The organism is Methyloversatilis universalis FAM5, assembly GCF_000214035.2.
GTDB lineage: Bacteria > Pseudomonadota > Gammaproteobacteria > Burkholderiales > Rhodocyclaceae > Methyloversatilis > Methyloversatilis universalis.
On the sequence record NZ_AFHG01000057.1, the window covers coordinates 55,516 to 164,153 of the forward strand.

General features: G+C 68.3%; 113 protein-coding genes and 1 riboswitch (2 of these 114 only partly in view). Of the genes, 56 read left to right on the forward strand and 57 right to left on the reverse strand.

Features of this window, described 5'->3' with window-relative positions:
- From METUNV1_RS15845 to dnaA, 6 genes are all read right to left on the reverse strand, one after another.
- Positions 1-1,077, reverse strand: partial view of an acetamidase/formamidase family protein gene (locus METUNV1_RS15845; RefSeq protein ID WP_008063518.1) — the 5' portion only. The gene continues 408 nt to the left of window position 1, outside the view; only the first 1,077 of its 1,485 coding nucleotides appear in the window; the start codon lies at positions 1,075-1,077; its stop codon lies off the left edge, out of view.
- Between the two features lie 277 nt (positions 1,078-1,354).
- Complete coding sequence (locus tag METUNV1_RS15850) at positions 1,355-1,693, reverse strand: zinc ribbon domain-containing protein YjdM (protein ID WP_043360140.1); 339 nt, start codon at positions 1,691-1,693, stop codon at positions 1,355-1,357.
- Positions 1,690-1,839, reverse strand: coding sequence for a hypothetical protein (locus METUNV1_RS19900; RefSeq protein WP_158005295.1), 150 nt, complete (start codon positions 1,837-1,839; stop codon positions 1,690-1,692). The genes METUNV1_RS15850 and METUNV1_RS19900 overlap by 4 nt, the downstream gene beginning before the upstream one ends.
- 43 nt (positions 1,840-1,882) lie before the next feature.
- A complete protein-coding gene (gene gyrB, locus METUNV1_RS15855; RefSeq protein WP_008063523.1) occupies positions 1,883-4,381 on the reverse strand; it encodes a DNA topoisomerase (ATP-hydrolyzing) subunit B in 2,499 nt (832 codons plus the stop codon).
- A gap of 95 nt (positions 4,382-4,476) precedes the next feature.
- Entirely contained in the window at positions 4,477-5,577 is a 1,101-nt protein-coding gene (gene dnaN / locus METUNV1_RS15860; protein ID WP_081471380.1) for a DNA polymerase III subunit beta, read from the reverse strand.
- Positions 5,578-5,824: 247 nt separating this feature from the next.
- Entirely contained in the window at positions 5,825-7,270 is a 1,446-nt protein-coding gene (gene dnaA, locus METUNV1_RS15865) for a chromosomal replication initiator protein DnaA (protein WP_043360142.1), read from the reverse strand.
- Between the two features lie 378 nt (positions 7,271-7,648).
- On the opposite strand from dnaA, the gene rpmH reads away from it, so the two are divergent.
- The 6 genes from rpmH (at position 7,649) to METUNV1_RS15895 (ending at position 12,437) form a co-directional block, all read left to right on the forward strand.
- A complete protein-coding gene (gene rpmH / locus METUNV1_RS15870) occupies positions 7,649-7,783 on the forward strand; it encodes a 50S ribosomal protein L34 (RefSeq protein ID WP_008063530.1) in 135 nt (44 codons plus the stop codon).
- Between the two features lie 86 nt (positions 7,784-7,869).
- A complete protein-coding gene (rnpA, locus tag METUNV1_RS15875; RefSeq protein WP_081471381.1) occupies positions 7,870-8,250 on the forward strand; it encodes a ribonuclease P protein component in 381 nt (126 codons plus the stop codon).
- Positions 8,247-8,456 (forward strand): membrane protein insertion efficiency factor YidD, encoded by a 210-nt coding sequence (gene yidD, locus METUNV1_RS15880; RefSeq protein WP_008063533.1) that lies wholly within the window; start codon positions 8,247-8,249, stop codon positions 8,454-8,456. The genes rnpA and yidD overlap by 4 nt, the downstream gene beginning before the upstream one ends.
- A 32-nt stretch (positions 8,457-8,488) precedes the next feature.
- A complete protein-coding gene (gene yidC, locus METUNV1_RS15885) occupies positions 8,489-10,135 on the forward strand; it encodes a membrane protein insertase YidC (protein ID WP_043360148.1) in 1,647 nt (548 codons plus the stop codon).
- A gap of 144 nt (positions 10,136-10,279) precedes the next feature.
- Entirely contained in the window at positions 10,280-11,641 is a 1,362-nt protein-coding gene (gene mnmE / locus METUNV1_RS15890) for a tRNA uridine-5-carboxymethylaminomethyl(34) synthesis GTPase MnmE (protein WP_043360150.1), read from the forward strand.
- Positions 11,642-11,675: 34 nt separating this feature from the next.
- On the forward strand, positions 11,676-12,437 hold the full coding sequence (locus METUNV1_RS15895; protein ID WP_008063546.1) for a sulfite exporter TauE/SafE family protein: 762 nt from the start codon (positions 11,676-11,678) through the stop codon (positions 12,435-12,437).
- Positions 12,438-12,476: 39 nt separating this feature from the next.
- Here the strand turns inward: METUNV1_RS15895 and METUNV1_RS15900 are convergent, their stop codons facing one another.
- Positions 12,477-12,782 (reverse strand): hypothetical protein, encoded by a 306-nt coding sequence (locus tag METUNV1_RS15900; protein WP_008063547.1) that lies wholly within the window; start codon positions 12,780-12,782, stop codon positions 12,477-12,479.
- A gap of 165 nt (positions 12,783-12,947) precedes the next feature.
- On the opposite strand from METUNV1_RS15900, the gene mnmG reads away from it, so the two are divergent.
- The 4 genes from mnmG (at position 12,948) to METUNV1_RS15920 (ending at position 17,226) form a co-directional block, all read left to right on the forward strand.
- Complete coding sequence (mnmG, locus tag METUNV1_RS15905) at positions 12,948-14,837, forward strand: tRNA uridine-5-carboxymethylaminomethyl(34) synthesis enzyme MnmG (RefSeq protein ID WP_008063548.1); 1,890 nt, start codon at positions 12,948-12,950, stop codon at positions 14,835-14,837.
- Between the two features lie 76 nt (positions 14,838-14,913).
- Positions 14,914-15,555: a 16S rRNA (guanine(527)-N(7))-methyltransferase RsmG gene (rsmG, locus tag METUNV1_RS15910; protein WP_008063549.1), complete on the forward strand. Its 642-nt coding sequence runs from the start codon at positions 14,914-14,916 to the stop codon at positions 15,553-15,555.
- A gap of 7 nt (positions 15,556-15,562) precedes the next feature.
- Positions 15,563-16,333 carry a ParA family protein gene (locus METUNV1_RS15915; RefSeq protein ID WP_008063550.1) on the forward strand — a complete coding sequence of 257 codons (771 nt, stop codon included), beginning with the start codon at positions 15,563-15,565 and terminating at the stop codon, positions 16,331-16,333.
- A gap of 35 nt (positions 16,334-16,368) precedes the next feature.
- On the forward strand, positions 16,369-17,226 hold the full coding sequence (locus tag METUNV1_RS15920) for a ParB/RepB/Spo0J family partition protein (protein ID WP_008063551.1): 858 nt from the start codon (positions 16,369-16,371) through the stop codon (positions 17,224-17,226).
- A 201-nt stretch (positions 17,227-17,427) separates the two neighbouring features.
- On the opposite strand, the gene METUNV1_RS15925 is transcribed toward METUNV1_RS15920, so the two are convergent.
- Together METUNV1_RS15925 and cobT are read right to left on the reverse strand one after the other, a co-directional pair.
- A complete protein-coding gene (locus METUNV1_RS15925; protein WP_008063553.1) occupies positions 17,428-18,192 on the reverse strand; it encodes an adenosylcobinamide-GDP ribazoletransferase in 765 nt (254 codons plus the stop codon).
- Positions 18,193-18,205: 13 nt separating this feature from the next.
- Entirely contained in the window at positions 18,206-19,255 is a 1,050-nt protein-coding gene (cobT, locus tag METUNV1_RS15930) for a nicotinate-nucleotide--dimethylbenzimidazole phosphoribosyltransferase (protein WP_008063555.1), read from the reverse strand.
- A 100-nt stretch (positions 19,256-19,355) separates the two neighbouring features.
- Between cobT and METUNV1_RS15935 the strand changes: the two genes are divergently transcribed.
- From METUNV1_RS15935 to METUNV1_RS15985, 11 genes are all read left to right on the forward strand, one after another.
- Positions 19,356-20,231: a DMT family transporter gene (locus METUNV1_RS15935; protein ID WP_008063556.1), complete on the forward strand. Its 876-nt coding sequence runs from the start codon at positions 19,356-19,358 to the stop codon at positions 20,229-20,231.
- A 223-nt stretch (positions 20,232-20,454) separates the two neighbouring features.
- Positions 20,455-20,784, forward strand: coding sequence for a c-type cytochrome (locus tag METUNV1_RS15940; RefSeq protein WP_008063557.1), 330 nt, complete (start codon positions 20,455-20,457; stop codon positions 20,782-20,784).
- A gap of 146 nt (positions 20,785-20,930) precedes the next feature.
- Positions 20,931-21,860: an acyl-CoA desaturase gene (locus tag METUNV1_RS15945; protein WP_043360189.1), complete on the forward strand. Its 930-nt coding sequence runs from the start codon at positions 20,931-20,933 to the stop codon at positions 21,858-21,860.
- Between the two features lie 330 nt (positions 21,861-22,190).
- Entirely contained in the window at positions 22,191-23,384 is a 1,194-nt protein-coding gene (locus METUNV1_RS15950; protein ID WP_008063563.1) for a nidogen-like domain-containing protein, read from the forward strand.
- 145 nt (positions 23,385-23,529) lie between these two features.
- A complete protein-coding gene (locus METUNV1_RS15955; protein WP_008063565.1) occupies positions 23,530-24,726 on the forward strand; it encodes a branched-chain amino acid ABC transporter substrate-binding protein in 1,197 nt (398 codons plus the stop codon).
- Between the two features lie 112 nt (positions 24,727-24,838).
- Positions 24,839-25,762: a branched-chain amino acid ABC transporter permease gene (locus tag METUNV1_RS15960; protein ID WP_008063567.1), complete on the forward strand. Its 924-nt coding sequence runs from the start codon at positions 24,839-24,841 to the stop codon at positions 25,760-25,762.
- The gene (locus tag METUNV1_RS15965; RefSeq protein ID WP_008063568.1) at positions 25,759-26,859 is read left to right on the forward strand and encodes an ABC transporter permease subunit; all 1,101 of its coding nucleotides are present in this window, start codon (positions 25,759-25,761) and stop codon (positions 26,857-26,859) included. The genes METUNV1_RS15960 and METUNV1_RS15965 overlap by 4 nt, the downstream gene beginning before the upstream one ends.
- Positions 26,856-27,632: an ABC transporter ATP-binding protein gene (locus tag METUNV1_RS15970; protein WP_008063569.1), complete on the forward strand. Its 777-nt coding sequence runs from the start codon at positions 26,856-26,858 to the stop codon at positions 27,630-27,632. The genes METUNV1_RS15965 and METUNV1_RS15970 overlap by 4 nt, the downstream gene beginning before the upstream one ends.
- Positions 27,625-28,326: an ABC transporter ATP-binding protein gene (locus METUNV1_RS15975; RefSeq protein WP_008063570.1), complete on the forward strand. Its 702-nt coding sequence runs from the start codon at positions 27,625-27,627 to the stop codon at positions 28,324-28,326. The genes METUNV1_RS15970 and METUNV1_RS15975 overlap by 8 nt, the downstream gene beginning before the upstream one ends.
- Before the next feature lie 4 nt (positions 28,327-28,330).
- On the forward strand, positions 28,331-28,549 hold the full coding sequence (locus METUNV1_RS15980; protein WP_008063572.1) for a hypothetical protein: 219 nt from the start codon (positions 28,331-28,333) through the stop codon (positions 28,547-28,549).
- A 220-nt stretch (positions 28,550-28,769) separates the two neighbouring features.
- Positions 28,770-29,597: a DNA ligase gene (locus METUNV1_RS15985; protein WP_008063574.1), complete on the forward strand. Its 828-nt coding sequence runs from the start codon at positions 28,770-28,772 to the stop codon at positions 29,595-29,597.
- Between the two features lie 52 nt (positions 29,598-29,649).
- Here the strand turns inward: METUNV1_RS15985 and METUNV1_RS15990 are convergent, their stop codons facing one another.
- The 3 genes from METUNV1_RS15990 to METUNV1_RS16000 form a co-directional block, all read right to left on the reverse strand.
- Positions 29,650-30,156: a macro domain-containing protein gene (locus tag METUNV1_RS15990; protein ID WP_008063576.1), complete on the reverse strand. Its 507-nt coding sequence runs from the start codon at positions 30,154-30,156 to the stop codon at positions 29,650-29,652.
- Between the two features lie 125 nt (positions 30,157-30,281).
- Positions 30,282-31,127, reverse strand: coding sequence for a lysophospholipid acyltransferase family protein (locus tag METUNV1_RS15995; protein WP_051165330.1), 846 nt, complete (start codon positions 31,125-31,127; stop codon positions 30,282-30,284).
- Positions 31,128-31,154: 27 nt separating this feature from the next.
- Entirely contained in the window at positions 31,155-31,913 is a 759-nt protein-coding gene (locus tag METUNV1_RS16000) for a GNAT family N-acetyltransferase (protein ID WP_008063579.1), read from the reverse strand.
- 162 nt (positions 31,914-32,075) lie between these two features.
- Here METUNV1_RS16000 and METUNV1_RS16005 point away from each other — a divergent pair, with 162 nt between their 5' ends.
- Positions 32,076-32,873, forward strand: a complete 798-nt coding sequence (locus METUNV1_RS16005; RefSeq protein WP_008063580.1) for a peptidylprolyl isomerase — start codon at positions 32,076-32,078, stop codon at positions 32,871-32,873.
- Positions 32,874-32,914: 41 nt separating this feature from the next.
- Here the strand turns inward: METUNV1_RS16005 and METUNV1_RS16010 are convergent, their stop codons facing one another.
- From METUNV1_RS16010 to rapZ, 6 genes are all read right to left on the reverse strand, one after another.
- Complete coding sequence (locus tag METUNV1_RS16010) at positions 32,915-34,684, reverse strand: SpoIIE family protein phosphatase (protein ID WP_043360192.1); 1,770 nt, start codon at positions 34,682-34,684, stop codon at positions 32,915-32,917.
- A gap of 30 nt (positions 34,685-34,714) precedes the next feature.
- Positions 34,715-35,056: an STAS domain-containing protein gene (locus tag METUNV1_RS16015; RefSeq protein ID WP_008063582.1), complete on the reverse strand. Its 342-nt coding sequence runs from the start codon at positions 35,054-35,056 to the stop codon at positions 34,715-34,717.
- Between the two features lie 94 nt (positions 35,057-35,150).
- Positions 35,151-35,786 carry a flavin prenyltransferase UbiX gene (locus METUNV1_RS16020; RefSeq protein WP_008063583.1) on the reverse strand — a complete coding sequence of 212 codons (636 nt, stop codon included), beginning with the start codon at positions 35,784-35,786 and terminating at the stop codon, positions 35,151-35,153.
- Entirely contained in the window at positions 35,783-36,295 is a 513-nt protein-coding gene (locus METUNV1_RS16025; protein ID WP_008063585.1) for a Gx transporter family protein, read from the reverse strand. The genes METUNV1_RS16020 and METUNV1_RS16025 overlap by 4 nt, the downstream gene beginning before the upstream one ends.
- Positions 36,295-36,681, reverse strand: coding sequence for a NusG domain II-containing protein (locus tag METUNV1_RS16030; RefSeq protein WP_008063587.1), 387 nt, complete (start codon positions 36,679-36,681; stop codon positions 36,295-36,297). The genes METUNV1_RS16025 and METUNV1_RS16030 overlap by 1 nt, the downstream gene beginning before the upstream one ends.
- Positions 36,678-37,526 carry an RNase adapter RapZ gene (rapZ, locus tag METUNV1_RS16035; RefSeq protein ID WP_008063590.1) on the reverse strand — a complete coding sequence of 283 codons (849 nt, stop codon included), beginning with the start codon at positions 37,524-37,526 and terminating at the stop codon, positions 36,678-36,680. The genes METUNV1_RS16030 and rapZ overlap by 4 nt, the downstream gene beginning before the upstream one ends.
- 204 nt (positions 37,527-37,730) lie before the next feature.
- Between rapZ and METUNV1_RS16040 the strand changes: the two genes are divergently transcribed.
- Entirely contained in the window at positions 37,731-37,904 is a 174-nt protein-coding gene (locus tag METUNV1_RS16040) for a hypothetical protein (RefSeq protein ID WP_157257870.1), read from the forward strand.
- Positions 37,905-37,937: 33 nt separating this feature from the next.
- Here METUNV1_RS16040 and METUNV1_RS16045 read toward each other — a convergent pair whose 3' ends face one another.
- From METUNV1_RS16045 to METUNV1_RS16070, 6 genes are all read right to left on the reverse strand, one after another.
- A complete protein-coding gene (locus METUNV1_RS16045; protein ID WP_008063593.1) occupies positions 37,938-38,129 on the reverse strand; it encodes a DUF1289 domain-containing protein in 192 nt (63 codons plus the stop codon).
- Positions 38,130-38,142: 13 nt separating this feature from the next.
- On the reverse strand, positions 38,143-39,060 hold the full coding sequence (locus METUNV1_RS16050; protein WP_008063595.1) for a hydroxymethylglutaryl-CoA lyase: 918 nt from the start codon (positions 39,058-39,060) through the stop codon (positions 38,143-38,145).
- On the reverse strand, positions 39,057-39,848 hold the full coding sequence (locus tag METUNV1_RS16055; RefSeq protein WP_043360154.1) for an enoyl-CoA hydratase-related protein: 792 nt from the start codon (positions 39,846-39,848) through the stop codon (positions 39,057-39,059). Before METUNV1_RS16055 ends, METUNV1_RS16050 begins: the two co-directional genes overlap by 4 nt.
- A complete protein-coding gene (locus METUNV1_RS16060; protein ID WP_008063599.1) occupies positions 39,848-40,231 on the reverse strand; it encodes a hypothetical protein in 384 nt (127 codons plus the stop codon). Before METUNV1_RS16060 ends, METUNV1_RS16055 begins: the two co-directional genes overlap by 1 nt.
- Positions 40,228-40,788: an LOG family protein gene (locus tag METUNV1_RS16065; RefSeq protein WP_008063604.1), complete on the reverse strand. Its 561-nt coding sequence runs from the start codon at positions 40,786-40,788 to the stop codon at positions 40,228-40,230. The genes METUNV1_RS16060 and METUNV1_RS16065 overlap by 4 nt, the downstream gene beginning before the upstream one ends.
- Positions 40,789-40,898: 110 nt before the next feature.
- The gene (locus METUNV1_RS16070; protein ID WP_008063606.1) at positions 40,899-41,237 is read right to left on the reverse strand and encodes a hypothetical protein; all 339 of its coding nucleotides are present in this window, start codon (positions 41,235-41,237) and stop codon (positions 40,899-40,901) included.
- A gap of 180 nt (positions 41,238-41,417) precedes the next feature.
- On the opposite strand from METUNV1_RS16070, the gene METUNV1_RS16075 reads away from it, so the two are divergent.
- Together METUNV1_RS16075 and METUNV1_RS16080 are read left to right on the forward strand one after the other, a co-directional pair.
- Positions 41,418-42,464 carry an MBL fold metallo-hydrolase gene (locus METUNV1_RS16075; RefSeq protein ID WP_008063607.1) on the forward strand — a complete coding sequence of 349 codons (1,047 nt, stop codon included), beginning with the start codon at positions 41,418-41,420 and terminating at the stop codon, positions 42,462-42,464.
- A gap of 52 nt (positions 42,465-42,516) precedes the next feature.
- Positions 42,517-44,349 carry a PHA/PHB synthase family protein gene (locus METUNV1_RS16080; protein ID WP_008063608.1) on the forward strand — a complete coding sequence of 611 codons (1,833 nt, stop codon included), beginning with the start codon at positions 42,517-42,519 and terminating at the stop codon, positions 44,347-44,349.
- A gap of 207 nt (positions 44,350-44,556) precedes the next feature.
- On the opposite strand, the gene METUNV1_RS16085 is transcribed toward METUNV1_RS16080, so the two are convergent.
- From METUNV1_RS16085 to METUNV1_RS16110, 6 genes are all read right to left on the reverse strand, one after another.
- Positions 44,557-50,727: a hybrid sensor histidine kinase/response regulator gene (locus tag METUNV1_RS16085; protein ID WP_008063609.1), complete on the reverse strand. Its 6,171-nt coding sequence runs from the start codon at positions 50,725-50,727 to the stop codon at positions 44,557-44,559.
- Positions 50,724-52,799, reverse strand: a complete 2,076-nt coding sequence (locus METUNV1_RS16090) for a methyl-accepting chemotaxis protein (RefSeq protein ID WP_008063611.1) — start codon at positions 52,797-52,799, stop codon at positions 50,724-50,726. The genes METUNV1_RS16085 and METUNV1_RS16090 overlap by 4 nt, the downstream gene beginning before the upstream one ends.
- A 62-nt stretch (positions 52,800-52,861) precedes the next feature.
- Complete coding sequence (locus tag METUNV1_RS16095; protein ID WP_008063612.1) at positions 52,862-53,374, reverse strand: chemotaxis protein CheW; 513 nt, start codon at positions 53,372-53,374, stop codon at positions 52,862-52,864.
- Positions 53,367-53,750 carry a response regulator gene (locus METUNV1_RS16100; protein WP_008063613.1) on the reverse strand — a complete coding sequence of 128 codons (384 nt, stop codon included), beginning with the start codon at positions 53,748-53,750 and terminating at the stop codon, positions 53,367-53,369. The genes METUNV1_RS16095 and METUNV1_RS16100 overlap by 8 nt, the downstream gene beginning before the upstream one ends.
- 37 nt (positions 53,751-53,787) lie before the next feature.
- Positions 53,788-54,186, reverse strand: a complete 399-nt coding sequence (locus METUNV1_RS16105) for a response regulator (RefSeq protein WP_008063614.1) — start codon at positions 54,184-54,186, stop codon at positions 53,788-53,790.
- Between the two features lie 140 nt (positions 54,187-54,326).
- On the reverse strand, positions 54,327-54,515 hold the full coding sequence (locus METUNV1_RS16110) for a rubredoxin (RefSeq protein WP_008063615.1): 189 nt from the start codon (positions 54,513-54,515) through the stop codon (positions 54,327-54,329).
- Between the two features lie 76 nt (positions 54,516-54,591).
- On the opposite strand from METUNV1_RS16110, the gene thiD (METUNV1_RS16115) reads away from it, so the two are divergent.
- Genes thiD (METUNV1_RS16115) through hemL form a run of 3 tightly spaced genes read left to right on the forward strand, consistent with a single transcriptional unit; the run spans position 54,592 to position 57,469 of the window.
- Complete coding sequence (gene thiD / locus METUNV1_RS16115; protein WP_408630411.1) at positions 54,592-55,542, forward strand: bifunctional hydroxymethylpyrimidine kinase/phosphomethylpyrimidine kinase; 951 nt, start codon at positions 54,592-54,594, stop codon at positions 55,540-55,542.
- Positions 55,532-56,149, forward strand: a complete 618-nt coding sequence (gene thiE / locus METUNV1_RS16120; protein WP_008063618.1) for a thiamine phosphate synthase — start codon at positions 55,532-55,534, stop codon at positions 56,147-56,149. Before thiD (METUNV1_RS16115) ends, thiE begins: the two co-directional genes overlap by 11 nt.
- A gap of 33 nt (positions 56,150-56,182) precedes the next feature.
- A complete protein-coding gene (hemL, locus tag METUNV1_RS16125) occupies positions 56,183-57,469 on the forward strand; it encodes a glutamate-1-semialdehyde 2,1-aminomutase (protein ID WP_008063619.1) in 1,287 nt (428 codons plus the stop codon).
- A 32-nt stretch (positions 57,470-57,501) separates the two neighbouring features.
- On the opposite strand, the gene METUNV1_RS16130 is transcribed toward hemL, so the two are convergent.
- Together METUNV1_RS16130 and METUNV1_RS16135 are read right to left on the reverse strand one after the other, a co-directional pair.
- Positions 57,502-58,098: a hypothetical protein gene (locus METUNV1_RS16130; protein WP_008063620.1), complete on the reverse strand. Its 597-nt coding sequence runs from the start codon at positions 58,096-58,098 to the stop codon at positions 57,502-57,504.
- Positions 58,099-58,136: 38 nt separating this feature from the next.
- Positions 58,137-58,703 carry a hypothetical protein gene (locus METUNV1_RS16135; RefSeq protein ID WP_008063627.1) on the reverse strand — a complete coding sequence of 189 codons (567 nt, stop codon included), beginning with the start codon at positions 58,701-58,703 and terminating at the stop codon, positions 58,137-58,139.
- Positions 58,704-59,290: 587 nt separating this feature from the next.
- On the opposite strand from METUNV1_RS16135, the gene thiD (METUNV1_RS16140) reads away from it, so the two are divergent.
- Positions 59,291-60,103, forward strand: a complete 813-nt coding sequence (gene thiD, locus METUNV1_RS16140) for a bifunctional hydroxymethylpyrimidine kinase/phosphomethylpyrimidine kinase (protein WP_008063629.1) — start codon at positions 59,291-59,293, stop codon at positions 60,101-60,103.
- Between the two features lie 152 nt (positions 60,104-60,255).
- Here thiD (METUNV1_RS16140) and METUNV1_RS16145 read toward each other — a convergent pair whose 3' ends face one another.
- Genes METUNV1_RS16145 through argS form a run of 4 tightly spaced genes read right to left on the reverse strand, consistent with a single transcriptional unit; the run spans position 60,256 to position 64,081 of the window.
- Positions 60,256-61,059 carry an SDR family oxidoreductase gene (locus METUNV1_RS16145; RefSeq protein WP_232416309.1) on the reverse strand — a complete coding sequence of 268 codons (804 nt, stop codon included), beginning with the start codon at positions 61,057-61,059 and terminating at the stop codon, positions 60,256-60,258.
- Positions 61,056-61,694 carry a thiol:disulfide interchange protein DsbA/DsbL gene (locus METUNV1_RS16150; protein WP_008063631.1) on the reverse strand — a complete coding sequence of 213 codons (639 nt, stop codon included), beginning with the start codon at positions 61,692-61,694 and terminating at the stop codon, positions 61,056-61,058. The genes METUNV1_RS16145 and METUNV1_RS16150 overlap by 4 nt, the downstream gene beginning before the upstream one ends.
- 32 nt (positions 61,695-61,726) lie before the next feature.
- The gene (locus METUNV1_RS16155; RefSeq protein WP_008063633.1) at positions 61,727-62,338 is read right to left on the reverse strand and encodes an SPOR domain-containing protein; all 612 of its coding nucleotides are present in this window, start codon (positions 62,336-62,338) and stop codon (positions 61,727-61,729) included.
- Positions 62,339-64,081 carry an arginine--tRNA ligase gene (argS, locus tag METUNV1_RS16160; protein ID WP_008063634.1) on the reverse strand — a complete coding sequence of 581 codons (1,743 nt, stop codon included), beginning with the start codon at positions 64,079-64,081 and terminating at the stop codon, positions 62,339-62,341.
- Between the two features lie 204 nt (positions 64,082-64,285).
- Here argS and ubiB point away from each other — a divergent pair, with 204 nt between their 5' ends.
- From ubiB to METUNV1_RS16175, 3 genes are all read left to right on the forward strand, one after another.
- Entirely contained in the window at positions 64,286-65,812 is a 1,527-nt protein-coding gene (gene ubiB, locus METUNV1_RS16165; protein ID WP_008063636.1) for a ubiquinone biosynthesis regulatory protein kinase UbiB, read from the forward strand.
- Positions 65,813-65,955: 143 nt separating this feature from the next.
- Positions 65,956-66,561 carry a hypothetical protein gene (locus METUNV1_RS16170; RefSeq protein ID WP_008063642.1) on the forward strand — a complete coding sequence of 202 codons (606 nt, stop codon included), beginning with the start codon at positions 65,956-65,958 and terminating at the stop codon, positions 66,559-66,561.
- Between the two features lie 105 nt (positions 66,562-66,666).
- Positions 66,667-68,169, forward strand: a complete 1,503-nt coding sequence (locus METUNV1_RS16175) for a high affinity choline transporter 1 (RefSeq protein ID WP_008063647.1) — start codon at positions 66,667-66,669, stop codon at positions 68,167-68,169.
- 37 nt (positions 68,170-68,206) lie between these two features.
- On the opposite strand, the gene METUNV1_RS16180 is transcribed toward METUNV1_RS16175, so the two are convergent.
- The 5 genes from METUNV1_RS16180 to METUNV1_RS16200 all read right to left on the reverse strand — a co-directional run bounded on the left by METUNV1_RS16180 (position 68,207) and on the right by METUNV1_RS16200 (position 72,352).
- Complete coding sequence (locus METUNV1_RS16180; protein WP_008063649.1) at positions 68,207-68,902, reverse strand: hypothetical protein; 696 nt, start codon at positions 68,900-68,902, stop codon at positions 68,207-68,209.
- A 347-nt stretch (positions 68,903-69,249) separates the two neighbouring features.
- Entirely contained in the window at positions 69,250-69,432 is a 183-nt protein-coding gene (locus METUNV1_RS16185; protein ID WP_008063651.1) for a hypothetical protein, read from the reverse strand.
- 227 nt (positions 69,433-69,659) lie between these two features.
- Positions 69,660-71,168 (reverse strand): ammonium transporter, encoded by a 1,509-nt coding sequence (locus METUNV1_RS16190; protein ID WP_043360157.1) that lies wholly within the window; start codon positions 71,166-71,168, stop codon positions 69,660-69,662.
- A 13-nt stretch (positions 71,169-71,181) separates the two neighbouring features.
- Positions 71,182-71,520 carry a P-II family nitrogen regulator gene (gene glnK, locus METUNV1_RS16195; RefSeq protein ID WP_008063653.1) on the reverse strand — a complete coding sequence of 113 codons (339 nt, stop codon included), beginning with the start codon at positions 71,518-71,520 and terminating at the stop codon, positions 71,182-71,184.
- Between the two features lie 37 nt (positions 71,521-71,557).
- Positions 71,558-72,352, reverse strand: coding sequence for a TorF family putative porin (locus METUNV1_RS16200; RefSeq protein ID WP_008063655.1), 795 nt, complete (start codon positions 72,350-72,352; stop codon positions 71,558-71,560).
- A 386-nt stretch (positions 72,353-72,738) separates the two neighbouring features.
- Between METUNV1_RS16200 and METUNV1_RS16205 the strand changes: the two genes are divergently transcribed.
- The 8 genes from METUNV1_RS16205 to METUNV1_RS16240 all read left to right on the forward strand — a co-directional run bounded on the left by METUNV1_RS16205 (position 72,739) and on the right by METUNV1_RS16240 (position 77,413).
- Complete coding sequence (locus METUNV1_RS16205) at positions 72,739-72,987, forward strand: accessory factor UbiK family protein (protein WP_008063663.1); 249 nt, start codon at positions 72,739-72,741, stop codon at positions 72,985-72,987.
- An 80-nt stretch (positions 72,988-73,067) separates the two neighbouring features.
- A complete protein-coding gene (locus tag METUNV1_RS16210) occupies positions 73,068-73,655 on the forward strand; it encodes a YceI family protein (RefSeq protein WP_008063664.1) in 588 nt (195 codons plus the stop codon).
- A gap of 101 nt (positions 73,656-73,756) precedes the next feature.
- On the forward strand, positions 73,757-74,332 hold the full coding sequence (locus METUNV1_RS16215; protein WP_008063665.1) for a YceI family protein: 576 nt from the start codon (positions 73,757-73,759) through the stop codon (positions 74,330-74,332).
- A gap of 152 nt (positions 74,333-74,484) precedes the next feature.
- A complete protein-coding gene (locus tag METUNV1_RS16220) occupies positions 74,485-75,063 on the forward strand; it encodes a DJ-1/PfpI family protein (protein ID WP_008063667.1) in 579 nt (192 codons plus the stop codon).
- A 65-nt stretch (positions 75,064-75,128) separates the two neighbouring features.
- The gene (locus tag METUNV1_RS16225; RefSeq protein ID WP_008063668.1) at positions 75,129-75,512 is read left to right on the forward strand and encodes a ribbon-helix-helix domain-containing protein; all 384 of its coding nucleotides are present in this window, start codon (positions 75,129-75,131) and stop codon (positions 75,510-75,512) included.
- The gene (locus METUNV1_RS16230; protein ID WP_008063670.1) at positions 75,512-76,015 is read left to right on the forward strand and encodes a YgjP-like metallopeptidase domain-containing protein; all 504 of its coding nucleotides are present in this window, start codon (positions 75,512-75,514) and stop codon (positions 76,013-76,015) included. The genes METUNV1_RS16225 and METUNV1_RS16230 overlap by 1 nt, the downstream gene beginning before the upstream one ends.
- A 31-nt stretch (positions 76,016-76,046) precedes the next feature.
- Positions 76,047-76,970, forward strand: coding sequence for a patatin-like phospholipase family protein (locus METUNV1_RS16235; RefSeq protein ID WP_043360194.1), 924 nt, complete (start codon positions 76,047-76,049; stop codon positions 76,968-76,970).
- Positions 76,971-76,984: 14 nt separating this feature from the next.
- Positions 76,985-77,413 carry a cupin domain-containing protein gene (locus tag METUNV1_RS16240; protein ID WP_139026393.1) on the forward strand — a complete coding sequence of 143 codons (429 nt, stop codon included), beginning with the start codon at positions 76,985-76,987 and terminating at the stop codon, positions 77,411-77,413.
- Between the two features lie 119 nt (positions 77,414-77,532).
- Here the strand turns inward: METUNV1_RS16240 and METUNV1_RS16245 are convergent, their stop codons facing one another.
- Together METUNV1_RS16245 and METUNV1_RS16250 are read right to left on the reverse strand one after the other, a co-directional pair.
- Positions 77,533-77,676: an entericidin A/B family lipoprotein gene (locus METUNV1_RS16245; protein ID WP_008063673.1), complete on the reverse strand. Its 144-nt coding sequence runs from the start codon at positions 77,674-77,676 to the stop codon at positions 77,533-77,535.
- Between the two features lie 32 nt (positions 77,677-77,708).
- Positions 77,709-78,098 (reverse strand): hypothetical protein, encoded by a 390-nt coding sequence (locus tag METUNV1_RS16250; protein ID WP_008063674.1) that lies wholly within the window; start codon positions 78,096-78,098, stop codon positions 77,709-77,711.
- Between the two features lie 156 nt (positions 78,099-78,254).
- Here METUNV1_RS16250 and METUNV1_RS16255 point away from each other — a divergent pair, with 156 nt between their 5' ends.
- The 14 genes from METUNV1_RS16255 to METUNV1_RS16320 all read left to right on the forward strand — a co-directional run bounded on the left by METUNV1_RS16255 (position 78,255) and on the right by METUNV1_RS16320 (position 93,446).
- Positions 78,255-78,830, forward strand: coding sequence for an NnrU family protein (locus METUNV1_RS16255; protein WP_008063675.1), 576 nt, complete (start codon positions 78,255-78,257; stop codon positions 78,828-78,830).
- A 15-nt stretch (positions 78,831-78,845) separates the two neighbouring features.
- Positions 78,846-79,274: a PPC domain-containing DNA-binding protein gene (locus METUNV1_RS16260; RefSeq protein ID WP_008063676.1), complete on the forward strand. Its 429-nt coding sequence runs from the start codon at positions 78,846-78,848 to the stop codon at positions 79,272-79,274.
- A gap of 366 nt (positions 79,275-79,640) precedes the next feature.
- Complete coding sequence (locus METUNV1_RS16265) at positions 79,641-81,308, forward strand: ATP-binding domain-containing protein (protein ID WP_008063680.1); 1,668 nt, start codon at positions 79,641-79,643, stop codon at positions 81,306-81,308.
- Positions 81,305-82,765 (forward strand): cobyric acid synthase, encoded by a 1,461-nt coding sequence (locus tag METUNV1_RS16270; RefSeq protein WP_008063682.1) that lies wholly within the window; start codon positions 81,305-81,307, stop codon positions 82,763-82,765. Before METUNV1_RS16265 ends, METUNV1_RS16270 begins: the two co-directional genes overlap by 4 nt.
- Before the next feature lie 208 nt (positions 82,766-82,973).
- Positions 82,974-83,194: riboswitch (cobalamin riboswitch) on the forward strand.
- Positions 83,195-83,317: 123 nt separating this feature from the next.
- On the forward strand, positions 83,318-85,162 hold the full coding sequence (locus METUNV1_RS16275) for a TonB-dependent receptor domain-containing protein (RefSeq protein ID WP_008063687.1): 1,845 nt from the start codon (positions 83,318-83,320) through the stop codon (positions 85,160-85,162).
- A 31-nt stretch (positions 85,163-85,193) separates the two neighbouring features.
- Positions 85,194-86,216: a FecCD family ABC transporter permease gene (locus METUNV1_RS16280; protein ID WP_008063689.1), complete on the forward strand. Its 1,023-nt coding sequence runs from the start codon at positions 85,194-85,196 to the stop codon at positions 86,214-86,216.
- Positions 86,213-86,998 carry an ABC transporter ATP-binding protein gene (locus METUNV1_RS16285; protein ID WP_008063690.1) on the forward strand — a complete coding sequence of 262 codons (786 nt, stop codon included), beginning with the start codon at positions 86,213-86,215 and terminating at the stop codon, positions 86,996-86,998. The genes METUNV1_RS16280 and METUNV1_RS16285 overlap by 4 nt, the downstream gene beginning before the upstream one ends.
- 23 nt (positions 86,999-87,021) lie before the next feature.
- Entirely contained in the window at positions 87,022-87,621 is a 600-nt protein-coding gene (gene cobO / locus METUNV1_RS16290) for a cob(I)yrinic acid a,c-diamide adenosyltransferase (RefSeq protein ID WP_008063692.1), read from the forward strand.
- Between the two features lie 35 nt (positions 87,622-87,656).
- The gene (locus METUNV1_RS16295) at positions 87,657-88,919 is read left to right on the forward strand and encodes a cobyrinic acid a,c-diamide synthase CobB (RefSeq protein ID WP_008063694.1); all 1,263 of its coding nucleotides are present in this window, start codon (positions 87,657-87,659) and stop codon (positions 88,917-88,919) included.
- Between the two features lie 3 nt (positions 88,920-88,922).
- Positions 88,923-89,600 carry a 5,6-dimethylbenzimidazole synthase gene (gene bluB / locus METUNV1_RS16300; RefSeq protein ID WP_008063695.1) on the forward strand — a complete coding sequence of 226 codons (678 nt, stop codon included), beginning with the start codon at positions 88,923-88,925 and terminating at the stop codon, positions 89,598-89,600.
- The gene (gene cbiB / locus METUNV1_RS16305) at positions 89,597-90,541 is read left to right on the forward strand and encodes an adenosylcobinamide-phosphate synthase CbiB (protein ID WP_008063696.1); all 945 of its coding nucleotides are present in this window, start codon (positions 89,597-89,599) and stop codon (positions 90,539-90,541) included. Before bluB ends, cbiB begins: the two co-directional genes overlap by 4 nt.
- Positions 90,538-91,590 (forward strand): threonine-phosphate decarboxylase CobD, encoded by a 1,053-nt coding sequence (gene cobD / locus METUNV1_RS16310; RefSeq protein WP_008063697.1) that lies wholly within the window; start codon positions 90,538-90,540, stop codon positions 91,588-91,590. The genes cbiB and cobD overlap by 4 nt, the downstream gene beginning before the upstream one ends.
- A gap of 120 nt (positions 91,591-91,710) precedes the next feature.
- Positions 91,711-92,592 carry a cobalamin-binding protein gene (locus tag METUNV1_RS16315; protein ID WP_008063698.1) on the forward strand — a complete coding sequence of 294 codons (882 nt, stop codon included), beginning with the start codon at positions 91,711-91,713 and terminating at the stop codon, positions 92,590-92,592.
- Positions 92,589-93,446: an ABC transporter substrate-binding protein gene (locus METUNV1_RS16320; RefSeq protein ID WP_008063699.1), complete on the forward strand. Its 858-nt coding sequence runs from the start codon at positions 92,589-92,591 to the stop codon at positions 93,444-93,446. The genes METUNV1_RS16315 and METUNV1_RS16320 overlap by 4 nt, the downstream gene beginning before the upstream one ends.
- On the opposite strand, the gene METUNV1_RS16325 is transcribed toward METUNV1_RS16320, so the two are convergent.
- The 4 genes from METUNV1_RS16325 to METUNV1_RS16340 all read right to left on the reverse strand — a co-directional run bounded on the left by METUNV1_RS16325 (position 93,420) and on the right by METUNV1_RS16340 (position 95,295).
- Entirely contained in the window at positions 93,420-94,028 is a 609-nt protein-coding gene (locus tag METUNV1_RS16325) for an OmpW/AlkL family protein (RefSeq protein WP_232416308.1), read from the reverse strand. The genes METUNV1_RS16320 and METUNV1_RS16325 overlap by 27 nt on opposite strands.
- A gap of 343 nt (positions 94,029-94,371) precedes the next feature.
- Positions 94,372-94,836, reverse strand: a complete 465-nt coding sequence (locus METUNV1_RS16330) for a YaiI/YqxD family protein (protein WP_008063701.1) — start codon at positions 94,834-94,836, stop codon at positions 94,372-94,374.
- The gene (locus tag METUNV1_RS16335; protein WP_008063702.1) at positions 94,833-95,024 is read right to left on the reverse strand and encodes a hypothetical protein; all 192 of its coding nucleotides are present in this window, start codon (positions 95,022-95,024) and stop codon (positions 94,833-94,835) included. Before METUNV1_RS16335 ends, METUNV1_RS16330 begins: the two co-directional genes overlap by 4 nt.
- A 7-nt stretch (positions 95,025-95,031) precedes the next feature.
- On the reverse strand, positions 95,032-95,295 hold the full coding sequence (locus METUNV1_RS16340; protein WP_008063703.1) for a hypothetical protein: 264 nt from the start codon (positions 95,293-95,295) through the stop codon (positions 95,032-95,034).
- Between the two features lie 44 nt (positions 95,296-95,339).
- On the opposite strand from METUNV1_RS16340, the gene METUNV1_RS16345 reads away from it, so the two are divergent.
- The gene (locus METUNV1_RS16345) at positions 95,340-95,882 is read left to right on the forward strand and encodes a YaeQ family protein (protein WP_008063704.1); all 543 of its coding nucleotides are present in this window, start codon (positions 95,340-95,342) and stop codon (positions 95,880-95,882) included.
- Between the two features lie 9 nt (positions 95,883-95,891).
- On the opposite strand, the gene METUNV1_RS16350 is transcribed toward METUNV1_RS16345, so the two are convergent.
- The 3 genes from METUNV1_RS16350 to METUNV1_RS16360 form a co-directional block, all read right to left on the reverse strand.
- Positions 95,892-96,185, reverse strand: a complete 294-nt coding sequence (locus METUNV1_RS16350) for a type II toxin-antitoxin system RelE/ParE family toxin (RefSeq protein ID WP_008063705.1) — start codon at positions 96,183-96,185, stop codon at positions 95,892-95,894.
- Positions 96,182-96,424: an addiction module protein gene (locus METUNV1_RS16355; RefSeq protein ID WP_232416307.1), complete on the reverse strand. Its 243-nt coding sequence runs from the start codon at positions 96,422-96,424 to the stop codon at positions 96,182-96,184. Before METUNV1_RS16355 ends, METUNV1_RS16350 begins: the two co-directional genes overlap by 4 nt.
- A 200-nt stretch (positions 96,425-96,624) precedes the next feature.
- Positions 96,625-97,248 carry a Clp protease ClpP gene (locus tag METUNV1_RS16360; RefSeq protein ID WP_008063706.1) on the reverse strand — a complete coding sequence of 208 codons (624 nt, stop codon included), beginning with the start codon at positions 97,246-97,248 and terminating at the stop codon, positions 96,625-96,627.
- A gap of 135 nt (positions 97,249-97,383) precedes the next feature.
- Between METUNV1_RS16360 and METUNV1_RS16365 the strand changes: the two genes are divergently transcribed.
- Positions 97,384-97,803 carry an RDD family protein gene (locus METUNV1_RS16365; RefSeq protein ID WP_008063707.1) on the forward strand — a complete coding sequence of 140 codons (420 nt, stop codon included), beginning with the start codon at positions 97,384-97,386 and terminating at the stop codon, positions 97,801-97,803.
- 22 nt (positions 97,804-97,825) lie between these two features.
- On the opposite strand, the gene METUNV1_RS16370 is transcribed toward METUNV1_RS16365, so the two are convergent.
- The 7 genes from METUNV1_RS16370 to METUNV1_RS16400 form a co-directional block, all read right to left on the reverse strand.
- Positions 97,826-98,773 (reverse strand): hypothetical protein, encoded by a 948-nt coding sequence (locus tag METUNV1_RS16370; RefSeq protein WP_008063708.1) that lies wholly within the window; start codon positions 98,771-98,773, stop codon positions 97,826-97,828.
- Between the two features lie 128 nt (positions 98,774-98,901).
- Entirely contained in the window at positions 98,902-99,423 is a 522-nt protein-coding gene (locus METUNV1_RS16375) for a DUF3617 domain-containing protein (protein WP_008063716.1), read from the reverse strand.
- On the reverse strand, positions 99,420-102,143 hold the full coding sequence (locus METUNV1_RS16380) for a DUF2339 domain-containing protein (protein WP_008063719.1): 2,724 nt from the start codon (positions 102,141-102,143) through the stop codon (positions 99,420-99,422). Before METUNV1_RS16380 ends, METUNV1_RS16375 begins: the two co-directional genes overlap by 4 nt.
- A gap of 76 nt (positions 102,144-102,219) precedes the next feature.
- Positions 102,220-104,088, reverse strand: a complete 1,869-nt coding sequence (locus tag METUNV1_RS16385; protein ID WP_008063721.1) for an MFS transporter — start codon at positions 104,086-104,088, stop codon at positions 102,220-102,222.
- Between the two features lie 7 nt (positions 104,089-104,095).
- Positions 104,096-105,703, reverse strand: coding sequence for a hypothetical protein (locus METUNV1_RS16390; RefSeq protein WP_008063723.1), 1,608 nt, complete (start codon positions 105,701-105,703; stop codon positions 104,096-104,098).
- A 1-nt stretch (position 105,704) separates the two neighbouring features.
- A complete protein-coding gene (gene aas / locus METUNV1_RS16395) occupies positions 105,705-107,843 on the reverse strand; it encodes a bifunctional acyl-ACP--phospholipid O-acyltransferase/long-chain-fatty-acid--ACP ligase (protein ID WP_008063726.1) in 2,139 nt (712 codons plus the stop codon).
- A 14-nt stretch (positions 107,844-107,857) separates the two neighbouring features.
- A protein-coding gene (locus tag METUNV1_RS16400) for an alanine racemase (protein WP_008063727.1) crosses the window boundary here: on the reverse strand, positions 107,858-108,638 show its 3' portion. The gene runs 398 nt beyond the window's last position; only the last 781 of its 1,179 coding nucleotides appear in the window; its start codon lies beyond the right edge, outside the window; its stop codon occupies positions 107,858-107,860.

Sequence of the window (108,638 nt, forward strand, 5' to 3'; positions counted from 1 at the left end):
ATCGCCCTGGCCCGCGTGCGGGTCACCGACCGAGAACAGCGCGCCCTTGACCGCGACCGGGTAGTACATGGTGGCGCCCTTGCCGATGCGCCAGTTGTCGATATTGCCGCCGGTATAGCTGGGCGGGATGGAATCGACCATGTCCGCTTCCTTCGGTGCGACACCGGCCACGCCGAAGTGCGGCCGCACCGGTACGCGCACGTTCTTCAGCACGCCGTGGTTCTCTTTCACCGTCGCGTGATCGACGATGACGCCCGGGTAGTCGATGGTCTTGTGCACGACGCCGAAAGGGTCGGTCTGCGGCGTCCACTGGAAGTTGTACACCGCCTGCGCCCAGTTGCGGTCCAGCCCGGCGTCGATTTCGTAGATGGTGATCACTTCGCGGTTCTTCGGCTCGGTGATCAGGTCCTTGTAGTGGAAGCCCCACCAGGCGGCCGCATTGACGCCGAAGCTCTTGCCCTTGTACGCCGGGTTGGCGCTCGGCCGCGGCGCCACATCGACGATGCGCACCTCGAGCACGTCGCCTTCTTCCGCACCCTTCACGTACACCGGACCGGTACAGATGTGCACGCCCAGGCCTTCGCCGGCGCCCCTGCCGAACAGGCTGGCGTCCATCGGCCCGGCGCCGCGCCGGTTCACGCCCTTTTTCTTCTTGTCCCAGTGGAACACGCTCTCGGCGCCCGGGTCGCCCTTGATCATGCGGTCGTAATCGTCACCGGCGTGGTGGGTGAGCGTTTCGATGGTGACGAAATCGCCCGAACTGATTTCCACCTGCGGCTTCAGCGACTTCGAGAAATAGCCCCAGTGCACCGTGTCGGCGCTGGCCGGAATGAAGTAGTGGCTGCGCGTCTGCATCGTGCCGTCCGCCGCCCGCGCGACCGAACTGCCGACCAGACCCGCGCCCAGCGTGCCCAGCCCGGCAGCGATCGACCCTTTCAGAAGCCCCCGCCGCGACGGATCCTTGGGCGCCGGATCGTCGATATGCGGGTCACCGTTGCCATCGACCTCGACGGTCAGATGACCTTTCGAATCGCAGAAACTGCAGTGCTGATGTGCGGGATGTGTGCAGCCGGACATGTGATGCGCTCCTTATCTGGATTGGGATGGAGGCGGAAAGGGTCCTCACCTCGCGCAGCATTCGTGCCAGCCGGAAAGTGCTTTCAGATCAATGGGTAGTAGAGTGGAGGCATGCCCCCGGACGGTGCGGGCGCACTGAGGCGGCGCAGGGCGGGGATAGCCAGCTGCAGGAAAAACGACCGCCCTCGCGTGAGGGCGGAATTACCGATGTCGCAGGTATCGCTGCGGCGCGGCCGATCAATTTCGTGACACCACGAAAATGATCGGCGAGCGCAGGTCACACCTTCTTCACGAACTCCGACTTCAGCTGCATCGAACCGAAGCCGTCGATGCGGCAATCGATGTCGTGGTCGCCCTCGACCAGGCGGATGTTCTTCACCTTGGTACCCACCTTCAGCACCGAAGAACTGCCCTTCACCTTCAGATCCTTGATCAGCGTGACGGTATCGCCGTCCTGCAGCACATTGCCGTGCGCGTCCTTCCACACCCGCTGCTCATCGCCCGCAGCAGCCGCATCCCGGCTCCATTCGTGACCGCATTCCGGACAGATGAGCGAAGCGCCGTCTTCGTAGCTGAATTCGGAATGGCATTGGGGGCAGGGAGGGAGGGTGCTCACGTAGGATTCTGGAAAAAGTGGATCGGTGAGTGGGAAAACGCTTGGATGGCAGCCTGTTCACCAGCTTCATCGGCACAGGTGAAATCACCACGGGGCTTCGCGGTCGTGCCGCCAGTCTGCAGGTCGGGATCGATCTGCCCGCCCATGCGCACCTGAAGCAACGAATCAGGTGCGCATGGATAGCATCAATCACACATCAATATTCCGCGCATTCAGCGCATTGCGCTCGATGAACTCCCTGCGCGGTTCGACGTTGTCGCCCATCAGCGTGGTGAAGATTTCGTCAGCGGCGATGGCGTCTTCGATCTGCACCTTGAGCAGGCGGCGCACGGTGGGGTCCATGGTGGTTTCCCACAGCTGCTCGGGGTTCATTTCGCCCAGGCCCTTGTAGCGCTGCTTGCCGAGGTTGCGTTCGACTTCGTTGAGCAGCCAGTGGGCGGCTTCGCCAAAGGACTTCACGTCCTGCGACTTCTCACCACGCTTGACCACGGCACCTTCGCCGATCAGGCCGGCAACGGTTTCGGCGGCGTTGCGGATGCGCTGGTAGTCGCCTGACAGCAGGAATTCGCCATCGACGTGGCCGACCTTGCGGTTGCCGTGGTGCATGCGCTCGATGCGCAGCTGCCAGCCTTCGGTCTTGTCGTTGTAGTCGGCGTCGAGCTTGACGCTGGCCGGCATGACCTCGGCCAGACGCGTGACGCTGGCGCGGGCGGCGGCTTCGTCGGCGAGGTCGAGCGCGATGTTGTGTTCGAGCAAGGCGCGCAGCAGTTCGCCGTCGGCGTATTCGGCCAGACGGTCGACGATGGCTTCGGCGGTCAGGTACTCGCGCGCCATTTCTTCGAAGGCGGTGCCGGACAGCGGCTCGGCGCCTTCGCGCGGCAGCAGGCTGGCGTCGTCGAAGGCGAGCTTGAGCAGGTACTGGTTCAGCTCGTGGTCGTCCTTCACGTACAGCTCGGTGCGGCCGTGCTTGATCTTGTACAGCGGCGGCTGGGCGATGTAGATGTGGCCGCCTTCGACCAGCTCGGGCATCTGGCGGTAGAAGAAGGTGAGCAGCAGGGTGCGGATGTGGGCGCCGTCGACGTCGGCGTCGGTCATGATGATGATGCGGTGGTAGCGCAGCTTTTCAGGTTTGTACTCGTCCTTGCCGATGCCGGTGCCCAGGGTCTGGATCAGCGTGACGATTTCCTGGCTGGAAATGAGCTTGTCGAAGCGCGCTTTCTCGACGTTCAGGATCTTGCCCTTGAGCGGCAGGATGGCCTGGAACTTCCGGTCGCGGCCCTGCTTGGCGGAGCCGCCTGCGGAATCACCCTCGACCAGGTAGAGCTCGGCGTTGGCCGGGTCCTTCTCCTGGCAGTCGGCGAGCTTGCCGGACAGGCCGAAGGAATCGAGCACGCCCTTGCGGCGGGTCATGTCGCGCGCCTTGCGGGCGGCGTCGCGCGCACGCGCGGCTTCGACGATCTTGCCGCAGATGGTCTTGGCGTCGTTCGGGCGCTCGAGCAGGAAGTCGGCGAGCTTCTGTGCCACGACTTCTTCCACCGCCGGGCGCGCTTCCGACGACACCAGCTTCATCTTGGTCTGCGACGCGAACTTCGGGTCGGGCATCTTCACCGACAGCACGCAGGCCAGGCCTTCGCGCATGTCGTCGCCGGTGATGTCGACCTTGGCCTTCTTCGCGATCTCGTTTTCTTCGATGTACTTGTTGATGATGCGGGTCATCGCCGCACGCAGACCGGTCAGGTGGGTACCGCCGTCGGACTGCGGGATGTTGTTGGTGAAACACAGCACCTGTTCGGCATAGCTGTCGTTCCACTGCATCGCGACCTCGACGTCGATCTGCACGCCGTTCAGCACCGATGCGCCGGCGCTGTAGAACACGTTCGGGTGCAGCACCGTCTTGTTGCGGTTGATGTAGTCGACGAAGCCCTTCACGCCGCCGGAGAAGGCGAAGTCCTCCTCCTTGCCGCTGCGCTGGTCGACCAGCTTGATCTTCACACCGTTGTTCAGGAACGAAAGCTCGCGCAGGCGCTTGGCCAGAATGTCGTAGTGGAACTCGACATTGCCGAAAATCTCTTCGTCGGCCAGGAAGTGCACTTCGGTGCCACGCTTTTCGGTGCTGCCGATGATTTTCAGCGGCGACACCTCGACGCCCTGCTGCACCTCGATCTGGCGCTCGAGCGGCACGCCGCGCTCGAATTCGATGAAGTGCTTCTGGCCGTCGCGCCGCACCGTGAGGCGCAGCCACTTCGACAGCGCGTTCACGCAGCTCACGCCGACGCCGTGCAGACCGCCGGACACCTTGTACGAGTTCTGGTTGAACTTGCCGCCGGCGTGCAGCTCGGTCAGCGCGATTTCGGCGGCCGAACGCTTGGGCTCGTGCTTGTCGTCGAACTTGATGCCGGTCGGGATGCCGCGACCGTTGTCGGTGACCGAAATCGAGTTGTCGGTGTGGATGGTGATGACGATGTCGTCGCAGTGGCCGGCCAGCGCCTCGTCGATCGAGTTGTCGACCACTTCGAACACCAGGTGGTGCAGACCGGTGCCGTCCGACGTGTCGCCGATGTACATGCCCGGCCGCTTGCGGACGGCTTCCAGACCTTCGAGGATCTGGATGCTGCCTTCGCCGTAGCCATCGGCACTCGGAGCGGGCGCAGGATTGGGCGTGTTCGGGTTCTGTGCTTCGTCAGACATGGCGTATTCCGGTACTGCGCACGGGGTGCGCGGGGTCCATCAAAAAACGGAACGCCCGGCACGGGGCCGGGCGGGTACGGCGGGCGGCGCGGGGCTTACACGCGCATCGGCATCACGACGTACTTGAACGCGTCGGTACCGGGCAGCGTGATGAGCGCGCTGCTGTTGCCGTCGTTCAGGCGCAGGCTCAGCGTGTCGCCGCTGACGTTGTTCAGCACGTCCAGCAGGTAGCTCACGTTGAAGCCGATGTCGAGGCCTTCGCCGCTGTAATCGACTTCCAGCTCTTCCACCGCTTCTTCCTGCTCGGCATTGCTCGAAATGAGCTTCAGCGTGCCTGCGGACAGCACGACACGCACGCCCTTGAACTTCTCGTTGGTCAGGATGGCGGCGCGCTGCAGGGCCGGCAGGAAGGTGGCGCGCTGCAGCAGCAGTTCCTTCGGGTGGTCCTTCGGGATCACGCGCTCGTAGTCCGGGAACTTGCCGTCGATCAGCTTGGTGATCAGTTCGACCGAGCCGAAGCGCAGGCGGGCCTGGTTGGCGCCGAGTTCGATGTCGACCGGATCGTCGATGTCGGCCAGCTGGCGGGCCAGCTCGAGCACGGTCTTGCGCGGCAGGATCACGTCCAGCTTGCCGGTGACACCGGGCAGCGGTTCGGACACGAAGGCCAGGCGGTGACCGTCGGTGGCCACCAGACGCATTTCCTCGTCGCCGACCGACAGCAGCAGACCGTTCAGGTAGTAGCGGATGTCCTGCTGTGCCATCGAGTACTGCACCAGCGACAGCAGGCGCTTCAGCGTTTTCTGGCTCAGGCTGATCTTGGTGGTTTCGCCGTCGGCCAGCTGCATGCGCGGATAGTCCTGCGCCGGCAGGGTCTGCAGCGTGAAGCGGCTCTTGCCGGCACGCACCGTGAGCTTGCGTTCGTCGGCGTCCAGGCTCACTTCCTGACCTTCGGGCAGCGCGCGCAGGATGTCCTGCAGCTTGCGTGCGGCCACGGTGAGCGAAGCCGGCTGGGCGGCGCTGATGCTGCCGGTGGAGCGGGTACGGATCTGGATCTCGATGTCGGTGGCGAGCAGGGTGAGCGCGTCGCCTTCGATGTCGATCAGGACGTTGGACAGGATGGGCAGCGTGTGACGCTTCTCAACGATGCCGCTGACCGATTGCAGGGGCCGAAGAAGCTGTTCGCGTTCTATCTTCATTAAGAGCATTTTGTAAACCTCTGTAAACCGTTAACGTCGACCGATTTCTGTGGATAAGGCAAAAAAACGCTTCGAATTCAAAATATTGTGAGCTGTATGGTCTTCTGTATAAGCGGCCATTCCGTGGACGAACAAATGTGGATGAAAGTCGGCCCGTCGCAAAAAGGCGGACTTGTCCACACGCTTGTCCCCTGCGTTCAGACCTGTTTATCCATACACATTCACAGCTTCGTTCACAGCCTGACCTTCACTTGCGCAGCGTCTGTATGAGCACGTGCAGGTCGTGGTTCAGCACTTCATCCTTCAGTCTCAGGTCGGCGATGGTGCGACAGGCGTGCAGCACCGTCGTGTGGTCACGCCCGCCGAAGGATTCGCCGATCGCCGGATAGCTTTCCGGCGTCAGCTCCTTGGCCAGGAACATCGCCACCTGACGCGGCCGCGCGATCGCGCGCGTCCGCTTCTTCGAATACATCTCCGACACCTTGATCTTGTAGTAGTCGGAGACGGTCTTCTGGATGAATTCCAGCGTGATCTGCCGGTTGTGTGCACCGAGCAGGTCCTTCAGCGCCTCGCGCGCCACCTCGACCGAAATCGGCACGGTGTGGAAGTGCGCGAAGGCGATCACCTTCTTCAGCGCGCCCTCGAGCTCGCGCACGTTGCTGCGGATGTTCTTGGCGATCAGGAAGGCAACGTCCTCGCCCACCTTCACCCGCTCCATCTCGGCCTTCTTCTTCAGGATGGCCACCCGCATTTCCAGCTCGGGCGGCTCGATCTGCACCGTGAGGCCCCAGCCGAAACGGGTGGTCAGGCGTTCCTCGACCCCCTGGATGTTCTTCGGGTAGGTGTCACAGGTGATGACGATCTGCTTCTTCGCGTCAGTCAGCGCATTGAAGGCGTAGAAGAACTCCTCCTGCGTGCGCGTCTTGTTGTTGAAGAACTGGATGTCGTCGATCAGCAGCACGTCGAGCGAACGGTAGTAGCGCTTGAAGGCGTCGAAGCTCTTCTGCTGGTAGGCACGCACCACGTCGGCGTAATAGTCGTCGGCATGCACGTAGCGGATGACCGCGTCCGGGTTGTGCCGCATCACCTCGTTGCCCAGCGCATGCACCAGGTGGGTCTTGCCCAGACCCACACCGCCATAGATGAAGATGGGGTTGTAGGACATGCCCGGGTTCTGGGCGACCTGGACCGCGGCGGCGCGGGCGAGCTCGTTGGCGCGGCCGGTGACCAGATTGTCGAAGGTGAAGCCCGGATTCAGGCGCGAGCGGTCCCGCTCGCCACCGCCGTCGATGACGCTGCGGGTCAGGATGGCGGGTGCGGCCACCCGGGTGCTGTCGGTGCTGTCCGCGCGCAGTGCGGCGACGCGGTTCCTTTCCGGTTGTTCGGGCGCAGCGGTGCTGGCCGCCGGAGTGCGCTCGTCGGCGGCTGCCGGTGCCGGAGTGCGCGTGCCGGCTTCGGGCAGGCTGAGCCGGACCGACAGCGGCTGCGAGAAGTACTCGAGCCCCAGTGCTTCGATGCGCGAAAGATAGCGCTCACGGACCCACTGCAGCACGAACCGGTTCGGTGCGACGATGGCCAGCGAGTCGTCTTCGCTCGGGCCGATGCGCAATCCCTTGATCCAGGTCTGGTACTGCTGTGCGGGGAGTTCCTGTTCGAAGCGGCTGAGGCAGACTTCCCAAAACTGTTGCATCATGGTCTGCGTGGTCGCCGGGTCGATGTTCTGAGTTTGCGGGACAGCGTTGCGGAGGCGTCCTGACCCGTTACTGCGCGCCTGTGCCGATCGCTGCGATCGGAGGCGCCGGGTCGGCGCTGCTTTGTATGCTGTTATGAGGGAAGGATTCTAGCGATTTCGGGCCTTCTTATCCACAGGCCCGCACCTCACGAAAGCGGTTGACAGACGCCGCAGGGAGGCCGCTTTGGCGCCGCTTTCGCGCTGAGAGCCCGCAAGGGCGCCGGGCAAAAATATTTTCGGCGCCCGCTGAGCGTCCGCGTGCAAGGTCCGGAAAGGATTGACAAAGCGGGGCTTTTCCGCTGTAATCGCGCGTTTTCGCCAATACCCAGAGAGCACGCCATGAAGCGTACCTATCAGCCGTCGAAAGTCCGTCGTGCCCGCACCCACGGTTTCCTGGAGCGCATGCGCACCCGTGGTGGCCGCGCCGTCATCCGCGCCCGCCGTTCCAAGGGCCGCGCCCGCCTGGCAGTCTGACGCCAGACCCTGCAGTTTCCGGCCGGTTGGCAGGTGAGCCCGACAAGGTGAACCCCCACGCACGGTCCGGAGAGCAGGCTGCCGACATGCACAGCGGCAGTTTCGCGTTCCGTCCCGAATACCGGCTCAGAAAAACGGATGAGTTCTCATCCGTTTTTTCTTTGAGGCGTACCCAGCGCAGTCGACATTTCGTGATCCATCACGGACCGTCCGGCTGCGATGGCGCTCGTCTGGGCGTCGTGGTGGCCAAGCGCTTCCTGAAGCGCGCGAACGCCCGCAACCTGGTCAAGCGCCTGGCGCGGGAAGCATTCCGTCACCAGCGTCCGGCGCTCAAGCCGGTCGACATCATCCTGCGGCTCAACGCCCGTCCGGACGGACTGGACCGCAAGCGCCTGCGCGAAGAAATCGACGCGCTGCTGGCCCGCATGCGTCGTCCCGCCGCCGAGCCGTCGGGAGACCCGGCATGAAATCCGTCCTGCTCGGCCTGATTGCGGTCTATCGTTACGCCATCAGTCCGCTGCTGGGCCGTAACTGCCGTTTCATGCCCAGCTGTTCAGAATACGCAGGCGAAGCCATCCGCCGTCACGGCAGCGTCCGTGGCAGCTGGCTGGCACTGAAGCGCGTGTCGCGCTGTCATCCGTGGCATCCGGGCGGTTACGACCCGGTACCCTGACGCCACCTTCCGACCTTCACACGATTCCGACGATGGATACCCAACGCTCCGCTCTGTTGATCGTTTTTCTCTTTTCCATATTCATGCTGTGGGACGGCTGGCAGCGTTCCAACCAGCCGCCGGCACCGCCGGCTGCTGCGGCCGCGACCGCACAGTCGGCCGGCGCCCAGGCTCCGGTGCCGACCGTGAGTGCGCCGGCGGCACCGTCCGACGTGCCGCAGCAGGCGGCCGTGGTCGCCCAGAAGGCGGCGGTCCGGGTCGAAACCGACCTGTTCATCGCCGACGTGTCGGCCGAAGGCGGTTCGCTGATCCGTCTGGAACTGCTGAAGCACAAGGCGGGGCCGGAATCGGAAGGCAATTTCGTGCTGCTGGACAACGGCGGCAACGGCGGCCATCTCTATCATGCGCAGAGCGGCCTGATCGGCGCCGGCATGCCGACCCACAAGACGGTGTACCAGCTGCCTGAAGGCGAACTGAAACTGGCCGAAGGTCAGGACAAGGTCGAACTGAAGATGACCGCGCCCGGCCCGGACGGCATCACGGTGACCAAGGTGCTCACCTTCCATCGCGGCAGCTACCGGATCGACACCCGTTTCGACATCGCCAACGCGTCTGCTGCACCGGTGGCGGCACATGCCTACTTCCAGCTGCTGCGCGACGGCACCAAGATTTCGAGCGGCACCAGCATGCTGAGCACCTTCACTGGTCCGGCTTTCTACAGCGAGACCGGCAAGTACCAGAAGGTCGAATTCAGCGACATCGACAAGAACAAGGCGAAGTTCCAGAACAAGGCACCGGATGGCTGGGTGGCGCTGGTGCAGCACTACTTCGTGAGCACCTTCGTGCCGGCTGCTGGCGTGGAGCGCGAGTTCTTCGCGAAGAAGGTCGGTGACAACCTGTACAGCGCCGGCGTCATCGTGCCAGTGGCTGCGGCCGCGCCGGGTGCCACCGCCTCGATCGATGTGCCGCTGTACGCCGGTCCGCAGATCCAGTCCAACCTCGACGCGATGGCGCCGGGCCTGGATTACGTGGTCGATTATGGCTGGCTCAAGATCATCGCCTCGCCGATGCACTGGGTGCTGGAAAAGCTGCACGGTCTGGTCGGCAACTGGGGCTGGGCCATCATCCTGCTCACCATCCTGATCAAGGCGCTGTTCTTCCCACTGTCCGCGGCGAGCTACAAGTCGATGGCCAAGCTGCGCCTGGTCACGCCGCGCATGCAGCAGATCAAGGAACGCCATGCCAATGACCGCGTGCGCATGCAGCAGGAAATGATGGAGCTGTACAAAACCGAGAAGATCAATCCGCTTGGCGGCTGCCTGCCCATCCTGGTGCAGATTCCGGTGTTCATCGCGCTGTACTGGGTGCTGCTGGGCAGCGTTGAGATGCGCAACGCACCGTGGATAGGCTGGATCACCGATCTGTCGATCAAGGATCCGTTCTTCGTGCTGCCCATCATCATGGGTGTGACCATGTTCGTGCAGACCAAGCTGAACCCGACGCCGCCGGACCCGATCCAGGCCAAGGTGATGCTGTTCCTGCCGGTCGTGTTCACCGGCATGTTCCTGTTCTTCCCGGCCGGTCTGGTGCTGTACTGGACGGTGAATAACATCCTGTCGATCGCCCAGCAGTGGCAGATCACCCGCATGATCGAAGGTGGCAAGGCCGCGAAGGCCTGACCCACGACCACGCGGCGCAGGGGCGCCGCTCTCCCGGGGTGAGATACTCCGGCGGGGGCGGCGCCCTTTTCACGTCTGCGCCCGCCCTGAAATACCGAGCAGCCGGAGCCGTCTTCATGGGTCGGCTTCGATAAGGACAGATCAATGACCCGACCTATACCGACCGATACCATCGCGGCGATAGCCACCGCACCCGGACGGGGCGGAGTAGGGGTGATCCGTGTGTCCGGCCGTGGTGCCGAAGCAGTGGCGCGCGGCGTGCTAGGGCGGTTGCCCGCTGCGCGCCGGGCGGTGTTCGGCCGGTTCAGGGATGAAGAGGGCGGGGTGATCGATCACGGCATTGCGCTGTGGTTCGAGGCGCCGGCTTCCTATACCGGCGAGCACGTACTTGAACTGCACGGCCACGGCGGTACCGCAGTGCTGCAGGCGCTGCTCGCCCGCTGCCTGGAACTGGGCGCCCGACCGGCGCGCCCCGGGGAGTTCACCGAGCGCGCCTTCCTGAACGACCGCCTCGATCTGGCGCAGGCCGAGGCGGTCGCCGATCTGATCGACGCCACGACGACGTCGGCCGCGCGCTCGGCCATGCGTTCGCTCGATGGTGAGTTTTCCCGTCATGTGCATGGACTGGAAGAGGCGCTGGTCAATCTGCGCATGTTCGTCGAAGCGACGCTGGACTTTCCGGAAGAGGATGTCGAGTTCCTCGAACAGGCCGGTGCGCGCAACAAGCTGGCGGAAGTCATGCAGGCACTCGACCGGCTCCGCCAGCGCGCGCGCTGCGGTGCGGTACTGAGGGAAGGTCTCACCGTGGTGCTGGCCGGTGCGCCGAATGTTGGCAAGTCCAGCCTGCTCAACGCACTGGCCGGCGAAGAGCGCGCCATCGTGACCGACATCGCCGGTACCACCCGCGATACGTTGCGCGAACTCATTTCCATCGATGGCGTGCCGCTGCACGTGATCGATACCGCAGGTCTGCGCGAAACCGATGACCCGGTCGAGCAGGCCGGCATCGCCCGTACGCGCCGCGAACTGGAGCGCGCCCATGCGGTGCTGCATCTGGTCGATGCGTCCACCGGTTTCGATGCGGCGGCGCAGGCGATCGATGCGCAGTTGCCGAGAGGCCTGCCGCGCATCCGGGTGTTCAACAAGATCGATCTGCTCGACATTGCTGCGCGCAGCGAGGTGCGGGACGGTGTCGTGAATGTATGGCTGTCAGTGCGCAGCGGCGCGGGGCTCGACCTTCTGCAGAAGGCTCTGCTCGACTGTGTGGCCTGGCAGGGCGGGGCGGAAGACGCGCTGGCCGCGCGCACCCGTCACCTGCATGCGCTCGATCGGGCGGTCGATCATCTGGAAGCGGCTGGCCGCTGCATTTCGGGTGCCGTGCTGCGGCTGGAACTGTTCGCGGAAGAACTGCGTCTGGCGCATCGCGCCCTGGGCGACATCACCGGCGAATTCACCCCGGACGATCTGCTCGGCGAAATTTTCTCCCGCTTCTGCATCGGGAAATAAGGGTGTTTCACGTGGAACATCCGGTGCTGAACGCGTGCTGACGGATCTCGCGCTGCTCTGTGCCGGCGCCTTCTTCGCCGGACTGGTCGATGCCATGGTCGGGGGCGGCGGGCTGGTTCAAGTGCCGCTGCTGTTCAACGTCTTTCCTGGTGCGTCGCCGGCCACCCTGTTCGGTACCAACAAGGCGGTGAGCATCGTGGGTACCGGCTTTGCAGCCCGGCGCTATCTCGCTTCGGTCGAAATGGATTGGGCGGTGCTGGGTCGCGCGGCACTGGCGGCCTTCATCGCTTCGTACGCGGGGGCGGCGGCAGTTGGTCTGTTTCATCCGCAGGCCTTGCGCCCGGTGGTCATCGTGCTGCTGCTGGCGGTGCTGCTCTACACGCTGAAGAAGAAGGATTTCGGCGTGATGCGCGGCGCGGTCGATCATCCGCCTCGCCATGGCTTAGCGCTGATGCTCGGTGCAGGGATTGGTTTCTACGACGGCTTTTTCGGGCCAGGAACCGGCAGCTTCCTGATCTTCCTGTTCGCACGCTGCTATGCCTGGGATTTCCTGCGGGCGTCGGCCGCGGCGAAGGTGGTGAACGTCAGCACCAATCTGGCGGCACTGTCATGGTTCGTGCCGGCAGGCGCCATCATGCTCAAGGTGGCGGCAGCGATGGCGGTCGCCAATCTTGCCGGCGCTTGGGTGGGCTCTCACCTTGCAATGAAGAACGGCGCAGCTTTCGTGCGCCGTGTGTTCATCGCGGTGGTCAGCGTGCTGATCGCGCGCCTGTGCTGGGACACCTTCGCCGGTTGAGGTGGCGAGGGTGTTCCACGTGAAACATCAGAAGCCGAATCAGAAGCCGATACGGACCGGAGGCAGGATGATGGTGACGCCATCCGGGCGCGGCGCACGATAGTAGCTGTAGGGCGGCGGGCCGTAGTAGGGGTAGGGCGCATACACCGGCGCCGGATAGTAGCCATAGCGGACTGCCGGCGCGTGGTGGTGGTGATGGTGGCGATGATGGTCCCGGTGCTTCCAGTGACCATGCCTGTCGTGACCGCCATGATGGCCGTGGCGACGGTGATCATCCCAGTCGGCCAGCGCACTTCCGCTGAAGGTGAGCGCCAGCGCAGTCAGTGCAGTTCCAAGCGTTTTCATCGCAGTTCTCTGTTGGGGAACACGCCCTTACGATAGGGCTGCCGGTCGCTTAGTGCCGTAAGCAACTGTAAGGCAGTGAAACCGTGTCAACCCGGCGCCTTTATGTTCGGCGCACGACGCCGTATCATTCGCCCCCTTCCCCCTCTTTTTTGCATTGCAGCGAACATGGATTTTCCGACCCGTTACGACGTGATCGTCATCGGTGGCGGCCACGCCGGCACCGAAGCCGCGCTCGCCGCCGCGCGGGTCGGCGCCCGCACGCTGCTGCTCACCCACAACATCGAAACGCTGGGCCAGATGTCCTGCAATCCGTCGATCGGCGGCATTGGCAAAGGCCATCTGGTGAAGGAAGTCGACGCGCTGGGTGGCGCGATGGCCCTGGCCACCGACGAGGGTGGCATACAGTTCCGCACGCTGAACGCCAGCAAGGGGCCGGCGGTGCGTGCCACCCGGGCTCAGGCCGACCGTATCCTGTACAAGGCGGCGATCCGTCGCAGGCTCGAAAACCAGCCGAATCTGGATCTGTTCCAGCAGGCAGCCGCCGACCTCATCATGGACGGCGATCGCGCGGCCGGCGTGGTGACCGAAGTGGGCATCCGCTTCCACGCGAAGGCGGTGGTGCTGACTGCCGGCACTTTCCTGAACGGCAAGGTACATGTCGGGCTGCAGAATCACTCGGCCGGACGGGCAGGCGATCCGCCGGCCATCCGTCTGGCCGAAAAGCTGAAGGAACTGGCGCTGCCGCAGGGCCGGCTCAAGACCGGCACGCCGCCGCGCATCGACGGCCGCACCATCGACTATTCGGTCATGCAGCCGCAGCCGGGCGACGATCCGGTGCCGGTGTTCAGCTTCATCGGCTCGCGCGACATGCATCCGCGCCAGCTGCCGTGCTGGATGACCCACACCACGCTGCGCACGCACGACATCATCCGCGGTGGCCTCGACCGTTCGCCGATGTACACCGGCGTGATCGAAGGTGTGGGTCCGCGCTACTGCCCGAGCATCGAGGACAAGATCCACCGCTTCGCCGACCGCGACAGCCACAACATCTTCCTCGAACCGGAAGGGCTGACCACGCACGAGGTGTACCCGAACGGGATTTCCACTTCGCTGCCCTTCGACGTGCAGGTCGATCTGGTGCGCAGCATTCCCGGTCTCGAAAACGCGCACATCCTGCGTCCGGGCTATGCGATCGAGTACGACTACTACGATCCGCGCGGCCTGAAGGCGTCGCTGGAAACCAAGGCCATTCACGGGCTGTTCTTCGCCGGCCAGATCAATGGCACCACCGGTTACGAAGAGGCCGCCGCCCAGGGTCTGCTGGCCGGCCTCAATGCCGCGCGCCAGACGCAGGACCTCGACGCCTGGTGCCCGCGCCGCGACCAGGCCTATCTGGGCGTGCTGGTCGACGACCTGATCACCCGCGGTGTGTCCGAGCCCTACCGAATGTTCACGTCGCGCGCCGAATACCGACTCAGCCTGCGCGAGGACAATGCCGACCTGCGCCTGACGGATGTCGCCCGCGAAATGGGCCTGATCGACGACCTGCGCTGGGATGCCTACAACCGCAAGCGCGACGCCATCGCCGCCGAGGAGCAGCGGCTGCGTTCCACGTGGATCCGTCCGGACACGCTGCCGGCCGAAGACGCGGTGCGCGTGCTGGGCAAGGCCATCGAGCGCGAATATTCGCTGTTCGATCTGCTGCGCCGGCCGGACGTGAGCTACGACGCGCTGATGACGCTGCCCGGCGCGCCCGAGCCGATCGGCCACGCGCAGGCGATCGAGCAGCTGGACATCCTGGCCAAGTACCAGGGCTATATCGACCGCCAGCAGGACGAGGTCGACAGGCTGCGCGCGACCGAAGACACCCGGCTGCCGGACGACCTCGATTACGGCGCGGTCGGCGGCCTGTCGCGCGAAGTGCAGCAGAAGCTCAGTACGCACCGGCCGGAAACCCTGGGCCAGGCCTCCCGCATCCAGGGCATCACGCCGGCCGCGATTTCGCTGCTGCTGGTGCATCTGAAGAAACGTGCCGCGGTCCGCAACGCCGCCTGATTTTCGCCGAGTACCCCCTTCCGGGCCGGACCCTGACACCGTCCGGCTCATTGATCCGAAGTACTGCCCATCCGTCATGACCCTGCAAAACGAACTCGACGCCGGCCTCGCCGCACTGGACCTGCCGCTTACCGCGACAGCCCGTACCCGTCTGCTGCGCTACATCGCACTGATGGCCAAGTGGAATGCGGTCTACAACCTGACCGCGATACGCGAAGAATCCCGCATGCTCACCCATCATCTGCTGGATGCGCTGTCGGTCGCCCGCTTCATCCCCGAAGGTGCGACGCTGGTGGACATCGGTTCCGGCGGTGGCGTGCCCGGCATTCCGCTGGCGATCGCGCGGCCGGATCTGAGCGTGCTGTCGATCGAGCCGAATTCCAAGAAGGCCTCCTTCCAGCAGCAGGCGCGCATCGATCTGGGCATCGAGAACTTCGAGGTGCAGACCGCGCGCGCCGAGGCGGTGAACCTGCCCGAAGGCCGCGATTTCATCATTTCCCGCGCCTTCGGCGATCTGGCCGACTTCATCAAGGTGGCCGGCCACCTGCTGAAGCCGGAAGGCCGCATGCTGGCGATGAAGGGCGTCTATCCGGACGAGGAAGTGCGGGCGATACCCAAGGGCTGGTCGCTGCTGCGTTCGGAAGAACTGCAGGTGCCCGGCGTCGAAGGCGCCCGCCACCTGCTGTGGCTCGCACGCGAACTGCAGTCGGACGGCTGAGCCGGCCATGCCGCACATTTTCGCAGTCGCCAACCAGAAGGGCGGGGTGGGCAAGACCACCACCAGCGTGAACCTCGCCGCCGCGCTCGGTCAGGCCGGCCAGCGCACGCTGCTGGTCGACCTCGACCCGCAGGGCAACGCCACCATGGGCGCCGGCATCGACAAGCGCACGCTCAAGTCCAGCGTGTATCAGGTGCTGGTGGGCCTGTCGTCGCTGGCCGATGCGCGCGTCACCAGCCCGCACGCCGGGCTGGACGTGCTGCCGGCCAACCGTGACCTGGCCGGCGCCGAAGTCGAACTGGTCGGGCTGGAGAGCCGCGAGAACCGGCTCAAGAAGGCGATTGCGGAACACGCGGCCGACTACGATTTCGTGCTGATCGACTGCCCGCCCAGCCTGAGCCTGCTCACGCTGAACGGCCTGTGCGCGGCCCATGGCGTCATCATCCCGATGCAGTGCGAGTACTACGCGCTGGAAGGCCTGTCCGATCTGGTCAACACGATCAAGAAGGTGCACGCCAACCTGAACCGCGACCTGAAGATCATCGGTCTGCTGCGCGTCATGTTCGACCCGCGCAGCACGCTGTCGCAGCAGGTGTCCGGTCAGCTCGAATCGCACTTTGGCGACAAGGTGTTCCGTACCCTGGTGCCGCGCAACGTGCGCCTGGCCGAAGCGCCGAGCTACGGCATCCCCGGCGTGCTGTTCGACAAGAATGCCAAGGGTGCCCAGGCCTACAGCGCCTTCGCGCAGGAAATGATCGAGCGGGTGAAGAGTTTCTGACCCTGTCCGCAGACAACAACAACACGGAACGATCCATGACCCCTCCCAAACTCAAGGGCCTCGGCCGCGGTCTCGACGCGCTGCTGGCCGGCAATTCGGGCGAGGCGGCCCAGAGCGGCGAACTGCGCACGCTGGATGTCGGCCTGCTGCAGCCGGGCAAGTACCAGCCGCGTACCCGCATGGATCCCGGCTCGCTGGAAGAGCTGGCCGAGTCGATCAAGGCGCAGGGGCTGATGCAGCCCATCATCGTGCGCGGCGTCGGTGGCGACCGCTACGAAATCATCGCTGGCGAACGTCGCTGGCGTGCGGCGCAGATCGCCGGCCTGAGCGAAGTGCAGGTGCTGGCGCGCGACATTCCGGACGATGCCGCGCTGGCGATGAGCCTGATCGAGAACATCCAGCGCGAAAACCTGAATCCGCTGGAAGAGGCGGCCGGCGTGCAGCGCCTGATCGACGAATTCGGCATGACCCACGAACAGGCGGCCAATGCCATCGGCCGTTCGCGTTCCGCCACCACCAATCTGCTGCGCCTGCTGCAGCTGGCCGAACCGGTGCAGGAACAGCTGGTGGCCGGCGATCTGGACATGGGCCACGCACGCGCGCTGCTGAGCCTGCCCAAGGGCGACCAGATCGCGCTCGCCAACCGCGTGGTGGCCCAGGGCCTGACCGTGCGCGACACCGAGAAGATGGTGGCGCGCGGCGGTCTGGCGGAGCAGGGCAGTCGCGCCCGGGTTGAACCGTCGCGCGATCTGGCGCGGCTGGAAGAGGAACTGTCCGACCTGGTCGGCGCCCCGGTGTCCATCGCGGCCAATCCGCGCGGCGCCGGCAAGCTCACTGTGAAGTTCACCGACCTCGACCAGCTGGATGGCCTGATCGCCCGCCTGCGCGGCTGACGCAAGCGCTCGCGACACCGGCCTCGGGCTTCTGTCCCGGCCGCCATCGCGAGCAAGCTCGCTCCCAAAGGAAACCCAGCTCCGGCGACGGATCGGGCGTGCTTTTCGTGGGAGCGACCCCTGGTCGCGATGCGGTGATCGCAGGCCGCCGGCTTCGATTCAAGCTGCGATCGGGAGCTTGTTCGCTTTCACTGGATCCGGTCAGACCTGCACGCTCAGCGCCACATACACCGCCAGTTCGGTCAGCTGCTGCACCGCGCCCAGACAGTCGCCGGTATAGCCGCCGATGCGGCGCCGGAAGTGGCGGGCCGCGCTGATGGTGACGAGCACCGCCAGTCCGGCCACCCAGGCGATCTGTACCGGTGCCAGCAGCGCCAGCGGCGCCAGACCGCACAGCGCGGCCCACAGCATGCCGCCGCCCGACAGTTTCACCGCCAGCGGCTTGGCACGCGACACGCCGTCCGGGTCGTCGTCGCGCGCGTAGGCCATGGTGTAGATGAGCGCGGTGGCGCACAGCCGGGACAGCGGGTGAGCGACCAGCAGCGCGACTGCCGCGGACATCAGGGACAGGGACGACAGCGCGGCCAGCTTGGCCGCCAGCATGAGCACGATGCCGATCGCCCCGTAGGCACCGATGCGCGAGTCCTTCATGATGGTCAGGATCTGTTCGCGCGACCAGCCGCCGCCGAAACCGTCGCACACATCGCCCCAGCCGTCCTCGTGGAAGGCGCCGGTCAGCCGTATCGTGGCCGCGGTGGACAGCACCGCGGCGAGTGCAGCCGGCAGCGCCTGACCGGCCATCCACAGCACGGCGGCGCCGGCGGCGCCGACGATCCAGCCCACCGCCGGAAACCAGCGCGCGCTGGCATTCATCAGCTCGTTCGACCAGCTCACCCAGGCCGGCACCGGCAGCCGCGTGAAGAAGCGCAGCGCGTTGAAGAACAGTTCGAGTTCGCGGCGGATCATCGCTGCCGGCCGCTCACGCCTTCGATACTCCGGCCGAATCGAAGCTGGCCATGTCGCGCAGGATGGCCGCCGCGGCGCGCACCAGCGGCCAGGCCAGCGCGGCGCCGGTGCCTTCGCCCAGACGCAGGTCCAGATCCAGCAGCGGCTGGGCGCCCATGTGTTCCAGCTGTATCGCGTGGCCGCGCTCCTGCGAACGGTGCGAGAACACGCAGTAGTCGCGCAGCGCCGGTGCGTGGGTCTGGGCGACCAGCGCAGCAGCCGAACTGATGAAACCGTCGATCAGCAGCAGCATGCGCGACTGCGCGGCGCCCAGCATGGCGCCGGCCATGGTCGCGATCTCGAAGCCGCCGAAGGCGGCCAGCACCGCGAACGCGTCGCGCGGGCCGGCGTAATCCGCCGCCAGCCCCGCCAGTACGCGCTTCTTGTCGGCCAGTGCGGCGTCGCCGAGGCCGGTGCCGCGGCCGACGCAGTCGTCCATCGGTGCGCCGGTCAGCAGGTGGGTGATCAGCGAGGCGGATGCGGTATTGCCGATGCCCATTTCGCCGAAGCCGAGCACGCGGGCGCCGCCGGCCGCAATGTCGCGCGCGATGCGGGCACCGTTCTCGAGCGCCTGCGCGCACTGCGCCGGCGTCATCGCCGGGCCGTCGAACCAGCTGGCGGTGCCGGGCGCGACCCTGGCGTCGATCAGGCCGGGGCGCGCGCCGAAGTCGTGCGCCACGCCGCAGTCGGCGATGTGCAGCGTCATGCCGCCCTCGCGCGCCAGCACATTGATGGCGGCGCCGCCGGCGAGGAAGTTCACGACCATCTGCCAGGTCACGTCCGCCGGGTAGGCGGACAGACCGCGGCCGCGTGCGTCGCGCAGCGTGCCGTGGTCACCGGCGCACACCAGCAGGTGCGGTGTGCCGGGTTCGGGCGCGGTCGAGCCCAGCACCTGACCGATCTGCAGCGCAAGCGCCTCCAGCCGGCCGAGTGCGCCCAGCGGCTTGGTCTTGTTGTCGATGCAGGCCTGCAGTGCGGCGGACAGGTCAGGGGCGGGCGGGGTGAGGTCGAAGCGGGGCGTCATGGAGAATCCGGGCGTAACGGGTGCAGCCCGGCAGTTTAGCCGGCTGGCGGCTGCGCCGTCGCCCGGCGACAATGGCGGCCCGCCTTCATCCGCCCCCGCCGTGCGCACCCGTGTCGAATTCCTGCTGCTGGCGCTGATCTGGGGCGCGTCCTTCGCGCTGTACCGCGTCGCCATTCCCGAACTGGGCCTGCCGCTGACCGTCGGTCTGCGACTGGTGCTGGCGTCGGCGGCGCTGCTCGCGGTGTTCGGCTGGCCGCTGCGGTCGGTCGCCCCGTCGGAGCGCGGTCGCGTGCTGTGCTGGCTGCTGCTGGCCGGCGCCGGCAGTACCGCGCTGCCGTTCGCGCTGTTCGCGGAAACCGTCATGCGCTCCAGCGCCGGTTTCGCCGCGGTGCTGAATGCCACCTCGCCGCTGTTTTCCGCACTGCTGGGGGTGTGGGTGTGGCGCGAGGCGGTGTCGCGTTCGAAGCAGCTGGGTCTGCTGCTCGGCTTTGCCGGCGTGGCGGTGCTGGCCACGCTGCGCGAAGTGGGCGCGCTGCGCGTCGGCATGGATGCGGTGGCGCTGGGCCTGACCGGCGCCGCCTCCTACGGCCTGTGCGTGCAGTGGGTGAAGCGCCGCCTGCACGATGTCGAGGCCTCGGCGGTGGCGACCGGTTTCTCGCTGGTCGGCGCGCTGGCGCTGCTGCCCTGGGCGCTCACTTCGCTGCCGGATCATCTCCCCTCCGGCCGCGCGCTGCTGGCGGTGGCGGTGCTCGGCCTGGTGTCCACCGCGCTGGCCAATGCGCTGTATTTCCGTCTGGTCGGCCGCATGGGCGCGACGTCGGCGCTGAGCGTTACCTTCCTGATTCCGCCCTTCGCGATGCTGTGGGGCCATCTGCTGTTCGACGAAATGCCCACGCTGGCGATGCTGGCCAGCACCGCGGTCATTCTGGCCGGCACCGCCCTCAGTCTGGGCTGGCGTCGCGGCAGCGGGCGCTGAGGCCGGACCGCGTTTGCCGGCGTGAGGCAGAACCTGGCCACGCGTGCCCGGTCAACGCCTGCGGCGCGGGAATCGTTGTATGAGCGCCCGGGCGCCGCTGGCGCTCTTGGAGACCGGCCCGCTGCTGGCATAGACTTGCGGGCCGCGTCGCCGAGCCTGCGCCGGATCCCGCCCGGCCCCGCGCCAGAAGAATCCTGGTTCAACCACACCGTCGAGGAACACCATGAAAACGCTGATTTCCGCTGTCGTCTGCGCCGCCGCGCTCGTGAGCGCACCGGCTTTTGCCAGCAAGGACCTGGCCACCGCCAAGGGCTGCCTGGCCTGTCATTCGCAGGGCGCCGACACCAAGATCGGCCCGGGCTACGCCGCGGTCGCCAAGAAGTACGCCGGCCAGAAGGATGCCGAAGCCAAGGTTGCCGCCTTCATCAAGGCCGGTACCCCGGCCGGTGGCAAGACCATCTGGGGTGGCCCGATGCCGATGCCGGCCCAGTCCGCGCTGTCGGATGCCGATGCCAAGACCCTGGCCGCCTGGGTGATCGCCGGCGCCAAGTAATCGGCGCTGCCCGATCTGCGAAATGCCGGCCTGCGGGCCGGCTTTTTCGTTCACCGCGGGATTGCGGGTGTGGCCGCCCGCTATTCGCCGTCTTGCCGGTCACGGTGCGCTGCTACAGTGCGGCGCATTCCGCACTGGAGCCGGCCATGGACGCAGCACCCGCACGCACCCGCTACGGCATGCAGGTCACCGAATCGATACGGCAGACCCGCATCCGCTATGCGCTGCTGTTTGCCGCCGCGGTGGCGACGCCGCTGCTCTATCCGCCGACCACCGCGCTGCTGCTGCTGGCGCTGGTGAGTTACGCGATCCGGATGTTCGGCGTCGAGGGCATCTACCATCGCTATTTCTCGCACCGCGCCTTCCGCTGTTCGCGCCGGGTGCAGTTCGTTCTTGCGGTGATCGCGTCGCAGTGCGGCCAGCACGGGCCGCTGTGGTGGGCGTCGGTGCATCGTCACCATCACCAGAACGTCGAGGCGCCGGAGGATCCGATCTCGCCGCGCCAGCACGGTCTGTTCCACTCGCATGTCGGTTGGGTGTGGTGCGAGCGTTACAAGGACACCGACCTCGACCGCGTGCCGGATTTCGCCCGCTACCCGGAAATCCTCTGGGTTAACAGGCATTACACGCTGCTCATGCTGTCCGGCGCCTTCTTCATCTGGCTGCTGGCGCGCGCCGGCGTGTTCGGGCCGGAGGTGAGCGGCGGCGCCGCGCTGATGTGGGGCTTCTTCCTGCCGACCGCGCTCGGCGTGCAGACCGTGTCCATGGTGAATTCGCTGGGTCATTTCCGCCGCCTGCCCGGCGGCTACCGCCGCTTCGATACCGAAGACGATTCGGTGAACCGTCCGCTGCTCGCGCTGTTCACGATGGGTGGCGGCTGGCACAACAACCATCACCGCTACGGAGCCAGCGCCCGGGCCGGCTTCGCCTGGTACGAACTGGATCTCACCTTCCTCATCCTGAAACTGCTGGCGCTGCTCGGCATCATCCACGACCTGCGCGACCGCCTGCCGGACGACGTGCGGGAAGAGGGCGGTCTGGCGCCCGCGCCGGCGGGCGACAAGGTGGGCGGCTGAACGTCGGAAAATTTTCCACACCCGCTGCGGTGGTCTGACCACCGGTCAGTGACGGCGTGCGGCGTCCCGGTCCGGAGGCGGTGCCGGCTGTGCGCGCCCCCCGTGCTGCCGGTCACGCTGCGCATGCGATGGAACAGCCCGACCGGCGCACGCCCCCGCCCGCCTGTGCTAGCCGGGTTCAGCCGACGCTGTCGGATCGCCTTACAGCGCCCAAACGGCTTGCCCTCGGGATGTTCCGCATCCTGCTGTTCACAATGAGTAATACCAAAGTCATACGTTTTGGCACATGACTTGCTGACGCTCGGGTCAATCATTACCGGAGCGTTACAGATGAAATTCCGCATCCTTCTGCTGCCTGCCCTGATCGCCGCCCTGTCAGGCGGCGCCCAGGCGGCGTCCCTGCTCGATTTCGGTGCCGGTACCAGCGGCTATGGCACGCAGTTCCTGGCCGCGAACGACGACGAATCGACCAACCAGCTGAATCTGCCCTTCAGCATCAATTTCTTCGGCCAGACCTACAGCAGTTTCTTCGTCAACAACAACGGCAACATCACCTTCGAAAGCGCGCTGAGCTCGTTTACGCCGGCCGCCTTCCCGATCGCCTCGCAGCCGATGATCGCGCCCTACTGGGGCGACGTGGATACCCGTGGCGTAGGCAATGTGTGGATCCATTCGCCGAACGCCGACACGCTGGCCGTGACCTGGCAGAACGTCGGTTACTACAGTTCGGCGACCGACAAGACCAACAGCTTCCAGCTGCTGCTGCGCAACCGGGCCGATACCGGCGCCGGCAACTTCGACGTCGATTTCCGCTACGAGCGCCTCGAGTGGACCACCGGCAGCGCCAGCGGCGGTTCGAACGGTCTGGGCGGCACGCCTGCCCAGGCCGGCTATGACGCCGGCGACGGCGTGAACTACCTGACCCTGCCCGGCTCGCGTACCGCCGACGTGCTGAATCTGCAGAACAGCACCAATGTGGCCGGCGGCGAAGCCGGCCTGTGGTCCTTCGCCATCCGCAACGGCCAGCTGCCCGGCAGCTCGCCCACCAACCCGCTGATGCCGGTGGCCAGCGACGAAGGCTGGAACTTCAACTTCAACGTCGTGCCAGGCCGGACCGTGTTCATCGATCCGGACATCGCCGTCGGCTATGACTACATCGTGAACAGCGGTCCGTCGATCGCGTCGGTGCTGCTGCCGACCTTCGGTGACGGTCTGTACGACCTGTGGCTGTGGAATGGCAGTGAGTGGGTGGCGACCGGCGACGTGCTGACCGGCGGCGTGACCTACAACTTCGTCGAGGCGGTCACCCGCTTCCGCATCCTGGGCATCGAGCAGAGTGCCGCCCTGGATCCGCTCAACCCGACCGCCTTCGTCACCGGCCTCACCTTCGACGGCAGCGGCCAGGTGTCGATGTCGCAGAACCCGATCACCGTGTCGGTGCCGGTGCCCGAGCCGGAAACCTACGCGATGTTCCTGGCCGGTCTGGGCCTGCTGGCCATGGCCCGCCGTCGCCGCGCCGCCTGAGTTTCCGGCACCAGTGGACAGCGATGCCGGTCTGCGTTCGCGCAGGCCGGCATCGTCGTTTCTGCCGCGCCCAAATTGACGCTCCGGGCGGTCACCCGCAGAATCCGGGGCTGACAACCTTTTCAGCCCTCCGCGGAGATTCCAGATGAACCCGATCACCCCGTCGCGCCCGCTGACCGCGCTGGTCGCGCTGTCCGCCTGCCTGCTTGCAGCCTGCGGCCAGAAGGACGACACGGCCGCACCCGCTGCCGCCGACGCGGCGGCCACCGTCACCATCCGGCTGGGCCACGTGGCGCCGCTGACCGGGCCGCAGGCGCATCTGGGTAAGGACAACGAGAACGGCGCACGGCTGGCGATCGACGACCTGAATGCCGAAAAGCTGCTGATCGGCGGCAAGGTGGCCAAGTTCGAACTGCTGGGCGAAGACGATCAGGCCGACCCGCGCCAGGGCACGACGGTGGCGCAGAAGCTGGCCGATGCCCACGTCAATGCGGTGATCGGTCACCTGAATTCCGGCACCACCATCCCGGCATCGCGCATCTACCACGACGCCGGCATCGTGCAGGTGTCGCCGTCGGCCACCAATCCGACCTACACCCGCCAGGGCTACAAGACCGCCTTCCGCGTGTTCGCCGATGACGTGCAGCAGGGCAGCGTGCTCGGCGCCTTCGCGGTGACCAAGCTGGGCGCGAAGAAGATCGCCATCATCGACGACCGCACCGCCTACGGTCAGGGTCTGGCCGACGAGTTCGACAAGGCGGCCAAGGCGGCCGGCGCCACCATCGTCACCCGCGAATACACGACCGACAAGGAAACCGACTTCGCCGCCATCCTGACCAAGGTGAAGTCCACGCGGCCGGATCTGGTGTTCTACGGCGGCATGGACACCCAGGCCGGCCCGATGGCGCGCCAGCTCAGGACGCTCAACATCGGTGCGCCCATGCTGTTCGGCGACGGGGCCTGCACGGTCGAGTTCCACAAGCTGGCCGGCGACGGGGCCGACGGCCACTACTGTTCGCTGCCCGGCGTGCCGCTGGAGCAGATGGCCGGCGGCAGCGCTTTCCGCGACCGCTACAAGGCGAAGTTCAACACCGACATCCAGCTCTACGCGCCGTATGCCTACGACGCGGTGCGGGTGGTGGCCGAGGCGATGAAACAGGCCGGGTCGGTCGATACCGCCAAGTTCCTGCCGGCGCTGGCAGCGCTGAATTACCCGGGCCTGACCGCGCAGATCCAGTTCGACGAGAAGGGCGACATCAAGGACGGCGCGATCACGCTTTACCAGGCCAAGGGCGGCACCTGGAGCGCGCTCGAAACCATGGGCGGCAAGGCGCCGAACTGATCTCCCGCGCGGCGACGCCGCGCTCCGCAGGCCGCGCCGGGAGCTGCCGGTGCGGCTTCCTTCCCCGGGTGCCGCGCGGCGGCACTGTACGGCACAGGACACCCGACGCTTCGTGGACATCCTCATCCAGCAGATCATCAACGGGCTGGTGCTCGGCAGCATCTACGCGCTGGTCGCCCTCGGTTACACGATGGTCTACGGCATCCTCGGCCTGATCAATTTCGCGCACGGCGAAGTGGTCATGATAGGCGCGCTGAGCGCGCTGACCGCCATCGGCCTGCTGGTGCCGAGCGGCCTGCCCGGTCCGGTCGTCGTGCTGGCCGGCCTGCTGATCGCGATCCCGGTGTGCATGGCGGTGGGCTTCACGATAGAGCGCATCGCCTACCGGCCGCTGCGCAACGCGCCGCGACTGGCGCCGCTGATCACCGCCATCGGCGTATCCATCGTGCTGCAGCAGCTGGCCATGATGGGCTGGGGCCGCAACTACCACACCTTCCCGGCGCTGCTGCCGGTGACCGCACACAAGATCGGCGGGGCCGCCATCACCGACCTGCAGATCATCATCGTGCTCACCGCGGCGCTGCTGATGGCGGCGCTGGTGTGGCTGGTCACCCGTACCCGGCTCGGCCGCGCGATGCGCGCCAGTGCCGAGAACCCGGCGGTGGCGCGGCTGATGGGCGTGGACGTGGACCGCGTCATTTCCTTCACCTTCGTACTCGGCTCCGGCCTGGCGGCGGTGGCCGGCGTCATGGTGGCCGCCAACTACTCGATCGCGCACTACGCGATGGGCTTCATGCTGGGGCTCAAGGCCTTCACCGCGGCGGTGCTGGGCGGCATCGGCAACCTCGGCGGCGCCATGCTGGGCGGACTGCTGCTGGGCATCATCGAAAGTCTGGCCGCCGGCTACATCGGCGACCTGACCGGCGGCTTCCTCGGCAGCCATTACAAGGACGTGTTCGCCTTCTTCGTGCTCATCCTGGTGCTGGTGTTCCGGCCGTCCGGACTGATGGGCGAAAAGGTGGCGGAGCGGGCATGAGCGCCGACCCGAAACTGAAAGCCCGGCTGGGCATCGCGCTGATCGGCGTGGCGCTGGCGGTGCTGCCCTTCGTCGTCGGTGCCACCTTCGGCAATTCCTGGGTGCGCATCGTCGATTTCGCGCTGCTCTACATCATGCTGGCGCTCGGGCTCAACATCGTGGTCGGCTTCGCCGGCCTGCTCGACCTCGGCTACATCGCCTTCTACGCGGTCGGCGCCTATCTGTACGCGCTGCTGTCCAGCCCGCATCTGGCGACTGCCTTCCCGGCGCTGTTCGCGGTAGCACCCGGCTGGCCGGTGTGGGCGGTGCTGCCGCTGGGCGCACTGGTGGCCGGCCTGTTCGGCGTCATGCTTGGCGCGCCGACGCTCAAGCTGCGCGGCGACTACCTGGCCATCGTGACGCTGGGCTTCGGCGAAATCATCCGCATCTTCCTGAACAACCTGAACGCGCCGGCCAACATCACCAACGGGCCGCAGGGCATCAACAACATCGCCGCCGCCCAGATCGGCGGCCACGCGCTGAACCGGCCACTGGAACTGTTCGGCGTCATGGTGCCGGGCGTACACCTGCAGTACTACTTCTTCCTCGCACTCACGCTGCTCGTGGTGTTCGTGTGCGTGCGGCTGCAGGACTCGCGGCTGGGCCGCGCCTGGGTCGCCATCCGCGAGGACGAGGTGGCCGCCCGTGCCTGCGGCATCAACACCCGCAACGTGAAGCTGCTCGCCTTCGGCCTCGGCGCCACCTTCGGCGGCGTGGCCGGCGGCCTGTTCGCCGGCTTCCAGGGCTTCGTCAGCCCGGAATCCTTCGGCCTGCTCGAATCGGTCATGGTGCTGTGCATGGTGGTGCTCGGCGGCATGGGCCACATCCCGGGCGTCATCCTCGGTGCGGTGCTGCTGGCGCTGCTGCCGGAGGCGCTGCGCTGGGGCGCGGTGCCGGTGCAGCAGTCGCTGTTCGGCAAGGTGCTGATCGATCCGGAATCGCTGCGCCTGCTGCTGTTCGGCATCGCGCTGGTGGTGGTGATGCGCTGGCGCCCGGCCGGCCTGTGGCCGTCTGCGCTGCGCAAGCGCGAACTGGCGGCGCACGGAGAGGCGGCATGAGCGCCCCGCTGCTGGAAGCCCGCGGCATCAGCAAGCGTTTCGGCGGCGTGCAGGCGCTGCGCGAGGTGTCGCTGTCCATCCGCGCCGGTGAGGTGTATGGCCTGATCGGCCCGAATGGCGCCGGCAAGACCAGCTTCTTCAATGTGCTCACCGGCCTGTACAGCGCCGACCAGGGCGAGGTGCGCTTCGACGGCCAGCCGCTGCCGCTGGGCGTGCCGCACCGCATCGCCGGTCTGGGCATCGCCCGCACCTTCCAGAACATCCGGCTGTTCGGCGCCATGAGCGCGCTGGAGAACGTGATGGTGGGGCGCCACATCCGCCTGCACACCGGCGTGCTGGGCGCCATTCTGCGCACGCCGGCCGCGCGCCGCGAAGAGGCCGATACCGAGGCGCGCGCGCATGCGCTGCTGCGCTATGTCGGCATCGACCGGCTGGCCAACCAGCAGGCCACCCATCTGAGCTACGGCGACCAGCGCCGGCTGGAGATCGCCCGTGCGCTGGCCACCGAACCGCGGCTGCTGGCGCTGGACGAGCCCGCCGCCGGCATGAACGCGACCGAGACGGCCGGCCTGCGTGCGCTGATCGAGAAACTGCGCGGCGACGGCATGACCGTGCTGCTGATCGAACACGACGTGAAACTGGTGATGGGGCTGTGCGACCGCGTCGCGGTGCTCGACTACGGCGAGAAGATCGCCGAGGACGTGCCGGACGTCGTCCGCCGCGACCCGCGCGTGATCGCCGCCTATCTGGGTAGGGAGGCGGCCGATGCTTGAGGTGCGCGGACTGGAAGTGCACTACGGCGGCATCTGCGCGGTGCGCGGCGTCGATCTGGACGTCGCCGCCGGCGAGAAGGTGGCGCTGATCGGTGCCAACGGCGCCGGCAAGACCAGCACGCTGAAAGCCATCGCCCGCATGCTGCCGGCGCGCGGCAGCGTGAAGCTGGAGGGCGAGGCGATCGAGCACGCGCCGCCGCACACGCTGGTGCGCAAGGGTTTCGCGCTGGTGCCGGAAGGCCGCGGCGTGTTTGCCCGGCTGTCGGTGCTGGAAAACCTCGAAATGGGCGCCTACGTCCGTGACGACAAGGCGGCGATCGAGGCCGACATCGAACGCGTATTCGGCCTGCTGCCGCGGCTGAAGGAGCGCGCCGGCCAGACCGCGGGCACGCTGTCCGGCGGCGAGCAGCAGATGGTGGCCATCGGCCGCGCGCTGATGAGCCGGCCGCGCCTGCTGCTGCTGGACGAGCCGTCGATGGGCCTGTCGCCCATCATGGTCGACACCGTGTTCGACGTGATCCGCCAGGTGGTGCAGGACGGGGTGACGCTGCTGCTGGTGGAACAGAACGCGCGGCTCGCGCTGTCACTGTGCGACCGCGGCTGCGTGATGGACGGCGGCGAGATCACGCTGACCGCGCCGGCCACCGAACTGCTGGACAACCCGGCGGTGCGTGCCGCCTATCTCGGAGAATGAAGCCGTGATCCGCGCCCTTGCCGCCTTTGCCACACTCAGCGTGCTGACCGGCCTGCTCCCCGGCTGCAGCAGCCAGCAGATGTACGACAGCGCCACCGGCTGGCGGCAGCAGGAATGCGACCGCATCACCGACGCGGCCGAGCGCAGCCGCTGCCTGGAAACCGCGAATCTCGAGTACGAGCGCTACCGGCGCGAACGCGACCGGGCCGGCGACACGCGCTGAGGCCCGGCGAGGCCTGCGCACGGCAGGCAGGCGCGGACGACCGCGGATGAACCGTACGCGGCAACGCGCTCCGGCCAACTCCCTGACGCCGAAGACGTCACCGCTCCCTGTGCCGGAAAGACCACCGGTGGGCACGCAGTCTTCCCGGGGCTGCATGTTTTCGTCATTGCATATGTCATTTTCCGGATAATCCGCGGAGCTCATTCGTGGAGTACCGGTCATGCGCATCCTGCTGTGCTGCATCTGCCTGCTGCTGTCCGCGCTCGCAGGCGCCGATCCGCTGCCGCCGATGCTGGCGCTGCGTGCGCCCGCCGATGTCGATCCGACGGCCTACTGGGTGAGCGAAAAACTGGATGGGGTACGCGCGCGCTGGGACGGCGAGGCACTGCGGCTGCGCAATGGCGAGCGCATCGCGGCGCCGGCGTGGTTCACCCGGCCGCTGCCTGCACTGCCGCTCGACGGCGAACTGTGGATGGCCCGCGGGCGCTTCGACGCGCTGTCGGGCCTCGTACGCCGGCAGCTGCCGGACGAGGCGGACTGGCGGCAGGTGCGCTACATGCTGTTCGAACTGCCGGGCGCCGACGGCGATTTCAGTGCGCGGCTCGAGCGCCTGAAAGCGATCGAGCGGGACGCCGGTGCCGACTGGATACGGGTCGTGCCGCAGCGTCGTGTGGCTGACCGAGATCAGCTGGACGCGCTGTTCCGCGAAGTGGTCGGGCAGGGCGGCGAGGGCCTGATGCTGCACCGGGCCGACGCGCACTGGGCGCCTGGCCGCAGCGAGGCCCTGCTCAAGATGACGCCGTTCGAGGACGCCGAGGCGACCGTGGTGGGCCACCTGCCCGGACGGGGCCGCCTGCGCGGCAAGCTCGGCGCGCTGGCCGTGATCGATACCGAAGGCCGGCGTTTCCGCGTCGGCAGCGGCTTCACCGATGCCCAGCGCGCGTCGCCGCCGGCCGTGGGGGCGCTGATCACCTACCGCTTCCGCGAACGCACGCCGCGCGGCCTGCCGCGCTTTCCGGTGTTCGTGCGCGAGCGTCTGCTGCCGTGAAAATGGCGACGGGCGCCGCAGCGCCCGTCCTCATCACGCCGGCAACCCGGCTTCAGTGCAGCTTTTCATCCGCCTGCTGGTCCTTGCGGTAGGTTTCATACACCACCACCGGAATGCCCAGCGGCTTCAGGTGCTGTTCGATCAGCGGCTTCACGTCGGCCCAGTCCAGACCGCCGACGCCGGTGGCCAGCCGCGGCAGCGCCACGCTGGTCGCGCCGGTGGCCTGCAGATGCCGGGCCAGTGCCTTCAGCGCGTGATGCACGTTTTCCACTGTGGCCTTGCCCGGCTTCGCGGCCGGTCCGTCGCCCACCATGTTCTGGGTGAGCAGGTTCACGATGTTGCGCGTGCTGCCGTCGTTGTCGACGCCTGCCCATGACCACACCTCGCCGGCGTTCAGATGCTTGCCGTGCATGGCGTGCCGGTAGTCGCGTGCCATGGATGGCCAGCGCTCGCGCAGCGCCAGCGCGAGTCCGTGATCGAAATGTTCCTGCACGGCGATGCCGTGCGCGATGACGTGAGCCTTGCTCAGCAGGATGTCGCCGGTGACTTCGCGGATCATTCGGTTCTCCTTGTGTCTGCGGAGCCGCGGCACCGTGCCGCGGTCTTCGATTCCAAGGTACGCCGGCGAGGTCGGGCGCCATTGACCGGGGTCAAACCCCGCTCAGTACGCGCCCCCGGACATCTTCAGTCCGTCCGCGCGCTCACCTGCGCGTGGGTCAGCTGTGCCAGATCCTGGCGCGTCATGCCGTGCGAGGGCAGCGCCGGCAGCAGTTCGACCCGGGCCACGGTGCGCGGTGCGCGCGCCAGCATGCACACCGACTGCCAGAAGGTCGTGTCGTCGATGTAGGCGGCGGCGTCCGCGTGTTCGCCGCGGTGGTCCACATAGCGCAGCCGCACCGGCTTGACCGCGCGGCCGGCGTCGATCGCCGCCTGGAACAGCGCGGCGCGGAAGGGCAGCACGCCGCGCCCGTCGCTGGTCGTGCCTTCCGGAAACACCATGACGCTGCGCCCGCAGCTGAGCGAACCGACCAGGCGGTCGCGCACTTCGGCGGCCGAACTGCGGCTGCTGCGACGGATGAACACGGTCTGGTTGCGCGCCACCAGCCAGCCGATCACCGGCCAGCTGCGCACGTCGTCCTTGCACACAAAGGACAGCGGCGAAATCGCGTTGATGACGAACACGTCCACCCAGGAAATGTGGTTGCTCACCAGCAGCTGGCCCGGCCGCGGCAACGGGCCGCGCGCCTGCAGCTCGACCCCGAGCACCGCCAGCAGCTGGCGCGACCAGCGCGCGCGCATCTTGCGCTGTGTGCGCTCGCTCACCAGCGGGTAGAACAGGCCGACCCGGGTGCACCCGTCCGCCAGATGCAGCGCCAGCCGGCCGATGCGCCACGCCATGCGCAGGCGGGCGCGCATACCGTGACTGTGATGGGTGGCCGCGGCGGCGCGCGGCGACTGAACCGGATGTGAAACGGAATGGGGCGGTGGCAAGGGCAGGTCGAGTTCGTCAAACAGGCGGATGACCGACATCTTACTGTCCTCCCCGGTTCCGCTGCGTCAGGCGGCACGCGGCATGAAGTGGCGGGCGTAGCGCGCGTCCATGCGGGTCATGTCCAGCAGCACCGGCAGGTCGGCGGTGTTGAAATCCGGATCCCATGCCGGTTCGCCGCACACTTCCGCACCGGCGCGGACATAGCCCTTCACCAGCGGTGGCAGCACCGCGCTGGCCGCCGGCGTGAGCCGCTCCAGCGGCAGGCGCAGCTTCGGGAACACGCGGTATTCCGGCGCGGCCATGTGGGCGCCCAGGCTGGCAAATACCGCGGCCGCGTTGTGGCCGCCATCGGCCAGGCCGATGCTGGCGCAGCCGATCAGGTACTGATGGCCGTTGTCCTGCATGTAGCGGGCAAGGCCGGACCACAGCAGGCCGATCACCGCGGCATTGCTGCGGTAGTCGGCGTCGATGCAGGAGCGGCCGACCTCCACCATGCGCGGGCGCAGGTGATCGAGCCGGCCAAGGTCGAATTCGGTCTCCGAGTAGTAGCCCCCGATGCGGCGTGCCGCGTCCGGCGGCAGGATGCGGTAGCAGCCGACGATGCGGCCGTTGTCGTCGTCGCGCACGATGAGATGGTCGCAGTGCGCGTCGAAGCGGTCGATGTCGGCGCCGTGCACCGGGCTGTCGAGGCGGGCGCCCAGTTCGTCGGCAAACACGCGCCAGCGCAGCTGCTGCGCGGCCAGCACTTCGGACTCGCACTTCGCCAGCGTCACGCTGAGGTTGCGCTGCGCACGCCGCTCGCGCGCCTGTTCGATCTGCAGCATCCGGTCTCTCCAGGAAGGATTCCGGCGCACGATAGGCAGCGCGTGTTCAGTTGATATGACGTCGCGGCGACAGCGTCGTTACAGCGCCCCTCGCCACGCCGCCCCAAACAGCGGTATAAGCATTCCGCTCGATCGAGCCCCCACAACCACGAGGATGTTCTGATGAACCACCGTACCGGCGCGCTTGCCGCTGCCCTGATGATGACTGTGGCCACTTCGGCGCTGGCCGACACCAAGGCGCCGGCCGCCGCGCCGCTGGCCAAGGTGAATGGCGTGGCGGTGCCGAAGGCGCTGGCCGATCTGCTGGTGAGCGAGCAGGTGGCCCAGGGCGCCAAGGACGACGACGAACTGCGCGCCCGCGTGCGTGACCATCTGGTGCGCCGCGAAGTGCTGCTGCAGACCGCGCGCAAGGCGGGCACCGACAAGCTGCCGGCGGTACAGCAGCGCATCGCCTACGCCACCAGCGAAATGCTGGCCAACGCCTACCTCGAGCGCTGGGTCGAACAGAACCCGGTGACCGAGGCCGAAGCCCGCGCCGAGTACGACAAGGTGGTCGGCCAGAACGCGCCGAACGAGTACCTGTCGCGCCACATCCTGGTCGAGAGCGAAGAACAGGCGCGCGACATCATCGCCAAGCTGAAGGCCGGCACCGCCTTTGCCGAACTGGCCGTGCAGTCGAACGACCCGGGCAGCAAGGAACGCGGCGGCGAGCTGGGCTGGTCGCGTCCGGGCAGCTTCGTGCCGGAATTCGACGCCGCGCTGCAGAAGCTGGAGAAGGGCAAGTTCACCGAAGAGCCGGTCAAGACCGCCTACGGTTTCCACGTGATCCAGCTGGACGACATCCGCCGCGCCGAACCGCCGAAGTTCGAAGAGGTGAAGGACCGCATCATTGAATCGATGCAGCAGGCCAAGGTGCAGCAGCACATCGAGTCGCTGGTGAGCAAGGCCAAGGTGCAGTAAGCAGCACTCATGCGTCCGGCGACGTCGTCGCCGGACGCGGCTCAGGCCGGGCCGAGGAAGCGCAGCGCCAGCAGCGTCACGTCGTCCGACTGCGGCTGGTTGCCGCAGAACAGTCGCATCGCATCGCGCAGCACCTCGATCGCCGAGGCGGCCCCGCCGCCCAGCCCGGACAGCGTGGCCAGCATGCGGGTTTCGCCGAACAGCGCGCCCTGCGCGTTCAGTGCTTCGGTCACACCGTCGGTGTACAGCAGCAGCAGATCGCCCCGATCCAGACGCGCCTCGGCCAGGCTGTAGTCCACGGTCGGATCGATGCCGGCGATCGGGTTCTGCGGCACCTTGAGCAGCGTGGGCGTCTGCCCGCGCCGCACCAGCACCGGCCGCGGGTGGCCGGCACTGGCATAGCGCAGCAGCCCGTCGCGCGTGTCCAGCAGGCCGATGAACAGGCTGGCGAACAGCATGCGTTCGTTGTTCAGCGCGAGCTTGCGGTTGATGCGTTCCATCACCCGCTCCATATGCCCCTTCTGACCCTGCTTGCGCGCAGCCTCTGCGCGCAGCGTGGTGAGCGTGCGCATCATCAGCAGCGCCGCCGGCATGCCCTTGCCGCACACGTCGCCGATGGCGACGAACAGCCGGTGTTCGTCGATGAAGAAGGCGTCGAAGAAGTCGCCGCCGATCTCGCGCGCCTGCTGGATGCTCGCTTCGCACTCGATTTCCGGATGTTCGGCGAACATCGGCGAGCGCATCGGCAGCATGCCGGACTGGATTTCGCGCGCGGTGCGCAGTTCGGACTGCAGCCGCTCCAGCACCATGGAGCTGCGTACCTGCTCGACCACCTGATGGTTGGCCTGGCGCATGCGCGCCGCCATCAGCCGCATCAGGTTGCGCGCCACCTGCGGCAGGGGCAGCAGTTCGGAAAAGAAGCTGTGGGCGTCGATCAGCAGCAGCCGGGTGCCGGCTTCGGCCACCACCCAGGCGGACGCCGGTTCGCCGTCGATGATGGACAGTTCGCCCGCGCATTCGCCCGGGCCGATCACGGTGTAGCCGGTGGTGCCGGTTTCGGCCGGGTCTTCCAGATGTACCCGCAGGCGGCCGTTCAGCACCAGCGCGACATGCTCGTTCTGCATGCCCGGCGCCAGCACCAGGTATTCATCCGGATAGTCGCGCTGTGCGCAGTGCGCCACCAGACCTTCGATCAGCGCGTACGGCACGTCGCGGAACAGTTCCAGCCGGGAAATGAAGCCCAGCGCCCGGCGTTCCGCGCCACTGCGCGCATCCGTGCTCACCGTGCTGCCATCGGCGCGGGTCAGCGGAAACACCGCCGGGGCGCGCCGGCGCCGGTCGATGCCGCGGCGTACCGGGGCGCGCGCGCCGATCGGGCTGCTGCGTCCGGGCCGGGCCCAGGCCAGCGTGAGCTGGTTGCGGCCGCTCGCCCGTTCGTAACTCACCTGTTCGGCGAACTGGCGCACCAGATGCACGCCCAGGCCGCCCACGCTGGCTTCTTCCAGTGTGGCCGGCGTGACCGGTTCGGGCAGGCCCAGCGGGTCGAATTCGCGGCCGTCGTCGGCCACCACCAGCTTGACCGACTGCGGCTCCAGGATGAGATCCAGCGCGATCGTGTGAGGCGCCTCGTCGTCGAAGGCGTAGCTGACGATGTTTGCGATCAGCTCGGATACGCAGAGGTCGAGCCGGAAAACCAGTTCGCTGCCCAGCTCGAAGGTGTCGCCCAGCGTGCGCAGCCAGGCACTGGCGGCCGAAATCGCGCCGCTGTCATTGATCAGCCGCAGGCTGCGCCGGGCGTGCGCGCTATGCATGAGCGCCTCCATGCGACAGCGCGCGCGTGTTCAGTCCTGCAGGGCGCGCCGCGCCGCCTCGAGGTCGTCGCACAGCGTGAGCAGCTGGTCCACGCCGGCGGTTTTCAGCACCCGCTGCACCATGGGCTGGGCACCGAACATGACCAGCTTGCCGCCGCGCGCCGCCTGACCGCGCGCTGCCGACAGCAGCGTACGGATGCCGATCGACGCGAGAAAGCTCACCGCCGACAGGTCGACCGCGATCCGCGCCGGATGCGTGCTGGTGGCATAGGTGAAGGGCTGGTCCAGCGCTTCCGCGCCCTCGATGTCGAGCCGGCCGTCCAGCCGGATCAGAGTGATGCCGCCGTCCAGCGGCTGGCTGTCCATTTTCATGTCGTCGGTGCTCCCTGAGTGGCCGCGCGCCGTCGTAACGGTCGGCGGCAAGCTCTTCAGCTTGTTTCATTGGCATGTCAGGCGTGTGACGGCGTCAGTCTTCGAGCCGCTGTTCGCCCCAGCGCGGCAGCAGCGTGTGCGGCACCCGCAGCTGGTCGAGAACGCGCGCGACTACGAAATCCACCAGATCGGCGATGGACTGCGGCTGCTGGTAGAAGCCGGGCGAGGGCGGCAGGATGACCACGCCGTTGCGCGACAGGCTGAGCATGTTCTCGAGATGCAGCGTGGAGAAGGGCGTTTCGCGCGGCACCAGGATGAGGGTGCGGCGTTCCTTCATCACCACGTCGGCCGCGCGTTCGATCAGGCTGGACGCGAGGCCGTGCGCGATCGCCGCCAGCGTGCCCATCGAGCACGGGCACACCACCATGGCGTCCGGCGGGTTGGATCCCGACGCCGGCGGGCTGTTCCAGTCGTCGCGGCCGAACACCCGGATCTGTCCGGGGCGGGCGGAAAACCGCGCCGACAGGTCGCGCTCGGCCTGCTGCGGATGGACCGGCAGCAGCAGATCGGCTTCCTGGCGGGCAACGATCTGCGCCACCTGCGAGTAGACGATCCATACGTTGCAGCCGGCCGCCACCAGCGTTTCGATCAGGCGCAGGCCGTAGGGGATGCCGGAGGCGCCGGTCAGCGCGACCAGCACGGTGTGCGGGGTAGGGTGGGCGGTGCTCATGCCGCATTGTCCCGCAACAGCCGCGCCGCGACCACGCCATTGACGATGCCGAACACCAGCGCGGCGGCGAAGAACACCGGCGCCAGATTGAACAGCCCGTCGTGCGGCACCAGCCACAGCCGGGCCAGCAGCAGCTGGCCGGCGATGTGGGCGAAGGCGGCGGCCACCGACCGGCCGACCGGCCCCAGCCAGCGCGCAGGCAGCGGCTGCAGCGCGCCGAGCGCGAGCAGGCTGGCCAGCGCGCCGCTGGCCGACAGGAAGAAGCCGGGCGCCAGGAACTGCCCGGCGAGCAGGCTGCCCGCCAGCACCCGCAGCACGCTCACCCAGGCGGCGTCGCGCCAGCCGTGCCGCACCAGCACGATGAGGATGACGATGTTGGCCAGCCCCGGCTTCACGCCGGGCAGCGGGCTCGGAATGGCTGCCTCGACCAGCGAGGCGGCGATCGCCGCCGCCGCGTAGCGCGCCAGCCGGCGGTCGCGCGGATCGGGGCGCACCTCGAGGGCGTCCATCAGAACGCCACCGTATCGGTGCCGCCGTCCGGCCCGGCCAGCTGCAGCGTGATGTGGCTGGGTGCGCACACCGCGACGCTGCCGCTGCGGCTGAGCCAGCCCTGCTGCACGCAGTACTGCCGCGGACCGGGATCGGCCGCCACCCGCGCGCGTCCGGGCTGGACTTCGATCACGGTGTCGCCCAGTCCGCCCAGTGCGCCGGCGATCGCGACACGATGGCTGCCGTTCAGCGGCAGTTCGGCAACGATGCGGCCATCCAGCCTGACCTGGGCGACCGTGGGGGCGGCGCGTCCCCACTGCGCGGCGGCGGTTGCGGCGGTCAGTGCGATGCCGGCGGCGATGACCAGCAGGTCGCCCGGTCGCAGCAGCGCGCCGCCGGTGTTCACTTGCCGCTGGCGGCGAGCGACCGGTGACGCAGCAGCACGCGGGCGGCGCTGCGGAAATGTTCGGCCAGCCACTGCGCCATGTAGACCGAGCGGTGCTGGCCGCCGGTGCAGCCGATGGCCACGGTCAGATAGCTGCGGCTGTCCTTGATGTAGCAGGGCAGCCAGTCGCGCACGAAGCGGGCGATGTCGTCGCGCATGCGCAGCACTTCGGGGCTGCGTTCCAGATAGTCGATCACCGGCTGGTCGCAGCCGGTCTGCGGGCGCAGGCTGGTGTCGTAATACGGATTGGGCAGGCAGCGCACGTCGAACACCAGGTCCGCGTCCAGCGGAATGCCGTGCTTGAAGCCGAAGGACTCGAACATGAGCGTGAGGCCGGACGTTTCGTCGATCTGCACCAGTTCGCGCACCCACTTGCGCAGCACCGCGGAGGGAAGGTCGCTGGTGTCGATGCGGTGACCGAGCGCGACGATGGGCGCCAGCATTTCACGCTCGTGGCGGATCGCCTCGCCCAGCGAGGTTTCGTCGTCGCCCAGCGGGTGGCGGCGTCGGGTTTCCGAAAAGCGGGCAATCAGTGCGTCGTCGCGCGCGTCCAGGAACAGCGTCTGCAGCTGGGTGCCGTTGCGCAGCACGCCCATCATCGGCGGCAGGGCGCTCATGCTCTTGCCCGAACGCACGTCCACCGCGACCGCGACGCGGCTGGTGCCCGCTTCACGCAGATGACCGACCAGCTGCGGCAGCAGCGGTGCCGGCAGATTGTCCACGCAGAAGAAGCCGGCATCTTCCAGCACGTTGAGCGCCACGCTCTTGCCGGAACCGGACATGCCGCTGATCAGTACAAGGCGCATCGCGCCGCGTCGGGTTTCATTCACGCTCGGACCACCGAAAGGAAAAACAATTTGATGCCATTGCCATGCTTGACACGCCGCGGATGGAAACTACCCTGTAAGGATGCGGTCAGACGAAGCATAGCGCGCGAAGCACGACCTGGATGAGTTCGTGCCCCGGTCGAGGGCGACGCGCGCCCCCGGATCAACACGGAGGTGCCCATCATGCGATATCTGAGATTGCAGCGCAGCCAGGCCAATCGCCGTCGTGCAGAACGCGAGGCGGAAAGGGCCGGCGTGCAATCCCGTGCCCAGGGTGCGCCGGTTGGCAGCACCACGCGCGAAGCCGCCAATTCGGTCGGCGAACCTGCGGAGCCGCGTCGCCGTCGCGAGAACTGAAGCGGCGCCGGACGTCGCGAGACGGGGGCCGCTTCAGTCGTTTTCGGGCACCACTCGCGGATGACCGGCCGCCTCGCGTTCGAGGATGCGTTCCAGGATGTCCAGCCGGGTGTCGTCATTGCTCGAACCCCAGGCCGCGATCTCGTCGCGCGAGCGCAGGCAGCCGAGGCAATAGCCGGTCGTCGTGTCCAGCGTGCAGACGCCGGTGCAGGGTGATGCCACCATCTTCGGTTTTCCTTCAGCGTTCGGGTGTGGGCGGGAAGGCCCGCGCCACGCGTGATGCAGGGGCACGGTCCAGCCGTGCGCTGATCCAGCGCGCGGTGTCGACCAGCGCCCTCAGGTCGATGCCGGTCTCGATTCCGGCGCCGTCCAGCATGTAGACAAGATCTTCGGTCGCCACGTTTCCGCTCGCGCCCGGAGCGAAGGGGCAGCCGCCGAGGCCGCCGACCGAGGCATCGAATACCGTCACGCCGCGCTGCAGCGCCGCCCATACATTGGCCGCGCCCATGCCCCAGGTGTCGTGGAAGTGACCCGCGAGCCGGGTCACCGCCACCTGGGCCGCCACCGTGTCGATCAGCGCCGCGATCTGCGCCGGCGTACCGATGCCGGTGGTGTCACCGAGGCTCACCTCGTAGCAGCCCATGTCGATCAGCCGGGCCGCCATGTCGGCCACCTTGCGGCTTTCCACCGCGCCTTCGTAGGGGCAGCCGATCACGCAGGACAGATAGCCCCGCACGCGGACGCCGGCATCGAGGGCGCGCCGGGCCACCGCCGACAGCCGGTCCATCGATTCGGCGATGCTGCAGGCGGTGTTCCGCTGCGAAAAGGTTTCCGATACCGCGGCGAATAGGGCGATGTCGGTACAGCCGGCGGCCAGCGCGGCGTCCAGACCGGTGTCGTTCGGCACCAGACAGGGGTAGCTCACGCCGGCCCGGCGCGGCAGGCGCTGCATCAGTTCGCCGCTGCCCGCCATGTTCGGGACACGCTTCGGCGACACGAAGGCGCCGGCCTCGATGTCACGCAGGCCTGCGTCGGCAAGACGGTCGATCAGCGTCAGCCTGTCGTCGATGCCCAGCGCCACGCATTCGTTCTGCAGGCCGTCACGCGGACCGACCTCGACGATGCGCACACGGGGCGGCAGCGCGCCCGCGCTCATGACATGCCGACCGGTACCCAGCCCGGATGACGGCGCGCGAACAGCGCATCCAGCCCTTCCTGCGCTTCGGCGCCGGTATCGATCCGTTCTTCCAGTCCGATCACGTGGTCCAGCGTCTGCTGGTCGGCGTGCGGCCGACCCAGCGCGCGCACCAGACTCTTGATCTGGTGCTGCGCGCGCGGGCCGCCGAGCAGCAGCGCGTCGACCACTTCGCCCACCGCCTCGTCCAGATCGTCAGCCGACGCGACGATTTCCGACAGCAGGCCAATGCGAAAGGCCTCGGAGGCGGAAAAGCGCTCGCCGGTCAGGAAATAGCGGCGTGCACGCGCCGGGCCGATGGCGCCGATCACCCACGGCGCAATCACCGCCGGTACCTGACCGGTGCGCACGCTGTCGAAGCTGAAGTGCGCGTCGAAGCTGGCGATTGCGACGTCGCAGGCGGCCAGCAGCCCGGCACCCAGACCGCGCGCCGGGCCCTGCACCCGTGCCACCACCGGCTTGGCCGATTCGGCCAGTGCGCGCATCAGCTGCGCGGCCAGCGCCGGGTCGGCGGACATGAGGCCGCTGCGTTCCATTTCCTGCGGGTCGCTGCCGATGCTGAAGCTGTCGCCCAGCGCCGACAGCACGATGACGCGCACGTCGGCGCGCGCGTTCATGTCGTCCACGACCGCAATCAGCGCCTGCACCAGCGAGGCGTCGAGCAGGTTGTGGTGGTCCGGGCGGTTCAGCGTGGCGATGCCGATGCCGTCCACCACCTCGGTCAGCACCAGCGCCTTCGGGTCGTTCATCAAGGCAGCGTCCCCTGCACCAGGCGGCTGCCCAGCGCGCGCAGCGGCGCGCCCAGTTCGAAGCCGGGCAGCACCACTTCCTCATCCACCGCGTAAAGCTGGCAGGGCAGGCCGTGCGCCTCGCAGGCGGCGATGGCGTCACGTTCGGCGTCGCTGCCGGCATTCCAGGCCCATTCGCCATTCATGTTCAGCGCAAACGCGCGCGGCCGCAGCGTCACCTGCAGGAAGCGGCCGTATCCGGCGCGGCCGCTGTCGTTCAGCAGCGGCACCGCATCGACCAGATCAACCGGCCGCAGCCAGCCGCCGGTATCTTCCGCGCTGGCGGAACAGGTGACGAGGGCGGCGGCGCAGGCGAGCAGTGAACGCAGGCGTGCGGTGTTCATGCGGCGGGTACTCCCGTGATGAGATCGGCGGCCAGCCGGTCGAGCAGGCGCGCCGGGTCGTCGTCGGACAGGATCAGCGCGCGGTGTGCCGGGCTCAGGAAGCCGGCGCTCACCGCCTGATCGAACATGGCGAGCAGCGGATCGAAATAGCCGGCCACGTTCAGCAGCCCGGCCGGCTTGCGATGCAGTCCGAGCTGCGCCCAGGTGAGAATTTCGCACAGTTCGTCCAGGGTGCCAAAGCCGCCGGGCGCTGCGATGAAGGCGTCGGCCAGATCAGCCATCAGCGCCTTGCGGGTGTGCATGCTGTCGACCACGTGCAGCTGGGTCAGACCCGGATGGGCGACTTCCAGCTGTTGAAGATGGTGGGGGATGACGCCGATCGCCTCGCCGCCGGCGGCCAGCACGGCATCGGCCACCACGCCCATCAGGCCGATGTGGCCGCCGCCATAGACCAGGCCGTGGCCACGGCTGGCCAGCAAGGTGCCGAGCCGGCGCGTCGCGTCGGCATGGACGGGGTCGTCACCGCTGCGCGAACCGCAGAAGACACAGACACGCATCGATCGGAATCGGGTCGAAAGGAAACAGGGAGCGAAGTATGCCTGTGCAGCGCGGACGCCGCGAGCGGCGGACGGCCATACGGAATCGGGGTCCGGACTTCAGTCGTGACTCAGTCCATGAATTTCGCGCGCACCACACGCCATTCCTGCGGGCCGTCCATGGTGCGTGAACAGCCGAGCGGCACTGGCTCGGCGCCCGGCTTCATCTCTGTTTTCGAGCGGTCGCCGGTGCCCACGCCCATGTGATAGCGGTCCAGCCACACGGTGACCGTGCGGCTCGGATGGCTGTTGCTGACCAGAATCTGCACCGAATTGCGCGACACGCACTGGGCGGCGAAATCCTTGCCGAAGGTGACGAACTGAAGCGGGTCCTCTTCCTGCGCCCACACCGGCGCAGCGGTGCCCAGGGCCAGCAGCAGCGGGGTCAGTACGGCGATGGCGGTGCGCATCAGTCTCCTCCGGAAGCGGTTCGACGGTTCGGTTGCCGTCAGATGCGTGAACGCGGCGCGCGTTCCGCAGTGCATGCGCAAGTGTAACAACCGGGGTCACCGGACTCGATATTGCGCTGCACAATGGGCCGGATTTCGAGTTATGATCGTGCAAATTCAATGTCTTGGCCCCCTGACCCCGTGTCCGAACACCTCCACGCGCTGGAAATCCTGGACCTGCCGCGCCCCGCACCGGGCCGGATGGCGCCGGTCGCGCGCGGTGTTTACCGGCTCTGCATGCCGGTGGCGTTCGCCCCGGGCCACGTCAATGTGTGGGCGATCGAGGACCAGGACGCCGATGGCCCGTGCTGGACCCTGGTCGACGCCGGGTTCCCGGACGACGCCACCCGCGCCCACTGGCTGCAGGCGCTGGCCGGCGACCTGGCCGGACGGCCGGTACGCCGCATCCTGATCACGCACTGCCATCCGGACCACTTCGGTCTGGGCGACTGGCTCGCCACGCAGACCGGCGGCCGTATCTGGATGTCGCTCGGCGAATACCTGACCGCGCAGGCCTGGTTCGGCGACACTCCGGCATCCGCGATGGACCTGATGGCCGCCTTCTTCCGCCAGCACGGCCTGCCGCCGGCGCAGACCGAAGCGATGCAGCGCGAGGGCAGCCGCTACCGCCGCACCGTCGGTTCGGTGCCGACCGCGATGCGCCGCGTCCTGCCGGGCGAGGTGATCACCATAGGCGAAGACGCCTGGGAAGCCATCGTCGGCCACGGCCATTCGCCGGAACACCTGAGTTTCTACCGCGCGCACGATCCGGTGCTGATCGCCGGCGACATGCTGCTGCCCACCATTTCGCCGAACACGCCCACGCTGCCGTTTGAGCCGGAAACCGACGCGGTGGCCCATTACCTTGATTCGATCGAGCGTTTCCGCCTGCTGGCCGCCCACACCGTGGTGCTGCCGGCGCACGGCGATCCCTACCGCGGTGTCGGCCTGCGGGTAGACCAGCTGCGCCTGCACCACGAAAAGCGTCTGGTGCAGATCGCCTCGCTGTGCGAAACGCCGACCAGCGCATTCGACCTGCTGCCGCGCCTGTTCAAGCGCGAGCTCGACAGTTTCCAGACACGGTTTGCCATGGGAGAGGTGATTGCTCACCTGAATCACCTGCGGCAGACCGGCGGACTGCGCCGCCTGCACGATGGCGACGGCGTATTCCGCTTCACCCAGCCCTGACCTCACCGTCCTGACCACTCACAACCCAGCCACAAGCACAGGGGGAGACAGCATGAACAAGCCCGCCGCCAAAGAAGCCAAGCAAGCAGAACCCGCCGCACTGCCGGATCCGGCCGCGGTCGCCAAGACCTATGCCGAAGTCGCCGAACGCGCCTCCAAGCTGCTCGGCGAACACGTGCAGCGCCAGCTCAAGCGCGGCATCACGCCGCCGTCCGACGAGCTGGGCATCGCCCAGGCCTTCATGGACATGACCTCGCGCCTGCTGTCCAACCCGTACAAGCTGGCACAGGCGCAGATGGGCCTGGTGTGGGACTACTACACGCTGTGGCAGCAGTCGATGCTGCGCTTCATGGGCGTGGATGCCGCGCCGGTCGCCACCCCGATCAAGGGTGACAACCGCTTCCGCGGCGAGGAGTGGGAAAGCCACTTCCTGTTCGACTTCTTCAAGCAGAGTTACCTGATCGCGGCCCGCCACATCCACGATGTCGTGAGCAACGTCGAAGGCATGGACGAGCACACGCTGCAGAAGGTCAACTTCTTCACCCGCCAGACCATCAACGCCTTCAGCCCGAGCAACTTCGCGCTGACCAACCCGGAAGTGCTGCGCGAAACCGTGCGCAGCCACGGCCAGAACCTGCTCAAGGGCTTCAACAACCTGCTGCGCGACATCGAGGATGGCGACGGCCAGCTGCGCGTGCGCATGACCGACACCTCGGCCTTCGAACTGGGCCGCAACGTCGCCACCACGCAGGGCAAGGTGGTGGGCGAGAACGCGCTGATGCAGCTGCTGCAGTTCAACCCGAGCACTGACACCCAGTACAAGCGTCCGCTGCTCATCGTGCCGCCCTGGATCAACAAGTACTACATCCTCGATCTGCGAGAAACCAACAGCTACATCAAGTGGGCCACCGACCAGGGCCACACCGTGTTCGTCATTTCGTGGGTGAATCCGGACGAGAAGCTGGCCCAGCTCACCTTCGAGGACTACGTGCAGCAGGGTCCGCTGGCCGCGCTCGACATGATCGAGAAACAGACCGGCGAAACCGAGGTGAACGCCGCCGGCTACTGCCTCGGCGGCACGCTGCTGGCGACCACGCTGGCCTATCTGGCCGCGAAGAAGCAGAAGCGCATCGCCAGCGCCACCTTCTTCACTACGCTGATCGATTTTTCCGAGCCGGGCGAACTGGGCGTGTTCATCGACGAGAAGGCGGTCGAGGGCCTGGAAAAGAAGATGTTCGAGCGCGGCTACCTCGAAGGCACCGAAATGGCCGGCACCTTCAACATGCTGCGGTCGAATGACCTGATCTGGTCCTTCGTGGTGAACAACTACCTGATGGGCCGCGAGCCCTTCCCGTTCGACCTGCTGTACTGGAACTCGGACTCGACCCGCATGCCGGCCTGCATGCACAGCTTCTATCTGCGCCAGATGTACATCCAGAACAAGCTGCGCGAGCCGGGCGGCATCACCGTGCTGGGCGAGCCGATCGACATCCGCAAGATCAAGGTGCCGGTGTACTTCGTGTCGGCGATCGAAGACCACATCGCGCCGTGGAAGAGCACCTATCTGGGCGCCCAGCTGGTGTCCGGTCCGGTGCGCTTCGTGCTCGGCGGCTCTGGCCACATCGCCGGCATCGTCAATCCGCCGGCGGCCAACAAGTACGGCTACTGGACCAATCCGGGCGTCAAGCTCGCGGACAGCGCCGACGAGTGGTTCAGCGGCTGCACCCAGAACCCGGGTTCGTGGTGGGTGGACTGGCAGCAGTGGGTGACCGCGCAGGACGGCGACCGCGTGCCGGCCCGCGATCCGGCCAAGGGCAAGCTGAAGCCGATCGAGGACGCGCCCGGCCGTTACGCCAAGCTGCGCCTCGACACCATGAAGAAGTAAGACGCCGCCCGGGCGGTGCAGCAATGAAAAAGGCCGGTCACTGTGACCGGCCTTTTTCATTTCCCGGAGGCTTGGCCGTCGATCGGCATCCATCGCGGCGGAGGCGCCGCTCCCACGGCATCTGCCACGGGCTGCGCATGTCTCTGTGGGAGCGGCGCCCCCGCCGCGATGCTGAGCTTGATCAGGCCGCCGCGTCCCCGCTGCCGATCACTCCGGCGGCGTTTCCAGCAGCACGTCGCGGCCGGTATGGCCGGCGATCAGTTCCAGCAGTTCCTGTTCGTTGTACGGCTTGCCGAGGTAGTGGTTCACCCCGATCTCGCGCGCGTAGGCCTTGTGCTTCTCGGCGGTGCGCGAGGTGATCATGATGACCGGCACGTCGCGGGTGCGTGCATCCGCGCGGACGTTGCGGGTAAGGTCGAAACCGTCCATGCGCGGCATTTCGATGTCGACCAGCATTACGTCCGGCACCGCGTCGATCAGCTTTTCCAGCGCATCGACGCCGTCCTTCGCGGTCACCACGCGGTAGCCCTCGCGCTCCAGCAGGCGGCTGGTGATCTTGCGTACGGTCAGCGAATCGTCGACCACCATCACCAGCGGCGCTTGGTCCTCCGCCGGCACCGGCATCGACGGCGCGTCCGGCAGGTCGGCCCCGGTGTGGCCGTGAGCGGCCAGGTCCTGACGGTTGCGGGCGGCGATGGCCACCGGGTTGATGATGAGGGTCACTTCGCCGTCCGGCAGCACGGTGGCGCCGGAAATGCCCACCAGCTTGGACAGCTGCGGCCCGACCGGCTTCACCACGACTTCCTGGTTGCCGCGCAGCGCATCGACTTCGAGCGCCATGAATTCATGACCGCTGCTGATCAGCAGCACCCAGCTGCCGGCGGCCGGCGCGCTCTGCCGCTCGCCCAGCAGGCGCGGCAGGTACTGATAGCGGTAATGGGTGCCCAGCCATTCCTGACCGCCGGCTTCGCGCAGCGTTTCCGCCCCGCCCGCCTTCAGTTCGCGCGCGTGCTGCACCATGGACGACGGGATCGCGTAGGTCTTGCCGCCGCTGCTCACCAGCACCGACTGGGTGACCGCCAGCGTCATCGGCAGCGACAGCCGGAAGCGGGTGCCCTGGCCGGCTTCGCTTACCGTCTCGATGCGGCCGCCGAGCGCGCTCGTGGCGTTCTTCACCACGTCCATGCCGACGCCGCGGCCGGCCAGTTCCGACACCTGGGCGGCGGTGGTGAAGCCCGGTTCGAAAATGAGGCCGGTCAGCCGCCGCTCATCCACCACCTCGTCCGCCGCCAGCAGGCCGCGTTCGACGCCGCGCGCGCGGATGCGCTCGAAGGCGAGGCCGGCGCCGTCATCGGCCAGTTCGATCTCGACTTCGTTGGTCTGCTGGGTCAGCGTGATGACGATTTCGCCGGTTTCCGACTTGCCGGCCGCCAGCCGCGCCTCGCGCGACTCGATGCCGTGCGCCACCGCGTTGCGCAGCAGGTGCTCGATCGGGCCGGTCATCTTTTCCAGCACTTCGCGGTCCAGCTCGATCTGCGTGTTGCGCAGTTCGAGATTCACCTTCTTGCCCAGTTCCTTCGCGGACTGGCGGGCGACCCGGTACAGCCGGTCTTCCAGCGTCGAGAACGGCACCATGCGCACCGACATCAGCGCCTGCGACAGTTCGCGGTTCAGCCGCGCCTGCGACTGGATGGCGGTGTCCGCCGCGTCCAGATTCCGCACCAGGTTGTACTGCACCGTGGTCACGTCGGACAGGCTTTCGGTCATCAGCCGCGACAGTTCCTGCAGCCGGGTGAAGCGGTCCATCTCCAGCGGATCGAACTGTTCGTGGTGCGCTTCCGCCGCTGCCATGCGCGACTGCATCTGGCTTTCGGCGTGGATCTCGATTTCGCGCAGCTGGCCGCGCAGGCGCTGCACGTTTTCGGTCAGGTCGTTCAGAGAACCGCGCAGCGCGCGCAGTTCGCCCTCGATCCGGGTGCGGGCGATGCTCATTTCGCCCGCCTCGTTCACGAAACGGTCCACCATGTCCGAGCGCACGCGCACCGTGGGCCGTTCGCGCACCGTGCCGGCCTCCTCGTCCGCGCTGGCGGCAGCCGGCGCATCGGCGGTGCCGCCTTCCGCGGGCACCGGAGCGGCGGCTGGTTCGGTGCTTTCGCCGCGCTCCAGTCGGGCGACCAGCTCTTCGCAGCGGTCGTAGGCCATGTCCAGTTCGTCCAGCACCAGCGCGCGGTCGTCCGGGTTGCAGGGCGACTCGATCACGCCTTCCATGCTGTGCACCAGATCGCCGAAGCGCATCACGCCGGCCATGCGGGCGCTGCCCTTGAGCGTATGCAGCTGGCGGCGCAGCGCGTCGGAAGCCGTCAGCTGGCCGGTTTCGTCGCGCCAGGCGCGCAGCTCGTGGCCGATTTCGCCCAGCAGGTCGTGCGCTTCCTCGAGGAAGATGGGCAGCAGCTGCGGATCGATGTCGTCGGCAACCCGGGGCGTATCGTCCAGAGCGGCGAGCCGCGGTGCCGGAGACGGGCGCGGCAGCTCCAGCGCGAGCGTGTCGTCCGGCGTCGGCAGCACGTATTCGTCCGGCAGCGCGACCTTCTCGAACGCCATGTCGTCATCGCCGAGCCGCAGCAGGTCGTCCGTCCCGTCGGCGTCCGACGCCTCGCTGGCGGCGGGCGGACTGTCTGCCGCGGCCTGCAGTTCATCGGATTCCGCGCCGGCGTCCGCATCCGCGGCAGGCTGTTCGCCGGCGGTTTCGGCGCTGCCGAGGTCGGTCAGCCCGATCACGTCGATGTCCGCGGCGGTGTCGGCCTGGGCGAGCGGGGTGTCTGCCGCGTCGTCGGCCTCCCAGGGCAGATCGCTGTCAGTCAGGTCGTCGATGCCGGTGACCGGTCCGGCGGTCAGGGCGTCTGCGCCCCCGGCTTCCGGCTCCGGCTCGGCCGGGGTGTCGGGCTCGGGTTCCGGCTCCGGCAGCAGCTGGCCGTCGGTGTCCAGTCCGCGGCGGAAACCGGCCAGGTCGCTGAGCACCGAACGCGCGCCGGCGTCGGCCGGCTCGGGCGTCGCCGACGCCGGCAGTTCGAACACCGGCAGTTCGACCGGCGCCACCGGCTGCATGAACAGCGCGTCCAGCCGCGCCACCAGATCGGGTACCGGCACCGCCGGCTGGCTGTCGGCCACGGCGGCGACCTGGCTTTCCAGCGTGCCGGCCGCGGTGTTGAGCAGCGCGGATTCGTGGTCGGCCGGCGGCTGGCCGTGACTTTCGCAGCGCTGCAGCGCGTGTTCGAGCGCCTTGGCCAGCTTGCTGATGTCGTGCTGCCCGACGGTGAGCGAAATGCCGCCCAGCGTGTGTGCGGCGATCAGGCTGTCCTGGTTGAGCAGCAGTGAAGGATTGACGTGCAGTCGCGCCAGTTCGCGGCGCAGCGTGGCCAGGTGGCCGCGCGCTTCCGCGACGAAAAGATCGAACAGCGTGCGGTCGGCACCGGCGTCCAGCGCCAGGTCTTCGGCGTCGATGTCGGCGGTGATGTCCACCGCCTCGATCGTTTCCGCGGGTAGCCCGGTGAGGTCCAGTCCTCCGGCGTCGGCGGGCGGCGTCAGTTCGAGATCGAAATCGATGTCGAGCGCCACCGGCTCGGCCGCGGCGGGCGGCTCCTGCGCGAACAGGAGGTCCGGCACGATCGTGGTTTCGGCCAGCGACGCATCGGTCGACGGCGCCGGTTCGAAATCGAGATCGATGTCGAGTGCCACCGGCTCGGGCGTGGCGGGCGGTTCCTGCGCGAACAGGAGGTCCGGCACGATCGTGGTTTCAGCCAGCGACGCGTCGTGGAGCAGGTCGTCGAGGGCGTCCGGCCGCGCCGGGGCGCTGCTGACTGGCGTGGGCGCCGTCACCGCGGCTTCGAGCGCCTCTTCCTCATCCAGATTGAAATCCAGGCCGCCGTCCAGCTCGAGATCGAGCGCATCGGCGGCGGGCGGCGGGGTGGCTGCTTCGGGCTCGCCCTGCAGTGCGGCACAGGCCGGCGCCAGCCAGTCGTGCGGCGGGGTCTGCGTGTTGCCGTCGGTCAGCATGTCCACCCAGCCGGCGAACAGGCCACGCGCACGGTCGATCAGGTCGAACAGTTCCGGCGTGCCGTCGCGTTCGCTGGCCAGCCAGCGGTTCATCACCTGTTCCACCGCATAGGCGGCTTCGCCCAGGTCGCGCAGGCCGACCATGCGGCCGCTGCCCTTGAGCGTATGGAAGCCGCGCCGCAGCGTGGTGAGCAGGTCCTGGCTGTGCGGCGCCTGGCGGGCGGACACGGTGCCGGCGGCGATGGTGTCCAGCACCTCGCGCGCCTCCTCGATGAAGATTTCCAGCAGTTCGGCGTCGAACTCTTCCTGGCTGGCTTCGGCCAGACGTACGGTGTCGGCCGAGGGCGCCAGCGAATCCGCCGGCGGTTCGGCCAGCGCCTGCACCGCGTCGGCGACCGGCGTGTCGCCAGCCTTGAGTGCGGCCAGCGCTTCCGCCACCCGCTTTTCGAGCTTTTCGTCGGCCAGCAGCTTGGCGTCCTGGCGCATGGTTTCCAGCGCCTGCCGCAGTTCGTCGCGGGTGCTGTCGTCGGCGCCGCCATGCGCCAGCCTATCCAGCAGCTGGGTGGCTTCGGTACGCCGCGCGGCCAGTTCGTCCTCGACGCTGACGCCGTCAGCGTCGGCGCCGGCCGGTGTTTCTTCGGCCTGCGCGCTGCCACGCGGATTCAGGATGGCTTCCAGATCGGCCGGCCCGTACTGCAGCTTGTCGACAAAGAAGCCGAGGCCGGACAGCTGGTGTGCCAGCGTTTCGAATTCGCCTTCGGCGGCGACATGGCCGGGCTGCGCCATGCGTGCGATCTGCTGCGCGCTGCGGCGGACCAGCGCGACCGCGCTGTCCTGACCCAGCATGTTCAGCGCGCCTTCGACCTGCTTGAGCGGCGCCGACAGGCCGGCCAGTTCCGGCGCCCGGGCCGGGTTGCGGAAATAGGCGTCGAGCTGCTGTTCGACTTCGCCCAGGCTGGCCAGGATTTCGCGCGCGACCTGGCCCATGAACAGGCGCTCCTGCGCCTTGCGCGACATTTCGTCGAACAGCGGGATCTGCATTGCCGGCAGGTCCTCGCCGCGGCGGGCGCGGGCGAGGCGGTCGATCAGCGTATCCACCTGCGCCGGCAGGTCTTCGGCCTGGGCGCGGCTGAACTGTTCGATCAGCGCGTCCATCACCAGCAGCGCGGTGGCGACTTCCATCGCCAGACTTTCCTGGTGCTGCAGCGGGTCGCGGCGCAGCCACTGGCCGAGGTCGAGCAGGGCGGCGGCGAGCCGGGCCAGATCGGGCTGACCCACCCGGGTGCTGGCGGCCACCATGGCTTCGCACTGTTCATGGAACTGCGGCAGCGCGACCGCGGCACCGGCCGAGAAGCGGGTCCATGCGTCCTTGGCCTGACCGAGCGCTTCGCGCAGCGCGGCGATGGCCGGACGCAGTGCGGCGATGTCGTCACGCGCGTCGTGTTCGCTCGCCACCAGCGCGTCCAGCGCATAGGTGTCGCGCACCGCGCGCAGCGCCGGGGTGCTCTGGCTGGCGGACGCGATGAAGTACAGCGAGTCGCGCATCAGCCGTTCGGCCACGCCGCGCGACCCTTCGAGCAGCCGGCGCATCTGCACGTCGACACGCGCGCACAGGCGCTTCACGAAGAAATCGCTCTGGATGGCGCCCTGCGCCATGCCTTCGAACAGCGCGCCGATCACCCACCAGAAGGCGCGGGTGGCCGGGGCGGTCTGAGTCTGTTCGATCGCGCCGACCGCCTGCCGCATCTGCACCAGACCTTCGCGGTCGTCGCGCAGGAAGCGCAGCAGACCGCGTTCGAACTGGCTGCGCGCGGCGCGCAGCGCGCGCGAGCGGTCCAGCGGCGACAGCGCGGCCGCGGCGGCGTTGCCGCCAGGCGGGCGGCGGGTGAGGTCGGGGAAGAAAAGTTCCGACGGCGCGACCACGCTTTCGCCGCGCGCCGCCATGAGGTCGCGGTACAGCGGCATCAGCCGCATCGGCTGGTCGGCGCCGCCCGCCACCAGTTCGTCCAGATGGCTGCGCACCGCTGAAATCGCCCGCTGCGCGACTGGCCCGGCCGGGTTGTCGGTGTCGCTGAGCTTGCCGGCGTGCCAGTCGGCGAACAGCTGTTCCAGCGCGTCGCAGAAGTGGGTCAGGCCGTCCAGGCCGACGATGGCGAGTGCGCCGCGCGCCTGGTGCAGATGGGTCTGCGCGAACTTCAGCGCCTCGGCGCCGGCGGCGTGCCGCCCGTCGCCCAGCGCTTCCGCCGCACGCACCAGGGCGAGATCGATTTCGCCGCGGACCCAGATCAGCGGGCCCAGATCCTGTTCGCTGGAAGAGGTGCTCATACCTTGAAGCCCGCGACCGAGCCCTTGAGTTCAGCGGCGAGGTCCGCCAGCTGGCCGATGGATACCGCGGTCTGCTTGGTGCCGACCGTGGTCTGTTCGGTGATGCGCAGAATGCCCTGCATGCCCTGCGCCACCCGGGTCGCCTGTTCGGCCTGCACCTGGGCGGAGGCGGAAATGCGCTCGATCAGCTGTGCCAGTTCGGACGACACGGTGGAAATCTCGTCCAGCGCCTGACCGGCCGCGTCGGACAGGCGCGCGCCCTCGACCACGCCGCGGGTGGAGTTTTCCATCGCCGCCACCGCGTCCTGGGTGTCGGTCTGGATGGTGCGGACGATGGCCGCGATCTGCTTGGTCGCTTCGGCCGACCGTTCGGCCAGCCGCTGCACTTCTTCCGCCACCACGGTGAAGCCGCGGCCGGCTTCGCCGGCGCTGGCGGCCTGGATGGCGGCGTTCAGCGCCAGCACGTTGGTCTGTTCGGTAATGTCGGAAATCAGCTCCACGATTTCGCCGATCTCCTGCGACGATTCGCCGAGACGCTTGATGCGCTTCGACGTTTCCTGGATCTGTTCGCGGATGTCGTTCATGCCGCGGATCGAGTTCGACATCGCGATCGAACCGTTCTGCGCCGCCGACAGCGACTGGCGCGCTACCTGGGCGGAGCGGGTCGCTTCCTGCGACACGGTGTTCATCGACTGCGCCATCGCCAGCACCGACTGGCCGGACTCGGTCACTTCGCGCGACTGCTTTTCCGCCGCGGTCAGCAGCTGGGTGGAAATGCGCTGCGCGGTCTCCGACGCCTCGGTCACGCGGCTGGCGGCGTCGTTGATCCGCTTCACCAGCACCGACAGTTCCTCGATCGTGTAATTGACCGAGTCGGCGATGGCGCCGGTGATGTCTTCCGACACCGTCGCGCGCACGGTCAGGTCGCCGTCGGCCAGATCGCCCATTTCGTTCATCAGCCGCAGGATGGCCTGCTGGGTGAGGTCCTTCTCGCGCTTCGCCTCTTCGCGCGAACCTTCGGCCTGCAGGCGCTGCTGGTTCTGGTCCTCGTTGTAGGCGCGCACCATCATGAACACGCAGGCCAACGCCAGCAGCACGCACAGTGCGCCGGCGCCGGCCAGCGCCAGACGGCCTTCGCGCTCGCCGACGTAGCCGGCGCCGAGCTGGTCGGTCAGCGTGGCCAGCGCGGCGGCGTCGCTCACCACTGCCAGACCGGCCTTGCGCGCGGCGGACACCTCGTCCGGCTTGGCCAGCTGCTCGGCCAGCGCAGCCAGCGGTGCGTCCAGCGCGGCGCGCGCGGCGGCGTAGCGGCTGCGCGCCTCGCCTTCTATGCCCGCTTCGACCTGGGTGGCGGCGTCGCGCAGCGCCGGCAGCACGCGGGCGAGGGCGGTGGTCACGGCCGGATCGGCGCTGCCGCTGCCGGTCAGCGCGTGCACGCCGGCCTGCACTTCGGCCAGCAGTGCGGCAAAGCTGCGGAAGGCGGTGGCGTCCTTGCCGCTGCCCTGGGCGGCGGCGGCTGCCAGCGGCGCCGCCTGCTGGTTCAGCGCGCGGGCCAGTTCGCCGGCGGCGCGCAGCGCCTTGTCCTGCGCCAGCAGTGCCGACACGTTCTTGTCGAAGGCGCCCCAGGCGGTGTCCAGCTGCTGCAGCGTCGGCTGCACCGGGCCGGAGCTGGCCGGCACCTCGACGCCGTCGATCTCGCCACCCTGGGTGACCCGGTCGAGCAGCCGGAAGAAGCCGTCACGGCTGGCGGCCAGTTCGCCGAAGGCCGCCTGTTCGCCGGCCATCGCCTGCTGGGCCGACTTCGCCATGCTCTGGCTCAGCGTGCGCATCTGGCCAGCGGCCGAAATGTAGCTGGCGTTGTAGCGGGTGATGCGCAGATCCTGCCAGACCAGGAAGGCGGCGATCACGATGAAGAACAGGAACAGCGTGCCCAGCACGCGCACCTGCTGTTCAAGCGGCAGGTGACCGATCAGCGGCAGCCTGCCGCGCAGGAAGCCGAGGCTGCTGCGCGGGACAGCGGAGGCGCCGTCGGCGCTGCGGGCGGATTTCAGTCCTGGGATGTTCAGTGCCATCGTGGCCTTTCCTGGGGGCTGTTCGGTTCGTGTGAGGTGTTCGATCCCGGCCCGGGGGTGTCTCAGGCCGCGACGTCGAGAAAACGTTCGTCGGTGTACAGCCGGCGCGGATCGAAGCGGCGCCACAGCCGGCCCTGGGTGTCGGTGAATTGCCCGGCGACCCAGGGACGCGGATCCGGCTCGGCGTTCTCCGCCGGCTCGAAGTCCTCGCGGGCGCGCAGGCCGAGCACGCGTGACACCAGCAGCGCGCTGTTGCAGCCGAACTTGGCGTGCGGCAGCAGCAGCCGTGCGTCACCGGTCAGCACCGTGGGGTTGCCGCCCTGGAAGGCGGCGAGATCACTGACCGCGTACAGCACGCCGCGCACGTTGGCGACGCCGCGCAGCCAGCCGGTGGCCAGCGGCACCGGGGTCAGCGTGGGTACCGGCAGGATTTCGCCGGATTCGGCCAGATCGATCAGCCACAGCTCGCCGCCGGACTGCAGCCCGAGCAGTGCGCGGGTGCTGGTGCCGCCTGTCGTGTCCGACAGCTTGCGGGCGAGTTCTTCCTGGAATTCGCGCAGCGAGAGCTTAGCCATCGTTGCCTGCCGCGCCGAGCTGGGTGATGCGGCCGAGCAGTTCTTCCAGGTTGACCGGCTTCACCATGTAGTCGAGCGCGCCCTGGCGCATGCCCCAGATGCGGTCGGTCGGCAGGTCCTTGCTGGTGCACATGATCACCGGGATGTCGCGCGTGCTGTCGTCGCGGGTGATGGTGCGGGTCGCCTGGTAGCCGTTGATGCCGGGCATCACCACGTCCATCAGGATGAGATCCGGCTTTTCGGCCTTGGCCTTCGCGATCGCCTGTTCGCCGTTTTCGGCGATGATGACCTCGAAACCCTTGCGGGTCAGGAAATCGTTCAGAACATGGCGTTCGGTGGGCGAATCGTCCACCACCATGATGCGCTTGATCGCCATCGTCGGCTCCGCGTTCGAGTGGATACGGGTGGGGGCGTCAGTCAGCGCCGCTGCGGGCGTGACGCGACACCGCCTGCAGCAGGCTGTCCTTCGTGAACGGTTTGGTCAGATACTCGTCCGACCCGACCATGCGGCCGCGCGCGCGGTCGAACAGGCCGTCGCGCGACGACAGCATCACGACCGGGGTAGCGGCAAAACGGGGGTTCTTCTTGATGAGTGCGCAGGTCTGATAGCCGTCGAGCCGCGGCATCATGATGTCGCAGAAGATGACCTGCGGATGATGGTCGCTGATCTTGGCCAGCGCATCGAAGCCGTCCTCGGCCAGCACCACCTGATAGCCGGCCTGGACCAGAAAGATTTCGGCACTGCGGCGTATGGTGTTGCTGTCGTCGATCACCATCACCTTGACGCCGGCGCTGCTACCCGAATCAGCCAAGATGCTCTCCCCTTGTGCACACGACGCGGGCCTGCGCGATGGCGATCTGCGCGGGCCCGCGGTTTGTTCCCGTCCGGCTGCTCATCCGGCGGCGTGTCGAGCCGGCGCGCCGGCTCATCCAGGCCTTGCCTGCGTGTCCGTCAGATCTGGACCATTTCGAAATCGTCCTTGCGTGCTGCGCACTCGGGACAGGTCCAGTTGGGCGGAACGTCCTCCCAGCGGGTGCCGGGGGCGATGCCCTCTTCCGGAAGGCCTGCGGCTTCGTCGTAGATGAAGCCGCAGATGAGACACATGTAAGTCTGGAATTCGGCCGTGACAGAGGAACTCATGGCGGGCTGCTTTGTTAGAATCCAATCGATATTACCGTAATTAACCCTTTGTAACGACAATCCGGGCGCGCGCTTTATGGTCAATGCTGATGTGCGGGCGCTTCCTCCGCTTGTCATGTGCTTTTCCGCGACCGACCCCACTGGCGGGGCCGGCATGCAGGCGGATCTGATGACGCTGTCGGCGCTGGGCTGCCACGCGCTGACCGTGGTTACCGCGGTCACGGTGCAGGACAGTGCCGGGGTCGAGGAAGTGGTGCCCATGGACGACGACCTGCTGGTCGATCAGGCGCGGGTGCTGCTGGCCGACATGCCGGTGGCGGCATTCAAGATCGGCGTGATGGGCAGCATTGAGAACATCGCTGCCATCGCCGAAATCATTTCCGACTATCCGGACGTGCCGGTGGTGCTCGACCCGGTGCTGTCCTCGGGCCGCGGCGACGAACTGGCGGACGAGGACATGGTGATCGCGCTGCAGGAACTGCTGCTGCCGCTCACCACCGTGCTCACGCCCAACAGTCTGGAAGCCCGTCGCCTTGCCCAGGCGGACGACGACGATGACGACGGCGGCGATTTCGCCGACGAGGACGACCTGGACGATGACGACGAATCGGCGCAAGACGACCACCGCGGCGTCGCCACGCCCTCGCTCGACCAGTGCGCCCGCCAGCTCATCGCCGCCGGTTGCGGCCATGTGCTGCTGACCGGCACCCACGAATCCACCGCCCGCGTCGCCAATGTGCTGTACGGCCCGAGTGGCGTCATCCGTCGCGATGAATGGGACCGTCTGCCGGGCAGCTATCACGGCTCCGGCTGCACGCTGGCGTCGGCAGTGGCCGCCTGGCTGGCGCACGGCCTGGATATCGGCGAGGCGGTGCATGCCGCGCAGGAATACACCTGGCGCACGCTGGAGGCTGGCTTCCGGCCCGGCATGGGCCAGCATCTGCCGGACCGCTTCTTCTTCCTGCGCGAACGGCACGCGGCCGCCGCCGGCGGCGCAGCCGACGAGGGTGACGGCGATGACGCGTAAGCCGCTGCGCGGCCTGTACGCGGTCACCCCGGAAGCGTTGAGCGGCGGCGCGCTCTACCGCGCGGCCGAAGCGGCCTGCGGCGGCGGCGCGGTCGTGCTGCAGTACCGCAACAAATCCACCGATGCCGCACAGCGGCGCACCGACGCCGACGCGCTGCGCGCCATCACCACGGTGTGCGGCACGCTGTTCGTGATCAACGACGACATCGAACTGGCGCGCGCCTGCGGCGCTGACGGCGTGCACATCGGCCGCGACGACGGCGACCCGGCGCGGGCCCGGGCCCGGCTGGGCAAGGACGCATTGCTCGGCGTGTCCTGCTACGACGACCCGGCGCTGGCCCGCGCGGCGGCCGCGGCCGGTGCCGACTACATCGCCTTCGGTTCGATGTACGCGTCCGGCACCAAGCCGCAGGCGCCGCCGGCCGCCATCACCCGCTTCGCCGAAGTGGCTGACCTCGGCCTGCCGCGCTGCGCCATCGGCGGCATCACGCTGGCGCGTGCGCCGGAACTGATCGCCGCCGGCGCCGATCTGCTGGCGGTGGTGTCCGACCTGTTCGACGCCGACGACATCGCGGCCCGGGCCCGCGCCTACGCCCGGCTCTTCTGACCGCCTTTCCGCACGATTCCCGAAGGATTCCCCATGAGCACCCGCAACGAACAGCTTTTCGAACGTGCCCAGCGCAGCATTCCCGGCGGCGTCAATTCGCCGGTGCGCGCCTTCCGCTCGGTCGGCGGCACGCCGCGCTTCTTCACCCGCGGCCAGGGCAGCCGGCTGTGGGATGCCGACGGCGCCGAGTACATCGACTATGTCGGCTCCTGGGGCCCGGCCATCGTCGGCCACGCGCATCCTGAGGTGATCCGCGCGGTGCAGGAGGCGGCGGTCGGTGGCCTGTCGTTCGGCGCGCCGACCGAGGCGGAAATCCTGATGGCGGAAACGCTGTGCGCCCGCGTGCCGTCGATCGAGCAGGTGCGCCTGGTCAGCTCCGGCACCGAAGCGACGATGAGCGCCATCCGGCTGGCGCGCGGCTTCACCGGCCGCGACGCCATCGTGAAATTCGAAGGCTGCTATCACGGCCACGCCGACAGCCTGCTGGTGAAAGCGGGCTCCGGCGCGCTCACCTTCGGTAACCCGAGTTCGGGCGGCGTGCCGGACGATTTCGCCAAGCACACGCTGGTGCTCGACTACAACGACGTGCAGCAGCTCGAAGACTGCTTCCGCAACCACGGCGACCGCATCGCCTGCGTCATCGTCGAGCCGGTGGTCGGCAACATGAACCTCATCGTGCCCAGCCGCGAGTTCATCGACGCCATGCGTGCGCTGTGCACCAAGCACGGCGCGGTGCTCATTTTCGACGAAGTGATGACCGGCTTCCGCGTTGGCCCGGTCGGCGCCCAGGGCCTGTTCGGCATCACGCCCGACCTGACCACGCTGGGCAAGGTGATCGGCGGCGGCATGCCGGTTGGCGCCTTCGGCGGCCGGCGCGACATCATGTCGGCCATCGCGCCGCTGGGCGCGGTCTATCAGGCGGGCACGCTGTCCGGCAACCCGGTCGCGGTGGCCGCCGGCCTGAAAACGCTGGAACTGATCAACGCCCCCGGCTTCCACGACCGCCTCGCCGCCCGCACGAAGCAGTTCTGCGACGGTCTGGTCGCCGCTGCGAAAGAGGCCGGCGTCACCTTCTCCGCCCAGTCGGTCGGCGGCATGTTCGGCCTCTACTTCCGAGACGGCTGCCCGGCCAGCTACGCCGAAGTGATGCAGTCCGACCGCGAACGCTTCAACCGCTTCTTCCACGCCATGCTGGACGCCGGCGTCTACCTCGCGCCCTCCGCCTTCGAAGCCGGCTTCGTGTCGGGCGCGCACAGCGAGGATGACGTGGCGCAGACCGTGGCAAAGGCGCGGTCTGCGTTTGCGCGCGTTTGCGCCTGAGTGTTGAGCGCAAGGGGTAGAACCCCTTGCGCTCAACGATCTCCGCGCAGTTCCTGAAGGTTCAACAATGCGTCCTGGGTTTTCATCAGGGCATCGAAGGACGCCCGCTTACCGGCGAGCGAGAAATCCGAGACGAATTCGCTGAATTCGGCCTTCCCCTGACCCGTGACCCGCGTTTCTGCGATTCCCTTGCCGGAACGGTCCGTGATCTGGCAGGTAAGCTCTACCGAGAAGTCGGTCGGGGGCCAGGTGACGATGCTGGAGGACTGTGAAGTGGTGCGGATTTCTGGCTTGATGATCAGTACGACTTCGTATTTGTCGAGCGTCTCCTGGTCATTGGTTGACTTGAGCAGGGTGACGTCGCTGAAGACGTTGCTCAGCACGCGGTAGAAGCCGCCTTCGATGTCGCGATAGGGGTAGTACTTGATCGAATCACCGCCGCCGCCGGGCGTGACGACAGGTGCATCACGTTGCGCCAAGGTCATGTAATAACCGACGCGTTTGTTGATCTTTCTGTCGTCGGACACCGCGGAAATCTTGTCGGCATCGGGCGTGATCACGATGGGGTGACTGCAGGCTCCGAGAACGAGCACCAACAGCAGGGCGGTCAGCAGGCGAGTGTGGCCCATGAGGGTTCCTTGAACTGGGAAGTGACGAGGTACGAGGATTACTGGAGAGCGTTCAGGAAGGCGCTGTCCGCATAAAGCGTTGCGAGCAGCTTCTGCACCAGGCGCGGGTACTCATTCACTGCCTGGGGAATCGCGATGGCGCCCGCGAATGCGGACTCCCACTGATGATGTGCGGATTTGACCTGGTCATAACGGACGTCGTTGCCTTTCATCACGACGAATCGCGCTTCGATGTCGCCAAATGCCACACTGAAGCCCGAGACATCGATGTCGTTCCGCAGCACCGTTCCCGTGATCTCGATCTCGCTGTCCGGCGAAAGACGGCCTGCCAGTTTCAGTTCGGTCCGGATCGCCTCAGCGAGGTAACTGCCGAAAGAGTTCTCATACGGCGATATGAGCGGAGAGGCCCGCAGGCTGATTGGATAGGGCGCGGCCTTGGTCACCGGTGCGTCCACGCGACCCACCTTGACCGAGAACGGCGTGGCCTTGAGACGCTGAACGTTTTCTATCGATCCCGTGTAGTGGGGGGCCGGCAGGTTGCTGCAACCTGCGCCAAGCAGACCCAGCGCAGAGACCGAGAGCCAAATACGGATTGAATTCATCATGTCGAAACTGTCATCTATTTGTTGTGACGGTGGTACGCATCTGCAAACCACATTCATTTCAAGTATGACATGAGTGTCCGGCTTCAACGGGTGGATAAGACCTGTGAATATTCGTGAACTGCGAGGACATCCTGGTCTGGCGCTCAGGGACTCAAAGTGAGCGGCAGGGGAGGCCCAGCGAGGGCGTTGGCCCGGACACCGTGGCCCGTCACGCCTTGACCTCGATGTTGGCGCGTTGCGCATCGGACTGGGCAATAGAGTGGAATACAGCTCGTGACGGCCGCCTGCCATCAGATTCCTTTTTGCAATCGGAAACCGTCGGCAGCGATGGAGGTACTCTTGCGAGAGCGTCGTTCCACAGCATCTCCACCGAGATAGCTACCACCCGCACGGCGTCGCGGATACATAAGGCGTGGCGGTCCGGCGATCTTTCTCTCAGCGCAGACATCCGCGCGCACTGCACCCGTTCGCCGGCTGCGCCAAAAGGTGACAGGCGGCGCCTGCCTGCATACGGTAAGAGACGCGCATAGATCGTCGTTGCGCCCCACGTGCGTCATCATGATCGCCCACACGCAGAAACCCTCTACATGATCCCCAACGTCCTCACCATCGCCGGCACCGACCCCACCGGCGGTGCCGGCCTGCAGGCCGACCTCAAGACTTTTTCCGCGCTCGGCGCCTACGGCATGGGCGCGATCACCGCGGTGGTGGCGCAGAACACCCGCGGTGTGCGCAGCTTCGTGGTGCTGGAGCCGGATTTTGTCGGTGCGCAGATCGACGCGGTGTTCGACGATGTGCGGGTCGATGCGGTGAAGGTGGGCATGATCGCCAACGCGGCGATCGCCCGTGTGGTGGCGGACCGGCTGCGCCGGCATGCGCGCTGTCCGGTGGTGGTTGATCCGGTCATGGTGGCCAAGAGCGGCGACCATCTGCTGCTGCCGGACGCAGTGGCCGCTCTGCGCGAAGAACTGCTGCCGTTGGCGGCGCTGATCACGCCCAATCTGCCGGAAGCGGCGGTGCTGCTCGATTGCCCGCCGCCGCAGTCGCTGGACGACATGCACGCCATGCTGGCCGCGCTGAGCGCACTCGGGCCGCAGTGGGTGCTGCTCAAGGGTGGTCATCTGCGTGCGCCGCACAGCACCGATCTGCTGGGTGGCCCGGACGGCGTGCTCGAACTGCCGGCGCAGCGCCTCGCCACCACCCGCGATCACGGCACCGGATGCACGCTGGCCGCGGCCGTCGCGGCGCTGCTGCCGACCACCGATACGGTGAGCGCGGTACGCCGCGCGAAGGACTATCTCAACGCGTCGCTGGCGGCGGCGGATCAGCTGGACGTGGGCGGCGGCCGCGGGCCGGTGCATCACTTTCACGCGATGTGGCGCGGATCCGGCGAAGGCTGAGCGCCGCCGCTTCCTGATCGCGACGCCAGCGGGTCACGGCGCCCACACCAGGCGTTCGACGTGTTCACCGGCGGTGTGCCTGCGCATGCCTCGCTCCATTCCGGAGCACGCCTGTAGCCGGCTCACCGCCTCAGGCCGAGGCCTGCAGCGGACTACAGCGTCCCGCGCGGCTTGCGCCCGGATTTCACCGCCAGCGCGTCATACACCGGGTTGGGCAGCAGTCGCATGATCTTGGCGACCACGCCCATCTGCCACGGAATGACCGCGTAGCTGCGCCGGCTGTCGAAGAAGCGGGCAAAGCGCGCCGCCGCGTCGTCGGCATCCAGCATGAAGGGCATGGGGTAGGGGTTCTTCTCGGTCATCGGCGTGTCGATGTAGCCCGGGCACAGCGTCTTCACCTGCACGCCGCTGCCGCGCAGTTCGACCCGCAGGCTTTCGAGATAGCTGATGGCGGCGGACTTGGACGCGCTGTAGGCGCCGGCGCCCGGCAGGCCGCGGATGCCGGCGACCGAGGCGACGCCGACCAGCGTGCCCGCGCCGCGTGCCTGCATCGGCTTCACGAAAGGCGCGAAGGTGCGCACCAGCCCCAGCACGTTGATGTCGAACACCGCCTCGAAGGCGGGCAGGTCGTCCTGTTCGCCGGTCAGCGTGCCGACCGACACGCCGGCGTTGGCGATCACCAGATCAGGCAGGCCGGCGTCCGCGATGAAGGTTTCGGCCGCAGCGCGCAGCGCGTCGGCGTCGCGCACGTCGGCCACATAGCTGAAATGCCGGCCGGGCAGGCGGGCGCGCACCGTGTCGAGCAGCGCGCCGCGGCGGGCCACCAGCCCCAGCGTCGCGCCCTGCGCCGCGTAATGGCGGGCCAGTGCCTCGCCGATGCCGGTCGATGCGCCGGTCAAAAAAACAACGGGCGCCGCGCGGGCACCCGTCGTGGTCAGCGAAGCGGCCGGATTCACTTCTTGCCGGCAGCGGCGCGTTCGGCGCGTGCGCGCTCGATCAGCGCGTCCAGATTGACCAGCATGGCTTCGTAGCTGTTGCCGAGTGCGATGTACTTGCCATCGACCACCAGCGCCGGCACGCCGGTCAGCTGATAGGCGGCACTCATCTGCTGCGCGCGCTGCACCTTGCCGGACACCGCGAAGGACTTGGCGGTCTCTTCGAACTTCTTGGCGTCGATGCCGTTCTTGCCCATCCAGGTCGAAATCGCGCCGATGTCATTGAAAGGCTGGCGGTCGACGTGGATGGCATCGAACACCTTGCCGTGCAGGCGGTCGAGCTCGCCCAGGGTTTCCAGCGTGTAGTAGGTCTGCGCGCCCGGCACCCAGGACTGGCGGAAGATGGCCGGCACCCGCTTGAAGGTGACGTCGGACGGCATCTTGGACAGCCACTTCTTCAGCGTCGGCTCCAGATCGAAGCAGTGCGGGCAGCCATACCAGAAGAACTCGATCACCTCGACCTTGTTGCCCGGTTCGGTCGACTGCGCCGGCCTGATTTCGCGGAAGTCCTTGTCGGTCAGCGGCGCGGCGCCGACACCCATGGACATGAAGCCGGCGAGGGCCAGCGCTGCGAGCGTCTTGAATCCGAATTTCATGTGTTCTCCTGTTATTCCGTAGCGATCCGGTGTCATCGGACAACCGATGCCTCGATTCCGTTCTGAGCCAGTTCAGCGCGGGTGCGCTGCATCTCCTCCGCGCTGGCGAAGGGGCCGAGCCGCACGCGGTAGAGCGTGCCCTTGCCGGCCACCGTGCCCTTCTGCACGCTGGATTCCAGACCGATCAACGCAAGACGCGCCCGCAGGTTGTCCGCTTCTTCTTCCGAAGAGAACGCGCCGGCCTGCAGGATGAGCTTGGCCACCGGGGCGTCCGCGGCCGGTGCAGCCGGTGCAGCCGGTGCAGGTGCCGGCGCCGCCTCTGCGGCGGGCGCGGCCGGCTTGTCGTTGCCCGGGGCCTGCGCATTGCCCGGCAGCAGGTCGTAGAAGTCGAAGCGCTTGGTTTCGGCCGGTGCCGGCACGGCGGCCTTGTCGCCCGGCTTGCCCGGCAGTGCCGCCGGCTGCGACGGGGCCAGGCCGGGGGCCGGCGCGTTCTCGCGCACCTGCAGCGGCAGCGAGGAGCCGTGGATGTACCACATCACGCCGGCACTCAGCACCACGCCCAGCACCAGGCCGATGAAGATGCCGACCACGGTGCCGCCGCGGCTCTTGCGGGGCGGGGCCTTCTTCTGCGGGGCTTTGGCCATTTACATGGTTTCCGGGGCGGACACGCCGAGCAGGGCGAGGCCGTTGGCGATGACCTGCCGAGTGGCCGCCGCCAGCGCAAGGCGGGCTTCGCGCACGGCCAGATCGTCCACCAGCATGCGCGAGGCGTTGTAGAAGGCGTGGAAGTCGGACGCCACGTCACGCAGGTAAAAGGCCACCGAGTGCGGTGCGCGGTCGGCCACTGCCGCGGTGATCACGTCCGGGAATTCGGCCAGGCGCTGGGCCAGCAGCAGTTCCTTCTCGCCGGACAGGCTGTCAACCGGCACACCCTGCAGCAGCGACAGGTCCAGCGCGTGATTGGCCACCGCTTCACGCAGCACCGAGCAGATACGCGCGTGCGCGTACTGGATGTAATAGACCGGGTTGTCGTTCGATTCCGACTTGGCCAGATCGAGGTCGAAATCCAGATGCTGGTCGCTCTTGCGCAGCACGTAGAAGAAGCGCGCGGCGTCGTTGCCCACTTCGGCGCGCAGGTCGCGCAGCGTGACGAAGTCGCCCGAACGCTTGCCCATGGCCGCTTTCTCGCCGCCGCGGTAGAGCACCGCGAACTGCACCAGCGCGATTTCCAGCCTGTCCGGGTTCTCGCCGAGCGCGGTCAGCGCGCCCTTCACCCGCGGAATGTAGCCGTGGTGGTCGGCGCCCCACACGTCGATCACCAGATCGAAGCCGCGCGCGAACTTCTCGGCGTGGTAGGCGATGTCGGACGCGAAATAGGTGTAGATGCCGTTGTCGCGGCGGACCACACGGTCCTTCTCGTCACCGAAATGGGTGGAGCGGAACCACAGCGCGCCGTCCTGTTCGTAGATGTGGCCGGCGTCCTGCAGGCGCTTCACCGCGCGGTCGACCGCACCGTTGGTGTGTAGCGACTGTTCCGAATACCACACGTCGTAATGCACGCGGAATTCGCCCAGGTCGTTGCGCTGGTCGGCCAGCATGGCATCCAGCGCGAAGCGGTGCACCGTCCACCAGTCGTCGCCGAGCGCCTTCTTGGCGGCAGCGATCAGCGCGTCGAGCTGGGCGTCGGCGGTGTCGCCGGGCACCGAGGCGTCCGGCAGGTCGGCGGTCGGGCGGTTCAGGCGTGGGCCCTGCTGCACGAACAGTTCGGCGCCGATGTCGCGCACGTAATCGCCGCGGTAACCGTCGGCCGGGAATCTGATCGCGCTGCCCTGGGTTTCCATGTAGCGCAGCCACACCGACACCGCCAGGATGTCCATCTGGCGGCCGGCGTCGTTCACGTAGAACTCGCGGGTGACCGCGTAGCCGGCGGCTTCCAGCAGGTTGGACAGCGCCGAACCGTAGGCCGCACCGCGGCCGTGGCCGACGTGCAGCGGGCCGGTCGGGTTGGCCGACACGAATTCGATCTGCACCTTCTTGCCCGCGCCGCTGTCGGAGCGCCCGTAGCGTTCGCGTTCGGTGAGGATGCGGCCGACGATGGCCTGCTTCACCGACGCGCTGAAGAAGAAGTTGATGAAGCCGGCGCCCGCCACTTCGGCGCGCTCGATCAGCGTCGACGGCGGCAGTTCGCGCACGATGCGCTCGGCGATCACGCGCGGGTTCTGCTTCAGCGCCTTCGCGAGCTGCAGGGCCACATTGCAGGCGAGGTCGCCGTGGGCGGCCTGCTTCGGGCGGTCGAGGATGATGTCGGGCGCGGCGAGATCCGGTGCCACGCTGGCGAGCGAGGCATGCAGCAGACGGGTCAGTTCCAGGCGCAGTTCGGGGGTCATGGATGAAACAGGGGCGCAGGGCGCGGATGCATTCGGAAGCGGCGAAGTATAACGCGAGCCCGTGGCCGCCTTCCCGGCGCGGCTTCCGGGCCGGCGGCCCTTCTTGTACAGTGCGCGCTCCCCGCGCGCCCGCCGAATTTGGAAACATGACGTTTCACGCCGCCCGTCCGACCCCGATCACTGCCCTGACGAGGGGCTGAGCCGATGCGCTGGTTGCGACTGCTCAAGATCGTGACGGTCAGCCTGCGTTATGGGCTGGACCAGATGCTGATCGATGCCGGCAGCAGGCTGCGCTTCGCCGGCCTGCTGCGTGTCACCCGGCTCGGCCGCCGCTTCGACGCGCCGCGCGCGGTGCGGCTGCGGCAGGCGCTGGAGGCGCTCGGCCCCATCTTCGTGAAGTTCGGACAGATGCTGTCCACCCGGCGCGATCTGCTGCCGCCGGATCTGGCCGACGAACTGGCCAAGCTGCAGGACCGCGTGCCGCCCTTCCCGTCGGAACAGGCGATTGCCCGGCTGGAGGCCTTCTATGGCCGGCCGCTGGCGCAGGTGTTCGCCCGCTTCGAAACGCAGCCGGTGGCGTCCGCCTCGGTGGCGCAGGTGCACTTCGCGCTGCTGCCCAGCGGCGAGGAGGTGGCGGTCAAGGTGCTGCGGCCGGGCATCGAGCACATCATCGCCAACGACATCGCGCTGATGGAAACTGCGGCCGCGCTGCTCGAACGGGTGTGGTCGGAGGGTCGCCGGCTGAAGGCGCGCGAGGTGGTGGCGGAGTTCTCCAAGCACCTCGGCGACGAACTGGACCTGATGCGCGAGGCGTCGAACTGTTCGCAGCTGCGCCGCAACTTCCGCGACTCGCCGCTGCTGTCGGTGCCCGAGGTGTACTGGGACTACTGCGGCCCGACCGCGATGGTGATGCAGCGCATGCACGGCCTGCCGATCTCGCAGGTCGATGCGCTGCGCGCCCAGGGCGTGGATATGGCCGCGCTGTCGCGCGCCGGTGTCGAAATCTTCTTCACCCAGGTGTTCCGCGACGGCTTCTTCCACGCCGACATGCATCCGGGCAACATTTTCGTCGCCCCGGACGGCCAGTACATCGCGCTCGACTTCGGCATCATGGGCACGCTGACCGACGTCGACAAGAACTACCTGGCGCAGAACTTCCTCGCCTTCTTCCAGCGCGACTACAAGCGGGTGGCGCAGGCCCACGTCGATGCCGGCTGGGTGCCGCGCGGCACCCGGGTGGACGAGTTCGAGGCGGCGATCCGTGCGGTGTGCGAGCCCATCTTCGACAAGCCGCTGAAGGAAATCGAGTTCGGCCGCACGCTGCTGCGGCTGTTCCAGGTGTCGCGCCGCTTCAATGTCGAAATCCAGCCGCAGCTGGTGATGCTGCAGAAGACGCTGCTCAACATCGAAGGTCTGGGCCGCCAGCTCGATCCCGACCTCGATCTGTGGAAGACCGCCAAGCCCTTCCTCGAGCGCTGGATGAACGAGCAGATGGGCTGGCGCGCGCTGCGCCGCAAGCTGGCGGAAGAGGCGCCGGGCTGGGCGCTCACGCTGCCCGAACTGCCGCGGCTGGCGCACCGGGTGCTCGGCCGCGCCGCCGAGTTCGACGTGACGCAGGAGCCGGCCGCCGCCGAGCGCCGTCACCGTGGCCTGATGCGCTGGCTGCGCGTGCTCTGTCTGCTGGTGGCCACGCTGATCGGCGTGGAGCTGTGGCGGCTGTTCGGGAGCTGATCCCGAGCCTCATGCTGCCGCCCTAAAGTCGGACGGGCCACCGTCGTTAGTGCTGCTTCATGCCGCGAGAGCACAACGATGAAAACGATCCCGGTGTTTCAGATTCGGTACGCATGCGCGTCGTCCTGCTGGAGGCCCGCGCAATGAACTTTCCCTCGGTACGCATGGGCGCGCTGGCCGGGTCCATGACCCGTTCCATGCACGGCGCGGCCCTCACCTTCTCCAAGGTCGTGGCCGACCGGGTCGGCATGTCGGTGCTGGACGTCGCACTGGTCGACCGCGGGGGGCTGGAAGGCAGTCTGCACGGGCTCGATCGCTACAGTGGTGGCCGGCTGTGCATGATCACGCAGCGCATGCGCACCGCCGACGACCTCCATACGCAGGGCATGCTGGTGCTGCCGGAGGAGGGCGCCCGGCTGATCGTGCGCCGCATGCTCGGTCTTCCGGTGCTGCTGGGCGAACTGTCCGAGCTGGAACAGGACGCGCTGTCCGAGCTCGGCAGCATCGTGATCGACGCCTGCCGCGGCGGTCTGGGCGGGGCTTTCGGCCTGCAGGCCGAAGCGGCGCAGCCGGCCGTGGATCTGACCGACGCCGAGAGCGGCTTTTCGCTGGACGATACGCTGCATAACGCGCTGGTCACCCAGCTGCACATCCACCTGTCCGGCCTGCGGGTCGAAGGCCGGGTGGTGCTCGAAATGGTGGCTGATTCCGCGCTGCCGGTGCTGCCGCGCTATCGTCTTTCGGCCTGACCGAAAATCAGCCTCAAACCCCCGTACACGCCCTGATGCGCGCCGCTATCATTGCGGTCGCGCGGCGTCGTGCCGCGCCGCGCATCCTGTCTTGCCGGGGCTTTCATGCTGATCTGGTTCGTCGTGCTCTATCTGATGGTGTCGGTCGGCATCGGCCTGTTTGCCGCGACCCGTGTCCATAACGCCAAGGATTTTGCGGTGGCCGGGCGCAGCCTGCCGCTGCCGGTGGTCACCGCCACGGTGTTCGCCACCTGGTTCGGCGCCGAGGCGGTGTTCGGCGTGTCGGCCCAGTTCGTCACCTCCGGCCTGGGCGGCGTGGTGGCCGACCCCTTCGGTTCGTCGATGTGCCTGATCATCGCCGGCTTCTTCTTCGCCTCCAAGCTGTACAAGCTGAACATCCTGACCGTCGGCGACTACTACCGGATGCGCTACAGCCGCTCGGTCGAGGCGATCACGTCGATGTGCATCGTGGTGTCCTACCTGGGCTGGGTGGCGGCGCAGATCAAGGCCATGGGCCTCATCTTCTTCATGGTGACCGATGGCGGCGTGAGCCAGCATGCGGGCATGGTGCTGGGCGCGCTCATCGTGCTCACCTACACCACCTTCGGCGGCATGTTCTCGGTGGCCATTCTCGATTTCGTGCAGATGGCGGTGTCCATGGGCGGCCTGCTGTACATCGCCTGGATCATCAGCGGCCTGACCGGCGGCGTCGCCCCGGTGATCGAGCACGCGTCGGCAGCCGGCAAGCTCGACTTCTTCCCGCCGGCCGACCCCTGGCTGTGGATCACCTTCATCGGCGCCTGGCTCACCATGATGCTGGGCTCGATTCCGCAGCAGGACGTGTTCCAGCGCGTCACCTCGGCAAAGACCGCGAAGACCGCGGTGGCCGGCTCGGTGCTCGGCGCCAGCATCTATTTCGTGTTCTGCTTCGTGCCGATGTTCATCGCCTATTCGGCGACGCTGATCGACCCGGCCACCTTCGGCGCGCTGATCGAGGAAGATTCGCAGCGCGTGCTGCCGACTCTGGTGATGCAGCACACGCCGCTGATCGCCCAGATCCTGTTCTTCGGCGCGGTGCTGTCGGCCATCATGAGCTGTTCGTCGGCCACGCTGCTGGCGCCGTCGGTCACCTTCGCGGAAAACATCGTCAAGGGCTTCTACCCGCGCATGAGCGACCGCCAGCTGCTGTTCGTGATGCGCGGTGCCATCGTCGGCTTTGCCAGCGCGGTGCTGGCGGTGGCGCTCAATTCGGAAAGCAGCATTTTCGGCATGGTGGAGAACGCCTACAAGGTGACGCTGGCCGGTGCTTTCGTGCCGCTGTTCTTCGGCGCCTTCTGGAAGCGCGCCACCACGCAGGGCGCCCTGGCCGCCATCATCGGCGGTCTGTCCTCATGGCTGCTGGTCGAGGTGCTGGTTGGCGAAGCCAGTCTGGTGCCGCCGCAGCTGATCGGCCTGGTGGTGAGCGCCACCGGCATGGTGATCGGCTCGCTGCTGCCGCAGTGGGTGGGCCACCGGATGCCGCACGAGCCGGACCACGCCGCGCTGCATCATCACGCGGCGGCCGGCACTCACCACGCCGCACCCGGGCATCACACGCCGCATCGCTGAAACGAAGTACCGCCGCCGGGGGCTGCGTGACAGGCGCTCAGGGCGCCTTGCCGGCCGCCTCCTGTGCCGCTGCCTTGGCCGCGGCTTCCGCCTCGCGGCGGGCATGCTCTTCCTCGCGCTTTTTCACCCGTTCGTCGATGGCGGCCGCCTTTTTCCGCTGGTCGGCGGCGCGCTGGGCGGCCCGGGCGTCTTCCTGCTTGCGGCGTGCTGCCAGTTCGGCATCTTTGCGGGCCTGTTCGCGCGCCTGTGCCTCGGCCTGACCCGCCAGTTCGGCGTCCTTGGCCGCGCGCGCCGCAGCGGCCGCTTCGCGCTGGGCGTCCTGCTCGCGTGTTTTCGCGTTGACCTCGATCGCCTTCTCGCGCCGGGCCTCCGCCGCGCGCTGCTTGTCCGCGCGACGCGCCTCGGCCGACCGGCGGCGGATGTCGCGCTCGATGTCGCCGGCCTGGATCTCCAGCCGGCGGGCGGCGGTCGTGCTGCCACGATAGGCCTCGTCGGCGCGTTCCAGGCAGGACGACACCAGCGTGCGCTGCCAGCATTCGGTGTAAGCGGCGTCGCGTACCCGCACCGCCTCTTCCTTCTTCGTCTTCGCCTGTTCCTTCAGTTCGGCCGCCTGGGTGCGCATCCGGTCGCGTTCCTCGTCCGGAAAATCGTCGACCGGTGCTTGCGCATGAATGAGACCGGCGGCGGCGAACGCCGCCAGTCCGGTCAGGGTGCGCAGGGCAAACTTGTTCACGTGCTGTCCTCTTGCTTGGGGGGCGGCGCGCTGTGACGCCGCCGCCGGTTCATCGATCCGGAGCGATCCGTGCCCGCTCGCGGCCGGAGCGCCCGTGATCCTACTCTGCAACCGTGATCGACCGCGACCGGCTGCGCTTCCTGCAGCAACGCGGCAGCGCGCATGAGGACGTACATGCGCTGCGCGAGGTTGCGCAGCGGGCCGGTTTCCGGATCTGCAGTGCGCGGGTCGCAGGGGTGAGGACAGGCGGCGCAGTGGGCGCCGGCGCCGTAAGGCGAGGGTCGCGCCGATCGCAGGGTGTTCGCGGCCTGCGCGTGATGTCCGTATCGGGGCAGGCCGCGGCCCGGTCAGATCTGTACCGTGCTCGAAGGACGCAGCACGTAGCCCACCACCGCCAGTCCGCCGAAGCACAGCGCCGCGCCGGACAGGCCGGCGACCAGGGCGGAGGCCGACGCGACGGCGCAGAAGGGCAGCGCGTGGCGTGTCGCCGAACGGTAGCCGGCGCGCATGAAGCGATTGATCCGTTTCATTTCCGTCTCCTGCAGAGGGGGAGGTCAGTGTGGCCCGGTCTGGCGCGGGATCATCGCGACAATAGCGCGGAATTCCATGTGCGATTCGTGCGATTTCAGACACTTGGAGGCGAAACTTCGGGTCTTGTGTGTCTTTGTGTAAGGGTGAAACGGCGGCGAAACAAGGGCGAAAAAAAGGGCGCCCGAAGGCGCCCTAACCATTGCTGGAGGAGTGTTCTGTCCGTCGATCAGAGACGGTAGGCGGTTTCGCCGTGGGCGGTCACGTCCAGGCCTTCGCGCTCTTCGTCTTCCGGCACACGCAGGCCGATGAAGATATCGACCAGCTTGAAGGCGATGAAGGACACGACGGCAGTCCAGATGATGGTCACGCCGACCGCGGTGGCCTGGGTGATCACCTGACCCATGATGTCGTAGCCTTCGGCCACGCCGTTGGTCACGTAGTCATACACGCCGGTGCCGCCGAGCGAGGGCGAGGCGAACACGCCGGTCAGGATGGCACCCAGGATGCCGCCCACGCCATGCACGCCGAACACGTCGAGCGCGTCATCGGCGCCGAGCATGTGCTTCAGGCCATTCACGCCCCACAGGCAGACGATGCCGGACACCAGACCCATGATCAGGGCACCCATCGGGCCGACGAAGCCGCAGGCCGGGGTGATGGCGACCAGACCGGCCACTGCGCCCGACGCTGCACCCAGCATCGACGGCTTGCCCTTCAGGATCCATTCGCCCATCAGCCAGGACACGGTGGCGGCGGCGGTGGCGATCAGCGTGGTGGCGAAGGCCAGCACGGCGGTACCGTTGGCTTCCAGGTTGGAGCCGGCGTTGAAACCGAACCAGCCCACCCACAGCAGCGAGGCGCCGACCATGGTCATCACCAGCGAGTGCGGCGCCATCGATTCCTTGCCGTAGCCGACACGCTTGCCGACCATGTAGGCGCCCACCAGACCGGCCACGCCGGCGTTGATGTGCACCACGGTGCCGCCCGCGAAGTCCAGCGCGCCCTTGGCCCACAGGAAACCGGCGTTGCTGGTGACGGTGGCCAGGGTTTCAGCCGAGGTGATCGCGTCCGGGCCGTCCCAGTACCACACCATGTGCGCGACCGGGATGTAGCTGAACGTGAACCACAGCACCGAGAACAGCAGCACGGCGGAGAACTTCACGCGCTCGGCGAAGGCGCCGATGATCAGTGCGGCGGTGATGCCGGCAAAGGTCGACTGGAAGGCGGCGAAGATCATTTCAGGGATGTACACACCCTTGCTGAAGGTCGCGCCCAGCGAATCGATGGTGACGCCCTTCAGGAAGAGCTTGTCCAGCGTGCCGATGAAGGGGTTGCCCGCGGTGAAGGCCAGCGAGTAGCCATACACGAACCAGAGCACCACGATCAGCGAGAACACGGTCATCACCTGCATCAGGATGGACAGCATGTTCTTCGAACGCACCAGGCCGCCGTAGAACAGCGCCAGGCCCGGCACCGCCATCATGATGACCAGGATGGAGGCCAGCATCATCCAGACGGTATCGCCCTTGTTGAAGCTGGGGGCCGGTGCGGCTTCGGCCGCAGCGGGTGCCGCTTCGGCGGCGGCCGGAGCCGCTTCCGGTGCAGCGGGGGCAGCAGCCGGCGCAGCCGCTTCCGCGGTCGCGGCGGCAGGCGCTGCCGGGGGGTCTTCTGCCATGACAGGCGCTGCCAGGCCGATGGCCAGCGTGGCGCACAGGATGCTCAAAAAGCGCTTCATCTCCCGTTCTCCCTTAAAGCGCATCAACGCCGGTTTCACCGGTGCGGATGCGGACGACCTGTTCGAGCTCGAATACGAAAATCTTGCCGTCACCGATCTTGCCGGTGCTGGCGGACTTCTCGATCGCTTCGACGACGCTGTCGACCAGCTCATCGCTGATCGCCGCTTCGATCTTCACCTTCGGCAGGAAATCGACCACGTATTCCGCGCCGCGGTACAGCTCGGTGTGGCCCTTCTGGCGGCCGAAGCCCTTGACCTCGGTGACGGTGATGCCCTGCACGCCGATGGCGGACAGCGCCTCACGCACTTCGTCAAGCTTGAACGGCTTGATGATGGCAGTGACTAGTTTCATGACATTCCCCTGGCAGATGCCTTGAAGCGTTTGTGGATCAGAAGGTCTTGGTCAGGAATACGACCGTCTGGCCGTCGCCCAGATACTTGCCCAGCGCGTTGGTGTAGAACGCTTCCTGAGTGCGGTTCATGCTGGTGTCAGTGTAGTAGGCACCGACGGTGAAGCCCTGCGGCAGCGCGTACGAGGCGCCGATCTTCCAGTCTTCGTACGAGGCGACCGAGTCGTTGCTCACGCCGCCGTTCGAACCCTTGAATTCCTGGATGCCGTAGTGCAGGTTCAGCGTGAGCGATTCGGTGATCGGGTAGTTGGCCTGCAGGTCGAGGTACCAGGTGCCGGACGAGTTGTTCACGCCGAAGGTGTCGCCCATGCTGTACGAGTACTTGGCCGACAGGAACTTCCAGCCCACCGCCACGTAGGCTTCCAGCGTGTCCGCCTTGACGGCGCCGGCGACGCGGTCACCCGGGTAGATGTACTGCAGCAGGCCCACGTCGTAGGTCACGCCGCTGTCGCCGAAGGCGCCGCGGTAGCCGCCGTACACATCCAGTTCGAGGCTGGACGAGTTGTAGCCGGTCACTGCGGACGAGTCGGTCAGCCACGAAATGTTCGAGCCCCAGGTGCCGATGTAGAAGCCGCTGGCGTGCGAGTAGTCGAAACCGCCCTGCAGCGCGATGTCTTCATTGGTCTGGCTGATGCCGCGGAACACGTACTGGCTGAACAGGCCGACGTTGCCGGTGAAGGTGTGCGGGCTGGCCGGCTCTTCCTCGGCGTGAGCCGACAGGGCGGGCAGGGTCAGGGCACTGGCGAGCGCGGCGGCGATCAGAGTCTTTTGCATGAGGTTCACTCCTGGATTGTTGGGAAGACTGCTCGACCTTCCTTGCATGGAGCGTGCCAGCAAAAGAATCCACGTTTATTCAATGGCTTGTAATGTTTTGACACGAATGACTGCGCGCACCTCGCGGCCCCTTGCCCCAAGTTCACGCGCAGGAAAACCGGTGGGCACCAAAGCGGTGCGCAAAGGGTCGGGTTCGGTTGTCCGGCTCGCCGGCGTGCGCGAAATCGGTGCCCGCGCGCACCGGATCACACCATCGTCATGCATTGCCGGGTCTGCCGGTTCGCGTCAGTGCGGCCTTTGACGGCACAATGCGCGGCGTGGCGGCCGCTGTCGGCGGTTCGAGGCGTGCCGCGTTGTATACATATGCTGACTGTCAGGAGAGTGCGATGCTCAATCCCAAGATGCTCGAAGAATTGTCCAGCCGCTTTTCCGAACTGATCGCCGCCAGCCCGGCGCGCGATCTCGAAAAGAACGCCAAGGCCATGGCCAGCGCCATGTTCTCGCGGCTGGATCTGGTCACGCGCGAGGAATTCGACGTGCAGAAAGAGGTGCTGGCGCGCACCCGCGCCCAGCTCGACGCGCTGGAAGCACGGGTGGCCGAACTGGAGCGACGCCTCGCCGCAGGCGAGCGCTGATCCGGCCGGCCGCGGAATCCCGCGGAATCTTTTCGTCGCTGGCGCATCAACACCAGCGACTGCACTCAGATGGAGAATCCATGATCTTTCCGCATTTCGCGACTGTCGCCCGCACGCTGACCGCGTCGGTCGTGCTGGCCGGCCTCGCGTTCGCCCAGCCGGCCGCAGCGGCGTCCTACACCCGCGTGCTGCCCGAGAAGAGCACGCTCGCCTTCGTGTCGAGCCAGATGGGCGTATCGGTGGACGGCAGCTTCAAGCGCTTCACCGCCACGCTGGATTTCGACCCGGCGAAGCCGGAAGCCGGCAAGGCCACGCTGGACATCGATCTTGCCTCCATCGACGCGGGCGGACCGGAAGCCAATGACGAGGTGAAGGGCAAGAACTGGTTCGACGTGAAGCAGTTTCCGACCGCCCGCTTCGTGTCCAGCTCGGTCAAGCCGCTCGGCAGCAACAAGTACGAAGTGCGCGGCCAGATGACCATACGCGGCAAGTCGCGCGACGTGGTCGCACCCTTCACCCTGAAGCCGGACGGCGCGGGTGCGGTGCTGGAAGGCGGCTTCCAGCTCAAGCGCCTGGACTATGGCATCGGCACCGGCGCCTGGGGCGACACCTCGGTCGTCGCCGACGAAGTGCAGATCAAGTTCCGGCTGACCGTGGCCGGCAAGTAAGCGGCCCTCCGGCCACATCCTCCATTCGAACGGCGGCCGGCACGACCGGCCGCAGGCGACGGGCGTTTCGCCCGCCCGCCATCCTTACCGGGAGTTTCCGCATGAAGAAGACCCTGATCGCCCTGTTCGGCGCCTTCGCCGGCCTGTCCATGACCGCCGGCGCGATGGCGGCCGACAGCTTCACGATAGACAGCCGCCACACCTTTCCGGTGTTCGAGGTGAACCACCTCGGCTTCTCGACCCAGCGCGGCCGCTTCAACAACGTGACCGGCAAGATCATGCTGGTGCCGTCGCAGAAGAGCGGCAGCATCGAGGTGACCATAGACAGCGCCTCGATCGACATGGGCATGGACGCCTGGGACAAGCAGATGCGCGGCGAGGATTTCTTCAATGTCGAGAAATTCCCGAACATGAGCTTCAAGTCCACCAGGCTCGTCTACGACGGCGACAAGCTGGTTGGCGCGGAAGGCGATTTCACGCTGCTGGGCGTGACCAGGCCGGTCAAGCTGGAGGTGAAGGGTTTCACCTGCGGCACCCACCCGATCAACAAGAAGGCCCTGTGCGGCGCCGACATTTCCACCGTCATCAAGCGCTCCGAATTCGGCATGACCAAGTACGTGCCGAGCATTTCCGACGACGTCGTGATCAAGATTCCGGTCGAGGCGTTCAAGGACTGATCCTGCACGCGACGGGCGCGGCGAGCGGCCGCGCCGGCGTTGCCCGGTGCGGGCATCGCGCTGTGTTAACCCGCTACCACCCCGCCTGTCCCTGTCCGTAGCACGTTAGCGGCCTGCGCGCGCCGCGCGCATCCACACGTGAGGAGACGGACATGAAGGCAAAGAAAATCCTGCTGCTGGCCGGTGATTTCGTCGAGGACTACGAAATCATGGTGCCCTTCCAGGCGCTGCAGGCGGTGGGCCACACCGTGCATGCGGTGTGTCCGGACAAGAAGGCGGGCGACCAGATCGCCACCGCCATCCACGACTTCGAAGGCCAGCAGACCTATTCCGAGAAGCGCGGCCACAACTTCACGCTGAACGCCACCTTCGACAGCGTGAAGGTCGAGGATTACGACGCGCTGGTGATTCCGGGCGGCCGTGCGCCGGAGTACCTGCGCATGGACGACAAGGTGCTGGCCATGGTCCGTCACTTCGCGCAGGCCGACAAGCCGATCGCCGCCATCTGTCACGGCGCCCAGCTGCTGGCCGGCGCCAAGGTTCTTGAGGGCCGCCTGTGCTCCGCCTATCCGGCCTGCCGCGCCGAGGTCGAGCTGGCCGGTGGCCGCTATGCCGACATCGCGATCGACGGCGCCGTGACCGACCGCAATCTGGTGACCGCGCCGGCCTGGCCGGCCCACCCGGCGTGGATTTCGCAGTTCCTCGCGGTGCTCGGCACGCGCATCGAGTAAGCGGACGCTGCGGGGCGCGTGCGCCCCGTCTGCGCTGTCTACAATAGGCGCAGGAGGTGTCACCCATGTGCCAGATCTTCATCCGTGCCGATCCCGAGCTCTACGTCATGCGCAGCCGTTCGCTGCGGCTGCGCGGCGTCGCCACCAGCATCCGGCTGGAGAACCAGTTCTGGGACGTGCTGGAAGAGATCGGCGCGCGCGACGGCCTGACGCTGCCGCGGCTCATTTCGAAGCTGTACGACGAACTGGCCGAAGCGGGCGGCGGCGATGGCGCCCACCTGCTGCCGGCCAACTTCACTTCCTTCCTGCGCGTGTGCTGCGGCCGCTACATGGCGCTGCAGCTGGCGGGCGCGATTCCGGCGGACACCCGGGTCGCGATTTCCTCGCTCGACGCCGAGCGGGTGCTGGCCGCCGAACGGCCGCGCACCGCGGCCAACAAGGTGGCCTGATGACGGTACTGAAGTACCTGTCGGCCTACCCGGCCCACATCCAGGACCAGGTGCGCGCGCTGATCGAGCAGGACAGGCTGGCCGAGACGCTGCGGGTGCGCTATCCGGACCGGCACGCGGTGCGCAGCGATTCGGCGCTGTACGACTACGTGCTCGAACTGAAGAACCGCCATCTGCGCACCGCGCCGCCGGTCAGCAAGGTTGCCTACGACAGCGGCCTCGGTCTGGTGGCGAAGGCGCTCGGCACGCAGACCACCATTTCGCGGGTGCAGGGCGCGAAGCTCAAGAGCAAGCGGGAAATCCGGGTCGCCACGCTGTTCCGCGACTGCGCGCCCGAATTCCTGAAGATGATCGTGGTGCACGAACTGGCCCACCTGAAGGTGCGCGACCACGACAAGAGCTTCTACGCGCTGTGCGAGCACATGGAGCCGCGCTACCACCAGTACGAATTCGACCTCAGGCTGCACCTGACCTGTCTCGATCTCGCCGGCCGCGCAGCCTGAGCGGCAGCGGCGCTACACTGCGCCGATGGACATGACCCTGCGCCCGCCCACCGTTTCCCTCGTGCTCGGCTCCGGCGGTGCCCGCGGCCTGGCCCACATCGGCGTCATCCGCGAACTGCAGGCCCGCGGCTACGACATCCGCGCCATTTCCGGCTCGTCCATGGGCGCGGTGGTCGGCGGCATCCATGCCGCCAGCGGGCTGGACGCCTATGAACAGTGGGTGACCGGCCTGGCGCAGTCCGACGTGTTCCGGCTGCTGGACTGGACCTTTTCCGGCGGCGGCCTGATCCGCGGTTCGCTGCTGATGAGCCGGCTGCGCGATCTGGTTGGCGACTGCGATATCGAGGCGCTGCCGCTGCCCTATACCGCGGTGGCGGTGGACATCGAGCGCGGCCGCGAAGTGTGGTTCACCGATGGTCCGCTGTTCGAGGCGATGCGTGCGTCGATGGCGGTGCCCTCCATCTTCACGCCCCATCCCTACCGCGGCCGCATGCTGGTCGATGGCGGTCTGTTGAACCCGGTTCCGGTGGCGCCCACCCAGCGCACGCTGAGCGATCTCACCGTGGTGGTGGACCTGAATGGCGAGGCGGCCGATCCGCCGCCGCTGCGCAAGGCGGCCGGTGACGACGCGCCCGGCCTGCTTGCCCGGCTGCGCGGCTATCTGCCTGGCGGCAGCGACGACACGCAGGCCGCAGCGACCCGTCTCGCGATGTCCGATGTGCTGATGCGGTCGCTCGAAACCATGCAGTCCGCCATCACCCGCCAGCATCTGGCCACCTTCTGGCCCGACGTGGTGATTTCGGTCCCGAAGAACGCCTGCGCCTTTCACGAGTTTCATCTGGCGGCGCCGCTGATCGCGCTTGGCCGCACGCTGGCGGCCGAGGCGCTGGATGCGTTCGAACGCGGCCGCGCCCGCAACGGCCACACACCACTGCGCACCGACCGCGGACAATGAACCGGACACCGTCCATGCAGGCAGCACACGCCCTGATGCTGGCCGCGCTGTGCGCCGGCCTGGCCCACGCGCAGCAGACGCCGCGGCTGATCGATCCGGCACAGGCGGCGTGGTTCAGCCCGCCGCCGCTGCCGGCGCTGAAGGCCGCCTGGCTGGCCGGCAGCGAAGCCGGCGCCGGCCCCTACCTGCTGCGGGTGCGTCTGGCGGCCGGCGGGCGCATTCCGCCGCACACCCATCCGGACAGCCGCTACACCACGGTGCTGTCCGGCACGCTGTACGTCGGCTTCGGCGATGCGATGGACGAGGCGCAGGCGGTCGCGGTGCCGGCCGGCACGGTGTATGAGGCCCCGGCCGGTGTCCGCCACTGGGTGTGGGCGAAGGACGGCGACGTGGAGTACCAGGAATCCGGCGTCGGTCCGACGGCCACCCATCTGCCGCACTGAACCGGGCGGCCGGCGCAAAAAAGAAGCCCGGTTCAGCTTCGAACCGGGCAAGCGCAGGGAGGAGGATGGCGCCCGGCCGCGGAGGCGCCGGGATGAAACCGGGCATGGGCCCGGCTGCGTTACATCTTTTCCTGGACGTTGCGGGCCGCGTCCTGCACCTTCTCGCCACCGGCTTCGATGTCCTTGCCGGCTCCGGCAATCGTGTTGCAGCCGGCCAGCGCGAAGCCGGCGCATGCCATCAGCAGCGTGATCAGTCGTTTCATGGTCGTTCTCCTGTCAGCCTTCGGTCAGCGGGTCAGGTCCGGTTGCGCAGCTGCGCAGCGGTCGGGCGGAAATCGCCCTCGTCATCCCTGTCCAGCGTCAGCATCAGGCCGTCCTCGACCGGCTGCAGCCGGTAGTCCGGCACTGCCAGCCTGAGCCCGGCATCGCTGCCGCGGGAAATGCGCACCATCGCGTAACGGGCGGCGCGGTCGCCGTGGCGGGCGGCGATGGTCTGTTCGACCACCCCCACCGTGGCGCCGTCGGCGTCGAACACCTCGCGTCCGTCCATCGCGGACTGGGCGAGGACGGCGGCCGTGGGAGCGGGGTCGGCGACGCGGCTGCCGCGGCCCAGCTGGTAGGCGGCAAGCAGCGCGATCACCGCCAGGGCTCCGGCCAGCGCGGACAGGAACATGCGAACTTTCATCGTCGGCCTCCGTCTTCACGACACGCTGCCAGTATGCGAACTCCATCCTTTTCCGCCTGTCGTCCGGCGCGGCGGGACGATGTAGGACAAATCCTGCACGGCCGGGCCGCGCTAGCATGCATGCCTGTATCAAGGCCCGGGCGGAGGCAAGGACGGATGGCGGCACTGATTGCAGGACTGTGGCTGGTGATCGGCGTGCATGCGCTGCGGCTGGTCGCGCCGGGCCTGCGCGGGCAGGTGATCGCGCGCCACGGTGCGGGCGTGTGGCGGGCGCTGCACTCGCTGGCCTCACTGGCCGGTTTCGCGCTGCTGGTGTGGGGCTATGGCCAGACCCGGGCCGATCCGCTCTGGCTGTGGCTGCCGCCGCCGTGGTCGCGCCATGCCACCGCGACGCTGATGCTGCCGGCTTTCGTGCTGCTCGCCGCCTCCCTGCTGCCCGGATCGCGCATCGCCGCCCGGCTGCGCCAGCCGCTGGCCGCCGCGGTCGCGCTGTGGGGCGCCGCCCACCTGCTGGCCAATGGCACGCTGGCCGACCTGCTGCTGTTCGGCAGCTTCCTGATCTGGGCGCTGATCGACTTCGTGCTGCTGCGCCGGCGTGAAGCGGATGATGGCGGCACGCGGCCGGCGGCAGGCGTGGCCCGCGACCGGCAGGTGCTGCTCGCCGGCGGGGCCGGCTGGGCGGCGTTCGCGTTCTGGCTGCACGGCCCGCTGATCGGCGTGCGGCCTTTCTGAAGGAGTGTCCACAGCATGATGACCGTGCATATCGAAAGACTGCGCCCGGGAGACGACCTGCGCCGCAGTCTGGAAGCGTGGGCGAAGCGGCAGGACCTGGGCGCTGCCTTCGTGCTGTCTGCGGTCGGCAGCCTGTCGCCGGCCATGCTCAGGCTGGCTGGCCGCGACCATCCGACGGTGATCGACGGCGACAGCGAACTGCTCACGCTGTCCGGCACCATCAGTGCGCAGGGCGTGCATCTGCACATGTCGGTCGCCGACGCCGATGGCAACGTGACCGGCGGCCACCTGCTGGCGGGCAGTATCGTGCGCACCACGATGGAACTGGTGCTCGGCATCGCCAGCGGCTGGCAGATCCGGCGCGAGATCGACCCGGTCACCGGCTTCGAGGAAATGGTGGCCGAGAACCACGATGAACTGCTGGGTGCGCGCGGCCCGGACTGAGCGTGCCGCGCATGTGCGCAGAACTTTTTTGTCTTCGCTGCCTAATAAATAGGCAACACCGTTGACACTGGCGCCCGGCGGGCGATTGCCGCGGCTATACATTTTTCGCTCACACAGTTGTCCACAGATGCTGTGGATGGCGACGTCGCGGACACCGCCGATGATGCCGGATGCATCGCCGCCTGTGGATCAGTGCAGTGGACACCCGGTTCATGCTCCCGCTGCCTAAAAATGAGGCAACCCTATTGACTCCCGCTTCCGGCGGGGCTGTCGCTGTGGGCGGGTGCATCTTGTCCACAGAAGTTGTGGATAACAAATGCGGTGCCGCGTGTAAGCTCGCGGCTTTCCGAATCAGGACTTCCGGACGTGGCGAAAGTCATTCCCGACGGCTGGCGCGAACTGGCGTCTGCCGATGCCGGCGGTGCCGCAGAGCGCGAACTGGCCACGCTGGCGCTGCTGGAGCGCGGGCTGCCCGCCGACTACACCGTCTATCACGGTGTGCACTGGACCCGGCTCGACGAAGGCGGCTTCTCGATCTACGGCGACATCGACTTCGTCGTGGTCAATGCCGCCGGCGACCTGCTGGCCATCGAACAGCGCAGCGGTTTCCTCGAAGAAGGGCCGCAGGGCCTCAGTTCGCGCCGGCGCGGCCGCGACCGCAATGTCGCGGTCGGCATCGCGCGCGCGCGGCACGCGCTGTCCACCCGGCTGGCTGCGCGGCTGGGTGGTTCTGCGCCACGCATCGAATACCTGCTGTACTGCCCGGACCACTTCGTCCGCCAGGCGCACACCGCCGGCATCGACGCGGAACGCATCGTCGATGCCGCGGTGCGCGACCAGCTCATCCCGCGCATCCGCGCCATCCTGCCGCCGGGCGAGCACAGCGGCCACGGGCCGGAGGTGCACCGCTTCCTGCGCGACGAAATCAAGCTGGAACCGGATGTCGCCGCGCGGCTGGGCATGGCGCGCGAGCGCATCACCCGGGTGTCCGGCGGGCTCACCCAGTGGGCGCGCGCGCTCGACTTCCAGCCCTACCGGCTGCGCGTGGTCGGCACCGCCGGCTCCGGCAAGACCCAGCTCGCGCTGGCCGAATACACCGCGGCGATCGAGGCCGGCCGGCGTCCGCTCTACGTGTGCTTCAACCGTCCGCTGGCCGACCACCTGGCGCAGATCGCGCCGGAAGGCGGCCTGGCCTGCACCTTCCACCATCTGTGCGAACGGGTGCTGGCCGCGCACGGCGAGCGCCCGGACTACGCCAAGCCGGACGCCTTCGACGCGATGATCGCGCGCGCCGGTGAACTGCCGGTGCCGGACGACCTCCTGTTCGATGCCCTCGTCGTCGACGAGGGCCAGGACTTCAATGCCGACTGGGCCGACCAGCTGTGGCGGCACGCGCGCGACGGCGCCCGCCGGCTGTGGCTGGAAGACCCGATGCAGAATCTCTACGCGCGTCCGCCGGTCGAGCTGCCAGGCTGGGTGACGCTGCACGCGCACAGCAATTTCCGCAGCCCGCGGCCGGTGGTGCGCATGCTGCAGACCCTGATGGAAGGCGTGATGCCGGGCGCCGAGCGCATCGAGGCGGCGTCGCCCTTCGACGCCGACGAGGTGGCGGTGCTGGCCTACTCGCAGGCACACCCGCTCACCCAGCGGGTGAAGGAGGCGATACGGCTGTGCTTCGCCGCCGGCTTCCACGCGCAGGACGTGGCCATCATCAGCTGGCGCGGCCGCGACCAGTCGGAACTGCTGCGCCACGACCGGCTGGGCGCCAATGCGCTGCGCAGCTTTACCGGCCAGTACGACCTGCTGGGCCAGCCCGAGTATTCGGGCGGCGAGGTGCTGATCGAATCGGTGTACCGCTTCAAGGGGCAGTCGGCGCCGGCGGTCATCCTGGCCGAAATCGATTTCGACACGCTGGACGAACGCACGCTGCGCAAGCTGTTCGTCGGTGCCACCCGCGCCATGATGAAGCTGGTGCTGGTGGCCAGCGAGCGCGCCGCCGGCACGCTGGCTGAAAGACTGGGGCCGCAGGCATGAGCGCAACGATGCCCAATGCGCTGATGATCCAGGGCACCACCTCGGACGCCGGCAAGAGCACGGTGGCCGCCGGCCTGTGCCGCAGCCTGCACCGGCGCGGTGTGAGGGTGGCGCCGTTCAAGCCGCAGAACATGGCGCTCAACAGCGCAGTCACCGCCGACGGCGGCGAGATCGGCCGCGCCCAGGCGCTGCAGGCGCAGGCCTGCGGACTGGCGCCGCACACCGACATGAATCCGGTGCTGCTCAAGCCCAATTCCGACACCGGCGCCCAGGTCATCGTGCATGGCCGCGCGCTGGCCAACATGGAAGCGCGCGCCTACCACGACTACAAGCGGGTCGCGATGGAGGCGGTGATGCAGTCCTGGCGGCGGCTCACCACGCAGTACGATTTCGTCGTGGTCGAAGGCGCCGGCAGCCCGGCGGAAATCAATCTGCGCGACCGCGACATCGCCAACATGGGTTTCGCGCTGCCCAACCGCTGCCCGGTGGTCATCGTCGCCGACATCGACCGTGGCGGCGTGTTCGCCCATCTGGTCGGCACGCTGGACTGCCTGTCGGACGAGGAGCGCGCGCTGGTGCGCGGCTTCGTCATCAACCGCTTCCGCGGCGACCGCGCGCTGCTGCGCTCCGGCGAGGACTGGCTGGAGCGGCGCACCGGCCTGCCGGTGTTCGGCGTGCTGCCGATGCTGAAGGGCCTGCACCTCGACGCCGAGGACGCGATACAGACCGGTCAGTCGTCGGCCGGACAGGGCGCGCGGCTGCGCGTGGTGGTGCCGGTGTTTCCGCGCATCAGCAACCACACCGACGTTGACGCGCTGCGCGCGCATCCGCAGGTCGATCTGCTGTTCGCACCGCTGGACCGTCCGCTGCCTGCCTGCGACCTCGTCATCCTGCCCGGCAGCAAGAGCGTGCAGGGCGATCTGGCGGCGCTGCGCGCCCACGGCTGGGACACGCAGATCGCCCGCCACCTGCGCTACGGTGGCCGCGTGCTCGGCATCTGCGGCGGCATGCAGATGATGGGCCGCATGCTGCACGATCCGCTCGGTCTCGAAGGCGCGCCGGCCAGCGTGGCCGGACTGGCCCTGTTCGACTACGACACCACGCTGGCACCGGAAAAGCAGCTGCGCGTGGTCGAGGGCCGGCTGCGGCCGGGCGGCCAGCCGGTGCGCGGCTACGAAATCCACATGGGCGTGAGCACCGGCCCGGCGCTGGCGCAGCCGGCGGTCGATCTGGCCCACGGCCCGGACGGCGCCCGCTCGGCCGACGGCCAGCTGATGGCCACCTATGTGCACGGCCTGTTCGACGCGCCGGACGCGTGCGCCGCGCTGCTCGCCTGGGCCGGGCTGGAACAGGCGCAGCCGCTCGATCTCGCGGCGCTGCGCGAAGCCAGCCTGGACCGGCTGGCCGACTGTCTCGAAGCGGAAATCGACATCGACCGGATGTGCGGCCGCGCCTGAGGGTGCGGGTGGAGCGCTGCAGGCTTCGGTGGGCGCGGCGACCCCGCCGCGATGCGGCCTTCGGTTATGCGCGGTCTCCGGTTCAACGTCACCATCGCGGCGAGACGCCGCGCCCGCGGATTCCTGTCCGGTCTCCGCATCGACCGCAGCCTTCCGCCGGTTTGGGCCTTCCGCCGCCCGGTGGTATCGTGCGCGGCTGTTCCGCTGATGCGGAACGCGCATTCGAGGTGCCCGACGCCGTTCCGGCCGAGGGTTGAACGGGAAGCAGGTGCGCGAGCTCCGCTCGCAAGGCCTGCGCTGCCCCCGCAACGGTAAGCAGACGACGCGCATCGGTACGCCACTGGGCTCCGGCCTGGGAAGGCGATGCGCCGCGACAGTGCTCCTGTCGCCACTGCGAGCCCGGATACCGGCCACGGATGCACGAGCGGTCATGCCCGGGGTGCGGCATCGCGACGGAGGCGTGCCGCGCCTGCGTGGTGTGCGTCCCGGTCATGGCTTCATGACACCGCGGTCGTTCGGGGACGGGCGGCCGCTGCAGGGAGCACAACTACAATGCCTCGCCTCACCCCGGTCGCCGCGCTCGTCGCGGGTGCCGCCACGCTTCTTTCCCAGTCCGCAGCCGCCCAGCAGACGATGCATCCGGTGGTCATCACCGCCAACCGCGTCGAACAGCGGGTACAGGACACGCTCGCCGACGTGACCGTGGTCGACCGCGAACAGATCGAAACCGCCGCGCAGTCCACGCTGACCGAACTGCTGGCCCGCCAGCCGGGCATCCAGATGACCAGTCAGGGCGGCCCCGGCGCCAGCACCGACTTCTTCATCCGCGGTGCCGATACCCGCCAGAGCGTCGTGCTGATCGACGGCGTGCGGGTGGGCTCCGGCTCCAGCGGCACCGCCGCGCTGCAGTACCTGCCGCTGTCGCAGATCGAACGCATCGAGGTGCTGCGCGGTCCCGCGTCCGCGGTCTATGGCGCTGACGCGATCGGTGGCGTGATCCAGATCTTCACCCGCCGCGGCGAGCCCGGTCTGGACTTCGACCTCTTCACCGGTGCCGGCAGTTACGGCACCAGCGACAGCCGTGTCGGCCTGCGCGGCGGCAACGGCGTGATCGACTTTTCGCTCGCCGGCAGCCTGTATCACACGCGCGGTTTCAGCACGACCAATCCGGACATCAATCTGGGCGTGGCTGCCTCCCGCCGCAACTACAACCCGGACCGTGACGCCCACCTGAACCGGAGCGTGAGCGGCTCGGTCGGCATCACGCCGCAGACCGGCACGCGCCTGTCGGTCAGCCTGCTCGACAGCGAAGGCTACAACGAATACGACTCCGGGCTGGCTTTCGTGAATACCCGCAACGTGTTCAACAACAGCGTGCTCACCGCCGCCGCCGAACACGCGTGGACCGACTGGCTCACCACCACGCTGCGCTTCGGCCGCAGCATCGAGGACTTCACCAGCTATGCGCGGACCTCGCCGCGTGGCAACGACTTCCGCACCGAACAGACCACGCAGGCGCTGGAGGCGCGGGTGAAGCTGCCGCTGGGCACGCTGTTCGGCAGCATCGAGCGGCTGGAGCAGGACGTGCTGTCGGTGACGCCCACCGTCGTGAACATCGACCAGACGCGCCGGGTCGATTCCGGCCAGCTGGGCTGGACCGCGCAGATCGACCGTCACCTGCTGCAGGCGAACACCCGGCATGACCGCTACACCGGCGGCTCGGGCAAGGCCACCGGCAACGTCGCCTACGGCTATCGCCTGACCGACGAACTGACCGCACGCGCCGCCTACGGCACCGGCTACCGGCTGCCCACCTTCAACCAGCTCTACTTCCCGAACTTCGGCAATCCGGACCTGAAGCCGGAATCGTCGACCAACCGCGAAATCGGTCTGGCCTGGCAGCGCAAAGGCACCCGTCTCGCGGTCACCGCCTACGACAACCGGGTGCAGAACCTGATCAATTCGCGCGCGCCGCTGGTGAACGTGGCCGAGGCGCGGCTGAAGGGCGCCACCTTCGAGGCGGCCACCTATGTGTTCGGCCATACCGAGCTGCAGGGCAGCGTGGACATTCTGAGCGCGCGCGACGAAGACACCGGTCTGCGCCTGCAGCGCCGCGCCGCGCAGACCGCCACCGTCACGGTGCAGCAGCACATGCTGGCGGGCCGGGTGGGGGTCGAGGTGCAGGCGGTGGGCGACCGCTGGTCCGAGCCGGGCGAACTGCGCCGCATGGGTGGCTATGCGCTGCTCAACCTGTTCGGCGTGTGGAAGGCCTCGCCCGAAGTGTCGGTCGAGGCACGGGTGAACAACCTGAACGACCGCCGCTATACCTCGGTGTTCGGCTACGAAACTTCGGGTGCGAACGCCTTTGTCGGCGTGCGCTACACGCCGCGTTTCTGAGCCGGCTGCCGCCGCTGGGTACACTGCCTGCATGAGCCGCCACCCGCCCGCCGCCCTTCTGCCGTCGTCCGCCGCCCTGCGCGCGGGCCGGCGGCGCGCGTGGGTACTGCCGCTTCTGGCGCTGGCGCTGGGCGCCGCCTTCGCGCTGGCGCTGGCGGTGGGCAGCGTGACCGTCAGTGCGGCCGAACTGTGGCGGATCGCGACCGGCGACGACGCCGGCACCGCCGGTGCCATCGTCACCTCGCTGCGCCTGCCGCGCGCGCTGGCCGCCGCCGCCTGTGGCGGCCTGCTTGCGCTGGCCGGGGCGCTGATGCAGGTGCTGCTGCGCAATCCGCTGGCCGACCCGTATGTGCTGGGCATTTCCGGCGGTGCGGCCGTGGGTGCGCTGCTGGCCATGCTGGCCGGTGTGGCCGGCCTGCTGCTTGAAGTGTCCGCCTTCGCCGGCGCGCTGGCCGCGATGGCGCTGGTGTTCGGGCTGTCGCACGGTCAGGGCAGCCGCACGCCCACCCGCCTGCTGCTGACCGGCGTCATCGTGTCCGCCGGCTGTGGCGCCGCGGTGTCCTTCATCCTCGCGGTGGCGAGCGAACAGTCGCTGCGCGGCATGCTGTTCTGGCTGATGGGCGACGCCAGCACCGCCAGCCGCCCGGGCGTCGCCGTCGGCGCGCTCGTGGCCGGGCTGGTCGCCTGTGCGCCGCTGGCGCGCGATCTCAACCTGCTGGCGCGTGGCGACGGCACCGCGCAGACGCTGGGCGTGCCGGTTGTCCGCCTGCGACTCATGGTCTATCTGCTGGCGTCGGCGCTGACCGCGATCGCGGTCACCACGGTCGGCTCGGTCGGCTTCGTCGGTCTGGTCGTGCCGCACCTGATCCGGCTCGCTTTCGGCAACGACCAGCGCCTGCTGCTGCCGGCCAGCGCACTGGCCGGGGCCACGCTGCTGCTGCTGGCCGACACCGCGGCGCGCACCGTCATCGCGCCGGCCCAGCTGCCGGTCGGCGTGCTGACCGCGCTGCTGGGCGTGCCGGTGTTCCTGTTCCTGCTGAACCGCCACCGATGAGCGCCGCCGCCTGCCCGCCGCTGCTGTCCGCCCGGAGCCTCGACGTGTCGGTGGCCGGCCGCGCGCTGTGCACCGGTCTCGATCTGGACGTGCGGCCGGGCGAACTGCTGGCCATCGTCGGCCGCAACGGCATCGGCAAATCGACGCTGCTCGGTACGCTGGCCGGGCTGCGCACGCCTGCCGCCGGCACGCTCACGCTGGAGGGTCGTGCGCTCGCCGACTGGCCGGCGCGCGAACTGGCGAAACGGCGCGCGCTGCTGGCGCAGTCGCACGAGGACCACTTCGCCTCCACCGTGCTCGACACCGTGCTGGTCGGCCGCCATCCGCACATCGGCCGCTGGTCGGACGAAAGCGACGCCGATGTCGACATCGCGCTGGCGGCGCTGGCGGCGGTCGCGCTTCGCGGCTTCGAACTGCGCGAGGTGCGCACGCTGTCCGGCGGCGAACGACAGCGCGTGGCGATCGCCGCGCTGCTGGCGCAGCAGGCGCCGGTGTGCCTGCTGGACGAACCGGTCACCCATCTCGATCTCGACTATCAGATCGAAACGCTGGAACTGTTCGCGCGGCTGGCCCGGGACGAGGGCAGGGCGGTGGTGGCGGTGCTGCACGACCTGAACCAGGTGCTGCGCTTCGCCGACCGCGCGCTGCTGCTGACCGGCGGCGGCCAGTGGGTATGCGGGCCGGTGGACGAAGTGCTGCAGGCGGAGGTGCTGTCGCGCGCCTTCTGCCATCCGCTGAAGGAATTGCGCGACGACGGCCGGCGCTATTTCGTGCCGGCGTGAGTGAATGAAGCGAGGAGACCGTCATGAGTGATATCGACGAGCGCCATGAAGCGCGCATGAAGCGCAAGAAGGACGTGGTCGATCAGGCCATCGCCGCCGCCAGGGTCGAACGCGGTGTGCTGGTGGTGAATACCGGCACCGGCAAGGGCAAGTCCAGCGCCGCCTTCGGCGTGGTCGCGCGCGCGCTCGGCCACGGCATGAAGGTGGGCGTGGTGCAGTTCATCAAGGGGCGTTCCGACACCGGTGAAGAGGCTTTCTTCCGTCGCCAGCCGGACGTGCAGTGGCACGTGTCGGGCGAGGGCTTCACCTGGGAAACCCAGAACCGCGCGCGCGACGTCGCCACCGCCGAAGCGGCCTGGGACCAGGCGCGCGCCCTGCTGCGCGACCCGGCCATCGGCCTGGTGGTGCTGGACGAACTGAACATCGCGCTGAAGTACCACTACCTCGACGTCGCCACCGTCATCGCCGACCTCGCGGCGCGGCCGGCCATGCAGCACGTCATCGTGACCGGCCGCGCGGCGCCGCCGGAACTGGTCGAGGTCGCCGACACGGTGACCGACATGACCATGGTGAAGCACGCGTTCAAGGCGGGTGTGAAGGCGATGCCGGGGCTGGAGTGGTGAGCGTGCCATCCGCAGTCCGCCGCTGTCCGGCGCTGATGGTGGCGGCCCCTGCGTCCGGTCAGGGCAAGACCACGGTGGTCGCCGCGCTGGCGCGGCTGCACCGTTCGCGCGGTCGCCGCGTGCGCGTGTTCAAGTGCGGGCCGGACTTCCTCGACCCGCAGATCCACGCGCTGGCCAGCGGCGCGCCGGTGTGCAATGTCGACCTGTGGATGACCGGCGACGCCGACATCGCCGCCCGGCTGTACGAGGCGGCGGGCGACGCCGACCTCATCCTGGTCGAGTCGGTCATGGGCCTTTACGACGGCAGCCCGTCCAGCGCCGACATCGCGCGCCGCTTCAATCTGCCGGTGCTGGCGGTGATCGACGCACGCGCGATGGCGCAGACCTTCGGCGCGCTGGCGCACGGCCTGAAGCACTACCGCGATGGCGTGAATCTCAGCGCGGTGATCGCCAACCGGGTCGGCTCGGCCCGCCACCTCGACATTCTGCGCGACAGCCTGCCGGCCGACATCGCCTGGTACGGCGGCCTGCCGCGCGACGAGCGCATCGCGCTGCCGGAGCGCCATCTCGGTCTGCTGCCGGCGGCCGAGATCGAAGGGCTGGACGCCCGGCTCGACATCGCTGCCGAACTGCTCGGCGCCTCGACCGTGGCCGACCTGCCGCCGGCGGTGGATTTCGCGCCGGTCGAGCGCGCAGAGACGCCGCGACTGCTGGACGGCGTGCGCATCGCGCTGGCGCGCGACGACGCCTTCTGCTTCATCTACCCGGCCAACCTCGACGGCCTGCGCGCGCTCGGCGCCGAGCTGGTCGAGTTCTCGCCGCTCAATGACGCCGCGCTGCCCGCCTGCGACGCGGTGTGGCTGCCCGGTGGCTACCCGGAACTGCACGCCGCGCGCTGGGCAGCAAATACCGCGATGCACGCCGCGCTGCGCGCCCATGTCGACGCCGGCCGGCCGCTGCTGGCCGAGTGCGGCGGCATGATGAGCCTGTTCGACACGCTGACCGACAAGGCGGGCGTCACGCATGCCGCTGCCGGACTGCTGCCGGGCGCGGTGCGCATGCAGACGCGGCTGGCCGCGCTCGGCCTGCAGCAGGTCGAGCTGCCGGAAGGCGCGCTGCGCGGCCACACCTTCCACTACTCCACCGCCGACACGCCGCTGGCCGCGCTGACCCACGCGCGCACCGCCGACGGACGCGACGGCGAGGCGGTGTATCGCCTGAAGCGGCTCACTGCCAGCTATGTGCACCTGTATTTCCCGTCGGATCCGGCCGCCGCGGCCGCACTGTTCCGGAGCTGATCGATGAACGCGCCTGACCCGCTGACGCCGTCTGAACACGCCTACGAAGAGGACGCGCGCGCCGCGGTCTATCGCGTCATCGCCGAGCGGCGCGACATGCGCCACTTCCGCCCGGGCGCAGTCGATCCGGCGGTGCTGCGCCGCCTGCTGTGGGCGGCCCACCACGCACCCAGCGTCGGCTACATGCAGCCCTGGCGCTTCGTGCGCGTCACCGACGCCGCGCTGCGCGACGGCATCCACGCGCTGGTCGAGGAAGAGCGCATCGCCACCGCGCGCGCACTCGGCGAGCGCGAGGAAGCCTTCATGCGGCTCAAGGTCGAAGGCATACGCGAATGCGGCGAACTGCTGGTGGTCGCGCTGTGCGCAGACCGCGAACGCCACGTGTTCGGCCGCCGTACGCTGCCGGAAATGGACCTCGTCTCCTGCGCCTGCGCCATCCAGAACATGTGGCTGGCGGCGCGCGCCGAAGGGCTGGGCATGGGCTGGGTGTCCATCTTCGACCCGGACCGGCTGGCGGCGCTGGTCGGCATGCCGGACGGCGCGCGGCCGGTCGCGGTGCTGTGCATCGGCCATGTCGAGGCCTTCTACCCGGCGCCGATGCTGGAACTGGAAGGCTGGGCCTCGCGGCTGCCGGAAGACGTGCTGATCGGCGAGAACCGCTGGCCGGAGAGCGGCACATGAACTTCGGACTGGTGCTGGCGGCGGTCGCCGCGGTGGCGCTGGACCGCCTGCTGGGCGAGCCGCGACGCTTCCATCCGCTGGTCGGCTTCGGTGCGCTGGCTGGCCGGCTGCAGGCGCTGCTCAATCCGCCGCTGACGCAGGGCGACCCGGCCACCCGGCTGCCCGGCCTCATCGCCTGGATGCTTGCGGTGCTGCCCTTCGTGCTGGTCGCGCTGTGGCTGCGCAGCGTGGGCGGCGTACTGCAGGCGCTGGTCGATGTCGGCCTGCTCTATCTGGCTATCGGCGCGCGCAGCCTGAGTGAGCACGCGCAGGCGGTGTCGCGTCCGCTGGCCGCCGGCGATCTGGCGCAGGCGCGTGCCCGGGTCGGCTGGATGGTGAGCCGCGACACCACACAGCTCGATGACAGCGGCGTGGCCAAGGCGGCCACCGAATCGGTGCTGGAAAACGGCAACGACGCGGTATTCGGCGCGCTGTTCTGGTTCTTCCTGCTGGGCGGGCCGGGCGCGCTGCTGTTCCGGCTGGCCAATACGCTGGACGCGATGTGGGGCTACCGCACGCCGCGCCTGCGCTATTTCGGCTGGGCCGCGGCGCGCATCGACGACCTGCTCAATTTCGTGCCGGCGCGGCTGACCGCGCTGAGCTATGCGCTGTGCGGCTTCAGCCGCGCCGCCACCGCGCGCGCACTGGCCTGCTGGCGCGCGCAGGCGAAGGCCTGGGACAGCCCGAATGCCGGCCCGGTGATGGCGGCCGGTGCCGGCGCGCTCGGCGTGGCGCTGGGCGGTGCCGCCATCTATCACGGCGAGGTCGAACAGCGGCCGCCGCTGGGCGAGGGTGCGCCGCCCGCCGCCGCCGACATCGACCGTGCGGTGGCGCTGGTGCAGCACGCGCTGTGGCTGTGGCTGGCAGTCGCCACGGCGCTCGGCCTGTGGGGCCTGCTGTGATCGCCCGCCCGCTGCACGGCGGCCGGCTGCAGGAAGCGGCCCGCCGCTACGCCATCGATCCGGCAGCCTGGATGGATCTGTCCACCGGCATCAATCCGCAGCCCTGGCCGGTGCCGCCGGTACCGCAGTCGGTGTGGCAGCGCCTGCCGGAAGACGACGACGGGCTGGAGGCCGCGGCGTCCGCTTTCTACGGCAGCGAGGCGCTGCTGCCGCTGGCCGGCTCGCAGGCGGCGATACAGCTGCTGCCGGCGCTGTTCCCGCAGAGCCGGGTGGCCATCCTGTCGCCCACCTACAACGAACATCCGCACGGCTGGATGCAGGCCGGGCACACGGTGCGCGCGGTCGCCCCGGCCGAGGTCGAGTCGGCTGTCGACACGGTCGACGTGCTGCTGCTGGTGCAGCCGAACAATCCCTGCGGCACGCTGTTTCCGCCGGCGCAGGTGATGGACTGGCAGGCGCGGCTGGCCGCGCGCGGCGGCACGCTCATCGTGGACGAAGCCTTCATCGACGCGACGCCTGAGGCCAGCATCGTGCGGCACGCCGGCCGGCCCGGTCTGGTCGTGCTGCGCTCGCTCGGCAAGTTCTTCGGCCTGGCCGGCGCACGGGTGGGCTTCATGTTCGCCGAACAGTCGCTGCGCGACGCGCTGGCGATGAAGCTCGGGCCGTGGCCGGTGGCCGGCCCGTCGCGCTGGGTGGCGCAGCGTGCGCTGGCCGACCGTGACTGGCAGGCGGCGCAGCGCGCCCGGCTGGCGGCGGAGGGCGCACGGCTCGAAGCGCTGCTGCGTGCCACCGGCTGGGGCGAAGTGAGTGGCTGCGTGCTGTTCCAGCGCGTGCTGACGAAGGATGCCGCCGCGCTGCATGACGCCTTCTGCCGGCGCGGCATCCTGCTGCGCCTGTTCGATGCACCGGCCGCGCTGCGCTTCGGCCTGCCGGCGGACGAGGGCGAGTGGCGGAGGCTGGAACAGGCGATGGACGAAGTGGCTGCCGAGGGGCGCGGAGCTGCGCATGGTCGTGCGGGCGCGGTGCCCTCGCCGCGATTGCAGCCGTGAAGCCGGGACAGCGCGTGATCGCGAGCACTTATCGCAAGCCCTTATTGCAGACCCTTTCGCGGCGGGGGCGCCGCTCCCACGGCAGTCCGTCCCCGTACCGCCGAATCGAGGAATGATCGAATGAAGAAAGCATTTTTCCTGCTGTTCGCCGCGCTGGCGCTGCCGGCCGCGGCGGAACTGCGGCTGACCGACGATGCAGGACGCACGGTGGTGCTGGCCGCGCCGGCGCAGCGCATCGTCAGTCTGGCGCCGCACGTGACCGAACTGCTGTTCGCCGCGGGTGCCGGCGGCAAGGTGGTCGGTGCCACCCAGTACAGCGACTACCCGGACGCGGCGAAGAAGATTCCGCGCGTCGGCGGCTACACCTCGGTGGACATGGAAGCGGTGGTCGCGCTGAAGCCGGATCTGGTGATCGCGTGGAAGAGCGGCAACCGCAACCAGCAGTACGACAGGCTGGAAAAGCTGGGCATACCGGTGTTCGTGAACGAGCCGCGCAGTCTCGACGACGTCGCGCGCGCGCTCGAAACCTTTGGCCGCATCGCCGCCACGCCGCGCGAGGCGGACGAGGCGGCGCGTGCCTTCCGCGCGCGGCGCGATGCGCTGGCGAAGCAGTACGCGGCGCGGCCGCCGGTCGCGGTGTTCTACCAGATCTGGAACAAGCCGCTGATGACCATCAACGGCCAGCACCTGATTTCCGACGTGATGACGCTGTGCGGCGGCCGCAACGTGTTCGCCGGTCTGCCGATCCTGGCGCCCACGGTGACCGAGGAGGCGGTGCTGGCGGCCGCGCCCGAAGTCATCGTCGCCAGCGGCATGGGCGAGTCGCGGCCGGAGTGGCTGGATGCCTGGCGCCGCTGGGCCGCGCTGCCGGCGGTGAAGGGCGACAACCTCTATTTCATTCCGCCGGAAATCCTGCAGCGGCACACGCCGCGCATCCTCGACGGCGCGCAGAAGCTGTGCGAACAGCTGGAACAGGCGCGCCAGAAGGCAGGCCGCAAATGAGCGCCGGCGAACTGCAGGGTGATCCCTGGCCGCAGCGCATCGCCTGCCTGTGCACCGAGGCGGTCGAGGTGCTGTATGCGCTGGGCGAGGCCGACCGCATCGCCGGCATTTCCGGCTTCACCGTGCGGCCGCCCGAGGCGCGACGGGAGAAGCCGAAGATCAGCGGATTCTCGTCCGGCAAGCTGGAACGCATCCTCGCGGTCGAGCCGGATCTGGTGCTGGCCTTCTCCGACCTGCAGGCCGACATGTGCCGCGACCTGGTGCGCGCCGGTGTCGAGGTGCATGTGTTCAACCAGCGTTCGATCGCCGGCATCCTGCGCATGATCGTGACCACCGGCGCGCTGGTCGGCCGTGCGGCCGAAGCGCAGGCGCTGGTGGCGGATCTTTCGCGCGGGCTGGAGGCCGCCCGCCTGCGTGGCGAGGCGCGCATCGCCCGCCACGGCCGCCGGCTGCGGGTCTATTTCGAGGAATGGGACGAGCCGCTCATATCCGGCATACGCTGGGTGTCCGAGCTGATCACGCTCGCCGGCGGCGAGGACGTGTTCGCCGATTTCGCCACCCGCCACAGTGCGAAAGAGCGGCGCATCGAAGACCCGATGACCGTGGTGGCGCGGGCGCCGGACATCATCATCGGTTCCTGGTGCGGCAAGAAATTCCAGCCCGACCACCTGCGGGCGCGGCCCGGCTGGGCCGCGGTGCCGGCGGTGGCGAACGACCGCCTCCACGAGATCAAGTCGGCGCTCATCCTGGCACCCGGCATCGCGGCCCTGACCGACGGGCTGGCGGCGCTCGAGGCCTGCCTCGACGGCCGCGCGCCCGCGCAGTGCTCAGAAGCGGTAGCCGAGGCCGACTGACAGCAGCAGCGGATCGACGTCCAGCCGGGTGACCGGCACGCCCGCGCCCTTCACCGCGATGTCGGCGTCTATTTTCACGTACTTGGCATCGAGGTTGAGGAACCACTGCGGCGCCAGCTGGATGTCGACGCCGAGCTGGGCGGCCCAGCCGAAGCTGCTGCGGTCCATGGTCAGCGGCACGCTGCCGCCGAGTACGGTGCCGGCGTCCAGCTTCACGCCGGAAAAGCGGGTGTAGTTCAGCCCGATGCCGGCGTAGGGGCGCACGCTGCCTTCCGGGTTGAAGTGGTACTGCAGCGTCAGCGTGGGCGGCAGGTGTTTCACCGAGCCGATGTTCACGCCACCCAGTTCGACGTCGTGCTTCTGCGGTACGGTCAGGATGAGTTCGGCCGCGATGTGGGGCGTGAAGAAGTAGCTGATGTCGACTTCCGGAAACAGCTTGTCCTCGGCTTTCACCTCGCCCAGCGCCGGCACCACGGTGGTGGTCGAATTGTCGTTCGACGGGCTCATGTGCAGCGCGCGTATCCGCACCAGCCAGTCGCCCTCGGCCGCCTGTGCGCCGCCGGCGCACGCACACGTCAACACTGCCGTGACGATCGCACGGCCTGCCCCGTTCCTTTTTGTCATGTCGGTCTCCCCGGGTGATGCGTCTGCGGCTGCGGTCGCTGAATCACTCTAGGAAGGCAGGCCGGCGACGAAAAATAGGATTTTTTGCGGCGCGCATTGGGTTCGGCTTATGGCTCGGCAGAGCTTCGTGTGTCACGGCTGCATCGCGGCGGGGGCGCCGCTCCCACAGAGCGCTCAGGCGACGGACTGGGCCAGGTTTTGTGGGAGCGGCGCCCCCGCCGCGATCGGACTTGTGCAGCAGTTTGTCCGGGCCCGGGTGGTATCAGGTCAGGATGCCGTCGCGTTACTCAGGCCATGTGGCTCAATCGGCCCGCAGCCGTGCCAGAAAGCGGTCGAGCGCAGCCGCGAAAGCGCGGGTATCGGCGGCCGAGAAGGCCGCAGGGCCACCGCTCATGATGCCGCTGTCGCGCAGATCGTTCATCAGCGCCCGCATCTGCAGCCGTTCGTGGATGGTGTCCGGCGAAAACCACTCGCCGCGCGGCTCCAGTGCGTGCGCGCCGCGCGCGAGCACGGCGGCGGCCAGCGGAATGTCGGCGGTGATGACCAGATCGCCGGCGCCCACCGCCTCCTCGATGTAGCGGTCGGCGGCGTCGAAACCGTGCGCCACCTGCACAGCACGGATGTGCGGCGACGGCGGCACGCGCAGCAGCCGGTTGGCCACCAGCGTGAGCGGCAGGCCGGTGCGGTCGGCGGCGCGGAACAGCGTGTCCTTGACTGGTGCCGGGCAGGCGTCGCCGTCCACCCAGAGTGCGATGCGGGCGCTCATGCCAGCCACCATGCGCAGAGCGCCAGCAGCACCGCCGCCAGGCCGGCGAAGGCCACCGCCTCTTCGCTGTGCGGCTCGCCGCGGGCCGGCGGGTAGCGACCGAGCGTGAGCACGCGCAGCAGCAGCCAGCCGGGCAGGTAGAACAGCCCGACCGTCAGCAGATTGAGCAGGAAGATGGCGCGCAGCACGGCGGCGTCAGTCGAGCGCCTTGCGCAGCAGTTCGTCGACCAGATCGTTCAGCGACACCTGGCGCTCGGTGGCGAGGTCGCGCAGGCGCGCCGCCAGTTCGGCCGGAATCTTCACCGCGAACGGCACCAGGCCGCGCTCGGCGTCGAGCCGGCGCTGTTCCTTGCGATCCACGGCAGGTGCTGTGCCCAGGCCACTCTTGGCGCCCGCGGCATGCTTCATCTGGGCCACCACCTTCAGTCTTTCATTCTTGTACAGATCGGTTTTCTTCACGTCGGTATCCTGTGCGGTCTTTCGAATCGCGCACATTGTCGGCCATGGCCCTGAAATCCACCATCTACAAGATCAAATTGAACGTGTCCGACATGGACCGGCCGCACTACGGCGAATACGCGCTGACCGTCGCCCGCCACCCGTCGGAGAGCGATGAACGCATGATGGTGCGCGTGCTGGCCTTCGCGCTGCACGCCGACGAGGACCTGCGTTTCGGCCGCGGCCTCAGCACCGAGGACGAAGCCGACCTGTACGCCCAGGACCTGACCGGGGCCATCCGGCTGTGGATCGATGTCGGCCTGCCGGACGAACGCCTGGTGCGCAAGGCCGCCGGCCGCGCCGACCAGGTGGTGGTGCTGAACTACGGCCGCACCGCCGGCCAGTGGTGGGAACAGTCGAAGGCCACGCTGTCGAAACTGGGCAATCTCACCGTGTACCGCCTGTCCACCGCCGACAGCCAGGCACTCGCCGGCCTCGCCCAGCGCGGTGCAGACCTGCAGTGCATCGTTCAGGAAGGCCAGCTCTGGCTGGGTGACGACAGCGGCATGCTGCAGCCGGTGCTGGAGAGGGTATTCGGCGGCGCGTGAAACCGTGGGTCAGCGTCGCTGTACCCAATAGGTTGGGCGGCGGCGCTGGTGGGCGATCGCCAGCACGATGATCGCATCGGGCGTGATGCGGTAGATGACCGAGTACGGAAAACGGCTGATCGGCATGGCGCGCACGCGTGAGGAAACCGGCTTGCCCAGCTTGGGGTGCGCCAGAATCAGGGCGGCCGTGCTTTCGAACTGTTCTACGAAGGCGGCCGCGATGCGTGCGCTGGCCTGCTTCAGATAGTAGTCACGGGCCTCGGTGAGTTCGTGCAGTGCGGGTTCAAGCAGAATGACCTTCACCCGGCCGCTTGACCGGGAATGTCCGCGCGCAGGCGGGTCATGGCATCTTCAAGGCTGATCGCCCCGATTTCACCGCGCTCATGGGCATTGGCGCGACGCTCGGCCTCCGCGACCCACTCGGCGAGGGTTTCATCCTCTTCTTCGAGGCTGGCCAGCAGACGTTCGGCAAGATGGACGCGGTCCGCCTGTGGCAACTGCATCAGGGTTGCCTCAATGGCATCAAGGCTGGAGGGCTTCACGGAAGAGCTCCTTTGGCATCGGGCTACGCGCTGAATCATAGCAGCCGCTTCGTCGCCTTCTCGCGACGGACCCTTGCAGAACACGCAGACCGAAACCGGCCCATCGAGTCTCTCCTGATTCGTCGCCGGACCTGCATTGAGGCGAGGACTCATCCGCAGGCACCTTGCCGGGGGGCAGCGGTATGCGCTCGGGCCGCCGATCAGTCCTTCTTCGTCACCCTGCGCCGCCCGGCCTGTGTCTGCGCGCGCTGCATGCGCATCAGCCGCTGGCGCACGCCGTCAGAATCCATCCACACATCGCTGCCCTTCAGGATGCGGCCGATTTCGCTGTCGCTGAGGAAGGGCGAGCACAGCCGGGTCATCATTTTCTCGAACCAGCTGCTCACCGCCGCCACCTGCGCCTGCTGTTCGCTGCCGCGGCCGTCCAGGCTGCCGGAATAGGTGTGGAACATGAGCTGGCAGTTGTCATGCACCACCAGTTCGTCGCCGCTGAGGAAGATGAAGGCGGCCATCGAGAAGGCGCGCGCTTCGAGCACGGTGACCACGTGCGCCTCCGAGGCGCGGATGTTGTTGATGATCTGCAGCCCGGTGTCGAATTCGCCGCCGGGCGAATTCAGGTGCAGATAGATCATGTCGGTCTCGCTGGCCGTGCGCAGCGTGTAGAACAGATCGGTGTAGTGGTGCGGCTCGCGGATTTCGCCGCACAGATAGTAGGAAATCTGGTGGATGGGCATCTGCCGCTCATAGCGTGCCAGCCCGCTGAAGGGCACGCAGTTCGTCAGGTCGTCGTCTTCGTCGTCCGGCTGGGCGGGGTGGCGCGGCATCGTGGCTTCCTCGGTTGTGCGCCAGGGATTATCGGCGCAGCTGCGCGGATGACCACGCTGCGGTGCGGCAACGAAGGGGGAGGTTCATTATGCTTTGGTCATAATGTGCGCTCCACTTCACCGGAGCGTCCTGTCATGAATGCACCGCTTGCATCCGTCCCCGGCGATCTGCCGCCTGCGTCGATCAGCCGGCGCCTGCTGGCGCAGATCATCGACAGCGCGATTGCGCTGCTGGGCGCCGTTGTCGTCCTTCTGATCGCACGTGCGTTCGGTCTGAGTGAATCTTTCAGCGTGCTGGCCTGGCTGCTCTACATGCTGCTGTCGGACGGTCTGCCCGGTGGCCAGAGCATCGGCAAGCGGGTGATGGACATTGCGGTGCTGCATGCCGGGAGCCGCGAAGCCTGCTCGTGGGGACGCTCTTTCCTGCGCAACGCGACGCTGCTGGTACTCGGCGTCATCGACATCGTGTTCGCGCTGGGCAGCAGCCGGCGCCGGCTGGGGGATCGCCTGGCCGACACCGTGGTGGTGCGGGCAGGCGCGCCGCTGCCGGCATGACGAACCCCGCCGCGGGCGCCGCCTAGGGCGGGTAGTTGGCCCCGACCCGGAAGAACTCCTTGATCAGGAATTCCTCCAGTTCCTGCTGGTGTTCCGGCCGGGCCGACAGCACCACGGTGCGGCCCAGGCGCAGCGATTCCCAGTTGAAATTGCCGCTGTAATAGCGGCGTATCAGTTCGATCATCTTCCGTACGACCGCGCGCTCGATGTCTCCGCCCACGCCGGCGTCCACCTCGATGAACTCGCGGCGCGCGTTGCCAGCGTCTGTGGTCCAGCCGCGGAACATGAAGGCCGCTTCACGCACACCTTTGCGGGTGATCTGGAACACTCCGTTGGTGCCCGGCTGCTGCAGATTGCGCTTGATGTTGGCGGCCGCGACGTCGTCCGCCGACGGGCCGCGCTCGCGGCCGCGGGCGGCGGCGTTCTCGGCCGCAGCCGCCTCTTCGGCGAGCCGGCGCTTCTCGCGCTGGGCGGCGACGAAGGAGGCCATGTCGGTGGGCGCGTCAGGCGTCGGGGCCGCCTTGGGCGGGGGCGGCGGCGGCGCCGGTTCAGGTACCGGCACCCGGGCCACCCGGGGCTGTTCGGGTTCGGCCGGGCGGGGCGGCGTACGCTTGGCGTCACGCTTCTTCTGCGGCGGCTGCTTCTTCGGGCGGGGGGCAGGCGGCGTGGGGGCCGCGGACGGCGGCGGTTCGGCAGCCGACTTGCGCGGGGCGTCCGGCGTGATCATGCGCACGCTGATCGGCTGGTTGGCGCCCAGCGGCTGTTCCGGCTCGGCCTTCGGCCGCATCACCCACCACACTGCGCCGATGTGCAGCAGCAGCGCCAGCACCAGCGCGATCAGGCCGCTGGGGCGCACCCGGAAATGCAGGCTGGTGTCGCCCAGCACCGAACGTTCGACGCTCAGCGAAAAGGGCGCCAGACTGTCGCTGCGACGGCGGTTGCGCGGGTGTTCGGGGTGCTGGCTGTGCATGGGCTGTTCAGGCGTCTGCGGACGGTCGTCCTGTCCGTGTGCCGGCGCCGGAGGCGCCCGCCGCAGTGAATCCTTCATTCCTGTTCAGCGTGGGTTCGGTCGTGGTGCGCGCGCGGTCCGGCGGTGGGTCACTGGCCCGCGGGGCGCAGATTACCGCAGTCGGCGGCCAGCCAGCGGGCGTCGGTATCCGATTTCATCGACCCCTGGGCCGACTGCATGTTCATTTTCGTGCGGAAGCGGGTCGGACTTTCGATCTGGGCCTCGAAGTCGCCGCTGGCCTTCGGATCGGTACAGACCACCTTGCCCTTCACCGAGTTCGCGGTCTGGCTCACGTCGGTATAGCGGCAGTTGCCGTCGCGCCGGCGGGTGTAGAGGTCGGTGCGCTTGGCGTCCTCCGGCGAGATGCATACCTTGATCGCGCCGCCGTCGCCGGGGGCCACACCGCGCGCCGCCATCTGCTGTTCCATCATGCGGCGGGTCTCCGGCGGCAGCTTCTTCATCTCTTCCTGCATGCGGGCCATCTGGGCGGCCATGTCCGGCTGGCCCGGCATGTTCATCTGCGAGCGGAATTCCCACAGGCCGGGCTTGATGTCGGCCGCGTGCGCGGCGCCGGCCAGCGCCAGCAGCACCGCAAAGGTCGGAGTTTTCATCGGGTGTCCTCGTTCTCGGATGAAGTGCCGGGTGGCACCGGAGCCAGGTAGCTGGCGGCAAGGATGAGCACGCCGATGCCCAGCAGCGAGCCGGTCCATTCGGCGGTGCCGGCACCGGCCAGATCCACCATGAGCATCTTGGCGCCGACCGCCGCCAGCAGCGCGAAGCCGGCGAACCACAGCGTGCGTGCGCCGCGCCGGGTGGCCCACACCATCAGCGCGAGCGCGCTCACCGTCCAGGTCAGCGACAGCGTGGCCTGCAGCAGGGTGGATTGGAACATGGCGGCGGCCGACCACGCCACCCCGGCGAGGTGGTGCACGCCGCGTGCGGCCAGCGCGGACACCCACAGCAGGCCGGCGGCGCCCACGGCCGGCCCCGGCAGCAGGCGGCTGCGCGCCAGCCACCCCAGCGCCGCGACGCTGGCGATGTCCAGCGCCGAGGCCAGCGGCAGATAGGGCAGGGCGGAACTGCCGTCGTGCGCGAACTGCAGCGCCACAACGGTCAGCAGCAACAGCAGGCCGACCGGCCGCAGCAGCGCCTGCCGCCAGGCGTCGGGCGCGACCGCCCAGGGCCAGCGCTCGTCTGCGTCGCTGGCGGAGAGCGCGGCCTGCACCGTGCGGGCCGCCAGCCCCCAGACCGCAATCCAGGCCAGCCAGCGCCACAGGTCCTGACCGGGCTGCCACAGTTCGAGCCAGCCACCGGCCTCGATGCCGGCCGACATCAGCAGCGTCCACGCGCCGGCGATGTGGCGCGGCGTGTTCAGCAGTGCGCAGCCGTCCTCGTCCTGCCGGCGCAGTACCCACAGGTGGGTGGCCCAGGCCAGCGGCAACGCGAGCGCCATTGCGCCGGCCAGCAGATGGCCCTGCCTGTCCCAGGCGAGCAGACTGCCGGCCCACAGGATAGGCAGGGTGAGCGCCGCCAGCGCACGGGCGGTCGTGAAATCGCGTTCGCGGCCCTGCCGTTCGGCGAAGGCGGCGCTGGCGATGCCGAACAGCAGCGCGACCGCCGGCTGCAGCGCCTGCGGCACGAAATCGTCGATGTCGGACAGACCGCCGAACAGCCACCAGCCGGCCAGCCACAGCGTGAACAGGTCGGGCAGGCGTTCGCCGCCGGCGCCGCGGATGCGCAGCACCCGTACCGACGCGAGTGCGGCGCCGGCCAGCAGCAGGCAGCCCAGCGTGCGGCCATTGGCCATCGGCCAGAGCACCGTGAGGCCGTCGAGCGCGGCGATCAGCCACAGGCCGGCCAGTAGCTGCAGCAGCGCGCCCGACCACAGCGTGAGCCGTGAGCCGCGCTCGCAGCCGTACCACAGCGCCGCCGCGCCTTCGACCGCGTAGAGGGCGGCGGTCATCTGCAGGTCGCAGGCCAGCGGCACCGCGAGCGTGAGCAGCGCCGCACCGATGCCGGCGTGGGCGCGGAAGGTGAGCGTTTCGTCCGGCGCCCGGGCACGCAGCAGGCCGGCCAGGCCGAGGTAGTACAGGCCCGCCAGCGCGGCGCTGATCGCCGCGCCATATTCAAAGGGCTGGACCAGCGCCGACTGCAGCATGCCGGCGGCCAGCGGCGGCCCGAACAGCAGGCTGCCCGACTGCCAGCCGGCGGCGCCCGGCGCGCGCAGCACGGTCTGCGCCACGTGGGTGGCGGTGAACAGCACGAAGAAGGCGATCAGGAAGGCCTGCACCGTCAGGTAGTCGGCCGGCACATAGCTGCGCAGACCCCAGCCCGCGCCGATGGCGAAAGTGAACAGGAAGCCGGCGAAAATGAGCGCCCGCCAGGCGCGCTGCCAGCTCAGCGCGATGATGAAGGCGTCGAGCAGCAGGTAGTAGCTGAACAGCACCACGTACTGGCCGCTGCCGGACGACGCCAGCATCGGCGCGACGAAGGCGCCGGACAGGCCGAGCAGCGCCAGCACCTGCGACGCCTGCCGCGCCGCGCACACCGCGCAGGCCACGCCCAGCACGGCGAACAGCAGGAAGGCCGGTGCCGGCCCGATGAAGCCGTAGCGCGCCAGCGCGAAATACACCGCCAGATAGAGCAGAGCGAAGCCGCCGCCCTGTATCGCCAGCGCGAACATGCGGCGCGGCCCTTCGCCCGGCATGCGCAGGCCAAAGGCGATCAGCGCCAGACCGGTCGCCACCGCTGCCGCCAGCCTCAGTTCCGGCGGCAGCCAGCCGGCCTGGGCGGCCAGTCGCAGCGCCGACGCGACGCCGAAGAACAGCACGATGACGCCGATGCGCGCCAGCGGATTGCTGCCCAGCAAGCGTGACCACAGCGACGGCCCGGCGGGCTCGGCCTGTTCCGCGGCCAGGTCGGGGTCGGCGGCCGGGGCGGTGGCTTCCGAGCTGCGGTTCAGGCGTACGCCCTCGGCGTACAGCGCGTCGAGCGGCGCGGCCTGGGCGCTGATCGCGGCAGCGGGCGCCTGCGGCGGTGCGGGCGTGACCGGTGGCGCTGTCACGGGTGCAGCGACGTGCGCCTCGGAGCTCGTGTTGGCCCCGGTTGCGGCGGGCGGCGCCGCCGACCGTGTCTTTAGCTCGTCGTACAGCCAGCGCGTCTTGCGGTCGAGGTCGTCCAGCGCCTGCTGTACCGCCTGCTGCCGCGCGCGCTCACGGGCGGCGATCCACAGTCCGGCCACCAGACCGGCCACGGCGCCGGCCAGCGCTTCGCCGGCTCCGTGAGCGCTGCCGGCGATCAGGCCGAGCAGGGCAAGAATGGCGGTCAGCATGGGAAACCTCTTCTTTCGGAGCGTGCGTCTGACGGAGGGGCGGCCGGCGATGCAGCCGGGTGGTGCCTGCGGTGGGTCACCGGCGGTCTCCGCGCAGCGCGGCGACCGTGGCGTGCAGCGCTTCCGGCGTGGCGGAGTCCGGGGCCACCGCGTCGCCGCCCACCAGTTCGATCCGGCTGAACAGGCCGCGACGCAGCGGCCGGCTCATCGCCGGGCCGTCCTTGCGCGAGAAGAAGCTGCCCCACAGCCCGCGCAGCGCCAGCGGCACCACCGGCACCGGCGAGCGGTCGACGATGCGGCGGATGCCGGCGCGGAAGGGCAGCAGTTCGCCGGTGTCGGTGATCTGGCCTTCCGGGAACAGGCCGACCAGTTCGCCGGCCGCGAGCGCGGTGGCGATGTCGTCGTAGGCGCGTTCGAGCAGCGCCGGATCTTCCTTCGCCGGCGCGATCGGAATGCAGCGGCTGGTGCGGAACAGCCAGCCCAGCAGCGGCGTGCGGAAGATGCGGTGGTCCATCACGAAACGGATCGGCCGGCGGCAGGCGGCGGTGATCACCAGCGCGTCGACGAAGCTCACGTGATTGCACACCAGCACCGCCGGCCCGTCCTCGGGGATGGCGTCCAGCTTTTTCGCGTCCAGCCGGTACACGGTGTGGATGAGCAGCCACACCACGAAGCGCAGCAGGAATTCCGGCACCAGGCTGTAGATGTAGATCGCCACCACCGCATTGAACAGCGCGGCGGCGAGGAAGAGCTCGGGAATGTTCAGGCCGAGCGAGAACAGGCCGAGGGTGACGCCGGCCGACGCCACCATGAAGGCGGCATTGAGGATGTTGTTGGCCGCGATCACCCGCGACTGGTGGCTCTTTTCGCTGCGCGTCTGGATCAGCGCGTACAGCGGCACGATGTACAGGCCGCCGAAGAAGCCGAGTGCCGCGATGTCGGCCAGCAGCCGTGCGTGGGTGGCCAGCGCGCCGGCCAGCGTGAGTGCGCCTGACGGCGCGTCGGGCGATGCCAGCCAGAGGTCGATGCCGAACAGCGTGAGGCCGATCGCGCCGAACGGCACCAGGCCGATTTCCACCTTGCCGCCCGACAGCTTTTCGCAGGCCAGCGAGCCGACGCCCACGCCCAGCGAGAACACGGTGAGCAGCAGGATGAAGACCGATTCGTCGCCACCGAGCACGTTGCGCGCGAAATTCGGGAACTGCGCCAGCAGCGTGGCGCCGTAGAACCAGAACCACGAAATGCCCAGCAGCGACAGCCACACCGTGCGGTTGCCATGGGCGAAGCGCAGGTTGCGCGCGGTTTCGGTCAGCGGATTCCAGTTCACCTTCAGTCCGGGGTCGGCGGCCGGCGAGGGCGGAATGCCGCGGCTCACCCACCAGCCCAGCACCGCCAGCGACAGCACCACGCCGGCCACCAGCGTGCCGCTGTCGGTGACCGACACCAGCCAGGCACCCAGCACCTGGCCGATCAGGATCGCGACGAAAGTGCCCATTTCCACCATGCCGTTGCCCCCGACCAGTTCCTGCGGCTGCAGGTGCTGCGGCAGGTAGGCGTACTTCACCGGCCCGAACAGCGTGGAATGCAGACCCATCAGGAACAGCGCGGTCACCAGCGGCCACAGCAGGTGGGCGACGAAGCCCCAGGCGGCGAGCGCCATCACCGCGATCTCGAACAGCTTCACGAAGCGCGCGACCGCGGCCTTGTCGTACTTGTCGGCGAGCTGGCCGCAGGTGGCCGAGAACAGGAAGAAGGGCAGGATGAACAGGCCGGGCAGCAGCGTGGCCAGCATCGCGCCATCGAGCTGGGTGAGCTGGCCGGCGCGGAAGGTGACCAGCGTGATCAGTGCGGTCTTGAAGACGTTGTCATTGAAGGCGCCCAGGAACTGGGTGAAGAAGAAGGGGCGGAAGCGGCGCTCCTTCATCAGCTGGAACTGGCTGCTCATGCGGACCTCAGCGGCGAAGGATGCGGGACAGGATGAAGGCGGCCACGGCCGCGAGACCGGCGAGCCAGACGATGAGCGCGCGGCGCGACCCAGGCAGCGGCTCCTTCGGCGCCTGCGGGTCGCGCAGTGCTTCAGGAAACTCGCGCGGCGGTGCCGGTCGCACGATCCACTGGCTGCGCTCGGCCGGCACCCGCGCCATGTATTCCTCGTACGAGGCCACCGGCTCGCGGCCGAAGGCGCGCGAGGACGGAATCTGCGGCACTCGCACGAAGATGAGCGCCTCCAGGTCGTCGGCCAGCACCTTTTCCAGTCCGTTGTCGCCGCTGTGGCCGGTCGCCAGCCGGCCGACCAGATCGCTGCCGGCGACATTGAAGGCGGCGAACGGGAACAGGCCGCTGCGCTCCGCCATCATGTATTCGTAGGCCTGCAGACCGCTTGCGACGCTCATGTCCTTTAGCGTCATCCAGGGCAGGCCGAGCCAGGCTTTCGCCTTCGACGTGGGCCCGAGCAGCGGCAGGCCCCAGCCGAGCGCGCGCAGCGTGTCCAGGCTGATGCCGGCGCAGTTGGCGGTGGCGTGGCGGTAGCTGAAGTCGTGGCGGTAGAAGTGATTGAACACGCGTGCCAGGCCCTGATCGACCAGCCGCGGTGCGCGGTCGTCGCGCAGCACCGCCACCAGCATCCAGGAAGGCCGGTACCAGCTCTGGCCGCTGTTCAGGTCGGTGAGGTAGGCGTCCATCGGCAGCATCGACGCGACGATGCCCTTCTCGCTGTGGATGTCGAGGTTGTAGAAATTGGCGACCAGCCAGTCGCCCCAGCGACCGTGCTCGCCCATCAGGCCGGTGGCCAGTGCGAAATGGCCGCCGTGCGCCTCGTCGTCGTCGCCCTGTGCGCCATTGAGCATCAGCGCGAGCACCGGCTTGCCCACCGCGGCGGCCGCGGCGCCCGGCGTGCGTTCCCACAGCAGCCGGGACGCGGCTGGCAACTGCGCGCCGCCCTGATCGGCGCGCACCAGTGTGGCCAGCGTTTCGCCGGCCTGCAGCGGGTGCGGCTTCAGTGCCGCGAGATCGATGTCGAAGGACGAGGGCCAGATCGTGCGCGCGGTGTAGCGGTCGTCGCCTGCGCTGCCGCGCAGCGACAGCGACTGCCCCTGCAGCCAGCGCACGCTGTCGGCGTTGAACCACGACACATTGGTCGGCAGCTGCGGCACCAGTGCGAAGCCGCTGCGGCGGCCGTCGGCGAAGGTGAGGGCGCGGCCGTCGGCGTCCAGCCGCGCGCCGTCTGCCCGCTGCGGCGACCCGAGCCAGACCAGCGCCGGCTTTTGCGCGTCCGGCTGGCCGTCGCGCGCGATCACCCATTGCTTCACGTCGTCCTGCGCGCTCAGCGCAGGATCGAAACCGGCGGCGTCAGCGCGCGGTACCGCGATGGTGTCGTCCTGGAAGTACCACAGCGCCTGCGGCGGCGTCGGGCAGTCGCTGCAGCGGCCGGTGGTCGCACGGAATTCGCGTGCGTCGTACAGCCCCAGCCGGCCTTCGGCCAGCGCGTCCTGTGCGGCGGCTGCGGTGTGGGCGACGCTCGTCATGAGCGCCAGTGTAAGCAGTGTGTCGAGCGCGCGCATATCAGACGGATTCCGCCATGGACTTGAGGGTGACGTAGTCGGTCTTGCCGGTGCCCAGCAGCGGCAGGGCGTCGACCACGACGATCTTGCGCGGTACCGCAATTTCCGGCGCGCCACGCTCGCGGGCCGCGGCCTGCAGCGCGTCGCGGCCGAGCGCGGGGTCGGTGGTGAACAGCACGATGGTTTCACCGCGCGCCGGGTCGGGCTGGGTCGAGGCCGCATGCTGGGCGGCGGGGCTGGCGGCGGTGGCGAGCTTTTCCACCGTCTCCAGCGAAATCATTTCGCCCGCCACCTTGGCAAAGCGCTTGACGCGGCCGACGATGCGCACGAAGCCGTCGTCGTCGAATTCGATCACGTCGCCGGTGTCGTACCAGCCGTCGCCGGCGTCCGACGACGGCGTCTGCAGCACGCCGGGCCGGTCCCATTTCAGGTAGCCGCTCATCAGATTGGGGCCGCTCACGTGCAGCACGCCGCCGCGTTCGATGCCGGCCACCGGCATCAGCTTCGCGTGCAGGCCGGGCAGCAGCTGGCCGACGGTGCCGCTGCGGTAGGCCATCGGCGTGTTCACCGCCAGCACCGGTGCGGTTTCGGTCGCGCCATAGCCTTCGAAGATGCGCAAGCCGAACTTCTCGAACCAGGCGCTGCGCACCGATTCCGACAGCTTTTCGGCGCCGGCGATGACATAGCGCAGCCGGTAGAAGTCGTAGGGATGGGCGAACTTCGCGTAGTTGCCGAGGAAGGTGCTGGTGCCAAGCAGCACCGTGCAGTTGCGGTCGTAGGCCAGTTCCGGAATGACCCGGTAGTGCAGCGGCGACGGGTAGAGGAACACATTGGCGCCGGTCAGCACCGGCAGCAGGCCGCCGGCGGTCAGGCCGAAGGAGTGGAACAGCGGCAGTGCGTTCAGGATCTTGTCGTCGACCGAAAAGTCGATCACCGCGCGGATCTGCGCGATATTGGCCAGCAGTGCCCGGTGCGACAGCACCACGCCCTTGGGCTTGCCTTCGGAACCCGAGGTGAACAGCACCACCGCCGGCGCTTCCGGTGACACGGTTTCCGCGGCGAGCCGCGGCGCGCGCAGCGCCCACAGCACCAGCCACAGCTTGTCGGCAAGCGTAATCGTTTCGCGCAGGTCTTCCAGATAGTGCAGTTCGACCCCCTGCAGCGCCGCCAGCTTGTCGCCCAGCTTCGCCTGCTCGACGAAGGCGCGCGAGGTGACGATGATCCGCAGTTCGGCGGCGGTGCAGGCGGCCTGCATGCCGTCGACACCGGCGGTGTAGTTCAGCATGGCCGGCACCCGGCGGTGGGCGTTCAGGCCGAACACCAGGCCCAGCGTCGGTGCGAGATTGGGCAGCAGCACGCCGACCCGCTCGTCCGGCCGCGTGATGCGCGCGACCACGCGGCCAAGGGCCAGCGCCATCTTCAGCAGATCGCCGTAGGAATACTCGATCTGCTTCATGTCCTCGATCAGGCGGCGGCTGCGGCCATGGATCTCCGCGGCGTCGCACAGCGCGTCGAACAGCGTCTGCTGCGGGCGCGACGCGAAAATCATTTCCTGCATCAGCCGGCGCATCGATTCGCCGGCGCGGCGGCGGCGTTCCTTCGCGGAGGGTGCGTCCGGCATGACGATGTTCGTTTCCGGCAGCACGGTGAGCGCGATGCGCGGAAACAGCGATTTCGGATAGCGGCCGGACACGCGCGAGAAATAGCTGCGCGAGGCGCCGTCCAGGCGCACCGGCAGCACGGTGGCGCCGGTCTTCGCGGCGACGAAGGCCGGGCCGTCATACACCTTCATCAGGCTGCCGGTGGTGGTAATGCGCCCTTCCGGAAAGATGACCACCGGCCGCCCGGATTCGAGCAGGCGGATCACCTTCTTCATCGCCATCGGGCTGGTCGGGTCTACCGCGAGGTAATCGACCATGCACAGCAGCACGCGGAAGAAAGGATTGCGCGCGATGCCGGTATGCACCACGAACACCGGATCGATGGGCAGGAACAGACCGAGCAGCAGACCGTCGAGAAAGGACTCGTGGTTGGCGACGACCAGCAGCCGGTCGCGCTGCACCGGCAGTGCGGCCGGCGGCTCGATGCGGAACAGCAGACGACAGACGAGGACCAGCAGGGGACGCAGGATGCGGCGCATGGATGCTCCGTGGATCAGAAAAGAAGTTCGGCCGGCGGCGGATGGCCGAGGAAATTCACCGGGCTGGCGCTGGCGCCGTAGGCACCGGAACAGTGCACCACCAGCAGGTCGCCCGGCCGGGCGCGCGGCAGTTCGATGTCGCGTGCCAGCACGTCGAAGGGCGCGCACAGCGGGCCGGCGATGCTGACCACTTCGCGTTCGTCGGTGGCCGCCTGCGGGTGCAGCGTCATCGGGAAGTTGGCCGGCTGTAACCGGTCCGGTTGCAGCGTCGCCTGCAGATGCTGGTGGGCACCGCCATCGACGATGAGCCAGGTGCGACCGCGCACGCTCTTGCGGTCGATCACGCGGCACACGTAATGACCGGCTTCGGCGACGAGGTAGCGGCCGGGTTCGAGCGCGAGCCGGGCGTCCGGATGGGCGGCGCGCAGGCGCGCGTCGAGCGCGTGCAGGTTCTCCGCGACCGGCGCGAAATCCAGCGCACGCTCGTCGGCGGCGACCGGGACGCCGAAGCCGCCGCCCAGATTGAGCCAGGGCAGGGCGACGCCGGCGCGCGCGCAGATCGCGAGTGCCTCGCCGGTGCAGTGATCGTGCAGCGCAACGATTTCGGTCGCGTCCAGCAGGCGGGACGCGCAGTAATAATGCAGACCGGCGAACGGCAGCCCGTGGCTGCGCAGCAGCGCGATCGCATCCGGCAGGTCTTCGCTGGCGATGCCGAAGAAGCTGTCGCCACTCATGCGCACCCGGCTGCCGCTGATCGCGAACGCCGGATTGGCGCGCAGTGCGACCCGGGCGGTG

Excerpts from the sequence above, each read along its gene's own strand:
- METUNV1_RS16315 (WP_008063698.1), top strand. The coding sequence starts at position 91,711 with ATGAAGAAAGCATTTTTCCTGCTGTTCGCCGCGCTGGCGCTGCCGGCC.
- METUNV1_RS16385 (WP_008063721.1), bottom strand. The coding sequence starts at position 104,088 with ATGAGCAGCCAGTTCCAGCTGATGAAGGAGCGCCGCTTCCGCCCCTTC.
- METUNV1_RS15990 (WP_008063576.1), bottom strand. The coding sequence starts at position 30,156 with ATGATCCGCGAAGTCACCGGCGACATCCTGCTGAGCAAGGCTCACGTC.
- METUNV1_RS16380 (WP_008063719.1), bottom strand. The coding sequence starts at position 102,143 with ATGCTGACCGCCATTCTTGCCCTGCTCGGCCTGATCGCCGGCAGCGCT.
- argS (WP_008063634.1), bottom strand. The coding sequence starts at position 64,081 with ATGACCCCCGAACTGCGCCTGGAACTGACCCGTCTGCTGCATGCCTCG.
- METUNV1_RS16095 (WP_008063612.1), bottom strand. The coding sequence starts at position 53,374 with ATGGCTAAGCTCTCGCTGCGCGAATTCCAGGAAGAACTCGCCCGCAAG.
- METUNV1_RS16060 (WP_008063599.1), bottom strand. The coding sequence starts at position 40,231 with ATGAACACCGCACGCCTGCGTTCACTGCTCGCCTGCGCCGCCGCCCTC.
- METUNV1_RS16040 (WP_157257870.1), top strand. The coding sequence starts at position 37,731 with ATGCGATATCTGAGATTGCAGCGCAGCCAGGCCAATCGCCGTCGTGCA.
- METUNV1_RS16260 (WP_008063676.1), top strand. The coding sequence starts at position 78,846 with ATGATGACCGTGCATATCGAAAGACTGCGCCCGGGAGACGACCTGCGC.
- METUNV1_RS15920 (WP_008063551.1), top strand. The coding sequence starts at position 16,369 with ATGACCCCTCCCAAACTCAAGGGCCTCGGCCGCGGTCTCGACGCGCTG.
- METUNV1_RS16215 (WP_008063665.1), top strand. The coding sequence starts at position 73,757 with ATGAAGAAGACCCTGATCGCCCTGTTCGGCGCCTTCGCCGGCCTGTCC.
- METUNV1_RS16080 (WP_008063608.1), top strand. The coding sequence starts at position 42,517 with ATGAACAAGCCCGCCGCCAAAGAAGCCAAGCAAGCAGAACCCGCCGCA.
- thiD (WP_408630411.1), top strand. The coding sequence starts at position 54,592 with ATGGTCAATGCTGATGTGCGGGCGCTTCCTCCGCTTGTCATGTGCTTT.
- METUNV1_RS16255 (WP_008063675.1), top strand. The coding sequence starts at position 78,255 with ATGGCGGCACTGATTGCAGGACTGTGGCTGGTGATCGGCGTGCATGCG.
- thiD (WP_008063629.1), top strand. The coding sequence starts at position 59,291 with ATGATCCCCAACGTCCTCACCATCGCCGGCACCGACCCCACCGGCGGT.
- METUNV1_RS15975 (WP_008063570.1), top strand. The coding sequence starts at position 27,625 with ATGCTTGAGGTGCGCGGACTGGAAGTGCACTACGGCGGCATCTGCGCG.
- METUNV1_RS16360 (WP_008063706.1), bottom strand. The coding sequence starts at position 97,248 with ATGCCGCGCCACCCCGCCCAGCCGGACGACGAAGACGACGACCTGACG.
- METUNV1_RS16320 (WP_008063699.1), top strand. The coding sequence starts at position 92,589 with ATGAGCGCCGGCGAACTGCAGGGTGATCCCTGGCCGCAGCGCATCGCC.
- METUNV1_RS16130 (WP_008063620.1), bottom strand. The coding sequence starts at position 58,098 with ATGGGCCACACTCGCCTGCTGACCGCCCTGCTGTTGGTGCTCGTTCTC.
- METUNV1_RS16100 (WP_008063613.1), bottom strand. The coding sequence starts at position 53,750 with ATGGCGATCAAGCGCATCATGGTGGTGGACGATTCGCCCACCGAACGC.
- METUNV1_RS16110 (WP_008063615.1), bottom strand. The coding sequence starts at position 54,515 with ATGAGTTCCTCTGTCACGGCCGAATTCCAGACTTACATGTGTCTCATC.
- METUNV1_RS16090 (WP_008063611.1), bottom strand. The coding sequence starts at position 52,799 with ATGGCACTGAACATCCCAGGACTGAAATCCGCCCGCAGCGCCGACGGC.
- METUNV1_RS15900 (WP_008063547.1), bottom strand. The coding sequence starts at position 12,782 with ATGAAAACGCTTGGAACTGCACTGACTGCGCTGGCGCTCACCTTCAGC.
- bluB (WP_008063695.1), top strand. The coding sequence starts at position 88,923 with ATGAACGCGCCTGACCCGCTGACGCCGTCTGAACACGCCTACGAAGAG.
- rnpA (WP_081471381.1), top strand. The coding sequence starts at position 7,870 with ATGCACAGCGGCAGTTTCGCGTTCCGTCCCGAATACCGGCTCAGAAAA.
- yidD (WP_008063533.1), top strand. The coding sequence starts at position 8,247 with ATGAAATCCGTCCTGCTCGGCCTGATTGCGGTCTATCGTTACGCCATC.
- METUNV1_RS16330 (WP_008063701.1), bottom strand. The coding sequence starts at position 94,836 with ATGAGCGCCCGCATCGCACTCTGGGTGGACGGCGACGCCTGCCCGGCA.
- aas (WP_008063726.1), bottom strand. The coding sequence starts at position 107,843 with ATGCGCCGCATCCTGCGTCCCCTGCTGGTCCTCGTCTGTCGTCTGCTG.
- METUNV1_RS15940 (WP_008063557.1), top strand. The coding sequence starts at position 20,455 with ATGAAAACGCTGATTTCCGCTGTCGTCTGCGCCGCCGCGCTCGTGAGC.
- METUNV1_RS16025 (WP_008063585.1), bottom strand. The coding sequence starts at position 36,295 with ATGGACGCCCTCGAGGTGCGCCCCGATCCGCGCGACCGCCGGCTGGCG.
- METUNV1_RS16015 (WP_008063582.1), bottom strand. The coding sequence starts at position 35,056 with ATGAAAATGGACAGCCAGCCGCTGGACGGCGGCATCACTCTGATCCGG.
- METUNV1_RS16390 (WP_008063723.1), bottom strand. The coding sequence starts at position 105,703 with ATGCGCGCGCTCGACACACTGCTTACACTGGCGCTCATGACGAGCGTC.
- mnmE (WP_043360150.1), top strand. The coding sequence starts at position 10,280 with ATGACCCGACCTATACCGACCGATACCATCGCGGCGATAGCCACCGCA.
- rapZ (WP_008063590.1), bottom strand. The coding sequence starts at position 37,526 with ATGCGCCTTGTACTGATCAGCGGCATGTCCGGTTCCGGCAAGAGCGTG.
- METUNV1_RS16135 (WP_008063627.1), bottom strand. The coding sequence starts at position 58,703 with ATGATGAATTCAATCCGTATTTGGCTCTCGGTCTCTGCGCTGGGTCTG.
- ubiB (WP_008063636.1), top strand. The coding sequence starts at position 64,286 with ATGCGCTGGTTGCGACTGCTCAAGATCGTGACGGTCAGCCTGCGTTAT.
- METUNV1_RS16065 (WP_008063604.1), bottom strand. The coding sequence starts at position 40,788 with ATGCGTGTCTGTGTCTTCTGCGGTTCGCGCAGCGGTGACGACCCCGTC.
- METUNV1_RS16010 (WP_043360192.1), bottom strand. The coding sequence starts at position 34,684 with ATGCATAGCGCGCACGCCCGGCGCAGCCTGCGGCTGATCAATGACAGC.
- METUNV1_RS16285 (WP_008063690.1), top strand. The coding sequence starts at position 86,213 with ATGAGCGCCGCCGCCTGCCCGCCGCTGCTGTCCGCCCGGAGCCTCGAC.
- METUNV1_RS16240 (WP_139026393.1), top strand. The coding sequence starts at position 76,985 with ATGCAGGCAGCACACGCCCTGATGCTGGCCGCGCTGTGCGCCGGCCTG.
- METUNV1_RS15925 (WP_008063553.1), bottom strand. The coding sequence starts at position 18,192 with ATGATCCGCCGCGAACTCGAACTGTTCTTCAACGCGCTGCGCTTCTTC.
- METUNV1_RS16205 (WP_008063663.1), top strand. The coding sequence starts at position 72,739 with ATGCTCAATCCCAAGATGCTCGAAGAATTGTCCAGCCGCTTTTCCGAA.
- METUNV1_RS16085 (WP_008063609.1), bottom strand. The coding sequence starts at position 50,727 with ATGAGCACCTCTTCCAGCGAACAGGATCTGGGCCCGCTGATCTGGGTC.
- mnmG (WP_008063548.1), top strand. The coding sequence starts at position 12,948 with ATGGATTTTCCGACCCGTTACGACGTGATCGTCATCGGTGGCGGCCAC.
- METUNV1_RS16050 (WP_008063595.1), bottom strand. The coding sequence starts at position 39,060 with ATGAGCGCGGGCGCGCTGCCGCCCCGTGTGCGCATCGTCGAGGTCGGT.
- METUNV1_RS16150 (WP_008063631.1), bottom strand. The coding sequence starts at position 61,694 with ATGAAATTCGGATTCAAGACGCTCGCAGCGCTGGCCCTCGCCGGCTTC.
- METUNV1_RS16055 (WP_043360154.1), bottom strand. The coding sequence starts at position 39,848 with ATGAACGACCCGAAGGCGCTGGTGCTGACCGAGGTGGTGGACGGCATC.
- hemL (WP_008063619.1), top strand. The coding sequence starts at position 56,183 with ATGAGCACCCGCAACGAACAGCTTTTCGAACGTGCCCAGCGCAGCATT.
- METUNV1_RS16155 (WP_008063633.1), bottom strand. The coding sequence starts at position 62,338 with ATGGCCAAAGCCCCGCAGAAGAAGGCCCCGCCCCGCAAGAGCCGCGGC.
- METUNV1_RS16280 (WP_008063689.1), top strand. The coding sequence starts at position 85,194 with ATGAGCCGCCACCCGCCCGCCGCCCTTCTGCCGTCGTCCGCCGCCCTG.
- METUNV1_RS16230 (WP_008063670.1), top strand. The coding sequence starts at position 75,512 with ATGACGGTACTGAAGTACCTGTCGGCCTACCCGGCCCACATCCAGGAC.
- METUNV1_RS16270 (WP_008063682.1), top strand. The coding sequence starts at position 81,305 with ATGAGCGCAACGATGCCCAATGCGCTGATGATCCAGGGCACCACCTCG.
- METUNV1_RS16235 (WP_043360194.1), top strand. The coding sequence starts at position 76,047 with ATGACCCTGCGCCCGCCCACCGTTTCCCTCGTGCTCGGCTCCGGCGGT.
- METUNV1_RS16345 (WP_008063704.1), top strand. The coding sequence starts at position 95,340 with ATGGCCCTGAAATCCACCATCTACAAGATCAAATTGAACGTGTCCGAC.
- cbiB (WP_008063696.1), top strand. The coding sequence starts at position 89,597 with ATGAACTTCGGACTGGTGCTGGCGGCGGTCGCCGCGGTGGCGCTGGAC.
- gyrB (WP_008063523.1), bottom strand. The coding sequence starts at position 4,381 with ATGTCTGACGAAGCACAGAACCCGAACACGCCCAATCCTGCGCCCGCT.
- METUNV1_RS16170 (WP_008063642.1), top strand. The coding sequence starts at position 65,956 with ATGAACTTTCCCTCGGTACGCATGGGCGCGCTGGCCGGGTCCATGACC.
- METUNV1_RS16000 (WP_008063579.1), bottom strand. The coding sequence starts at position 31,913 with ATGCTGCAGATCGAACAGGCGCGCGAGCGGCGTGCGCAGCGCAACCTC.
- METUNV1_RS16225 (WP_008063668.1), top strand. The coding sequence starts at position 75,129 with ATGTGCCAGATCTTCATCCGTGCCGATCCCGAGCTCTACGTCATGCGC.
- thiE (WP_008063618.1), top strand. The coding sequence starts at position 55,532 with ATGACGCGTAAGCCGCTGCGCGGCCTGTACGCGGTCACCCCGGAAGCG.
- yidC (WP_043360148.1), top strand. The coding sequence starts at position 8,489 with ATGGATACCCAACGCTCCGCTCTGTTGATCGTTTTTCTCTTTTCCATA.
- METUNV1_RS16070 (WP_008063606.1), bottom strand. The coding sequence starts at position 41,237 with ATGCGCACCGCCATCGCCGTACTGACCCCGCTGCTGCTGGCCCTGGGC.
- METUNV1_RS15945 (WP_043360189.1), top strand. The coding sequence starts at position 20,931 with ATGGACGCAGCACCCGCACGCACCCGCTACGGCATGCAGGTCACCGAA.
- METUNV1_RS16185 (WP_008063651.1), bottom strand. The coding sequence starts at position 69,432 with ATGAAACGGATCAATCGCTTCATGCGCGCCGGCTACCGTTCGGCGACA.
- METUNV1_RS16245 (WP_008063673.1), bottom strand. The coding sequence starts at position 77,676 with ATGAAACGACTGATCACGCTGCTGATGGCATGCGCCGGCTTCGCGCTG.
- METUNV1_RS16005 (WP_008063580.1), top strand. The coding sequence starts at position 32,076 with ATGAACCACCGTACCGGCGCGCTTGCCGCTGCCCTGATGATGACTGTG.
- METUNV1_RS16250 (WP_008063674.1), bottom strand. The coding sequence starts at position 78,098 with ATGAAAGTTCGCATGTTCCTGTCCGCGCTGGCCGGAGCCCTGGCGGTG.
- METUNV1_RS16220 (WP_008063667.1), top strand. The coding sequence starts at position 74,485 with ATGAAGGCAAAGAAAATCCTGCTGCTGGCCGGTGATTTCGTCGAGGAC.
- METUNV1_RS16020 (WP_008063583.1), bottom strand. The coding sequence starts at position 35,786 with ATGAGCACCGCCCACCCTACCCCGCACACCGTGCTGGTCGCGCTGACC.
- METUNV1_RS15955 (WP_008063565.1), top strand. The coding sequence starts at position 23,530 with ATGAACCCGATCACCCCGTCGCGCCCGCTGACCGCGCTGGTCGCGCTG.
- dnaA (WP_043360142.1), bottom strand. The coding sequence starts at position 7,270 with ATGATGCAACAGTTTTGGGAAGTCTGCCTCAGCCGCTTCGAACAGGAA.
- METUNV1_RS15995 (WP_051165330.1), bottom strand. The coding sequence starts at position 31,127 with ATGTCGGTCATCCGCCTGTTTGACGAACTCGACCTGCCCTTGCCACCG.
- METUNV1_RS16375 (WP_008063716.1), bottom strand. The coding sequence starts at position 99,423 with ATGAAAACTCCGACCTTTGCGGTGCTGCTGGCGCTGGCCGGCGCCGCG.
- METUNV1_RS15965 (WP_008063568.1), top strand. The coding sequence starts at position 25,759 with ATGAGCGCCGACCCGAAACTGAAAGCCCGGCTGGGCATCGCGCTGATC.
- METUNV1_RS19900 (WP_158005295.1), bottom strand. The coding sequence starts at position 1,839 with ATGGGCGGGCAGATCGATCCCGACCTGCAGACTGGCGGCACGACCGCG.
- METUNV1_RS16210 (WP_008063664.1), top strand. The coding sequence starts at position 73,068 with ATGATCTTTCCGCATTTCGCGACTGTCGCCCGCACGCTGACCGCGTCG.
- glnK (WP_008063653.1), bottom strand. The coding sequence starts at position 71,520 with ATGAAACTAGTCACTGCCATCATCAAGCCGTTCAAGCTTGACGAAGTG.
- dnaN (WP_081471380.1), bottom strand. The coding sequence starts at position 5,577 with ATGAAGATAGAACGCGAACAGCTTCTTCGGCCCCTGCAATCGGTCAGC.
- METUNV1_RS15970 (WP_008063569.1), top strand. The coding sequence starts at position 26,856 with ATGAGCGCCCCGCTGCTGGAAGCCCGCGGCATCAGCAAGCGTTTCGGC.
- rpmH (WP_008063530.1), top strand. The coding sequence starts at position 7,649 with ATGAAGCGTACCTATCAGCCGTCGAAAGTCCGTCGTGCCCGCACCCAC.
- cobT (WP_008063555.1), bottom strand. The coding sequence starts at position 19,255 with ATGACGCCCCGCTTCGACCTCACCCCGCCCGCCCCTGACCTGTCCGCC.
- METUNV1_RS16045 (WP_008063593.1), bottom strand. The coding sequence starts at position 38,129 with ATGGTGGCATCACCCTGCACCGGCGTCTGCACGCTGGACACGACGACC.
- METUNV1_RS16200 (WP_008063655.1), bottom strand. The coding sequence starts at position 72,352 with ATGCAAAAGACTCTGATCGCCGCCGCGCTCGCCAGTGCCCTGACCCTG.
- METUNV1_RS16370 (WP_008063708.1), bottom strand. The coding sequence starts at position 98,773 with ATGCACAGCCAGCACCCCGAACACCCGCGCAACCGCCGTCGCAGCGAC.
- METUNV1_RS15985 (WP_008063574.1), top strand. The coding sequence starts at position 28,770 with ATGCGCATCCTGCTGTGCTGCATCTGCCTGCTGCTGTCCGCGCTCGCA.
- cobO (WP_008063692.1), top strand. The coding sequence starts at position 87,022 with ATGAGTGATATCGACGAGCGCCATGAAGCGCGCATGAAGCGCAAGAAG.
- METUNV1_RS15950 (WP_008063563.1), top strand. The coding sequence starts at position 22,191 with ATGAAATTCCGCATCCTTCTGCTGCCTGCCCTGATCGCCGCCCTGTCA.
- METUNV1_RS16175 (WP_008063647.1), top strand. The coding sequence starts at position 66,667 with ATGCTGATCTGGTTCGTCGTGCTCTATCTGATGGTGTCGGTCGGCATC.
- METUNV1_RS16295 (WP_008063694.1), top strand. The coding sequence starts at position 87,657 with ATGGTGGCGGCCCCTGCGTCCGGTCAGGGCAAGACCACGGTGGTCGCC.
- METUNV1_RS16190 (WP_043360157.1), bottom strand. The coding sequence starts at position 71,168 with ATGAAGCGCTTTTTGAGCATCCTGTGCGCCACGCTGGCCATCGGCCTG.
- METUNV1_RS15915 (WP_008063550.1), top strand. The coding sequence starts at position 15,563 with ATGCCGCACATTTTCGCAGTCGCCAACCAGAAGGGCGGGGTGGGCAAG.
- METUNV1_RS16275 (WP_008063687.1), top strand. The coding sequence starts at position 83,318 with ATGCCTCGCCTCACCCCGGTCGCCGCGCTCGTCGCGGGTGCCGCCACG.
- METUNV1_RS16365 (WP_008063707.1), top strand. The coding sequence starts at position 97,384 with ATGAATGCACCGCTTGCATCCGTCCCCGGCGATCTGCCGCCTGCGTCG.
- rsmG (WP_008063549.1), top strand. The coding sequence starts at position 14,914 with ATGACCCTGCAAAACGAACTCGACGCCGGCCTCGCCGCACTGGACCTG.